Annotated in this window: 78 protein-coding genes, 1 tRNA gene and 1 rRNA gene (1 of these 80 running past the window's edge); 50 read left to right on the top strand and 30 right to left on the bottom strand. The window is 69.7% G+C overall.

Features of this window, described 5'->3' with window-relative positions:
• Nucleotides 1-91 (top strand): 5S ribosomal RNA (rrf, locus tag ACFWHT_RS09960); the annotation flags it as partial.
• 46 nt (nucleotides 92-137) lie between these two features.
• Here the strand turns inward: rrf and ACFWHT_RS09955 are convergent.
• Nucleotides 138-890, bottom strand: coding sequence for a hypothetical protein (locus ACFWHT_RS09955; RefSeq protein WP_378827838.1), 753 nt, complete (start codon nucleotides 888-890; stop codon nucleotides 138-140).
• A gap of 15 nt (nucleotides 891-905) precedes the next feature.
• On the opposite strand from ACFWHT_RS09955, the gene ACFWHT_RS09950 reads away from it, so the two are divergent.
• The 24 genes from ACFWHT_RS09950 to ACFWHT_RS09835 all read left to right on the top strand — a co-directional run bounded on the left by ACFWHT_RS09950 (nucleotide 906) and on the right by ACFWHT_RS09835 (nucleotide 24,800).
• Nucleotides 906-1,625 carry a hypothetical protein gene (locus ACFWHT_RS09950; RefSeq protein WP_378827837.1) on the top strand — a complete coding sequence of 240 codons (720 nt, stop codon included), beginning with the start codon at nucleotides 906-908 and terminating at the stop codon, nucleotides 1,623-1,625.
• Entirely contained in the window at nucleotides 1,625-2,662 is a 1,038-nt protein-coding gene (locus tag ACFWHT_RS09945) for an HAD-IIA family hydrolase (RefSeq protein WP_378827835.1), read from the top strand. The genes ACFWHT_RS09950 and ACFWHT_RS09945 overlap by 1 nt, the downstream gene beginning before the upstream one ends.
• 43 nt (nucleotides 2,663-2,705) lie before the next feature.
• Nucleotides 2,706-2,882 carry a hypothetical protein gene (locus tag ACFWHT_RS09940; RefSeq protein ID WP_378827833.1) on the top strand — a complete coding sequence of 59 codons (177 nt, stop codon included), beginning with the start codon at nucleotides 2,706-2,708 and terminating at the stop codon, nucleotides 2,880-2,882.
• Nucleotides 2,879-3,676, top strand: a complete 798-nt coding sequence (locus ACFWHT_RS09935; RefSeq protein WP_378827831.1) for a TlyA family RNA methyltransferase — start codon at nucleotides 2,879-2,881, stop codon at nucleotides 3,674-3,676. Before ACFWHT_RS09940 ends, ACFWHT_RS09935 begins: the two co-directional genes overlap by 4 nt.
• Nucleotides 3,673-4,578: an NAD kinase gene (locus ACFWHT_RS09930; RefSeq protein WP_378827829.1), complete on the top strand. Its 906-nt coding sequence runs from the start codon at nucleotides 3,673-3,675 to the stop codon at nucleotides 4,576-4,578. Before ACFWHT_RS09935 ends, ACFWHT_RS09930 begins: the two co-directional genes overlap by 4 nt.
• Entirely contained in the window at nucleotides 4,575-6,263 is a 1,689-nt protein-coding gene (gene recN, locus ACFWHT_RS09925) for a DNA repair protein RecN (protein ID WP_378827827.1), read from the top strand. The genes ACFWHT_RS09930 and recN overlap by 4 nt, the downstream gene beginning before the upstream one ends.
• Nucleotides 6,264-6,280: 17 nt before the next feature.
• Nucleotides 6,281-7,972, top strand: a complete 1,692-nt coding sequence (locus ACFWHT_RS09920) for a CTP synthase (protein WP_378827826.1) — start codon at nucleotides 6,281-6,283, stop codon at nucleotides 7,970-7,972.
• Nucleotides 7,959-8,549: an NUDIX domain-containing protein gene (locus ACFWHT_RS09915; protein ID WP_378827824.1), complete on the top strand. Its 591-nt coding sequence runs from the start codon at nucleotides 7,959-7,961 to the stop codon at nucleotides 8,547-8,549. Before ACFWHT_RS09920 ends, ACFWHT_RS09915 begins: the two co-directional genes overlap by 14 nt.
• A gap of 2 nt (nucleotides 8,550-8,551) precedes the next feature.
• Nucleotides 8,552-9,454, top strand: coding sequence for a site-specific tyrosine recombinase XerD (gene xerD / locus ACFWHT_RS09910; protein ID WP_378827821.1), 903 nt, complete (start codon nucleotides 8,552-8,554; stop codon nucleotides 9,452-9,454).
• 98 nt (nucleotides 9,455-9,552) lie between these two features.
• Nucleotides 9,553-11,097 carry an amino acid permease gene (locus ACFWHT_RS09905; RefSeq protein WP_378827819.1) on the top strand — a complete coding sequence of 515 codons (1,545 nt, stop codon included), beginning with the start codon at nucleotides 9,553-9,555 and terminating at the stop codon, nucleotides 11,095-11,097.
• 2 nt (nucleotides 11,098-11,099) lie between these two features.
• Complete coding sequence (locus tag ACFWHT_RS09900) at nucleotides 11,100-11,810, top strand: FadR/GntR family transcriptional regulator (RefSeq protein ID WP_378827817.1); 711 nt, start codon at nucleotides 11,100-11,102, stop codon at nucleotides 11,808-11,810.
• Nucleotides 11,807-13,195, top strand: a complete 1,389-nt coding sequence (locus ACFWHT_RS09895) for a glutamine synthetase family protein (RefSeq protein ID WP_378827815.1) — start codon at nucleotides 11,807-11,809, stop codon at nucleotides 13,193-13,195. The genes ACFWHT_RS09900 and ACFWHT_RS09895 overlap by 4 nt, the downstream gene beginning before the upstream one ends.
• Nucleotides 13,196-13,197: 2 nt before the next feature.
• Nucleotides 13,198-14,592: an aldehyde dehydrogenase family protein gene (locus tag ACFWHT_RS09890; RefSeq protein WP_378827813.1), complete on the top strand. Its 1,395-nt coding sequence runs from the start codon at nucleotides 13,198-13,200 to the stop codon at nucleotides 14,590-14,592.
• 25 nt (nucleotides 14,593-14,617) lie between these two features.
• The gene (locus ACFWHT_RS09885) at nucleotides 14,618-15,397 is read left to right on the top strand and encodes a 3-oxoacyl-ACP reductase (protein WP_378827811.1); all 780 of its coding nucleotides are present in this window, start codon (nucleotides 14,618-14,620) and stop codon (nucleotides 15,395-15,397) included.
• The gene (locus tag ACFWHT_RS09880) at nucleotides 15,390-16,136 is read left to right on the top strand and encodes a gamma-glutamyl-gamma-aminobutyrate hydrolase family protein (protein WP_378827809.1); all 747 of its coding nucleotides are present in this window, start codon (nucleotides 15,390-15,392) and stop codon (nucleotides 16,134-16,136) included. Before ACFWHT_RS09885 ends, ACFWHT_RS09880 begins: the two co-directional genes overlap by 8 nt.
• Before the next feature lie 53 nt (nucleotides 16,137-16,189).
• Nucleotides 16,190-17,080, top strand: coding sequence for a ParA family protein (locus tag ACFWHT_RS09875; RefSeq protein WP_378827807.1), 891 nt, complete (start codon nucleotides 16,190-16,192; stop codon nucleotides 17,078-17,080).
• Nucleotides 17,064-17,900 (top strand): segregation and condensation protein A, encoded by an 837-nt coding sequence (locus tag ACFWHT_RS09870; protein ID WP_378827805.1) that lies wholly within the window; start codon nucleotides 17,064-17,066, stop codon nucleotides 17,898-17,900. Before ACFWHT_RS09875 ends, ACFWHT_RS09870 begins: the two co-directional genes overlap by 17 nt.
• A gap of 10 nt (nucleotides 17,901-17,910) precedes the next feature.
• Nucleotides 17,911-18,501, top strand: coding sequence for an SMC-Scp complex subunit ScpB (gene scpB / locus ACFWHT_RS09865; RefSeq protein ID WP_378827803.1), 591 nt, complete (start codon nucleotides 17,911-17,913; stop codon nucleotides 18,499-18,501).
• Complete coding sequence (locus ACFWHT_RS09860; protein ID WP_378827801.1) at nucleotides 18,498-19,304, top strand: pseudouridine synthase; 807 nt, start codon at nucleotides 18,498-18,500, stop codon at nucleotides 19,302-19,304. The genes scpB and ACFWHT_RS09860 overlap by 4 nt, the downstream gene beginning before the upstream one ends.
• Nucleotides 19,301-20,413: a prephenate dehydrogenase gene (locus tag ACFWHT_RS09855; RefSeq protein ID WP_378827799.1), complete on the top strand. Its 1,113-nt coding sequence runs from the start codon at nucleotides 19,301-19,303 to the stop codon at nucleotides 20,411-20,413. Before ACFWHT_RS09860 ends, ACFWHT_RS09855 begins: the two co-directional genes overlap by 4 nt.
• Nucleotides 20,406-21,101 carry a (d)CMP kinase gene (gene cmk, locus ACFWHT_RS09850; protein WP_378827797.1) on the top strand — a complete coding sequence of 232 codons (696 nt, stop codon included), beginning with the start codon at nucleotides 20,406-20,408 and terminating at the stop codon, nucleotides 21,099-21,101. The genes ACFWHT_RS09855 and cmk overlap by 8 nt, the downstream gene beginning before the upstream one ends.
• The gene (gene der / locus ACFWHT_RS09845) at nucleotides 21,094-22,614 is read left to right on the top strand and encodes a ribosome biogenesis GTPase Der (protein ID WP_378827796.1); all 1,521 of its coding nucleotides are present in this window, start codon (nucleotides 21,094-21,096) and stop codon (nucleotides 22,612-22,614) included. Before cmk ends, der begins: the two co-directional genes overlap by 8 nt.
• 96 nt (nucleotides 22,615-22,710) lie before the next feature.
• Entirely contained in the window at nucleotides 22,711-23,781 is a 1,071-nt protein-coding gene (locus ACFWHT_RS09840; RefSeq protein WP_378827795.1) for a Glu/Leu/Phe/Val dehydrogenase dimerization domain-containing protein, read from the top strand.
• Between the two features lie 62 nt (nucleotides 23,782-23,843).
• On the top strand, nucleotides 23,844-24,800 hold the full coding sequence (locus ACFWHT_RS09835) for an NUDIX domain-containing protein (protein WP_378827794.1): 957 nt from the start codon (nucleotides 23,844-23,846) through the stop codon (nucleotides 24,798-24,800).
• Between the two features lie 43 nt (nucleotides 24,801-24,843).
• Here the strand turns inward: ACFWHT_RS09835 and ACFWHT_RS09830 are convergent, their stop codons facing one another.
• From ACFWHT_RS09830 to ACFWHT_RS09810, 5 genes are read right to left on the bottom strand one after another with little or no spacing between them, the layout of a single operon-like run.
• Nucleotides 24,844-26,484 carry a DUF222 domain-containing protein gene (locus tag ACFWHT_RS09830; protein WP_378827792.1) on the bottom strand — a complete coding sequence of 547 codons (1,641 nt, stop codon included), beginning with the start codon at nucleotides 26,482-26,484 and terminating at the stop codon, nucleotides 24,844-24,846.
• Nucleotides 26,485-26,533: 49 nt separating this feature from the next.
• Nucleotides 26,534-26,911: an RNA-binding S4 domain-containing protein gene (locus tag ACFWHT_RS09825; protein WP_378827790.1), complete on the bottom strand. Its 378-nt coding sequence runs from the start codon at nucleotides 26,909-26,911 to the stop codon at nucleotides 26,534-26,536.
• A complete protein-coding gene (locus tag ACFWHT_RS09820) occupies nucleotides 26,908-27,618 on the bottom strand; it encodes a lysoplasmalogenase (RefSeq protein ID WP_378827788.1) in 711 nt (236 codons plus the stop codon). Before ACFWHT_RS09820 ends, ACFWHT_RS09825 begins: the two co-directional genes overlap by 4 nt.
• Nucleotides 27,615-28,070, bottom strand: a complete 456-nt coding sequence (locus tag ACFWHT_RS09815) for a hypothetical protein (protein ID WP_378827787.1) — start codon at nucleotides 28,068-28,070, stop codon at nucleotides 27,615-27,617. Before ACFWHT_RS09815 ends, ACFWHT_RS09820 begins: the two co-directional genes overlap by 4 nt.
• A gap of 4 nt (nucleotides 28,071-28,074) precedes the next feature.
• Nucleotides 28,075-28,665 (bottom strand): GNAT family N-acetyltransferase, encoded by a 591-nt coding sequence (locus ACFWHT_RS09810; protein WP_378827785.1) that lies wholly within the window; start codon nucleotides 28,663-28,665, stop codon nucleotides 28,075-28,077.
• 210 nt (nucleotides 28,666-28,875) lie between these two features.
• Here ACFWHT_RS09810 and ACFWHT_RS09805 point away from each other — a divergent pair.
• The 3 genes from ACFWHT_RS09805 to ACFWHT_RS09795 all read left to right on the top strand — a co-directional run bounded on the left by ACFWHT_RS09805 (nucleotide 28,876) and on the right by ACFWHT_RS09795 (nucleotide 31,600).
• Nucleotides 28,876-28,949: transfer RNA gene (locus tag ACFWHT_RS09805), tRNA-Pro, on the top strand.
• 495 nt (nucleotides 28,950-29,444) lie between these two features.
• Entirely contained in the window at nucleotides 29,445-30,050 is a 606-nt protein-coding gene (locus ACFWHT_RS09800) for a hypothetical protein (RefSeq protein ID WP_378827783.1), read from the top strand.
• Complete coding sequence (locus ACFWHT_RS09795) at nucleotides 30,050-31,600, top strand: hypothetical protein (RefSeq protein ID WP_378827781.1); 1,551 nt, start codon at nucleotides 30,050-30,052, stop codon at nucleotides 31,598-31,600. The genes ACFWHT_RS09800 and ACFWHT_RS09795 overlap by 1 nt, the downstream gene beginning before the upstream one ends.
• A gap of 128 nt (nucleotides 31,601-31,728) precedes the next feature.
• On the opposite strand, the gene ACFWHT_RS09790 is transcribed toward ACFWHT_RS09795, so the two are convergent.
• Nucleotides 31,729-32,895: a tyrosine-type recombinase/integrase gene (locus ACFWHT_RS09790; RefSeq protein ID WP_378827778.1), complete on the bottom strand. Its 1,167-nt coding sequence runs from the start codon at nucleotides 32,893-32,895 to the stop codon at nucleotides 31,729-31,731.
• Nucleotides 32,896-33,180: 285 nt separating this feature from the next.
• Between ACFWHT_RS09790 and ACFWHT_RS09785 the strand changes: the two genes are divergently transcribed.
• The 6 genes from ACFWHT_RS09785 (at nucleotide 33,181) to ACFWHT_RS09760 (ending at nucleotide 37,458) form a co-directional block, all read left to right on the top strand.
• Nucleotides 33,181-33,693, top strand: a complete 513-nt coding sequence (locus ACFWHT_RS09785) for a sigma-70 family RNA polymerase sigma factor (protein ID WP_378827776.1) — start codon at nucleotides 33,181-33,183, stop codon at nucleotides 33,691-33,693.
• Nucleotides 33,694-33,695: 2 nt separating this feature from the next.
• A complete protein-coding gene (locus ACFWHT_RS09780; protein ID WP_378827774.1) occupies nucleotides 33,696-34,352 on the top strand; it encodes a hypothetical protein in 657 nt (218 codons plus the stop codon).
• Nucleotides 34,349-35,362, top strand: a complete 1,014-nt coding sequence (locus tag ACFWHT_RS09775; protein ID WP_378827773.1) for an ImmA/IrrE family metallo-endopeptidase — start codon at nucleotides 34,349-34,351, stop codon at nucleotides 35,360-35,362. The genes ACFWHT_RS09780 and ACFWHT_RS09775 overlap by 4 nt, the downstream gene beginning before the upstream one ends.
• A gap of 67 nt (nucleotides 35,363-35,429) precedes the next feature.
• The gene (locus ACFWHT_RS09770) at nucleotides 35,430-35,585 is read left to right on the top strand and encodes a hypothetical protein (RefSeq protein WP_378827772.1); all 156 of its coding nucleotides are present in this window, start codon (nucleotides 35,430-35,432) and stop codon (nucleotides 35,583-35,585) included.
• Nucleotides 35,586-35,660: 75 nt separating this feature from the next.
• A complete protein-coding gene (locus tag ACFWHT_RS09765; RefSeq protein WP_378827771.1) occupies nucleotides 35,661-35,921 on the top strand; it encodes a DUF3892 domain-containing protein in 261 nt (86 codons plus the stop codon).
• A 277-nt stretch (nucleotides 35,922-36,198) separates the two neighbouring features.
• A complete protein-coding gene (locus tag ACFWHT_RS09760) occupies nucleotides 36,199-37,458 on the top strand; it encodes a hypothetical protein (RefSeq protein ID WP_378827768.1) in 1,260 nt (419 codons plus the stop codon).
• Nucleotides 37,459-39,009: 1,551 nt separating this feature from the next.
• On the opposite strand, the gene ACFWHT_RS09755 is transcribed toward ACFWHT_RS09760, so the two are convergent.
• The 3 genes from ACFWHT_RS09755 to ACFWHT_RS09745 all read right to left on the bottom strand — a co-directional run bounded on the left by ACFWHT_RS09755 (nucleotide 39,010) and on the right by ACFWHT_RS09745 (nucleotide 41,315).
• Complete coding sequence (locus ACFWHT_RS09755; protein WP_378827767.1) at nucleotides 39,010-39,315, bottom strand: hypothetical protein; 306 nt, start codon at nucleotides 39,313-39,315, stop codon at nucleotides 39,010-39,012.
• Nucleotides 39,316-39,624: 309 nt separating this feature from the next.
• Nucleotides 39,625-39,948 (bottom strand): hypothetical protein, encoded by a 324-nt coding sequence (locus ACFWHT_RS09750; RefSeq protein WP_378827765.1) that lies wholly within the window; start codon nucleotides 39,946-39,948, stop codon nucleotides 39,625-39,627.
• Between the two features lie 263 nt (nucleotides 39,949-40,211).
• On the bottom strand, nucleotides 40,212-41,315 hold the full coding sequence (locus ACFWHT_RS09745) for an epoxide hydrolase family protein (protein ID WP_378827763.1): 1,104 nt from the start codon (nucleotides 41,313-41,315) through the stop codon (nucleotides 40,212-40,214).
• A gap of 117 nt (nucleotides 41,316-41,432) precedes the next feature.
• Here ACFWHT_RS09745 and ACFWHT_RS09740 point away from each other — a divergent pair, with 117 nt between their 5' ends.
• On the top strand, nucleotides 41,433-41,714 hold the full coding sequence (locus ACFWHT_RS09740) for a hypothetical protein (RefSeq protein WP_378827761.1): 282 nt from the start codon (nucleotides 41,433-41,435) through the stop codon (nucleotides 41,712-41,714).
• 7 nt (nucleotides 41,715-41,721) lie between these two features.
• Here the strand turns inward: ACFWHT_RS09740 and ACFWHT_RS09735 are convergent, their stop codons facing one another.
• Nucleotides 41,722-42,768 carry a hypothetical protein gene (locus tag ACFWHT_RS09735; protein ID WP_378827759.1) on the bottom strand — a complete coding sequence of 349 codons (1,047 nt, stop codon included), beginning with the start codon at nucleotides 42,766-42,768 and terminating at the stop codon, nucleotides 41,722-41,724.
• A 65-nt stretch (nucleotides 42,769-42,833) separates the two neighbouring features.
• Here ACFWHT_RS09735 and ACFWHT_RS09730 point away from each other — a divergent pair, with 65 nt between their 5' ends.
• On the top strand, nucleotides 42,834-43,439 hold the full coding sequence (locus tag ACFWHT_RS09730; protein ID WP_378827976.1) for a TetR/AcrR family transcriptional regulator: 606 nt from the start codon (nucleotides 42,834-42,836) through the stop codon (nucleotides 43,437-43,439).
• A gap of 9 nt (nucleotides 43,440-43,448) precedes the next feature.
• Here the strand turns inward: ACFWHT_RS09730 and ACFWHT_RS09725 are convergent, their stop codons facing one another.
• From ACFWHT_RS09725 to ACFWHT_RS09685, 9 genes are all read right to left on the bottom strand, one after another.
• Nucleotides 43,449-44,885 (bottom strand): hypothetical protein, encoded by a 1,437-nt coding sequence (locus tag ACFWHT_RS09725; RefSeq protein ID WP_378827757.1) that lies wholly within the window; start codon nucleotides 44,883-44,885, stop codon nucleotides 43,449-43,451.
• 115 nt (nucleotides 44,886-45,000) lie between these two features.
• Nucleotides 45,001-45,630, bottom strand: a complete 630-nt coding sequence (locus ACFWHT_RS09720) for a GyrI-like domain-containing protein (protein ID WP_378827755.1) — start codon at nucleotides 45,628-45,630, stop codon at nucleotides 45,001-45,003.
• Nucleotides 45,631-45,670: 40 nt separating this feature from the next.
• Complete coding sequence (locus tag ACFWHT_RS09715; RefSeq protein WP_378827753.1) at nucleotides 45,671-46,366, bottom strand: NADPH-dependent F420 reductase; 696 nt, start codon at nucleotides 46,364-46,366, stop codon at nucleotides 45,671-45,673.
• Between the two features lie 47 nt (nucleotides 46,367-46,413).
• Entirely contained in the window at nucleotides 46,414-49,641 is a 3,228-nt protein-coding gene (locus ACFWHT_RS09710; protein ID WP_378827752.1) for a glycoside hydrolase family 9 protein, read from the bottom strand.
• Between the two features lie 127 nt (nucleotides 49,642-49,768).
• Complete coding sequence (locus ACFWHT_RS09705; protein WP_378827750.1) at nucleotides 49,769-50,779, bottom strand: LacI family DNA-binding transcriptional regulator; 1,011 nt, start codon at nucleotides 50,777-50,779, stop codon at nucleotides 49,769-49,771.
• Nucleotides 50,776-52,257, bottom strand: a complete 1,482-nt coding sequence (locus tag ACFWHT_RS09700; RefSeq protein WP_378827748.1) for a GH1 family beta-glucosidase — start codon at nucleotides 52,255-52,257, stop codon at nucleotides 50,776-50,778. Before ACFWHT_RS09700 ends, ACFWHT_RS09705 begins: the two co-directional genes overlap by 4 nt.
• A complete protein-coding gene (locus tag ACFWHT_RS09695) occupies nucleotides 52,254-53,120 on the bottom strand; it encodes a carbohydrate ABC transporter permease (protein WP_378827745.1) in 867 nt (288 codons plus the stop codon). Before ACFWHT_RS09695 ends, ACFWHT_RS09700 begins: the two co-directional genes overlap by 4 nt.
• The gene (locus ACFWHT_RS09690) at nucleotides 53,120-54,070 is read right to left on the bottom strand and encodes a carbohydrate ABC transporter permease (protein WP_378827743.1); all 951 of its coding nucleotides are present in this window, start codon (nucleotides 54,068-54,070) and stop codon (nucleotides 53,120-53,122) included. Before ACFWHT_RS09690 ends, ACFWHT_RS09695 begins: the two co-directional genes overlap by 1 nt.
• A gap of 77 nt (nucleotides 54,071-54,147) precedes the next feature.
• A complete protein-coding gene (locus ACFWHT_RS09685) occupies nucleotides 54,148-55,410 on the bottom strand; it encodes an extracellular solute-binding protein (protein WP_378827974.1) in 1,263 nt (420 codons plus the stop codon).
• A gap of 235 nt (nucleotides 55,411-55,645) precedes the next feature.
• On the opposite strand from ACFWHT_RS09685, the gene ACFWHT_RS09680 reads away from it, so the two are divergent.
• Nucleotides 55,646-56,284, top strand: coding sequence for a UdgX family uracil-DNA binding protein (locus ACFWHT_RS09680; protein ID WP_378827742.1), 639 nt, complete (start codon nucleotides 55,646-55,648; stop codon nucleotides 56,282-56,284).
• A 28-nt stretch (nucleotides 56,285-56,312) separates the two neighbouring features.
• On the opposite strand, the gene ACFWHT_RS09675 is transcribed toward ACFWHT_RS09680, so the two are convergent.
• The 4 genes from ACFWHT_RS09675 to ACFWHT_RS09660 all read right to left on the bottom strand — a co-directional run bounded on the left by ACFWHT_RS09675 (nucleotide 56,313) and on the right by ACFWHT_RS09660 (nucleotide 59,830).
• Nucleotides 56,313-56,573 (bottom strand): Rho termination factor N-terminal domain-containing protein, encoded by a 261-nt coding sequence (locus tag ACFWHT_RS09675; RefSeq protein WP_378827741.1) that lies wholly within the window; start codon nucleotides 56,571-56,573, stop codon nucleotides 56,313-56,315.
• Between the two features lie 101 nt (nucleotides 56,574-56,674).
• Nucleotides 56,675-57,109 carry a pyridoxamine 5'-phosphate oxidase family protein gene (locus tag ACFWHT_RS09670; RefSeq protein ID WP_378827739.1) on the bottom strand — a complete coding sequence of 145 codons (435 nt, stop codon included), beginning with the start codon at nucleotides 57,107-57,109 and terminating at the stop codon, nucleotides 56,675-56,677.
• Nucleotides 57,110-57,155: 46 nt separating this feature from the next.
• Nucleotides 57,156-57,596, bottom strand: coding sequence for a pyrimidine dimer DNA glycosylase/endonuclease V (locus ACFWHT_RS09665; protein WP_378827736.1), 441 nt, complete (start codon nucleotides 57,594-57,596; stop codon nucleotides 57,156-57,158).
• Complete coding sequence (locus ACFWHT_RS09660; RefSeq protein WP_378827734.1) at nucleotides 57,593-59,830, bottom strand: MMPL family transporter; 2,238 nt, start codon at nucleotides 59,828-59,830, stop codon at nucleotides 57,593-57,595. Before ACFWHT_RS09660 ends, ACFWHT_RS09665 begins: the two co-directional genes overlap by 4 nt.
• Before the next feature lie 115 nt (nucleotides 59,831-59,945).
• On the opposite strand from ACFWHT_RS09660, the gene ACFWHT_RS09655 reads away from it, so the two are divergent.
• Nucleotides 59,946-60,314, top strand: a complete 369-nt coding sequence (locus tag ACFWHT_RS09655; RefSeq protein ID WP_378827733.1) for a hypothetical protein — start codon at nucleotides 59,946-59,948, stop codon at nucleotides 60,312-60,314.
• A 26-nt stretch (nucleotides 60,315-60,340) separates the two neighbouring features.
• Here ACFWHT_RS09655 and ACFWHT_RS09650 read toward each other — a convergent pair whose 3' ends face one another.
• Genes ACFWHT_RS09650 through ACFWHT_RS09640 form a run of 3 tightly spaced genes read right to left on the bottom strand, consistent with a single transcriptional unit; the run spans nucleotide 60,341 to nucleotide 66,104 of the window.
• Nucleotides 60,341-63,817: an error-prone DNA polymerase gene (locus ACFWHT_RS09650; RefSeq protein ID WP_378827731.1), complete on the bottom strand. Its 3,477-nt coding sequence runs from the start codon at nucleotides 63,815-63,817 to the stop codon at nucleotides 60,341-60,343.
• Nucleotides 63,817-65,382 (bottom strand): DNA polymerase Y family protein, encoded by a 1,566-nt coding sequence (locus tag ACFWHT_RS09645; protein WP_378827728.1) that lies wholly within the window; start codon nucleotides 65,380-65,382, stop codon nucleotides 63,817-63,819. Before ACFWHT_RS09645 ends, ACFWHT_RS09650 begins: the two co-directional genes overlap by 1 nt.
• The gene (locus tag ACFWHT_RS09640) at nucleotides 65,382-66,104 is read right to left on the bottom strand and encodes a hypothetical protein (RefSeq protein WP_378827727.1); all 723 of its coding nucleotides are present in this window, start codon (nucleotides 66,102-66,104) and stop codon (nucleotides 65,382-65,384) included. The genes ACFWHT_RS09645 and ACFWHT_RS09640 overlap by 1 nt, the downstream gene beginning before the upstream one ends.
• A 168-nt stretch (nucleotides 66,105-66,272) precedes the next feature.
• Between ACFWHT_RS09640 and ACFWHT_RS09635 the strand changes: the two genes are divergently transcribed.
• The 6 genes from ACFWHT_RS09635 to ACFWHT_RS09610 all read left to right on the top strand — a co-directional run bounded on the left by ACFWHT_RS09635 (nucleotide 66,273) and on the right by ACFWHT_RS09610 (nucleotide 70,726).
• Nucleotides 66,273-66,743, top strand: coding sequence for a prepilin peptidase (locus tag ACFWHT_RS09635; RefSeq protein ID WP_378827725.1), 471 nt, complete (start codon nucleotides 66,273-66,275; stop codon nucleotides 66,741-66,743).
• 71 nt (nucleotides 66,744-66,814) lie between these two features.
• On the top strand, nucleotides 66,815-67,051 hold the full coding sequence (locus ACFWHT_RS09630) for a response regulator (RefSeq protein WP_378827723.1): 237 nt from the start codon (nucleotides 66,815-66,817) through the stop codon (nucleotides 67,049-67,051).
• A complete protein-coding gene (locus ACFWHT_RS09625; RefSeq protein ID WP_378827721.1) occupies nucleotides 67,048-67,680 on the top strand; it encodes a CYTH domain-containing protein in 633 nt (210 codons plus the stop codon). The genes ACFWHT_RS09630 and ACFWHT_RS09625 overlap by 4 nt, the downstream gene beginning before the upstream one ends.
• A 74-nt stretch (nucleotides 67,681-67,754) precedes the next feature.
• Nucleotides 67,755-68,918, top strand: coding sequence for a type III polyketide synthase (locus ACFWHT_RS09620; RefSeq protein WP_378827720.1), 1,164 nt, complete (start codon nucleotides 67,755-67,757; stop codon nucleotides 68,916-68,918).
• The gene (locus ACFWHT_RS09615; RefSeq protein WP_378827718.1) at nucleotides 68,908-69,630 is read left to right on the top strand and encodes a methyltransferase domain-containing protein; all 723 of its coding nucleotides are present in this window, start codon (nucleotides 68,908-68,910) and stop codon (nucleotides 69,628-69,630) included. The genes ACFWHT_RS09620 and ACFWHT_RS09615 overlap by 11 nt, the downstream gene beginning before the upstream one ends.
• Nucleotides 69,617-70,726: an FAD-dependent oxidoreductase gene (locus ACFWHT_RS09610; protein WP_378827716.1), complete on the top strand. Its 1,110-nt coding sequence runs from the start codon at nucleotides 69,617-69,619 to the stop codon at nucleotides 70,724-70,726. The genes ACFWHT_RS09615 and ACFWHT_RS09610 overlap by 14 nt, the downstream gene beginning before the upstream one ends.
• An 85-nt stretch (nucleotides 70,727-70,811) precedes the next feature.
• On the opposite strand, the gene lpdA is transcribed toward ACFWHT_RS09610, so the two are convergent.
• Nucleotides 70,812-72,209, bottom strand: a complete 1,398-nt coding sequence (gene lpdA, locus ACFWHT_RS09605) for a dihydrolipoyl dehydrogenase (protein ID WP_378827714.1) — start codon at nucleotides 72,207-72,209, stop codon at nucleotides 70,812-70,814.
• 151 nt (nucleotides 72,210-72,360) lie between these two features.
• Here lpdA and ACFWHT_RS09600 point away from each other — a divergent pair, with 151 nt between their 5' ends.
• From ACFWHT_RS09600 to ACFWHT_RS09590, 3 genes are all read left to right on the top strand, one after another.
• Nucleotides 72,361-72,825, top strand: coding sequence for an FHA domain-containing protein (locus ACFWHT_RS09600; RefSeq protein ID WP_378827972.1), 465 nt, complete (start codon nucleotides 72,361-72,363; stop codon nucleotides 72,823-72,825).
• The gene (locus ACFWHT_RS09595) at nucleotides 72,825-73,514 is read left to right on the top strand and encodes a MerR family transcriptional regulator (protein ID WP_378827712.1); all 690 of its coding nucleotides are present in this window, start codon (nucleotides 72,825-72,827) and stop codon (nucleotides 73,512-73,514) included. Before ACFWHT_RS09600 ends, ACFWHT_RS09595 begins: the two co-directional genes overlap by 1 nt.
• A gap of 99 nt (nucleotides 73,515-73,613) precedes the next feature.
• Entirely contained in the window at nucleotides 73,614-74,159 is a 546-nt protein-coding gene (locus tag ACFWHT_RS09590; protein WP_378827710.1) for a MerR family transcriptional regulator, read from the top strand.
• Between the two features lie 63 nt (nucleotides 74,160-74,222).
• On the opposite strand, the gene ACFWHT_RS09585 is transcribed toward ACFWHT_RS09590, so the two are convergent.
• A complete protein-coding gene (locus ACFWHT_RS09585; RefSeq protein ID WP_378827708.1) occupies nucleotides 74,223-75,035 on the bottom strand; it encodes a ParA family protein in 813 nt (270 codons plus the stop codon).
• 93 nt (nucleotides 75,036-75,128) lie between these two features.
• Here ACFWHT_RS09585 and ACFWHT_RS09580 point away from each other — a divergent pair, with 93 nt between their 5' ends.
• From ACFWHT_RS09580 to ACFWHT_RS09570, 3 genes are read left to right on the top strand one after another with little or no spacing between them, the layout of a single operon-like run.
• Entirely contained in the window at nucleotides 75,129-78,536 is a 3,408-nt protein-coding gene (locus ACFWHT_RS09580; RefSeq protein ID WP_378827706.1) for a pyruvate carboxylase, read from the top strand.
• A 40-nt stretch (nucleotides 78,537-78,576) separates the two neighbouring features.
• Nucleotides 78,577-80,604, top strand: coding sequence for a MinD/ParA family protein (locus ACFWHT_RS09575; protein ID WP_378827705.1), 2,028 nt, complete (start codon nucleotides 78,577-78,579; stop codon nucleotides 80,602-80,604).
• Nucleotides 80,604-81,095, top strand: coding sequence for a peptide deformylase (locus ACFWHT_RS09570; RefSeq protein ID WP_378827704.1), 492 nt, complete (start codon nucleotides 80,604-80,606; stop codon nucleotides 81,093-81,095). Before ACFWHT_RS09575 ends, ACFWHT_RS09570 begins: the two co-directional genes overlap by 1 nt.
• 16 nt (nucleotides 81,096-81,111) lie before the next feature.
• On the opposite strand, the gene ACFWHT_RS09565 is transcribed toward ACFWHT_RS09570, so the two are convergent.
• Nucleotides 81,112-82,052 carry the 3' portion of an AMP-dependent synthetase/ligase gene (locus tag ACFWHT_RS09565; RefSeq protein ID WP_378827703.1) on the bottom strand. The gene runs 886 nt beyond the window's last position, so 941 of the gene's 1,827 nt are visible here — the last part of the coding sequence; its start codon lies beyond the right edge, outside the window; it ends in the stop codon at nucleotides 81,112-81,114.

Raw genomic sequence — 82,052 nt, 5'->3', positions numbered from 1 at the left:
GCCCGGTCACATTCCGAACCCGGAAGCTAAGCCTCACAGCGCCGATGGTACTGCAGGGGGGACCCTGTGGGAGAGTAGGACACCGCCGGACTTCTCTTAAGTAAGATGGCCACCCAGGGTTGGGTGGCCATCTTGCGTTAACAAGCAAACAGGGAGTCAGGATGTCGGAAGAGCAGCGGGACCGCCGAGACGGTGAGGGCGCGCGCGACCGACGTTCGGGCTCGGAGCGCAAGCCGCGCTACTCGGATTCGTCGTCGAGAACCGGCCGTTCGGATGGCGACCGCCGCCAGGCGGGCGACCGTCCCTACCGCGGCGACCGCGGGCAGCAGGGCGAGCGTCGTCCCTATGGCGATCGCGGGCAGTCGGGCGAGCGTCGTCCGTATGGCGATCGCGGGCAGCAGGGTGAGCGTCGTCCCTATGGCGACCGCGGGCAGCAGGGCGAGCGTCGTCCCTATGGCGACCGCGGGCAGTCGGGTGAGCGCCGCCCCTCGGGCAGCGGTGATCGCGGCCGCCAGCAAGGGGAGCGTCCGTACCGCCGCGACCGTCCTCAGGGCGAGCGCCGTCCGTACGGTGATCGTGATCGTGATCGTGACCGTGACCGTCCTCGGGCTGAGCGTCGTCCGTACGGTGACCGTGATCGTCCTCAGGGCGAGCGCCGTCCGTACGGTGACCGTGACCGTCCTCAGGGTGAGCGTCGTCCGTACGGTGACCGTGATCGTGATCGTGCTCAGGGTGCCCGCCGTCCGTACGGTGATCGTGATCGTCCTCAGGGTGAGCGTCGTCCGTACGGTGACCGCGACCGCGGGGATCGTCCGCGTCGTGATGACCGTGGTCAGGGCGACCGGCCCTCGTACCGCGACCGTCCCCGCGGCGGTGTCGACCGTCCGCACAACGAGTACGCCCCGGTGCGCGAGCGCATCCCGGAGCCGCCGCTGCCCGAGGAGATCACAGCCCGGGACCTGCACTCGTCCGCCCGCAACGAGCTCAAGACGCTGAGCAAGGAGAACGCCGAGCAGACCGCGCGTCACCTCGCGATGGCGGCGCAGCTGATCGACGACGAACCCGAGCGCGCCCACGAGCACGCCCTGGCGGCGTCCCGCCGAGCAGGCCGCATCGCGGTCGTGCGCGAGACCCTCGCGATCACGGCCTACGGCATCGGCGACTTCGCACTCGCACTGCGCGAGCTGCGCACCCACCGGCGCATCTCGGGCAAGGACGACATGATCGCCCTCATCGTCGACAGCGAGCGCGGTGTCGGACGCCCCGACCGTGCACTCGAGGAAGGACGCGGCGTCGATCGCTCCGCGCTGACGCCGGATGTCCGGGTCGCCCTCGCCATCGCCATGTCGGGTGCGCGTCTCGACCGCGGCGAGACCGAGCTGGCGCTCGGCGAACTCGAGATCCCCGAACTCGATCCGAACCGCGCCTTCGAGTGGAGCCCCGCACTCTTCTCCGCCCGCTCCGCCGTGCTCGAGGATCTCGGGCGCACCGACGAAGCCGCGTTCTGGGCGGATCGCGCAGAGGTCGCGGCATCCGCGCTCGGGATGGACGGGCAGTTCGACGAGATGATCGTCGAGGACGGCCTGGTCGAGGACGAGGCCGAGGACGAGGAGCCCGAGGCCTGATGGCGCTGTTCCGCCGCGCGAAGCAGGCATCCACCCCGCTCACCGGACGCGACGCCCTGCTGGCCGATCTCGACGGAGTCGTCTACGCCGGCCCGGGCGCGCTGCCGCACGCCGTCGACAGTCTCAACCGCGCCGGCGAGAGCCTGCGTCTCGGCTACATCACCAACAACGCCGCTCGCACCGATGCCTCCGTCGCCGAGCACCTGACGAGTCTCGGTCTCACGGTCGCCCCCCAAGACGTGGTGACCAGTCCCCAGGCCGCGATGCGCCTGCTGGCGACGATGGTGACCCCGCCCGCGAGGATCCTGATCGTCGGGGGAGAGGGCCTCGTGGTCGAGGCCGAGAAGGCCGGCTACACCGTGACCCGCAGCGCCGAGGACGCACCCGCCGCGGTCGTGCAGGGTTTTGCACCCGAGGTCGCCTGGACCGACCTCGCCGAGGCCGCGTTCGCGCTTCAGCTGCCGGAGGACGAGGGCGGGATCCCGTGGATCTCGACCAACACCGACTGGACGATCCCGCGCGACCGCGGCGTGGCGCCCGGCAACGGGACCCTCGTCTCGGCCGTGCACACCGCGATCGGCCGTCTGTCGACGGTGGCGGGCAAGCCCGAGACGCCGATCTTCGAGGAGGCGGTCACCCGGTTCGGTGCGCAGCGCGCGCTGTTCCTCGGAGATCGCCTCGACACCGACATCCTGGGAGCTTCGCGGGCCGGCATCGACTCGGCCCTCGTGCTCACGGGCATCGACCGTCCCAAGCACGTCCTCGCCGCCCCGCAGGGCTCCCGGCCCGACTACATCCTCAGCGACCTGCGCGAGCTTCACGAGCCGTACCCCGACGTCGTCGAGCGCGACGGCGTCTTCACGGTGAACGCCGCCTCGGTGCGTGTCGTGAACCCCGACGTGCAGATCATCTCCGCCGGTGACTCGCAGATCGACCTGCTCCGCGCGGGAGCAGCGGCGATCTGGGCCACGGGCCTGGCGATCTACGCCTTCCGCGTGCCCGAGCAGCTCTACGCGGATCCTTTCCACAGACCCTGAGCGTCTCCCGGCGCAGCATCCCACTGCGGGATACAGTGGTCGGATGGAGCACACGCGCGACGAGCCGACGGATGCGCTGTGGAGCCGGCTGCGCCTCATCGAAGGACAGCCCCTCGCATCCCGGGCCGACGCCTACGGAGCCCTCCACGACGAGCTGATGAAGCGCCTCGAGAGCGCACCGAGGTCCGAGGTCCGCGACGCGGCACCGGGGCCCCGATGACCAGACTCGACGCCGCCCTCGCCGCGCGCGGGCTCGCCCGCTCGCGCACGCACGCGGCGACCCTGATCGCCGAAGGACGCGTGCGCGTCGCCGGCGTCCCCGTCGCCAAGGCCGCCACCGCTGTCACGGATGACACCGAGATCAGCGTCGACGGCACCGACCACTACGTCAGCCGGGGCGCGCACAAGCTGCTCTCCGGTCTCGACGGGTTCGGCATCGCCGTGCAGGATCGGCTGGCGCTGGACATGGGCGCGTCCACCGGCGGCTTCACCCAGGTGCTCCGCGAACGCGGCGCGCGACGCGTGCTCGCCGTCGACGTCGGTCACGGCCAGCTCGCGCCCGCCGTCGCGGCCGACCCCGGAGTGACATCGATCGAGGGGTTCAACGTCCGCCACATGAGCGCGCAGAGCCTCGCCGACGCCACCGGGGAGCAGCAGCGACCCGACCTGGTCGTGGGGGATCTGTCCTTCATCTCGCTGGAACACGTGCTCCCCGCCGTCGCCGACGTCGTCGCACCCGGCGGTGACGTCGTGCTGCTGATCAAGCCGCAGTTCGAGGTCGGGCGCACGGCGGTGAAAGGGGGCCTGGTCACCAGTCCGGCGCTTCGCGTCGATGCCGTCGAGCGCGTGCTGTGGGCTGCGCACGACGCCGGGCTCGGCACGTGCGGGATCCTTCCCTCGCCGATCCTCGGCACGCACGGCAACGCCGAGTACCTGGTGCACCTCGCACCCGGACGCACAGGCGATCCGTCAGAATGGACGGAGCGGATCGCACACCTGGCAGGAGGACGATGAACGAGCGCTGCATCCTGGTCGTCGCCCATGCGAAGCGGGAGGAGACCGTCGCCGCGGCACTGCGCGTCATCGACGCCCTGCACGGCGCCGGCGCCACCCCCGTGCTTCCGGCGCCCGACCGCGAAGAGCTCGCCGCCGTCGACGCGCGCTTCGCCGCGCTCAGCCTGCTCGGCACCGACGTCGCGGCGAAGGATCTGGAGCTCGCCATCGTCCTCGGCGGCGACGGCACCATCCTGCGCGCGGCCGAACTGGTGCGCGGGTCGTCGGCGCCCGTGCTCGGGATCAACATGGGGCACGTCGGCTTCCTCGCCGAGATCGACCGCGACGACATGGATGCGGCGGTGCGCCGCGTCATCGACCGCGACTACGACGTCGAGGAGCGTCTCGCCCTCTCGGTTCGGGTCAAGGACACCACGGGTGCGGTCGTCTACGACACCTGGGCGCTGAACGAGGCCACCGTCGAGAAGGCCAGCCGCGAGAGGATGATCGAGGTCGTCCTCGAGATCGACGGGCGGCCGCTCTCCAGCTTCGGATGCGACGGCATGGTCATCTCCACGCCGACCGGCTCCACGGCCTACAACTTCTCCGCCGGCGGGCCCGTGATCTGGCCCAGCGTGGAGGCCATCGCCGTCGTGCCGCTGTCGGCGCACGCGCTGTTCGCGAAGCCGCTCGTGGTCGGCCCCGAGGCATCCGTGGCCATCGAGATGCTCGAGCGCACGGACGGCACCGGCATCCTGTGGTGCGACGGCCGCCGCTCGCACGAGCTGCCCCCCGGAGCACGGGTCGTCGTGCGGCGCTCGGAGGACCCGGTGCGGCTCGCACGTCTGCATCCGACCGCGTTCACGAACCGGCTGGTGCGCAAGTTCCGGTTGCCGGTCGAGGGATGGCGGGGTGCCTCATGATCGACGAGATGCGCATCCGCGGGCTGGGTGTCATCGACGACGCCGTGCTGCCGCTCGGCCCCGGATTCACAGCCGTCACCGGTGAGACCGGTGCGGGAAAGACCATGGTCGTCACCGGTCTGGGGCTGCTGCTCGGCGCCCGAGCGGACTCCTCAGCCGTGCGGGCCGGCGCCGCGCAGGCATCGGTGGCCGGCGTCTGGGTGGTCGAGCCGCAAGGGCCCGTCGCCGACATCGTCACGGACGCCGGCGGCGAGCTGGAGCCGTCGGGCGACGCCGCAGAGCTCTACGTCTCGCGCACCCTCAGCGCCGAGGGGCGCAGCAGGGCCAGCGTGGGCGGCCGCGCCGCCCCGGCATCGGTGCTCTCGGCGCTCGCCGACGAACTCGTCGTCGTGCACGGCCAGTCCGATCAGCTGCGCCTGCGCTCGGCGGTCGCGCAGCGGGATGCTCTGGACCGCTTCGGCGGAGAGCGCATCTCGGCCGCGCTGCACGAGTACGCGGAGCGCTTCGCCGCCTGGCGGGAGCTGGATGCCGAGATCGCCGAGCTCACCGAGAACCGCGATCGGCGCGCAGCCGAGGCCGCGCAGCTGCGCGAGCAGCTCGCCGAGATCGAGCAGCTCGAACCCGAGGCGGGGGAGGACCTCGTCCTGAACGAGAGGGCGGAGCGGCTCGCGAACGCCGAGGAGCTGCGCCAGGCGGCATCCGTCGCCCGGGCCGCACTGTCGACCGAGGACGACGAGCCCGACGTCGCGGGTCTGCTCGCCGAGGCACGCCGGTCGCTGGAGAGGGCCGCCGATCCGCAGCTCGCCGAGATCGCCGAGACGCTCGCCGACCTCGGCTATCGCGCCGCCGACCTCGCCGGTCAGCTCTCGACGTATCTGGCGGATCTGGACGAAGCCGGTCCGCACGAACTCGCCGCCGTCGAGGAGCGGCGGGCCGCCCTGGGCGGTCTCATCCGCCAGCACGGCTCCCTGGCCGACGCCCTGGAGGTGTGGCGGACGGGCTCGCTGCGCCTCGCCGAGCTCGACGACGACGGGGACCGCATCGAACGCCTCACCGAATCGGCGGGCGAGGCGCGCACCGCGCTCGACGCGGCCGCCGACGCGCTCACCGCCGCCCGCACGGAGGCCGCTGAACGCCTCTCCGCGGCCGTCACCGAGGAGCTGCACGCTCTCGCGATGCCGGACGCCAGACTCGAGGCGCGCGTGTCGCCCGGCACCGAGTCCGCGCACGGTCGCGACGAGGTCGCGATCCTGCTCGCCCCGCATCCAGGTGCCGAGCCGCGGTCGGTGTCGCGCGGCGCGTCGGGCGGCGAGCTCTCTCGCGTGATGCTGGCGATCGAGGTCGTGATCGCGGGAACCGATCCGGTGCCGACCTTCGTGTTCGACGAGGTGGATGCCGGCATCGGCGGCGCGGCCGCGATCGAGGTGGGCAGGCGCCTGTCCCAGCTCGCCCGCACGTCGCAGGTCATCGCGGTCACGCACCTCGCCCAGGTCGCCGCGTTCGCGACCAACCACCTCTCGGTCGTGAAGTCGAACGACGGCTCCGTCACCGCATCCAGCGTCACCAGGCTCGACGGCGAGCAGCGCGAGGCCGAGATGGCCCGCCTGCTCTCGGGGCTCGCCGATTCGGACGCCGCGCTCACGCACGCCCGCGAACTCCTGAGCCTCGGCTCCGGATCGAACTGATAGGATAGAAGCCCGTGATGAACTCTTCTGTTGCGGCGCAAGAAAACGACACCACCAGGCACATCTTCGTGACAGGCGGTGTCGTTTCGTCGTTGGGCAAGGGACTCACCGCGGCGAGCCTGGGCAACCTCCTCACCGCGCGCGGACTGCGCGTGGTGATGCAGAAGCTCGACCCGTATCTGAACGTCGACCCGGGCACCATGAACCCGTTCGAGCACGGCGAGGTCTTCGTCACCGACGACGGCGCCGAGACCGACCTCGACATCGGGCACTACGAGCGCTTCCTCGGCATCGAGCTGTCGAAGGCCGCGAACGTCACGACCGGGCAGATCTACTCGCAGGTCATCGCCAAGGAGCGCCGCGGCGACTACCTGGGGGCGACCGTGCAGGTCATCCCGCACATCACCGACGAGATCAAGCGCCGCATGCGGCTGCAGGCCACCGAGGAGCCCCGTCCCGATGTGATCATCACCGAAGTGGGCGGCACGGTCGGCGACATCGAGTCGCAGCCGTTCCTGGAGTCGGCCCGCCAGCTGCGTCACGAGCTCGGGCGGGGCAACGTCTTCTTCGTGCACGTCTCGCTCGTGCCGTTCATGGGCGCCTCCGGCGAGCAGAAGACCAAGCCGACCCAGCACTCGGTGGCGGCGCTGCGCCAGGTCGGCATCCAGCCCGACGCGCTCGTGCTGCGCAGCGACCGGCCGGTCAGCGAGAGCAACCGCAACAAGATCGCCCTGATGTGCGATGTCGACACCGAGGGCGTGGTGAACACCGTGGACCTCCCCAGCATCTACGACATCCCGTCGACCCTGAACGAGCAGGGCCTGGACTCCTACATCATCGGCAAGCTGGGTCTGTCGGGCCGGGCGGGCGAGGTCGACTGGACCCGCTGGAACACCGTGCTGCACGCCGTGCACAACCCCAAGCACGAGGTGACGATCGGCCTGGTCGGCAAGTACATCGACCTGCCCGACGCCTACCTGTCGGTGACCGAGGCGCTCAAGGCCGGCGGCTTCGCGCAGGAGACCAAGGTCAACATCCGCTGGATCGCGTCCGACACCTGCGAGACGCCCGAGGGGGCCGCGAAGGCGCTCGGCGACCTCGACGGCATCCTCGTGCCCGGCGGCTTCGGCATCCGCGGGATCGAGGGCAAGCTCGGTGCACTGCGCTTCGCGCGCGAGCAGGGCATCCCCACCCTCGGGATCTGCCTGGGGCTGCAGTGCATGGTCATCGAGTACGGCCGCAACATGGCGGGCATCGAGGGCGCTTCGTCGACCGAGTTCGACCCCGGCACGGCCGAGCCGATCATCGCCACGATGGCCGAGCAGGTCGAGATCCTCGACGGCGGCGACCTGGGCGGGACCATGCGTCTGGGTCTCTACGAGGCTGCTCTCGCCGAGGGCTCGCTGGCTCGCGAGCTGTACGGCGCGGAGGTCGCATCCGAGCGCCACCGCCACCGGTACGAGGTCAACAACGCTTACCGCGATCGCCTCACCGACGCCGGCATGGTGTTCTCCGGTCTGAATCCCGACCTCGACCTGGTCGAGTACGTGGAGCTTCCGCGCGAGGTGCATCCGTACTACATCGCGACGCAGGCCCACCCCGAGCTGCGTTCGCGTCCGACCGCCCCGCACCCGCTGTTCCGCGGGCTCGTGGGCGCCGCGATCGAGCGGCACCGCTCCAGCGAGCTGTTCGGCGATGACGACGCCTGATCAGGACTCCGCGGCGCTGAAGGACGAGCCCTTCGAGCCCGAGGTACTCTCCAGCGCCGTCGGGTTCGAGGGCGCTGTCTGGAACGTTCTCGACGAACGCGTGAAGTACGGCGAAGGGGAGATCCGGCGTCAGTACGTGGCGCACACCGGGGCGGTCGCGGTCGTCGCGCTGGACGAGCACGAGCGGGTGCTGCTGATCCAGCAGTACCGGCATCCGATCCGGCACCGCGACTGGGAGCTGCCGGCGGGCCTGCTCGACATCCCCGGGGAGGACCCGCTGCTCGCCGCACGCCGGGAGCTCGCCGAGGAGGCGGACATCGCCGCCGATCACTGGGAGCACCTGGTCTCGAGCTGGACGACGCCCGGCGGCAACGACGAGATGATCCACATCTACCTCGCCACGGGCATCTCGGCGGCGGAGGCCGCGCACGCACGCGAGGACGAGGAGGCCGACATCCGGGTCGAGTGGGTGCCGCTGGCGGATGCCGTCGACGCCGTGCTCGGCGGGAGGATGCACAACGGCATCCTCTCCATCGGCGTGCTCGCGGCCTCGATGAGGCGCACCGGCCGGGGCTGACCGTGCAGCTCGATCGTGCGCTGAACGCGTACCTGCGCCACGTCACGATCGAGCGCGGCCTCTCCGAGCACAGCATCGCCGCCTACCGGCGGGACCTCAACGGCTACGTCGACTGGCTGACCGAGCAGGGCGTCGGCACGACGGATGCCATCACGCAGACGATCGTCTCAGCGTTCATCGCCGAGCGCTCCGGAGCCACGCCGCCGCCGGCCGCCACGAGCCTGGCGCGGCTGCAGTCCTCGGTGCGCGGCTGGCACCGCTTCCTCGCCAGGGAGGGCATCGCACCGGATGACCCCACGGGGCGGCTGCGCCCGCCGAAGACGCCACGCAGACTCCCCAAGGCGCTCACCATCGAGCAGGTCGAACGGCTGCTGGCCGCGCCCTCTGCCGACGAGCCCATCGGCATCCGGGACCGCGCCCTGCTCGAGCTGCTCTACGCCACAGGCGCTCGCGTGTCGGAGGCGGTGTCGCTGGACGTCGACGACCTCGCCTACGGAGATGTGCTGCGCCTGCGCGGCAAGGGCGAGAAGGAGCGCATCGTCCCGGTGGGCTCCTACGCCCGAGCGGCGGTCGACGCCTACCTGACGCGCGTGCGTCCCGGCCTCGCGGCGAAGGGGAGGGCGACCGCGCGCCTGTTCCTCGGCGCCCGGGGCGCCCCCCTGTCGCGGCAGAGCGCGTGGCTGGTGATCCGGGCCGCCGCCGAGGCGGCGCAGATCACCGCCGAGGTGTCGCCGCACACCCTGCGGCACTCGTTCGCCACGCACCTGCTGCAGGGCGGCGCCGACGTGCGGGTCGTGCAGGAGCTGCTCGGGCACGCGTCGGTGGCCACGACCCAGATCTACACGCACGTGTCGGTGGACACGCTGCGCGACATCTACGTCACCTCGCACCCCCGCGCCACCTGAACCGCAGAAAAGGTTTGAAGTCGGACCATTGACACCGCTGACGCGGCCGGGCCAGAATCGCTGCACACGCTCCCTCCAATGAAAGCAGGCAGCATTCCATGAGCGAATCCACAAAGGCCGTGGGTGACGGTCACGTCGACGATGACGCCGCCGCCCTCGCCGAACTCGGCTACAAGCAGGAGCTCCACCGCGGGATGTCGGGCTTCTCGAACTTCGCGGTGTCGTTCTCGATCATCTCGATCCTCGCGGGGTGCATCACCTCGTTCAACATCGCGCTGAAGTCGGGGGGACCGAGCGCGATCACCATCGGCTGGCCCCTGGTCGGCGTCTTCGTGCTGTGCGTCGCGCTGGCGATGGCCGAGGTGTGCTCGCGCTATCCCACCGCCGGCGGCCTGTACTTCTGGGCGGGCCGGCTGGCCAAGAAGAACAAGCGCCAGTGGGCGTGGTTCGTCGGCTGGTACAACTTCCTCGGCGAGGTCGCCGTCACGGCGGCCATCGACTACGGCGCGGCCGCGACCATGATGGCCTTCGCCAACCTCATGTGGGGCACCGAGGTCACCGCGCTGAACACCTTCCTGCTGTTCGTGGTGCTGATCGTGATCCACGGTCTGCTGAACACCTTCGGCGTGAACCTCGTCAGCCTGCTCTCGACCGTCTCCGCCTGGTGGCACATCGCCGGCGTCGCGATCATCGTGGCGGTGCTGTGGATCATGCCCACCAGCCACCAGGACGTCGGCTGGACCTTCACGACGTTCTACAACGAGACGGGCTGGGGCTTCGGTCCCTACGTGTTCCTCATGGGTCTGCTGATGGCCCAGTACACCTACACGGGCTACGACGCCTCGGCGCACGTCGCCGAGGAGACCAAGAACGCCGCCGTCGCCGCGCCCAAGGGCATCGTGATGAGCGTGCTGATCTCGATCATCGGCGGCTGGATCCTGCTCTACACGATCGTCGCCGCGATCCAGGACGGCAGCGAAGAGGGCCTTTCGAAGATCGTCAACACCGATCTCGGATCGGGCCCGGCGCAGATCTTCATGGACTCGCTGAACAACCCGGACGTCGCGAAGTTCCTGCTGTTCATCGTGTGCGGTGCGCAGTTCTTCTGCGGCATGGCATCCGTCACCGCCAACTCGCGGATGAGCTACGCGTTCTCGCGCGACAACGCCATCCCCGGGGCGCGGCTGTGGGCGCAGGTGAACAAGCGCACGGGCACCCCGACCAACTCGATCTGGCTGTGCGTGGTGCTCTCGATCCTCGTCACGGTCCCGGCACTGTTCAACAGCACGGCGTACGCGGCGGTCACCTCGATCGCGGTGATCGGCCTGTACATCGGCTACGTCACCCCGGTGCTGCTGCGCCGGCTGAGCCGGGACTTCACACCCGGGCCGTGGAACCTCGGTCGGTGGAGCGCGGTGGTCGGCTGGATCGCCGTGGTCTGGGTGATCTTCATCGTGATCCTGTTCGTCCTGCCGCCGGTCACCCCGATCACGGTCGAGACCTTCAACTACGCGCCGATCGCGGTTGCCGTCGTGGCCATCCTGTGCGTCGTGCTGTGGTTCGCCTACGGCAAGCGCGACTTCATGAACCACGCCGAGGCCGAGCACCTCACCAAGGCCGCGGACAAGCTGCTCGACGAGTGATCATGGACTCCCCACTGGTGGACGCCGCACTGCACCCGGTGCGCGGGCAGATGGCCTTCGAATCCTGCGTCGAGCAGCTCGGATCGGCCATCCAGCTCGGCATCTTCCGGGTGGGTGAGAAGCTGCCGGGCGAGCGCGAGCTCGCCGAGCGGCTCAACGTGTCGCGCGCCACCCTGCGGGAGGCCATCACCGCCCTCCGCGCCGCCGGGCTCGTCTCCACGACCCGGGGGCGCGGAGGGGGCACCGTCGTCGAACCGCCGACCGAGGTGTGGCCGGCCGGCCAGCATCCGCCCCGCCGCGCCGAGATCGACGACGTCATCATCTTCCGCTCGGTGATCGAGCCCGGCGCCGCGCACCGGGCCGCGCTCACCGACCTCACCGACGAGCAGCGGCAGCTGCTCCAGACCAGCCTCGCCGAGGTCGACGCGGCATCCGCGCCCGCCGACTACCGGCAGGCGGATGCCCGGCTGCACCTGGCGATCAGCACGGTGTGCGGCTCGGACGAACTCGCGCATGCCTGCAGCGGCGTGCAGGCGAAGATCCACCAGCTGCTGGCCGAGATCCCATTCCTGAAGAAGAACATCGAACACGCGGATGCCGAGCACGGGGAGATCGTCGACGCGATCCTCGCCGGCGACGCCGACCGCGCGCGCCGGGTCATGGCCGCGCACTGCGACGCCACCGCGGCGCTCCTGAAGGGCCTCCTGACATGAACACGATCCACCCCGTCCCCGCCCGCAACGACCGGATGCTCACCGTGGACCGCCTGCGCAGCATGATCCTCGAGGGGGAGATCGACACGGTCGTGCTCGCCTTCACCGACATGCAGGGGCGGCTGCAGGGCAAGCTGCTGCACGCGCGCTTCTTCCTCGACTCCGTGCTCGGGCACGCCACCGAGGGATGCAACTACCTGCTCGCCGTCGACGTCGACATGAACACGATCGACGGCTACGCCCACGCCTCGTGGGCGAGCGGGTACGGCGACATGGAGTTCGTCCCCGACCTGGCGACCATCCGCCTGATGCCGCACCGGCCGGGCACCGTCATGATCCAGTGCGACCTGACGAGCACGACGGGCGATGCGGTGCGCGTGTCGCCGCGCACCATGCTGCGCGCGCAGACCGACCGGGCCGCCGCCCACGGCTGGAAGGCGGTGGCGGGCACCGAGCTGGAGTTCGTGATCTACAACACCCCGTACGAGCAGGCCTGGGACCGGGGCTACCGCGATCTCGTCCCCGCGAACCAGTACAACGTCGACTACTCGATCCTGGGCTCCTCGATCGTCGAGCCGCTGCTGCGTGACATCCGCAACACGATGTACGCCTCGGGCCTCACGGTGGAATCCGCGAAGGGCGAGTGCAACTTCGGGCAGCACGAGATCGCCTTCCTGTACGACGAGGTCATCACCACTGCCGACAATCACTCGTACTACAAGACCGCGTCGAAGGACATCGCGCGCCAGCACGGGCAGTCGATCACCTTCATGGCCAAACCCGACCAGCGGGAGGGCAACTCCTGCCACGTGCACATGTCGCTGCGAGGCAGGGACGACGACTCCCTGGTGTTCTGGGACGAGGCCACCGGGCAGCGCTCCGCGGTCTACGACCACTTCATCGCCGGGGTGCTCGCCACCATGCGCGACTTCACGCTGTTCTACGCGCCCAACATCAACTCCTACAAGCGCTTCGTGAAGGGCTCCTTCGCCCCGACCGCCGTCGCCTGGGGCGTCGACAACCGCACCACCGCGGTGCGTCTGGTGGGCAGCGGTCGCAGCGCCCGCATGGAGAACCGGCTGCCCGGCGGCGACATGAACCCCTATCTGGGCCTGGCGGCGATGCTCGCCGGCGGTCTGTACGGCATCGAGAACGAGCTGGAGCTGGGGGAGCAGACCGACGGCAACGCCTACGAGTCCGGAGCCCCGACCGTGCCGGCGACCATGCGCGACGCGAGGGAGGCGCTGGCGGGCTCGGAGATCGCCGCCGAGGTGTTCGGCCAGGACGTCGTGGACCACTACGTGCACTACGCCGATGTCGAGATCGCCGCCTTCGACGCGGCCGTCACCGACTGGGAACTGCGGCGCGGATTCGAGAGGCTGTGAGCATGAGGATCCCCACCACCACCTTCCGCGCCGGCGGCACCTTCACCGTGCTCAACCCCGCCACGGGCGCTCCCGTGGGCGAGGTCCCCCAGGCGGATCTCGCCGAGACGGACGCCGCAATCGAGCGCGCCCACCGCGCGTATCCCGCCTGGCGCGCGATCGCACCGGCCGAACGTGCCCGGCTGCTGCGGTCCTTCGCCTCGGCGGTCGACGCGCACATCGACGAGCTCGCCGACCTCGAGGTCGCCGGTTCCGGCCACACCATCGGCAACGCGCGCTGGGAGGCCGGCAACGTCCGCGACGTGCTGAACTACTACAGCGCCGCTCCCGAACGGCATTTCGGTCGGCAGATCCCCGTGCCCGGCGGCGTGGACATCACCTTCCACGAACCGCTCGGCGTGGTCGGGATCATCGTCCCGTGGAACTTCCCCATGCCGATCGCCGGCTGGGGGTTCGGGCCCGCGCTCGCCGCGGGCAACACCGTGGTCCTCAAGCCCGCCGAGCTGACGCCGCTCACCGCGCTGCGCCTGGGGGAGCTCGCCCTCGAGGCCGGCATCCCCGAGGGGGTGTTCACCGTCATACCGGGCAAGGGCAGCGTCGTCGGCGACCGTTTCGTCACGCATCCGCTGGTGCGCAAGGTGTGCTTCACCGGCTCCACCGAGGTCGGCAAGGGCATCATGCGCGGGTGTGCCGACCAGGTGAAGCGCCTGACGCTGGAGCTGGGCGGCAAGAACGCGAACATCGTCTTCGAGGACGCCGATCTCGAGCGCGCGGCGGCGTCCGCCCCCGGTGCGGGGCTGGACAACGCCGGTCAGGACTGCTGCGCGCGCTCACGCATCCTCGTGCAGCAGAGCGTGTACGATCGCTTCCTCGAGCTGCTGCAGCCGGCCGTGGAGTCGTTCCGGGTGAAGGACCCGGCGGCGCAGGACGCCGAGATGGGGCCGCTCATCTCCGCCCGGCAGCGCGACTCGGTCGCCGCCGCCCTGTCCGGCGCCGACGTGGCGTTCCGCGGCCACGCGCCGGACGCGTCCAGCGGCTACTGGCTCGCACCCACCGTCGTCATGCCGCGCGACGCGGCCGACCCGGTGTGGTCGCAGGAGCTGTTCGGGCCGGTGCTGGCGGTCATGCCGTTCACCGACGAGGCGGATGCCGTCGCCAAGGCCAACGACACCGAGTACGGTCTGTCCGGCTCGATCTTCACCCGCGACGTCGGACGCGCGCTGCGCGTGGCGAGAGGGGTGGAGAGCGGCAACCTCTCGGTCAACTCGCACTCCTCGGTGCGCTACTGGACGCCCTTCGGAGGGTTCAAGCAGTCGGGCCTCGGCCGCGAGCTCGGCCCGGATGCGCCCGACTCCTTCTCCGAGGTGAAGAACGTCTTCATCTCGACCGAGAACTGATCACGAAAGACACGAGGGACACAGGATGGGAAAGCTCGAGGGCAAGGTCGGCGTCATCACCGGCGGATGCAGCGGAATCGGCCTCGCGACGGCACGGAAGTTCGTCGCGGAGGGGGCGAAGGTCGTCATCGGCGACCTCGACGAGGCGAACGGCCCCCGTATCACCGACGAGCTCGGCGGCACGTTCGTGACGGTGGACGTCACCGATCAGGCGCAGGTGGAGAACCTCTTCCGGGTGGCGCACGACACCTACGGCCATATCGACATCGCCTTCAACAACGCGGGCATCTCCCCGGCATCCGACGATTCGATCCTGAAGACCGGCATCGACGCGTGGAACCTGGTGCAGGACGTCAACCTCACCAGCGTCTACCACTGCTGCAAGGCGGTGCTTCCCTACATGCTCGAGCAGGGCAAGGGCTCGATCATCAACACCGCCTCCTTCGTGGCGATCATGGGCGCCGCGACGTCGCAGATCTCGTACACGGCGTCGAAGGGCGGGGTGCTCGCGATGACCCGCGAGCTGGGCGTGCAGTTCGCGCGCAAGGGCATCCGGGTCAACGCCCTGTGCCCCGGACCGGTCAACACCCCGCTGCTGCAGGAGTTGTTCGCGAAGGACCCGGAGCGTGCCGCGCGCCGCCTCGTGCACGTGCCGATGGGGCGCTTCGCCGAACCCGAGGAGATCGCCAACGCCGTCGCGTTCCTCGGCAGCGACGAGTCCAGCTTCATCACCGCGATGGACTTCCTCGTCGACGGCGGGCTGTCCAACGCGTACGTGACACCGCTGGAGAGCGACTTTGACTGACCTCGGCACCGGGGCGCAGGGCTCCGCGCCCGTCATCGGCATCTCGACCTACCGGCAGCAGGCGCACTGGGGTGATTGGCGGCACATCCCCGCGGACCTGCTCCCGGCCGACTACGCCATGTCGGTAGAACGGGCCGGCGGCGTGCCCGTGCTGCTTCCCCCGCTCGCCTGGCCCGACGGGGCGCGCGTGGCGGTCGGCCGCATCGACGGGCTGCTGATCGCGGGCGGCGCCGACATCAACCCCGCGCGCTACGGCCAGGACCCCCATCCGCAGGTGACGGTCTGGTACGACGATCGGGATGCCTGGGAGCTGCGACTGCTCGCCGAGGCCGAGGAGCTCGCGCTGCCGGTGCTCGGCATCTGCCGCGGGATGCAGATGATGGCGGTCGCGGCGGGCGGGACGCTCGTGCAGCACCTGCCCGACCTCGTCGGACACGCCGGTCACGGCGGAGCGCCCGCCGGCTACAGCAGCACCGAGGTCACCGTCGACGGTGAGGGCAGGGTCGCCGAGCTGATCGCTCCGGCGGTCACCGTGCCCAGCCACCATCACCAGGCGGTCGACGAGCATCCGGGCTACCGCATCGTCGCCAGGGACGGCGACGGCGTCGCGCAGGCGATGGAGGCCGACGGCGACCGGTTCGCGGTCGGTGTGCAGTGGCATCCCGAGACGGCCGCGGACTCCGGCGTGTTCGACGGACTCGTCGCCGCAGCACGGGAGCGCGCCGCGCGCCGGGGCTGAGCCGGCCCGCCCTGCCGCTACAATCGAGCAAGCACGAAGGAGCAGGAGCACTGGTGGCGGAGAAGGCGACGAAGTCCGGGTCGAAGGCGACGAAGGGGGACGGCACCCCCATCGGTCCGACCGGCCGTCCCTATCAGGGGTTCGCGACGCCCGAGCCGCTGGCGTCGCACGGCCCCGCCCGGATCATCGCGCTGTGCAACCAGAAGGGCGGCGTCGGTAAGACGACGACCTCGATCAACCTGGCTGCCGCGCTCGCCGAGTACGGGCGCAGGGTGCTCGCGGTCGACTTCGACCCGCAGGGCGCGCTGTCGGCGGGCCTCGGCATCCCGACGCACGAGGTGCCGACGGTGTACGACCTGCTGCTGGACACCAAGCGCGACCCGCGCGACGCGATCGTGCGCTCGTCGGTCGAGAACCTCGACGTGCTGCCCGCCAACATCGACCTGTCCGCCGCCGAGGTGCACCTCGTCAACGAGGTCGCCCGCGAGACGATCCTGTCGCGCGTACTGCGCCACGTGGCGGGGGAGTACGACGTCATCCTCATCGACTGCCAGCCCTCGCTGGGCCTGCTGACGGTGAACGCGCTGACCGCCGCGCACGGCGTGCTGATCCCGCTGGAGTGCGAGTTCTTCGCACTGCGCGGTGTGGCGCTGCTCATCGAGACGATCGACAAGGTGCGCGACCGGCTGAACCCGTCGATCACCCTGGACGGCCTGCTCGCGACCATGTACGACCCGCGCACCCTGCACTCCCGCGAGGTGTTGGAGCGGGTCGTCGAGGCCTTCGGCGACGATGTGCTGGAGACCGTGATCGGCCGCACCGTGAAGTTCCCCGACGCCTCGGTGTCGGGTGTGCCCATCACCGAGTTCGCGCCGGAGCACGCAGCCGCCCAGGCATACCTGCGACTGGCGCGGGAGCTGGTCGCCCGTGGCGCCGTCGCCTGAGGACCTGCCCGACGTCGCATCCGCTCCCACCGGGGAGACCACGGGGTTCCGCGTCTCGCTGTCGAACTTCGACGGGCCGTTCGACCTGCTGCTGAATCTGATCTCCCAGCACGAGCTCGACATCACCGAGGTGTCGCTGAGCCGGGTGACCAACGAGTTCATCTCGTACCTGCGCGAGCTGGAGGGCGATGAGGAGCTCGACCAGGCCTCGGAGTTCCTCGTCGTGGCGGCGACCCTGCTCGACATGAAGGTCGCGGGTCTTCTTCCCCAGGGCGAACTGGTGGACGCCGAGGCGGTCGCCCTGCTCGAGGCCCGCGATCTGCTCTTCGCTCGTCTGCTGCAGTACCGCGCGTTCAAGGAGGTCTCGGCCTGGTTCGCGCGCTGCCTGCAGCGCGAGGACCGCCGGCACGTGCGAGCCGTGCCGCTCGACGAGAAGCATCGCCGCAAGACGCCCGAGCTGGTCTGGTCGCTCACGGCCGACGACTTCGCCGCGCTGGCGCTGCTGGCGTTCGCGCCCCGGGAGATCCCCTCGGTGGGACTGGATCACCTGCACGCGCCGCTGGTGAGCATCCGGGAGCAGGCGGCGGTCGTGGTGACGCTGCTGCGCAGCACGGAATCGCTGACCTTCCGCGAGCTGGTGAGCGGGGTGAGCGAACCCGGCATCGTCGTGGCGCGCTTCATCTCGGTGCTCGAGCTGTACCGGCACGCCGCGCTGTCGTTCGAGCAGCTGGAGCCGCTGGGCGAGCTGACCCTGCGCTGGTCGGCCGAGAACTGGTCCGATGAGCAGCTGGCGACCCTGGGGGCGGACTATGACAGATGAGGATGTTCGGATGAGTGAGGATGCCGTTCTCGAGACGACTCTCGAGACGCCGCTGACGGAGCGCGTCGAGGCGATCCTGCTGATCGTCGACGAGCCGATCGCCCTGGTAGCGCTCGCCGCCGCCGTGCATGCGCCCGTGCCGGCGGTGCGGCAGGTGCTCGAGACGCTTGCCGAGGACTACGACGGACGGGGCCCGGGGCCGCGGCGCGGCTTCGAGCTGCGCGAGGTCGGCGGAGGTTGGCGGCTGTACGTGCGCGAGGACCACGACGACCTGGTGGCGGACTTCGTGGGCGGGCAGGCGCCCGCCCGCCTGTCGCAGGCCGCGCTGGAGACGCTCGCGGTCATCGCGTACAAGCAGCCGGTCACTCGTGGGCAGGTCGCATCGATCCGGGCCGTGAACGTGGACTCGGTCGTTCGCACGCTGCTGTCGCGCGGCCTCATCACCGAGCTGTTCGCCGACGCCGAGACCGGCGCGATCAACTACGGCACGACCGACCAGCTGCTGGAGCACCTGGGGATCAACTCGATCGACGAGCTGCCCCCGATCTCTCCGCTGCTGGAAGACGGTGCCGAGGGCTTCGATGAGGGAGTGATCCGATGAGTGATCCGATGGGTGGTCCGCAGAAACCGGATGCCGGCGGCGTGCGCCTGCAGAAGGCGCTGGGGAACGCCGGCGTGGCCTCGCGCCGGGTGATCGAGCAGTACATCGTCGAGGGCCGGATCCGGGTCAACGGCGAGACGGTCACGGAGCTGGGCAGGCGCATCGATCCCGAGACCGACCTCATCGACGTCGACGGGACGGCCGTGCAGCTCGACGTCTCGAAGCGCTACGTCATGCTCAACAAGCCCACCGGCATCGTGAGCACCATGCGCGATGAGAAGGGACGCCCGGACCTGCGCCGCTTCACGAAGGAGTGGGAGGAGCGGCTCTACAACGTGGGCCGGCTGGATGCGGAGACCAGCGGCCTGCTCATCCTCACCAACGACGGCGATCTCGCGCACGTGCTCGCGCACCCCTCGTTCGGGGTCACCAAGGTCTACATCGCGAAGGTCTCGGGCGCGGTGACGGCGCAGACCATCGCGAAACTGACCCGGGGCCTAGAGCTGGAGGACGGACCGATCCGGGCCGACAAGGCGCGGCTGCTGGACTCGTCGCGCGGATCGAGCCTGGTGGAGCTGACCCTGCATTCGGGACGCAACCGGATCGTCCGCCGGATGATGGCGGCGGTCGGGCATCCGGTCGAGGAACTGGTGCGCCGGCAGTTCGGCCCGCTGCACCTGGGAACTCTCCCGGTCGGGAGGGCACGCGAGCTGACTAAAATCGAACGCGGCGCACTGCTGACTCTCGCGCGCCAGGATTCCCCTGCCGCCGCGGGAGACGATGACCCGCAGGAGACCGAGTGAGCGATTCCACCACCGCACGCGTTGCGCGCGTGACCGGGACCGTGCGCATCGTCGGCGCGGGGCTGCTCGGGTCCAGCATCGGGCACGCACTGCGGGTGAAGGACGTCGACGTCGTCCTCGCGGATGCCTCGCCCTCGCAGCTGCGGCTCGCGATCGACTACGGGGCCGGCCGCGCCGCCCGTCCCGAGGACCGCCCGCGCCTGGTCGTCGTCGCCGTGCCGCCGGATGTGACGGCCGACGTCATCCAGGCCGAGCTGAAGGCCTTCCCCGACGCGGTGGTCACCGATGTGGCGAGCGTGAAGCTGCAGCCCTTCGACGAACTGCGCCGTCGCGGCATGGACCTCACCCGTTACATCGGCTCGCATCCTCTCGCCGGCCGTGAGCGCGGCGGGGCGATCTCCGCCCGCGCCGACCTGTTCGTGGGGCGGCCGTGGGTGGTGTGCCGCGACGACGAGACCCGCGCCGCCGATCTCGCGCTCGTGGAGGCGCTGGCGCTGGACGTGGGCGCGATGCCGCTGGAGATGACCCCGCAGGAGCACGATCGCTCGGTCGCGCTGACCTCGCACGTGCCGCAGGTCGTGGCGAGCCTGCTGGCCGCGCGCCTGGCGGCCGCCGACGAGGATGCTCTGCAGCTGGCCGGCCAGGGCGTGCGCGACACGACGCGAATCGCCGCCTCCGCGCCCGAGCTGTGGGTGCAGATCCTCAGCGCCAACGCCGCGCCGGTCGTCGAGGTGCTCGACGCCCTGGCATCCGATCTGCGTACGGTCTCCGACGCCCTGCGCACCCCGGACGCGCCGGGAGCGCGCCGGGCGGTGGCGGATGCCATCAGACAGGGCAACGAGGGCGTGGATCGTCTTCCGGGCAAGCACGGTCAGAACCGGCGGTTCGAGCAGCTCGTCGTCATGGTCGACGACACCCCGGGACAGCTCGCCCGCCTGTTCGGCGAGCTGGGCGAGCTGGGCGTCAACGTCGAGGACCTGCGCCTGGAGCACTCTCCGGGCGCGCAGTTCGGCCTCGCCGACATCAGCGTGGCACCGCCCGCGCTGCGCGGCGCCGTCGAAGGACTGGAAGCACGAGGCTGGCGGATTGCGGGGAACACCAATGACTGAGGCGCGCAAGTTCATCGCGATCGACGGGCCGGCCGGATCCGGCAAGTCGAGCGTCTCGAAGGAGATCGCACGCCGACGGGGCTACGGCTACCTCGACACGGGTGCGGCTTACCGCGCGCTCGCGTGGCACGTGCTCGAGCGCGGAGCCGACACGGCCGACGCCGATGCGGTGCGCGACGCGGCATCCGACTTCCCGCTGGACCTGCGGCTGGACCCCGACGACCGGCGCGTGCTGGTCGGCGACGTCGAGGTGACCGACGCGATCCGCGACCCCCGGGTCTCGGGCGCGGTCAGCGGCGTGGCACGCGTGCCGGAGGTGCGCGCGCAGGTCAACGAGATGTTCCGCCGGATGGTCGCGGAGGCGGACCGTCCGGCCGTCGTCGTGGAGGGCCGTGACATCACCACCGTCGTCGCGCCGGACGCACCCGTGCGCATCCTGCTGACCGCCGCACCCGAGGTGCGTGCGGCGCGCAGAGCCGGCGAACTGGCCGGACAGGACGCGGCCGCCGTCGCCGAGGCGCTGCACAAGCGGGACGCCTCGGACAGCAACGTCGTCGACTTCCTCAACGCCGCGCCCGGGGTCGACGTCGTCGACTCGACCCACCTTGATTTCATGCAGACCATCGACGCCGTGCTCGCCGTGATCCAGCGCCGCCGCGATGCAGAGAAGGAGCCCACCCATGGCTGATGAAGAGTACGTCGGCGGACCCGACGACCTCGCCGAGAAGATGGCCGACATCGACGAGCAGCTCGCCGAGCAGCGCGCCGACCTCATGCGCGCCACCCTCGCCGACTACGACCTCGACGAGGACGACGCCCACCTGCTCGAGGGCGTCACCCGCGGAGAGGACGGCATCGAGTACATGCCGGCGCTGCCGGTGGTCGCGATCGTCGGACGCCCGAACGTGGGCAAGTCCGCGCTGGTGAACCGCATCCTCGGCCGCCGCGAGGCCGTCGTCGAGGACACGCCCGGCGTGACCCGCGACCGCGTGACGTACAAGGCCGAGTGGATGGACCGCCGGTTCTCGCTCGTGGACACCGGAGGGTGGGAGCCGGATGCCAAGGGCATCGACCGCTCGGTGGCGGCCCAGGCCGAGGTCGCGATCGACCTCGCCGACATGGTGCTCTTCGTGGTCGACGCGAAGGTCGGTGCGACGTCGACCGACGAGTACGTGGTGAAGCTGCTGCGCAAGAGCGGCAAGCCGGTGTTCCTCGTCGCGAACAAGATCGACGACCCGCGCCAGGAGCCCGAGGCGGCGGCTCTGTGGAACCTCGGTCTCGGCGAGCCCCACCCCGTCTCGGCGATCCACGGCCGCGGCGTCGCCGACCTGCTCGACCTCGTCATGGAGAAGCTGCCGGACGTGTCGGCGGTCGCCAAGGCCGAGATCGGCGGGCCGCGTCGGGTCGCGATCCTCGGGCGCCCGAACGTGGGGAAGTCCTCGCTGCTGAACAAGGCGGCCAAGGAGGAGCGCGTCGTCGTCAACGACCTGGCCGGCACGACCCGCGACCCGGTGGACGAGATCGTCGAGCTGGGCGGCAAGATGTGGCGCCTGGTCGACACGGCGGGCATCCGCCGCCGGGTGCACCTGCAGCAGGGCGCCGACTTCTACGCGTCGCTGCGCACCTCCGCCGCGCTGGAGAAGGCCGAGGTCGCCATCGTCGTGCTCGACGTGAGCCAGTCGATCAGCGTGCAGGACCTGAACATCATCGACATGGTGCTGGAGTCGGGGCGCGCGCTCGTGCTCGCGTTCAACAAGTGGGACCGGCTGTCGGACGACGACCTGGAGAACGCCGACCGGCGCCGCTACCTCGAGCGCGAGATCGAGCAGGACCTCGCGCACGTGGCCTGGGCGCCGCGGGTGAACATCTCGGCGAAGACCGGCTGGCACTTCGACAAGCTGGTGCCCGCGCTGGAGCGCGCGCTGGAGAACTGGGACCGGCGCATCCCGACCGGCAAGTTCAACGCGTTCCTCACCGAGCTCGTGGCGGCGCACCCGCACCCGCTTCGCGGCGGCAAGCAGCCGCGCGTGCTGTTCGGCACGCAGGCATCGACGCGCCCGCCGACATTCGTGCTCTTCACGACGGGCTTCCTCGACCCCGGGTACCGCCGGTTCATCCAGCGACGCCTGCGCGAGCTGTACGCGTTCGAGGGAACGCCGATCGTGATCAACATGCGGGTCAGGGAGCGGCGGCAGCGCTAGCGTCCGGCGGCTCCTCCCGGGGATAATGGGGAGCGGATGCCGCAACTCCGCGGCATCCGCTGCACTGCCCACAAGGCCCGCGTGATGGAGACTGCGATGACGCACACCCTGCCCCTGCCCGAGTTCACCCACGAGCGTGTGGAGGTGATCACCGGACGGCGCAGCGGTCTGTTCATCGCCGTGGCGCTGCATTCCTCGGTGCTCGGTTCCGCCCTCGGTGGCGCGCGGCTGTGGACCTACCCGGACTGGAGCGACGCGCTCGGCGACGCGCTGCGTCTCTCGGCGGCGATGACGTTGAAGAACGCGGCGGCGGGTCTCGATGCGGGCGGCGGCAAGTCGGTCATCCGGCTGGAGCCGGGACAGACGCTGGATGCCGACCGCCGGCGGGCCGCGTTCCTCGATCTGGGTGACGCCGTCGAGCTGCTGGACGGGCTGTACCGCACGGCGGAGGACGTCGGGTCGACGACCGACGACATGCTGACCGTGAGCGAGCGCACCGCGCACGTCGTGGGGCTGCCCTCGACGGTCGGCGGCTCGGGTGAGCCGGCGGGCCCCACGAGTCTGGGCGTGTACGCGTCGCTGCAGGCGGTGCTGGAGCGCGTGGCGGGCGGTGCGTCCGCCGAGGGGCGGCGGATCACCATCTCGGGCCTGGGTCAGGTCGGCGGGCGTCTCGCGGCGCGGCTCGCGGAGCAGGGCGCGCAGCTGACGGTCACGGACATCAATCCGGCACGGCGCTCCTTCGCGGATGAGATCGGGGCGACCTGGGTCGAGCCCGGCACCGAGCACCTCGTCGGCGGTGATGTGTTCGTGCCGGCGGGCATCGGCGGCGTGCTGACGGAGGAGGTCATCGACGCGCTCGATGTGAAGGCGGTCTGCGGGCCGGCGAACAACCCCTTGGCGTCGCGTGCCGGAGCGGAGCGTCTTGCCGGGCGCGGCATCCTGTACGCGCCCGACTTCGTCGTCAACGCGGGCGGGGTCATCTATCTGGATCTCGAGGCGAAGCAGATCGGCACGAGCGAGGAGATCATGGCCCGGGTGTCGGCGATCGGCGACACGGTTCGCACGATTCTCGACGATGCGCAGGAGCGGGGGATCACTCCGCTGCAGGCGGCCGAGGAGCTCGCTGCGTCGCGGCTGCGGGCCGGTGCCGAGGTGGGCGTCCGGTAACGCGCCGACTCCTCCCGGCGCGGCGCGACACCGCGGCGGCGCGGCTGTGAAAGGCTGGACGGGTGAGCATCGTCCCTCCCGCGCCCGGTGAGCCGCGTCGTCCCGACGGGCCGCGCGACAGCGGCGACGCGTGGGTCGTCGCCGAGACGGGGGAGCGGTACTGGGGACGTTACGGCGCGGCGGGACTGCTCGTGGTGGATGCGGAACGCGGGGTGCTGCTGCAGCACCGTGTCGGCTGGAGTCACTTCGGCGGCACGTGGGGGCTGCCCGGCGGTGCGCTGCACGCGGGCGAATCGGCCCTGCGCGGCGCGCTGCGCGAGTCGCAGGAGGAGGCGGGCATTCCGGACGGCGCCGTGCGCGCCCGGTTCGCGAGCGTGCTCGACCTGGGCATCTGGTCGTACACGACGGTGGTCGCCGATGTGCGGGAGGCGTTCGAGCCGGTGATCAGCGACCCGGAGAGTCTGGCGCTGGAGTGGATGGCGGTGGACGAGGTGGATCAGCGGCCGCTGCACCCGGGGTTCGCGGCTGCGTGGCCGATGCTGAGGTCGTTGCTGACCGTGCGTCCTGTGGTCGTGGTGGATGCGGCCAACGTCGTGGGCTCGGTACCCGACGGGTGGTGGAAGGATCGCGCCGGGGCCGCGGGCCGACTGCGGGAGCGGCTTTCGGCGTGGGTGGCCGGGGGAGTCCCCGGTGACGCGCTGGGTCTCGGGGCCGACCGCTGGTACCCGCGCGTGTCGCTCGTCGTCGAGGGGGAGGCGCGGCGGATTGCGGATGCCGAGGCTGCCGTGGACGCTCCCGCCGCACTTTCTGCGCGCGACGACGTGGGTGTCGTGCGCGCGACGGGCTCGGGGGATGACGCGATCGTCGCCGAGGTTCGCCGTCTCGCCGCCACCGGTGCGGCGGTGACAGCGGTCACCAGTGATCGCGGCCTGCGCCTTCGCCTGCAGGAGCTGAGCGCACGGGTGGAATCGGCGGGCTGGCTGCTGTCGCACCTCGACGGGGCAGCCGCGAACGGCTGATCGGAGCACCGCGGCAGGACAGAGAGCGTGTCGCTGCCGGTCGTCAGAACGGGGCCTCGCCCGGATCGGGAGGACCGGACGGCACGAACATCACCCGGCGCGGTGGCGGGTCGGCGTAGCATCGGCCGGACGGGCTGACCCATTCGACGCTGCGGTCGGGGAGTTGGCGGGCCGTCCAGCGGTGCGCGTCCGGCACGTCGGGATGTTTGAGCACGTGATGCGCGCGGCAGAAATGCGCGAGGTTGTCGACCGCTGTCGCGCCGCCGCGCGCGTGGTCGTGGTTGTGATCGATGTCGCAGCGATGGACGGGCTGCCGGCAGCCGGGGAACCGGCAGTGCTGATCGCGCGCCCGCAGGAACCGGCGCATCGGCTCGGTCGGCGTGTAGGTGTCGGTCTTCACGAGCATGCCGTCTGAATCGAGGAAGAGACGGGTCCAGCCGGTGCGCGCGCCGGCGAGTGCGCGGGCGACATCAGGATGCAGGGGGCCGTGCCCGTCGAGCTCGGCGGGAAGGTCGTCGGCACCCAGAAGCGTGGATGCCGAGACGGTGACCTGCACGGTGGCGTGGATGCCGCCCACCCCGTCGCCGTGAGCGGCGGAGGGGTCGGACGCCAGCAGCAGATCGGTGAGGAGGTCGGCGCGCACCTGATCCGTCGTCCGGCTGTCACCCGGGACATGGATGACGAGCGGACTGTCGGGACGCTGGCGCGGGTCGGTCGTGAGGTCGGGTTCGGGCGGGAGACCGAACGGGTGCGGCTCGAAGGGGTCCGTCGCGAACGTGCTGGTGCTGAAGATGGCCGTGGTGTCGGAGTCTGCTGTGCCGGAGGCGCCGGCGCGGGAGACGTCGGCGCGGGAGATTCCGGCCCGGGAGATTCCGGCCTGGGCATCCGTCGTGTCGAGATCCGTCGTGCCAGCATCCGTCCCGGCGGAGCCGGCTGACGAACTCGTCGCCCACTCGTCCCAGGCGGTGCGGGCCGCCCACTCGACGTCGTCGAGCTCGGTCGGAGGCAGCGCCGGTTCCCGGTCTTCGGGATGGCGCGCGAGGTGACGGGCCATCCGCGTGAGCCGGTCGTGGATCGCGACGGCGAGGTGTTCGGGGAGCACCGCCTGAAGAAGCGCCAGACCGTCGCCGATGGAGCGCACGGTGACCGCGCGGTCGGCTGCCGCCCTCGCGTGCTGCTCGACCACCGTCGTTCCCGCCAGCGCCGCCGCGACCTGACGGGCGTGGGCTCTGGTGCGCGCCGGCGTGTCGCGCTCGGCGACCTCGAGAACGGCCGCCTCGAACAGATCGAGTGTGTCGGAGCTCACCTCGCCCGCCCGGATCGCGTCGCGCACCGGCTGGGCCTCGCGCAGGATCTCACGCACATGCGCCGGCGTGACACCGCCGCGGGCGTGCGACTCGCGCAGCGCGGGGAACTCGTCGTGCAAGAGCCGGGCATCCGCGAAGGCGAACTCCATCGACCCTCTGGAGATGCGACCAGCGGCGGAGTACTCCGCGATCATGGAACGCTCGATGACGTCGCGGTGCCGGGGAGCGACGGCGATCTCGTCTTCGAGAAGAGCCCAGCGCCGCACGAGCAGAGCGCTCGCCTCGGACTGCAGCGCGGCGATCTCCCGCTGCCGCTCGCGCCACTGATCGAGCAGCGCGAGCCGCTGTTCGATCAGTGCGGGGACCTCGGTGGACATGCATCCAGTTTAGAACAAAGTTTCGATAAAAGGAAGGGGTGTGAAGAAGTCAGTCGTCCTGATCCCGGCCGCGCAGACGGTCGATCTCACGGCGCTCGCGCTTGGTCGGCCGGCCTGCACCGCGATCGCGGACGGCGAGCATCGCGACCGGGTCGCGCGGTGGCGTCCGGTCCTCATAGGCGGTCGCGGCGACCGGCGCGCCGACGCGCTTGGTGAGCGTCTGGCGGACGACGAGGATGCGGTCGAAGCCGGAGATGCGCACGCGCACCTCGTCGCCGATCCGGACGTTCTGGGCCGCCTTGATGCGGTCGCCGTTCACCCGCACGTGCCCCGCCCGGCAGGCGGTCGTCGCCGCCGATCGGGTCTTGTAGACGCGGATCGCCCACAGCCAGCTGTCGATGCGGGCGGTGCCCGTGGCATCCGTCATCGGCCTGTGCGCCTTCCGAGTGCGCGCAGCACTCCCCAGACGATCAGACCCTGTCCGATCGTGTAGGTGAGCATGACCGCCGGGCTCGTCCAGTCGGGCAGGCCGTCAGGCAGGAAGAGGCGGAGGGCCAGGATGGAGTCGCTGGCGAGGAAGAAGGCGCCGCCGACGGCGACGATCGGATGGCTCCGCGCGGCGGTGGCGGCGGTGCCCGCCAGCACCAGTCCGTAGGCGGCGACGGCGAAGATGAGCCCGCCGGTGTGCGGGCCGAGGAAGAGCATCATCCCCACCCACCAGGCGACGTAAACGAGTGCCCACCACGGCATCCGCCGCATCCGCGCGAACCGCAGGAACAGAACGATGTACCCGATGTGGGCGACGCCGAAGAAGAGCAGCATGAGCGGCAGCTCCGGGCCGCCGGGGAAGAACGCACCCGCGCCGTCGCCCAGCCAGGAGAAGAGCAGAGCGCCGAGGAGCAGCGCGACGATCGTGCGCGGACGGAGTCGCGGAGCAGCGGCCAGCACCGGGATCGCCAGCAGCGGCATGAGAGTCAGCTTGGTGGGCGCGGCGATCGGGCTGTCCGAGGCGAGCGCCCAGACGTGGACGACGGCGAGGACGATGTAGGGCACCCACGCGATCGCATCGAGCGGTCGGATGCCCTGACGGGCCGTTCCGCTAGGACGCTGAGGGGTGGACGACGCCGCGCTCACGACTCGACCGTCACCTCGGCGACGGTGTCGTCGTCCGCCAGGTGCGCGGCCGGCCAGTATCCCTCGGGGAAGTGCTCGCCGCAGGCATCCGTGAAGTGCAGCACGATCCGCCCGTCGTCGGCGGCTTCGATCGCCTCGAGGCGCAGGTCGGCTGCGGCCTCATCGAGTTCGTGCTGCTCCGGCTCGACATCGCTGAAGCGCGTGACGATGGCATCCGAGGCGGTGCGCCGGATGCCGGCGAGAGCGGCGACCACTGCGCGCAGGCGCGGAAGACGCGCTTCGACCGCCTCGGGATCGGTGCCGTCGATCATCAGCTCGATCTCGGCGTCGCGGTCGGTGATGCGGCCGGCGTACCAGTCATGCGCGGCGACGGTGCCGTCTTCGAAGGTGCTCTCGGCGCGGACGAGGTGCCCGAGAGCAGGGTCGTCGATGGGCGGATGCTGTGCGCTCATGGCTTCACGCTAGCGCGGCGGCCTGCTTCAGGTCGCGTACCACGAGCACGCGTCCCCGGGTGAGCATCCCGGTCTGGCGGAATCCCTGGGCGAGGAAGGTGGACAGGGCGCCGTGGAAGAGGTCGTTGGAGCGATGCGTGCCCTCGGAAGTGTCGACCGGGTAGGCCTCGATCAGTCGGGCCCCTGACTCGCGTGCGTGGTCGACGGCGGCGCGCAGCAGCCCGGCGTTGAGGCCCTTGCCGCGGCGCACGACGAAGCAGGTCACCGACCAGATGCTCGGGTCATCGAGCGGTTCGCTCGTGGCGGCGACGATGGCTCTCGTGCGCAGGATGCGGGTCTGCGCGGTGCGCGGGCCGACGCGGATCCAGCCGGCGGCCTCACCGTCGATGTAGGCGATCAGCCCGGGCGGAGGGCCCGCCGAGACCTCGTCGTGCAACATCCGCCGTCGCTGCTCGACCGTCGTCGCGTTCCAGTCCTTGTTGCTGACGACCGGCCAGATGCACTGACAGCTGCGTCCGTCTCCGCCCCCGGAGAGGGAGTGCTGCACGTCGTCCCAGCGGCCGATCGTCGCACGTTCCGTTGTGATGGTGGACATGAGGGCACGGTACGCGGGGCAGCCGACATCGGCAACGGATGAGTGCGCCACGCCCGGCATCAGCGGTTCGCGATGGCCGATTCCGTCGGCTAGGATAGTGGAGTTGCCCGCGCGAGAGCGCGGACCGCCACGGGCTGTGGCGCAGCTTGGTAGCGCACTTGACTGGGGGTCAAGTGCGGTAGCGGCTGTTTCAGCTCGAAAAGTGAACAACGGGATGTGGCGCAGCTTGGTAGCGCACCTGACTGGGGGTCAGGGGGTCGCAGGTTCAAATCCTGTCATCCCGACAGAAAAAGCCTGATGGAATGGCATTTACGAGTGTCCGATTTCCGCGAGTTTATGTCGGACGAAGATCTATCCTGTGGTCCCGATTTGTGCTTCCTATGTTACGGGATGTCGGACCTCACGGAACTCACGTGGTCCCAACATGTTCCCAAATCCCTGACCCTTACGAATCAAAGTCAAGTGGTGTAAAGGCTCGCTCCGCTCCATCTGAGATGCTGGTTCGTCCGGTCCGCGGCGAGCGCGAGCTCGGTGGTGTCGGTGTACACCTAGCTCTTGGTTGTCTCGATCGAGGCGTGCCCGAGGAGGTCGGTGACGATGTCGAGGGGTACGTCGCCGGAATCAGAGGACCTCGACACCCCGGGCGGGCATTGACCCAAGGGTGAGACGACTGCGGTTGGGGCCGATTCTGCGTTGCTTGCAGCCCGGAAGCACACCCGACACCGGCTGTCGTATCGCAATGCGCGGTCGGTAGATGAGACTTCGCTAATGTACGGATCATGACCCGAATCGAAGGGGAGTCGGCTCAGGCCAAGGGCGCGGACGGTGCCCAGCGCGCGAAGCGGTGGCTGGAGTCAACCACGCGCGTCAACGCGCAGTGGGTAAATCCCAACCCTCCCGCCGTCGCGAAGCTGACCTTCGCGTGGCCTCACGGTGGGCAGAACTTCTCGTTCGACCTCGGCGGCACGCTCAAGTACGGCGACTACGACGGCCACGAATTCTTCGCTGAGTCGAAGAACTACGCCGAGCCCAGTGACCTGCCGAAGCACTACTCGAAGTTTCTCGCGCAGTGCTACGTCGCTTACGACAAGATGCCTTCCCGGGCTGACCACTTCATGTGGATCGCGTGGAGCCCTCACTCCATCACGGACTGGCCGAAGCTGACCACGGCGGACTACGTTCGTGCCCACGTCCTCAAGCACCGCGAGAGGGTGTTCGGGACCGACGACGAGGCGGAAGCCGCAGCCCTCGTGGACGAAGACGTGGTGTCGGCAGTGGCGAGCAGACTGTGGCTTGTCATCCTCTCGACGAAGCAGGAGACGCTGGTCATCTCGAAGGAGCACCGGAGCGTCATCGAGGCTTACGAGACCAGGAAGGGGGAGTGATGGCTGACGTATCCGCCTTCGCCGCCCTCATTCACGACGGCCTGTTCGACCCTTCACCCAGCGAGTCCATCCTCCGGGTCAAGGATGCAGTGGCTAAGGAGCTGACTGCGCTCGACTCGACCGCCCGGGTGAAGCGAACAGACTACTTCAACCACACCTTCGCGCCCGACTTCGTCATGACGTGGCCGGATGCAAGCTCGCGCCGGGTGTACCTGCGCATGGCCTATGACCTCGATGCGCTTGTGGATGACGTCGCGCTCATCGACTCCACCGATCCGCTCATCTTCGGTCTAACGCCCGCAGAGTCCGTCGAGGTCAAGCCCCATGTGGACGCGGTGATCGGGGGCAGCGATGCGATGTTCACCGAGCCCGCCGCGCTGGAGAGGCTGATCGACCGGAAGAAGGACGACTCGACCGCCAACATGCTCAGCAATGCCTTGGCACAGGGTGGGCGGGGCTCGTTCGTCGGTGATGAGGCAGTCGAACTTGCTGACGTGGTTCAGCGTGGGTTCGTCGCAGCCGCCGAGGTCGAGTCGAGCGGAACAGCCGAGGCCGTGCAGACCATCAGTAACCGGTTACAGGGGCAGCAGGCGTGGCGTATGAACCGCGTGCTCCAGGCGGTCTGGGAGGGGAGCGAGGGGTCTCTCTCGACCTTCCCCGGCAAGGCGGACGTGTCCGGGCGGCTGAATACCGAGTCGCTGAGCTACCTCGTCAAGTACATGCGCACCGATGACCGCGACTTCTGGCGACGAGTGGGGCGCGGGCTCACGTTGGCCGACCTGGAGAGCCTCGACTTCGCGGCAGCACAGGCCAACATCGAGAGCCTCATCCAAGCCAATCTCGATGTCATTTCCGCGCGAGCCACCGTCGTCAAGCCGGACCCGCTCGGGCTCGATGAGGCTGCCGCCGGGGCACGCTTTCGCTGGAACAAGCGCGGTAATCACATCACGTTCGAGGCACCGAAGCTGTTCGCGGTGCTCGGGAGCGCGAAGACGGACCTCCGCGACGTGGATGAGGAAGCAGCGGCGGCGGTGTCCGTGGACGCGTTCATCGACCGCGCGAGGAGTACCGACTTGGTGGAAGTGACCATCCACTCCGGTCCTGACCACATCAGTGTCAAGAACGACGAGGGCGCGATCAGCACGGAGCGTCTGCGCGGCGTGTCCGCGACGTTTGGCGGCTCAGCAGAGGTGGCCCAGGCGATCGCGGGTTCGCGAACCGGGCGCGTGACCGTCGACCTGCCCGAGCGGTCGGGGACCGGCAAGACGCAGAGCAAGGTGCGCATGGCCGACCTGCTCATGACGACGATCCCGCTCGTGGTCGATGTGCCCGACGACGTGCGTGAAGGCATCGAAGAGTTCCTGCAATACGAGGTAGACAACGGCCAACCCCAGCTCGACATGTTCGCGCTGGAAGCGGGCGAGGCGCGCGACGGGATGCCTATGCTTCTGCCGGGCAATCCGGCGGACGATCTGCCCCCGTTCCTCGCGCTCGAAGCCTTCACCGAGGACGTGACCGAGATCAACGGGGATTCGCCAGCGTCGGATTAGTTACCAGCGAGGGCGGGTGTCCTGACTGGAAGCCACTAGGCGCGCTTGATGACCATCATCAGCCGGTTGAGCGAGCACGCCGCGGCCTGCCGAACACTGCGACGTGGCTACGGCGCGCTCCGCGACCATCAGCCGCGTAGCTCGGGACTGCCGAGATGCTGGTTCGTCCGTTCCGCGGCGAGCGTGAGCTCGGTGGTGTCGGTGTGTAAGTAGCTCTTGGTTGTCTCGATCGAGGCGTGTCCGAGGACGTCACGGACGATGTGAAGCGGGACGCCGGCGTTCGCGAACCAAGTGGCTCCGGCGTGCCTGAGGTCATGTCGTCGCAGACCGGGGTGGCCGAGGCTTTGCACCAGATTGGTCCAGTCCGTTGCTCGCGAAAGCGTCCCGGTGGTGAGGACCCCGCCCCGGGGTCCTCGGAGCAGCGGCTGATCATGTTCGCGGTCCTCAGTAATGCGTTTGAGTACAGGCTCCAACGGCTGGAGGATCGGTACCCTGCGTGCTTGTCTGCTCTTGGTGGGCTTGAGGCACAACCCGTTCGAACCGGGGAAGTGCTGCCGTGCGATGGTGACGAGGCGATTGTCCCAATCGATGTCGCTGACGACCAGACCGGCGACCTCGGACACCCGCGCCGCGAGAAGAGCGGAGAGGAGGACAAAGTCTCCATAAGCCGCGTGAACACGACGGCACGCGTCCGCAAGGCTCTGGACCTCGCCGAGAGTCGGAATCTTGCGCGCGAGATCGGCTGTTGACGACCGCCTCCGTCGTCTCGCGCGTGTCCGCGCGGCGTTGGCGGCGATGATCTCATCTCGCACCGCCTCGTCGAGCACTCGTGTGAGGGCTGACACCGTGTTCTTCAGCGTCGACGGCGAGCAGTCGCCTTCCCACCGGTCGATCGTCTTATCGATGACGGCAGTGCTGATCGACCGCACGGCCAGGTGCCCCAGTGCAGGAAGCACGCGGACGCGGATGCTGCCGCGATATGCGCTTGCGGTCGACGACGGATCGAGTCCTCGAAGATATCGGTCCCCGATTTCGACGATGTAGTCGGCGAGCGAGATCAGCGGGTCGGTCGCGATGTGCGTTCGTGACTCGAGCTGTTCCAGGAATGTCCTGGCTTCTCCCTCCCGATCGAACGTGGCTGAGTAACTGCGCCGCTCGCGCGAGAGGGGATCGGTCCATCGGATGCGAGCACGGAACCGGCCACGGCGATTCGCGATGTCGTGAGTGAGGCGTACCCCGATGGGCGGGATCTGAGCGTGATTGGTGTTCATTTGCTCGACGCTGGCAGAGCGCATCGGGTAATGATCGCGATGTCGGATGCTCGGCGGCTGGTGCGCCGGGCTCGGCGAATGAACCGGTGGCGGCCGCGCTTACGCGCCTCGGATCCGGCAGCTGCGAGCCGTTCAGCTCGGCGAGCTGCGTATCACGGCGAGGTGCACTGCGGAGATGCGAACGCCACGTCGCGACACGCCAACGCATCGCTAACTCTCCGCCGGTCTGCCCCGACTACATTTTGAAGCGACGACCATCGGCGCTGATGGAAGGTGAAGAGATGGGTGCAAGGGGCGAGGAGCCTGCGCGTGGCTGACCCCTCTTACGACTGGGCGGCTCTGTATCAGAAGCATCGCAACGCGATGTACGGGGTCGCCTATGAAGTGCTGCGCGGAAGCGGACGAGTTGATCTGGCCGATGACGCGGTTCAGGAAGCGATGGTGTCCCTCATGAAGGCGCCGCCGCCGGAGCCGCCTCGCAGCTGGGAGGCACTGTTCGTGGTGACAGCGAAGCGCCGAGCGCTTGACATTGTTGGCTCGGCCGCCATGAAGAAGGGCGCCGAGTTCTCCGAGGAGTACGTCCCAGCTGCGAGACCGCCGGACGATGACGACGCGCTGGAGCGTCTCGAGAAGATGGCACGCGCGAGGCCGGTGATCGCGGGTCTCGATGCGCAGGAGCACGTTGTCCTGGCGCAGTACATCGTTCGGGATCGTCCGAGGGGCGACGTCGCTGCCGAGCTCGGCGTCACTCCGGGTCGCGTCTGCCAGATCAGTACGAGAGTCTTGTCAAAGATCAACGCAGCCGTGGAGGAAGGAGGGTGACCATGCACTCGGAAGACCGAGACCAGGAACTCGCGGACATTCTTGACGCGCGGGCAGGTCGGTCGGCGCTTGCCGCGGGCGCGGATGTGAATCGCCCCGAACTTCGCAAGCTGCTCGAGGCCGCTGATCTCACGTGGGTCAGTCAACAGACCGCTCCACCGCTTACTGATGATCCGGTCGCTGCAATGCTCGGCCTCGTGCCCGACTCGGAGCTGGAGCTCGACGGGAAGGCGCTGTCCAATGCCCGGAAACGTTCGGGTCTGACCGTGAGCGCATTGGCGAAGCGACTTTCCGATCGAGGGTGGGAGGTGACGGGTAGAGACATCTTTGCCTGGGAAAGCGGCAAGAACCTGCCACGTGTCCCTGCCCTGATCAACGCGCTTGCAGAGGAGGCCGGCGCGGACGCCGACCGGTTGCGACGTCCGTCTGGAACGGATCCAGAGCGCGCCCGGTTGGCGGCCGTCGTGGGATCCGAGACCTTCAAAGCGCTTGCGCAGCGTTGGGCGCGTCTTCAGGGAACGACCATCGCATTGGCGTCTTCCGCGCTCGAGTCGAGAATGCTGGTCGCCGTGCATCGCGGTGGCGCACCTGAGTCAGAAGTTCTGCTTGAGTCACTTGAAGCGTTGGTGGACTCCGTCGAAGGCACCAAGGGCTCATGAAGCTTGGGCCGTGGATCGAGCGCGCCGTCAAGATTATCGATCCCGGGGTTCAGGAGCTGTTCGTCCTTGACCCGCTCGACGCGCTCACCAGCGGTATGCGGCTGACGGTGCGCGCAGTGGACTCGCTTTCCACCAGCCGTGGCGATGGCGGCTTCTGCGATGGGATGTCGTTTCTCGAAGACGGCGTCATCCTGTACGCACCCACGCCAAACAGCCGGCGTCAGAACTTCACCCTCGCGCATGAGCTCGGTCACTGGGTGGTCGAGCAAGATCAAGGCCTGTTCGACTGGATCGCTGATCAAGCGGATCCGCCCGCCCTGCTTGAAACGGTGTGCGACCATATCGCGCAACGCCTTCTGCTACCCGACGCTCTCACCAGCGAGATCATCGGGGCGGATCTTGTCCGCGCGCAGCACGTGCACGACCTATTCGACAACAGCCAGGCCAGCTATCAAGCCTGCGCGATCGCGATCTCACGACGCATCCGTGGACTTGGCGCCGTCGTGCTCATCGACCGTTTCGACGGTCAGGTCGCGCACGCGAGCATACAGCCGGAGCCTGATGATGGATGGCCCGTCGTCTGTCCATGGCGCGGACAGACCCTTCAGGACGCCCACGCCCTCCGGCAGATCGATCCGGGAGCGGCGTTCACGCGTCGGATCACCTGGCGCGACTCATGGGGGAGGACCGCCGACTTCTACGCCGACGCCCTCGCCGACGACCGGCGAATCATCGCGGTGCTAGCCGGGCACGATATCTGGAAGGTCGACCCCGGCTACATGATTCAGCCGCGCGAGTTCGACACGCGCCCCCTCCTGACGATTTTCTGCTGCGGTCAGAGCCGAACGTTCCGCGGCTACCCCTGCCCCGCGTGCGGCAATGGTTTCTGCCCAGTCTGCAAGAACTGTCAGTGCGACCGAGCAGCCAAGACTGAGGAAGCCTGCACGGGTTGCTACATGCTCTTCCAGCGCCACCTGCTCGTCGATGGGCTCTGTGAAAGCTGCCGCTAACTCGATCGTCTGCTGCTCCGACTACTTGGTGAGGGGCTGACCGTCAGCCCCGGAGACGGAGCCGGAAATGGCGAAGAACACGGGACGCGGCCACCGCGTCGGGGCAGTCAAGGGGCGCAGCGAGTTCCAGGTCGGTAACACCTGGTTCAAGCGCGACGCCTCGACGGGCCGCATCATGAACGGCAGCCCCAACCAGCACAAGGGCGTCCGCAACGAGAAGTGATCGAAGCAGAGCCGACCCAATGCTGGCTCCGCTCGTCACCGCTTCATCTCACCCTCATCAAGAAAGCAAGGAATCATGGCAGATCGACGAGTAACCCATTCACGCAAGAACCGCGACGGTGACATCACCGCCATCGGGACGCCCAGCCAGTACTGGTCGCCGCGTGCGAAGGCAGACGCCATCAGCGACATCGAGCTCCGCATCCACACGTACTACGTGCAGTGGCCCGAGAAGCGCACGGAGATCCGCGTCGTGAACGGCACGACCGGCAAGTACCTCCGCACCGATCGCGACAACACGACCCGCAACAACCTGGACGACCTCCCGGACCTGTGACTGCGACGCCGAACAGGCGAAGGACCGCCCCGCCTGTGCGGGCGGTCCTTCACTTGTTGGGTGGCCGGGCGGCGAGCGTTACGCTGTCTTCACTTTCGTCGGCGCACGCAGCACGACACCAGCTTTCCAGATGGTCATTCGCATCGTCTCCTGATTTTCGTCGAGTCGTTTGGCGACTTGCGAGAGAGACAGCCCCGCCTCGTAGAGGTAGGGGCCACGCAAGTCGACGTAGAAGACGCAACGCGCTACCTACCCCGTCCGCGGTTGAATTGTCCTCGTGACTGAATCTGCGCCCACACCCCAGCCCGACGGCCTCGACGTGTACGTCATCACCTACGACGAGGAGGGGCACGAGGAGCGGCTCCTCCCATCGGAAGTGACGGACGCTGTCGTGGAACGGTCGAGGGATTTCGGTATCAACAAGGGGTCCTGGACGATCGACCGCATTAAGCACGGGCCGTTGATCGCCGCAGAGTCGCAGCTCCGGCTCGTGAACGTCGGTAGCCTTGCGCGAGCTATCGCCGGCAACTATTACGGCACCGCGCTCATCGTAGATCAGACACCTCCTCCGATCGACGAGGACGTCTACGACATCGACCGTCGCTACGACGTGGACGTCGTGGACGACGTATTGGTGGCCGTGGTCACTCAGCGGCATCCGGCTCAACCTGCCGAGACGGAGGCGGAGATCGCGGCCAGGCTGGCGCGTATCGCCGCCGCGTACGGGTGCCGGATTGTCGGAGTGAGCTTCGCCCTTCCTGGGGGCGGGACCCCGGAGGAAATGTTGTCCCATTGGCCCGAAGGCGAAGAGTGGTCCGAACGTTTCCGCGCGGAGACCATCGAAACTCTGGCTGGCATGGCGCACGACGTCAAGGTTTCCATCGCTACCGACGACAACGTCACCATGGCGACGTTGATGGACGGCGCCGCGGCAATGGCTGACTATCTCAGCGCAACACAGACGGGCCCCCTCGACGCTGCCGGGGTGCTCAATCTGCTGCGGGGCGGCCACTTCAACCTGCTCATCGGCGAGGCAGAGTCCGGCTACCTCGAGGTCAAGACCCAGATGCACCCCATCTCGGCGCCTGGTGACACGGGCAAGAAGGCGAAGGTCGAGCTTGCGCAGGACGTTGCCAGATTTGCCAACGGAGACGTCGATGCCGTCCTCGTCATTGGCTACAAGGAGGCACCTGGTGGGGCCAACACGATCGGGAGTCTCACCCCGGTCGCAGATTCCATTCTGAACACCGCGCAGATTCACGAGCTGCTCGACGCCCGCATCGTTCCACCCGTCGATGGGTTAATCATCGAGAAGTTCGTGGTGACCGCGACCGACAGCGTGCTCGCGATCTATGTTCCGAAACAACCGAGCGAGATGCAGCCCTACCTGGTTCACGGGGCAATCGCGGAAGGCAAAGTGGAAGGTGCGTTCTTTAGCATCGTGCGGCGCCGCGGCGAAGGATCGATCACGACTTCTGCCCAGCAGATCCACGCGTACATCGTTGCGGGGAAGCGGTACCTCCGTGGGAACGACTAATCGGCGCGCAGTCCGATGAACTCGGGAGCTGCCGTTCGCGTGCCCAAACACCCGAGCAACGGTGTCTGACCGGTGCTCTACCGTCTACCACTGAGAGAGTGGAGCGTCAGTGGCAAACAATGGCATTCCGTCAGGGCGGGTGATATCGGCGGATGAGCAGGGCATCGAGGCAGCCTTCAGAAGCATGGCCTCGACGATTGCCGGTCTGCGTCCGGGGGAGACGCTGCTCGACTTCGCCGCTCGGGGGCCGGACGTCATTCGAGAGACCTCGCTGCGATACGCGCGGCCGTCGAACAGGCCGATGCATTCGATGTCATCGAGCTGATGCGACTCCGAGAGACTCCGCTTGTGCTCGACGGGTACCGCGAGAGCCTCGCAGATCATGGGCCCGCGGCAGAACCGAGCAAGAAGCTCCTCTGGGCGGCTAGACGATCCCCAGGGCGGCCCTGCACGACACCTGCGAGGGATGCGTCTGGCTGTTGGCTGGAGCGCTGCAAGGCTTCGCAGACCGCCAATACGACGCTGTCACCGCCACGTACCTTTGTTTGTGTGAGCGGGGCAAGCTGCGGCTTTCGGGTTGTCGACTCGAGCCCGGTATGCCCGCCAAGCGCCGGGACCTGCTCGGGACCTGATGCATGCAATTCATGCAAGTCATGACGTGAAACGGCGCCGTCTGAGGGGCAGAGATGCCCGGAAAATCAAGGAATCGGGTCGAACCGTCTACCTGGGGGTCAAGGGGTCGCAGGTTCAAATCCTGTCAGCCCGACCGAAAAGCCCAGGTGAGAGAATTTTTCTTTCCTGGGCTTCGTCGTTTCTGTTGTCCTTTCGGAGGGGTTTATGGAGGCATCCGACCGCGGGTGCTGATGCCTTCCGGGACGCGTCGATTGCGGCCGTTGCGACGAGTCGGGACCTGGCCGGGACCTGACGCCCGTTCTTGGTCTTCGATCTGTAGCCTTTTCATCGCCGAGGTGCCGTCGTTCGACTGGACGTGGCGGGGCTGTCGCGGTCGGGGGTCTCGTGTCCGTCGAGGAACGCGTTGGCGCGTGCGGCGGCGTCGGTGAGGTGCCTGGCGTCGCGGTGGAGGTAGCCGCGGGTAGTCTCGATCGATTTGTGGCCGAGGATGCTTGGAGGACATGGAGCGGGATGCCTGCGTCGGCGAGCCAGGTCGCTTCGGTGTGGCGGAGCCCGTGCCGGGTAAGGCTCGTTAGCTCGAGTTCGGTGACGAGCTGGTTCCACTTGGTCGCATCCCGCACGGACGCTATGGTGAGCACGCCACCTCGAGGACCAGTCAGTAGCCGCTCGTCGGGTTCACGGTCGGGGGGTGAGGCGTTCCAGGACGCATCGCCCGTCCGTACCGTCATCGACCTGAATCAGCGACGCAATCTCGCATCGTCGCCTTCGAAGAATCGCAGCGCTGGAGCAGAAGAATTCTTCATCTTTAGTTTCCCCCAGCCGTCCAACCTCTTAGCAACTAACGACGCGCGACACTGGTGGACACAGCACATCGCGCCCGGGCTACGAACGCCAGTACTCGATGTAATGATGCGCTATTCAGGAGGCTGTTTTCCAGTATGGTTCCAGCAACTCGCGCCACCAGGCTCGTTCAGTGAGGGGGTAGCCGAGACCCCGAAGTTCCGCTGCAAGCCGTCGAAATTCTTGATCAAGATCCTCGCGGTCCTGCCTTCGCTCGAACAGGGCAGCCTCGTAGTCCCATGAAGCGTCGAACCGTTCACCCCACTGGGTCAATCGCGTGACGAGTTCGGCAGGTAGCACCTCACGGATGTCCGGCTCGTCGTCATCGCCGTACTGCTCTAGCGGGAAGCCGTGATCCCAGCTAAAAACCATACTTTCGAACATGCGCTCAACCTAGCAGCGACGACTCACGGGTGCTCGGGATCGCAGTGATCACTCGCTTGTTGTCCACCGAAACAAAAATGGATGCGTTGATCGTCTTCTTGTACTTCGGCTTTCCATTGACCATTTGGTAGATCCTCGAATCAGATACTTGATGAAGTCCTGAACGTTTCTTGACAACCCATCATCTCGCCGTCCGGGCAGAAGGTCGGTTCGAACACGTCGAACGTCCGCTGGTGCAACATCTGAGGAAGCGCCAGAGGTGGACGATCACCGGCTTCGCCGCGTGAGTCCGCCTACGGCGCCAATAGGTCAGCTTCGCGCTACCGCATCGGTACCTGGACGATCCTCGTCGACTCCGGTCGCGGCACCGGGGTCGTCAGGGTCAGCCGTAAGCCAAAGCAACCCGCGCCCCTGCTGGCTCACGAGACGGATCGCGATGGAGTAACGAGTTCCCGGTCGATCGAAAGCCATCTGCTTAGCCCAATGATCCACCACGGCGAAGGTCTGCTCATCGATGTCAAACACTTCCCAGCCGTCCTCATCATGGACGAGAAAGACCCTGTAGTCCTGGCGGTCAGCCTCCCACTGGGTGTCTCGCTCGTCAACGAGCCGAGCATCGATTCGATCAGTCATTAATCCTCCTCCGGCGGGCAGACGCCAGACGCGTCACCCCTTGCCCGCTAATAGCTACTTTGCGCCACAACGGCTACATGTGACAGACAGCAGCCAATACGAGAGCCCTCCTCCCGTTTCCGGCGCTGCCCGCACGCCCACTGTCTCGAGGCAGGGCGCAACTCCGGCATGCCCGCCCGACAAACGGCGTCGATCGGTTCCCGCGCCGTCTCAACCGTGCAACCGGCGAACGAGGGATCGCTGCGCACAGGTCCCACGCGCCGCTACATGACGAGTCCGACCGCCTCTTTGAGGTCGGTCACGTACTGCTCAGGTTTCTCCCATGCAGCGAAGTGGCCTCCGGAGGTGTGTTCGTGGAACGCTCGCACGTCGAAGAGTCTCTCTGCGAATGCCCGTGGTGCGTTGACCAGGTCGGCGGGAAAGATCGACAGCACTGTGGGTGTCGCCGTGTCGGTCTTCTCGTTGGGCGGCGGCACCAGCAGTGCGTAAGGTCCGAACGAGGTGCCGATGGTGCCGGTGAACCAGTAGGCGGAGACCCACGTGAGTGCCTCGTCGTCGGTGAAGACGGTCGAGATGTCATCGTCGTGGTCGGTCCAGGACCACAACTTCTCGCCGATCCAGGCCAGCAGTCCGGATGGTGAGTCGCCGAGAGCGACCGCGAGGGTGGCCGGTTTCGTCGAGTGCTCGTGACTGTAGCCACCTTCGGCGTTCTGCCAGCTTTGGCGTCGCTCAGCATAGGCCCGTTCTTCGTCGCTGACGTCATCGGGGATCTCGCCGGCCAGGTGGGCCTGGGAGACGTCGGTCAGGTGGGCGGCGGCGACGGCCGCGCCGTGACGCCGGAGGAGTGCTTCGGCGACGTCAGAGCCGATGTCGCCGGCGCTCACGATGTACCGCTCATAGCCGAGCCGCGTCATAGCTGCGGCGATGACATCGGCCATGTCGACCGCCGACATTCCCCGGGCAGAAGAGGGCGCGCTGAAGGGGTAGCCGGGCAACGCCGGGACCACCACGGTGTACTCCTCCAGCAGGGGCAGCACTCGTTCGAATCGCAGGATCGAGTCAGGCCATCCGTGAAGAAGCAGAACGACGGGCGCTTCCGCCGCGGCACGCTGGTGGACGACTCGCAGAGGAGTCGGTCCGTCGACCAGCTCCCACGGAAGCGAGAGAATGCGCTCTTCGTGTGCACGCCAGTCGTAGCCCGTTCTCCATCGCTCAAGGAGCCTGTTCAGCCAATCGCGGTCGATACCGTAGCCGGACGTGAGAGGGGCGGGAAGATCGACCCGGCGCAGACGATCGAGGCGTTCGCGGAGATCGGCGAGTGCTGCCTCGGAGACCGGGGGCGGAGCCGCGCTTGTGTTGCTCTGCATGCCTCGAGGCTATAACCGCGTCACCCAGCAGGAAAGGCTGTGACGGTGTCGGCGGCGCTGAATCCGGAACGGTTTCGGCGTCCGTCGGACTCTGGCGAGGCGGGCTACCCTGGTCGGGTGCCGACTTCGCCGCTCACGAACCTGTCGCCGTCTGCCCGCCGGATGCTGACCGTGGGATGCATCGTGTTGATCGCCGTGTTCAGCTTCGCGACTCTGTGGTCGGTGTCCGCGTGGATCATCGTCGGCGCCGAGGCGCAGGTGTACTTCCCGGGGCGAGGGGGAAACACGTCCGTCGACGTGTGGAAGGCCGCGCCGCTCTACGGCGCGCTGGCCGTCTGCTCGGGCTGGGGCCTGCGCGCGCTGCTCAAGAGCCGTCGCTCGAGCACGGACGAGCGATGACCGCCCGTCACCAGTCGTCCGCGAAGCACTGCGCCCGAGCGCGCCCGTACTCGGCAAGGGTGTGGAATGCCTCCTTGGGCTCCCAGGGCATGCCCGGGTACGCGGTTCCGGTCCGGCCGTCCGGCAGAACCTTGACGATGCCGAAGCTGCCGCGGTCGAAGTCCTTCTCGGGGTCGTCGGAGGCGGGCAGATGCCGGGATGCGAACGTGTAGACGAACGCGGAATCGACGCCGCCCGCGTCGTAGAGGTCGAGCAGTTCGCGCAGGTATCCGGCCTGCTCGGCCTCGTCGCGCTCGACGGACTCGGTGAGCCGGACCGCGCGCGCAGTGGCCTCGTCGTATCCGATGATGCCCCCGCGGCTGCCACGCTCCGCAGCTCCGGTGAAGGTCGTGCAGCCGAACTCGGTGACGGCGGCCGGCATGCCCTGCGACGTGAGGGCCGAGATGGTCGCGGGCAGCGCGTCGGCGTTGCTCGCGTCGCGATAGCCCCCGTCGGTCGCGATGAAGTCGAACAGCGTCCAGTCGACCGATTCGAAGGGGAGCGAGGCATACCCGATGAGTCCGCCGAACCGCTCGCGCGCCTCCGCGGCGGCGCGGGCGAGCAGCGCCCGCGTGCGCTGCTGCACCTGAGGGAGCAGGTCGCGCAGCGTCGCCGGATCCGCGAGTGAGGCCGCGCGCTCGGTGAGGGACTCTCCCGGCAGCAGACCGGTGGTCATGATGCTGATCTCCGAGCCGGTGAGGAAACGGATGCGGGCGCCCTCGAGTCGGATCCGCTCCGCCCGCCCGGCGGCGTCGCGCAGGAACTCGAGCAGTTCACCGGGGGTCAGGTCGTTGGTGAACGGGCAGTACCAGACCTCCAGGCCGGCGGCCGCCGCGTGCCGGGCTGCGACCTCGAGCCGGTCCGCAACGCCACCGGTGATGCGAACCGCATCCGCCCGCAGCTCCGTGCGGATGATCCGCATCTCCTCGGCGACGACGTCGGAATCGAACGGTTCGTGGGTGGTGGTCCCGCCGTTGCGGAAGCCGGTGTCATAGGTGACTCCCCATGCGCGCATGGTCTCTCCTCTGTTGGGTACGCTTCGTACCCTATCGCACCCAGAGTACGATGCGTACCGTGACGATGAAGCGACGGCGAGGCGAAGAACTCGAGCGAGCGATCCTGCAGGCGGCCGCCGAGCAGCTGTCGTCGTCCGGCTACGCCGGAATGACGATGGACAGCGTCGCTCGTCGCGCAGGCACGAACAAGAACGCCATCTACCGCCGATGGCCGCAGCGCGTCGACCTGGCCGTCGATGCGTATGCGCGCCTCGCCGACGCGGCGGACACGACGGTGCCCGACGGCAGCCTCCGCGACGGCGCTCTCGAGTTGCTGCGTCGCGCCAACGCCACCTGGTCCTCACCGCACGGTGCGATCCTCCGCGACCTGTTCGCAGCTGCCTCCGACGACCCCGCGCTCCTGGCGCGGCTGCGCCGTCACGCCGCTGCCGGCTCCGTGACCGACACCTGGCTCCAGCTTCTCGAGCGGGCAGGAGACGCGGACGCGGGAGCCGTGCATCCGCGTGTCGCCGCCCTCCCCATGACTCTCCTGCGGGGCGAATACGCGCTGCGCGGCGTGCCCGGCGTGCCGGACGAGGTGCTGGTCGAGATCGTCGACGAGATCTTCCTTCCGCTGGTCCGTGGTCGCAGAGCGGTGTCGGACCAGCCCGGCACCTCCGTCACACCCTGAGGGTCGCGCTCACCAGGGGAGCCAGCCGCGGTCGCCGATCACGACCTCGCGGTGCCCGCTGATCGAGCCGATGATCAGCCGCCCCTTCGACTCCGGTCCGTCGGCCATGATCACCACCCGTCCGCCCGGCGTCTGCGCCACGACGTCGCGCGCCGACGGGCTCGCCCCCTCGAGACTCCAGAGCAGGTCGCTCTCGGGGCCGCGCGCCTCGAGAGCGGACGGACGACAGCACAGGGTGTGCAGCGTGAACCCGTGCTCCTCGCCGGCCGGCCGGCCGGTCACGGGCTCGATGACCAGCGACTCGTCGTCGTAGCGGAACACGCGCTCGAGGTCGGCGTCATCGGTGAACTCGTCATCGTAGCCGTCGTCGACCCCCTGGCCGTCGCGGTCGACGTAGCGCTGCACGATCTCGCCCGGTATGCCGGGGGCGGCTGTGCCGAGGTCGTCGACGACCTGCAGGTTCCCCTCCGTGGCGGTCATGGCGATGCGTCCCGTGCGCGCATCGAGTGCGAACCAGGTCGCCGCGCGGGTCGGGTCGTCCATGCGGATGAACGCTCCTCGCTCGTCGACGGCCACGGCGTCGACGCCCACCGGGATGTCATGGTCTTTGGGAAGCCGCTGATCCCAGATCAGCTCGCCCGTGCCGAGATCGATCGCGGCGACGCGCTCGTGCTCGCTGATGCGCAGGAACGCTCTCTCGTCGTAGGTCACGACGGCGACCTCACGTCCGTCGAGCGTGCCCGTCGCGACCATGGGCGGGACGCTCGCCCATGTCTCCACGGCCACATGCCAGTACACGCGCCCTGCCACGGTGAGCATCGTGGCGGCGACGACGACGAAGGCCAGGGCACCGGCGATTGCCTTGATGCGAGGCGAACCGGGCCACTTCGGGGGAAGCGGTGGTGTCGATCCGCTCGAGCCGCTGTCCGATTCGCGCACGGGCGCGTCATCGGCGGGGGAGTGGATGCTCTCCGCGGAGGCCTGTCGCGGCGGTCCGAACGCGGCGACCGCTGCTCTGCGGATGCCGGCGGTCACGGGCTGCAGTGCGAGCAGCGCCGCGCCGAGAGCCGCGAGGTGCCAGGCGAAATCGACGGCATCGGGATCGAGGTCCCCGCCGCCCGCGCCGACGAGCCAGACGCGCGCGAGAGAGCCGACGCCGACGCCCACGAGCGGCACGGCGATCCCGCGCAGCGCGATCCAGGCCCAGAAGGCTCCGCGAGCGCGCGCCGTGCGGAAATCGAGCACGAACAGCAGCGCGTTCACGGGGAAGGCGATCATCGAGATCGCGAGCGAGCCGTCGAAATCGTCGAGCCCGTGCACATCGAACAGGGTGAAGTACCAGCCGGACAGACCCTGCACCGCGCAGACCACGCCGATCACGACCCACCGCGCCGCGCTCCACGCCCGCAGCCTTGTCGCCGATGCCGTCACCCGCTCGGACTCCATGCATCCCCCTCGCCTGCGCGTGCACCGCCGGATCGGTCGGCGTCGCGCTCAGCCATATTCTGCCGCACTCGCTGCGCACTGCCGCCCGCCGCACCGAGCCCGCAGGGCGAGCGAGCTAGCGGTCCGTGGCGAGCTCGACCGGCTGACGCAGCACGGTGCGCAGCCTCTCGGGCGCGACCTTCCGGAAGTCGCTGAAGTAGATCTCGTGGTGCTTTCCGCTCACGCGGAAGCCCTGCTGCGGAATGAACTCCTCGTGCATCCGCTCCAGGAGCGGGCCCTCGTCATCGAAGGAGCCGAGGTGCAGCGTCTGCACGCAGCGCCCTTCCGCGAGAGTCTGCAGGCGGACGTCGTCCAGGCGCAGGGGCCGCGTCTTGGCAGCCACCTGCGCGAGCGCGCTGCGGAACAGCGCGTCATCGATCCAATCGGGCGCCATCAGCATCAGTGTCCAGAGCCAGCTCGACTTGTCGCGAGTGACGGTGAAGGCGTCCATGTCCTCCGCCCACCACAGCCCCTCCAGCGGAGGGACGACGTAGTCGCGCCCGAGCTCCCGTCTGCTGGCGAACTTGAGCTTGTACGCGACGGGGTAGAGCGACTCCAGCGCCTGCGTGTATGCGGGCGAGGTGTTCGGGTCGCCGTGTCCGTCGATCATGAGGTACTGCATCTCGGGCACGTCGACGATCCGGAACCGTCCGCGCGTCGCTCGATAGCTGTCGTGGGTCTTCTTGAAGTCGATCTTGTCCGTCATCGGCATACGGGCTCATTCTGAGAGCCACGACCTCCCGCACTCAGGCTAGTCGGGCACTGCCGCCCCGCGCCCGGGCGACCACGATCCCGCGCTGCGAATCGGGGAACCGCTCCAGCATCGCCCGCAGCTCGGTGGCATCGACATCGGCGCCGAACGCCTCCGCCCCCGGCTCGAGCATGATCCCGGATGCCAGCTCACCCGCCACGACCGGATCGAAGCCCAGATCGTCGACGAGGTCGGCGACGATCGCCACGTCGTCGGGGTCGTCGCCGGCTATCGCGATGGCCTTGCGCCCGGCCGCGCCGGAGGGGCGCGCCTCGTCCTCGACGTCGTGGTACCCCATGTGCCCGAGCGCCTTCACCACCCGCGCGCCGACGAGGTGCCGCTGCACGAGCTCGCTCGTCGAGCTGCGCGGGTCGTCGAGCTCGGGACGGATGCCGTCGGCGCCCCACCAGTAGTTCATCGCGTCGATGACGAGCAGACCGCGCATCCGATCGGCGGGCAGGCTGCGGAAGCTGCTCAGCGGCAGGGCGAGGATCACGGCGTCGGCTGCGGCGAGCACCGCGTCGACGGAGGCCGCCGACGCGCCCACCGCGGCCATCGCCCGCGCGATGCGGGCCGGATCACCGGATGCGGCCACCCGCACGTCGTACCCCGCAGCGGAGCTGAGCTTCGCGAGCAGGGTGCCCAGCCGGCCGGCGCCGATGATGCCCAGGGTGCGGATGCGCGATGCCATGCCGCCATCGTATGACCGTGCGCCGAAGGTCGAGCGGCATCCGTCGCTCACTCACCCCCGTCGCCCGGGCGAGCGCTTCTGAACCGGAACCGCAAGACGAGCCCGGCCGCCACGCAGGCCAGCGCGAGCAGCCCGAGAGCCGTCCACAGCGCACCCTCGATCCCGGTCGTCGCCAGGTCACCGTCGGCACCGTCGTCCACACCGCCGTCATCCGCGCCGCCGTCGTCCGGGTCCCCGGGCGCGGTTCCCGGTGCGATGACCTGCAACGGTGTCCGGGCCAGCTCGGCGTCGCCGTCGTCGGTCGCGACCAGCGTGTGAGCCCCGACCGCCGTGGCCGCGGGAACGCGAATCGTCACGGTCGCGGACCCGTCGGCTCCCACCGTCACGGTGCCCACGCGCACCGGACCCGAGTGCAGCCAGAGCTGCACGCTCTGAGACGGGGCGAATCCGCTGAGGCCGACCTCCACCTCGCCGCCCGCGACGGCCTGCGCGGGGGAGAGGGTGAGCTGCGCGGTCTGCGGTGCGCAGTCGTCCGTGCACGGTGCGGGCTCCTGCGTCGCCGAGCCGTCGCCGAGGTCGGCCACGAACGACGCGACCCAGGCGAGTGCGGAGTTCCAGTTGATGGTGATCTCGTTCACCGCCCATGCCTCGATGTTGTCGACGTAGCACGCCTGCGGTGCGCAGCCGGCGAGCCAGATGGAGGAGATCGGGTCCTGCAGATCGGAGTTCGGGCCACCGGCGACGGATCCGACGGGCGGGTTCGGCAGCGCCGGATCGAGCGAGTGGGCGTACCACCGGCTGTGCTGGTCGTGGGCGTCGTTCTCGCCCCAGCCCGTGATGTACGACTGCCCGAGCACGTTGCGGCCCATCAGATAGTCGTAGCCCTCCACGACGGCACGGGCGTACCCGGGTCGGCCGGTGAGGTCATAGGCGGTGGCGATCACGACCTGGTTGTTGAGGATCGACGAGTTCGACCCCCACACGTACCGGCCGTCGTCGGGCGAGTAGGGCTGCCCGAAGGGCTCGTCGTCCTGCCGGGCGACGAGATCGTCGGCTGCCTCGACGACGGATCGCCGGATGCGCGAGATGTCCTCGAGGTCGTCCGCGAAGCGGGCGAGCTGCATGCGGCCCAGTGCCGCCACGCTTCCCCAGTAGAACCCCTCCGGGGCGAAGACGTCCGCACGGTGCAGCGGGCTCTTCTCGAGGTCCTCCGCGAAACGGGTGCCGTGGGTGGTCAGGTACAACTCGGCCGCCGCCCAGTAGAACTCGTCGGTCACATCGTCGTCGGCGTACGCGCCGCCGCCGTTCTCTCCGTCCTCGCGGGGAGCGAGCAGGGCGGGATGGGCGAGTGCGGCGTCATACGCCCGCTGCGCGGCCGTCAGCAGCCGTGCCGAGTACGCGCCGTCGAACTCGGCGAACACCCGCGAGCCCTGCGCGGCGACCGCGGCGAGGTTGAGCGTGGCGGCTGTCGACGGGCGATGCAGCTGGCGCGGCTTCGAGTCGGCGCTCGGGAGCAGGGGAAGGCCCGTCCAGCTCTCGTCCTGCACCTTGTGGTGCGCCATGCCTGCCAGCGGCCGCCCCTGCGGCACCTGCATCTTCAGCAGGAAGTCCAGACTCCACCGTGCTTCGTCGAGGATGTCCGGAACCGCGTTGCCGCGCTCGGGCACCGCGAGAGTCGAATCGCCCAGCTCCTGCTCGGTTCCCGCCTGCTGCGCCCGTTCCCACGCCGACAGCAGCTGGGAGGTGGCGATCCCGCCGTTGACGACGTACTTCCCGTGATCGCCGGCGTCGTACCAGCCGCCGGTGACGTCGAGGGCGTAGTCGCAGGTCCAGTCGTCCATGTACGGCTGCGGGGCCTGGCATCCCACCTCCCGATCGCCCTGGTTCGGAGCGATGCCGAGGTGACCGGCCGGGCGCGCGTACTGCTCGCCGGCGATCGCGCCGTCGATCGCGATGCCGGACCTGTTCGTGTAGAAGAACCGCAGGGAGTCCGAGCGCAGCGCCTGGAAGACGTCGTCGCCGATCCGGAACGGGCTGCTGGAGCGACCGTCCACCTCGAGCGTGTACGCGTCGCCGGATCGGGTGACCTCCGAGAAGTCGACGGTGTGCACCGCGGCTCCCGCCGAATCGTCGAAGCCCGCCGGAGTGGTGCTTCCCGACGCGACGCGCTCGCCGTCGTGCAGCAGCTGCCAGGGGAGCGGCTCGGACGCCTCCGTCACGACCGTGGCGTTCTTCGGTCCGTGCGTGAGATAGCCGACCTGGTTCACCTTGACGGAGGAGCCGGTGTCGGCGACGTAGTCGTAAGCGGTCCCGCGCAGTGAGACGTTGTCGAAGCACACGGTGTGCGCGGTGCTCGCGCCGCCGACGCGGAACTGCACGGCCGACATCACGACAGCGTCGGTGAAGGTCGTCTCGAAGGCGAAGGAGTGGTGGCTCGGTGCGGTCCCCAGGGTGAAGGTCTTCGCGAGGAAGGTCGTGTTCTCGGGATTGTAGAAGGGCGCCACCTGCACGCCGCTGGTCACGGGGATGCTCGCTCGCGCGTCGAAGCTGAGGGTGAAGCGGGTGGAGCCGGGGAGGTACACGCTGTTCTGCCCGACCAGCAGGTCCCAGAGGTTCGCCGAGGAGCGCGGATCCACGCACAGCTCGCCCGAGGAGATGTCGAGCTTCATCCCGCCGTTCGCCCACCACGGCTTATGCGTGGAATCGAACGACGTGTTCGCGAGCAGCTCATCGGGACCGGCCGGTTCGGGCTCGGCCTCGGGCGTCACGAGGGACACGTCGTCGATGCAGATCGTCGTGGCGGCGTTGCCGCCCAGGCGGAACTGGATGCTCGATTCCGTATTCGCGCTTCCCTCCGACGGCGTGAAGGGGAGCTCGAAGCTCCGTCGCTGCGTGTCGAGGGCGGCGTCCATGCGACCGTAGGTGATCAGCGACGGGTTGCTCTTGGGCTGGACCTGCGCCCGGATGGTCGCGGTCGTGGTGCTCCAGGCGTCGAAGCGGAGGACGTAGGGGGTCTCATCGGCGATGTCCAGCCCGTGCTGGCCGACGATCGCCTCCCACTGCTGGAGGCCTGCGGGAACGGTCGAGCAGTACGCGCCCTCGCCCGTCGAGAAGGAGAAGTTCCCGGTGTTCCACCAGGGTTCGTGACCGGTTTCGAAGCCGCCGTTGACGACGAGGTCCCGGTCGGCGGCCGTGGCGGCGGGAGGGACGGCGAGCGCCGCCATGGCGACGACGGCGACGGAGATGATCGCGCTGAGCGTTCTCCACGGGTTCATGTAAGCCCCTTTGCTTGCATCGGACGAGCAGAGAGCGCTCTCTCTGCTCGGGGTGGATCCTTCTCGGATCCCGTTGTCGGATTGTCGGGTCGGTCTTGCGGGATATCGGAAGTGGAGGGTGCGCCTGTCAGGCGCTGTCCCGGAGCACGAGCTCCGCGGGCATGATCAGGTGCTCGGGAACGGCGTCGTCGCCGTCGATGAGACGCAGGAGCGTGTCGGCGAGCTGGCGGCCGAACTCGACCGACGGCTGCCGCACGGTGGTGAGGGCGGGATCGGAGGCGGACGCCGCCTCGGTGTCGCCGAAGCCGACGACGGAGACGTCTCCGGGAACCGGGACCCCGGCTTCGGCGAGCACGCGGAGCACCTCGAGCGCCATGCGGTCGTTCGCGACGAAGAGGCCGTCCACGTCGGGGTGATCCGAGATCAGCCGCCGCGTGGCCTCGGCTGCCGATTCGGGCGTGAAGTCAGCGGTCACGATGCGCGGCTCGGCGAGGCCGGCGTCGTGCGCGCCCTGCAGGAAGCCGTCCAGTCGATCGCGCCCGACGGCCATGTCCAGCGGTCCCGTGATGGTCGCCAGGCGCCGCCGGCCCTGCCGCGCCAGGTGCGCGCCGGCGAGCGCCGCACCGCCGCGATTGTCGGTGTCGACGTAGTGGTGCCGATGCCTCTCGTCGCCGAGCGGCCGGCCGCCGAACACCGTGGGAGCGGTCGCGTCGAGGTCGGCGAGCGACTCGTCGCCCGTGTGGTGCGCGAGCACGATCGTGCCGTCCACGGTGCCCGAGCGGAGGAAGCGCTCGACCTTCGCGCGCGGTTCGCGCACGGTCACCAGGAGGTTCAGCACGAAGTCGCTCTCGTCCAGACGTGCGACGATGCCGTCGACGACCGAGACGAAGAAGGGGTCGCGGAAGAACTTGGTGGTGCTCTCGGGCACGACCAGCGCCACCGCGTTGGCCGTGCGGCGTGCCAGAGCGCGAGCCGAGTGGTTGGGCACGTACTTCAGCCTGTCGATGGCCGCGTTCACGATCTCGGTCATCTCGGCGTTCACCGTCGACTGGCCATTGACCACGCGGCTCACCGTCGCGCGGGAGACGCCCGCCTCCCTGGCGACCATCTCCAGCGTCGGGCGCACCGTATCCGTCATCGTCCCAGTATAGAGAGAGCGCTCTCCTGCGGTGCGAGGGCGGACGCGACCGATCGCCGCGCGATGATGTCGGCAAGCAGGTGGCCGCTGCTCTTGACCGTGCGGCGCTGGGTCGGGTAGTCGACGTGCACGATGCCGAAGCGCTTGTCGTACCCCCAGGCCCATTCGTAGTTGTCCATCAGTGACCAGTAGAAGTACCCGTCGACGGGGGCGCCCCGGTCCACCGCGTCGAGCACCGCATGCAGGTGCGCGCCGAGGAAGGCCGCGCGCTCGGGATCATCGACCGAGCCGTCGTCGCCGACCTCGTCGTCGTACGCCGCCCCGTTCTCCGTCACGTAAAGGCGTGTGGCGGAGTCCTGCAGGTACTCCTCGTGCACGCGCAGGAGGATCTCGGTGAGCCCGTCGGGCTCGACCTCCCAGCCCATCGCCGTCACCGCTCGTCCGCTGGAGTGCGTGTACGCGGCGGGCACCGCGGGGTAGGGGCTTCCGGTCGTCCGGGTCGTCGGTGCGCGCATGCCGAACGGCTGCGGCGGGGGCGTGGTCCCGACCACCTCGCGGTGGTAGTAGTTCACGCCGAGGAAGTCGATGGGCTGGGAGATGACCTCGAGGTCGCCGTCCCGGATGATCCGGTCGAACCCGAGGTGCGCCACGTCGGCCAGCAGATCCTGCGGGTAGGCGCCGCGCAGCAGCGGATCGAGGAAGATGCGGTTGAACTGCCCGTCGATGCGCCGTGCCGCGTCGAGGTCGGCCTCGCTGGTCGGATCGGCAGCCCGGATCGCACCGAGGTTGAGCGTGATGCCGAGCTGCAGGTCCGCATCGCGTCGGCGCAGCTCGCGCACGACCGTTCCGTGGGCCAGCAGCAGGTGATGGGCCGCAGCCAACCCGGCCGCCGGCTCCCGGCGGCCCGGCGCGTGCTGGCCGCCCACATAGCCGAGGAAGGCGCTGCACCACGGCTCGTTGAACGTCGTCCAGTCGGTGACGCGATCGCCGAGTGCGTCGTGGACCGACAGCGCGAATTCCGTGTAGCGCTCCACGGTGTCACGCGATGCCCACCCTCCGCGCTCCTCGAGCGCCTGGGGCAGGTCCCAGTGATACAGGGTGAGCCAGGGGCGGATGCCGGCATCGAGCAGCTCGTCGACCAGGCGCGAGTAGAAGTCCAGGCCCGCCGCGTTCACGGCTCCGCCGTCCGGGCGCACCCGCGCCCAGGATGTCGAGAAGCGGTACGACTGCAGACCCAGCTCCTTCATCAGGGCGACGTCTTCGCGATAGCGGTGATAGTGGTCGCAGGCCACCGCGCCGGTCTCGCCGGCGGCGGTCGCACCCGGGATCGCGCTGAACGCGTCCCAGATCGACGCCGTGCGGCCGTCCTCTGCCGCGGCTCCCTCGATCTGGTAGGCCGCCGCGGCGGCGCCGAGGAGGAACCGGTCTGGAAGGACGCGCTCGCCCGCAGCATCCCTGTGGTCGGTGAGGTCGGTCATCCCTTGACTGCTCCCTGCATGATTCCGGCCACGAGCTGACGGCCGAGCACCCCGAACAGGATGAGCAGCGGCACCGTGGCGATGAGTGCTCCGGCGAGCACGATCGAGTAGTCGACGAAGTAGTTGGCCTGCAGCAGCGACAGCGCCACGGGGAGTGTCGGGTTCTGCCTGTCGAGGACGATGAACGGCCAGAAGAAGTTCGTCCAGGTCGAGATGAAGGTGAACAGTGCGAGCATCGCGGCCGCCGGTCGGGCGGCGGGCACCCCGACGTGCCAGAACGTGCGCAGCATGCTGGCGCCGTCCACGCGGGCCGCCTCGATGAGCTCATCCGGAAGGGACTGGCCGAGATACTGGGTCATCCAGAAGACGCCGAACGCCGAGGTCATGGCCGGCACGATGACCGCTCCGAGCGTTCCCGTCCAGCCGAACTGCGCCATCACGATGTACAGCGGCACGACGCCGAGCTGCGTGGGCACCGCCATCGTGGCGATCGTGAACACCAGCAGTCCTCGAGATCCGCGGAACCGCAGTTTCGCGAAGGCATACCCCGCCAGCGTCGAGAACAGCACCACGGATGCCGAGACCACCGTCGACACGAGCACGCTGTTCCACAGCGCCTTCCAGAAGTTCACGGCGGGGTTGCTGATCACCGCGATCGCGTTGTCGATGAAGTTGCCGCCGGGGATCAGCGAGATGCCGGCGCTGTTCGCCGACGAGGAGTCGCCGCTGCCGATGAGAAAGGACCAGTAGAAGGGGAAGGCGGATGCGAGCAGCACCGCACCGAGCATCCCGTAGACGATCCACCCGGGCCTGGCGGCGGGCGAGTGCGCCCGCCGGCGGGTGCGCGACTGTGCGAGGGCCATCAGCGGCCTCCCTTGTCAGAGGTCGCGATCCTGCTCGTGACCGCGAGGTTGATGAGGCCGATCACGACGATCAGCAGGAACAGGATCCAGGCGATGGCCGCGGCCCGGCCGAAGTCGAAGGTGCCCCAGCCGACGTTGTAGAGGTACAGCGCCAGGGTCAGCCACTGGCCGTCCGGTCCGCCGGCCCCGTTGTGGTCGTACATGCGCGGCTCGTCGAAGATCTGCAGGCCGCCGATCGTGGAGGTGATCACGACGAAGATCAGCGTGGGCCGCAGCTGCGGAACGGTGATGGAGAGGAACTGCCGCAGCGGACCGGCCCCGTCGATGGCGGCGGCTTCGTACAGGTCGCGCGGAATGGCCTGCATCGCGGCGAGGAGGATGAGGGTGTTGTACCCCGTCCAGCGGAAGTTGATCATGGTGGCGATCGCGATGTGGCTCCAGAACGGGTCCTTGTGCCAGGCGATCGGGGGGATGCCGATGCCCTGCAGCATCGTGTTCACCAGCCCGTACTGATCGGCGAACATGTTGCCGAAGATGAGCGCGACGGCCACGGGCGCCACGATGTAGGGAAGCAGCACGCCCATGCGCCAGAAGGTCTTCGCGCGGATGTTGCGATCCAGCAGGGCGGCGATCACGACGGCGCCGGCGAGCTGCGGGATCGTGGAGAGCAGGAAGATGCTCATGGTGTTGCGCAGCGCTACCCAGAAGGTGCGATCCGCAAGGACCTCCGCGAAGTTGCCGATGCCGATGAACTCGCCGCTGCTGCGCACGATGTCCCATTCGTGCAGGGCGATGAAGCCGGTGTAGGCCAGCGGGAAGAGCCCGGTGATACCGAAGACGATGAAGAACGGCGCGATGTAGGCGTACGGGGAGTAGCGCACGTCCCAGCGGGCGAGGGTGCTGCGCAGCTCGGTGCGTCTTCCCGTGCGGGATGCAGGTCTGGTGGTCATGATCCTTCTTCGTGTGCGGGGATCGCCGACGGCGGTGAGGCGGGGAGAGGCGTCGGGTGCGCCTCTCCCCGCGGGGGTCAGCCGAGGTTCGCGATCTCGTCGACGAACTGGTCCCAGGACGCGTCAGCGCTCTGGGTCCCGTCCTCGACGCGGGTGATCGCCTTGTGGATCGCGTCGTTGATGGCGAAGTAGTTCTCGCCCTTGTAGGGGGACACGGTCACGGCCTCGGCGCGGTCGGAGAAGAGCGCACCGACCGGAGCGTCGTTGAAGTACGGGTTCTTCCAGTCGGTCAGCTCGGGGCTGTCGTACGTGGAGGGCTGACTCGGGAAGGTGCCGGCCTGCTCGAACGCCTGGAGCTGCACCTCGGGCGAGGTGAGCCATGCGGCGAGGTCCTTGGCGGCGTCGACGTGCGCGCCGTTGGCGGGCACGGTCAGGTAGGAGCCGCCCCAGTTGCCCCCTCCGCCGGGGAAGACCCCGGCGACATCCCAGGTCGTGACCTCCGGGGCGTTGCCCTCGATGGTGCCCAGCATCCAGCCCGGGCAGAGCATGGTCGCGAACGCGCCGTTCGCGATCCCCGCCCGCCAGTCGTCTCCCCACTGGCCGAGCTTGGCCGACATCGTGGAGCCGGCCTCGAGCGCCTGGTCGAAAGCAGCCCGGACCTCGGGGTTGTCCGCTGCGGTGATGGCGCCCGACTTCGGATCCTCGTACGCGGCCTCGATCTGGTTGACCATGGACTGGTACGGACCGCCGGCGGTGTCGAACCAGGCCTTTCCGGTGGCGTCGACATACTGCTGACCGACCTCGAAGTAGCGGTTCCAGTCGCCTTCGAGCAGGGCGGCGACCTCGTCGCGGTCGGTGGGGAGCCCCGCGGCCTCGAAGAGATCCGAGCGGTAGCACACGGCCTGCGGCCCGATGTCGGTGCCGTACCCGATCAGGCGACCGTCCTCGTCCGTGGCGGCATCCGTCTTCCACGACAGCCAGCGGTCGGCGAGGTCGGGGTCGGAGAGGTCGGACAGCAGATCGGAGTACTTCAGTGCTTCGGGCAGCCAGTCGATCTCGACGGCTTCGATGTCCGCGAGACCGTTCTTGCCGAGCTTGTTGAAGAAGTTGGTGCGGGCGTCGCCGGTCGTCGCCGCCCGGTTGTGCACGATCGTGACGTTCGGGTGCTCGGCCTCGTACTCGTCGAAGAGCGCGTCGGTGTATCCGAAGTCGTTGAAGGTGGCGACGGTGAGCGTGATCTTCTCGCCGTCGTCGCTCGCCGCCGGGGCCGAGCATCCTGCGAGGCCGACGGCCCCGAGGACGCCCAGCGCGAGGAACGCGAGGGGCTTGCTGTTTCTCATCGAGGACACGGGTCCACTCCTTTGTGTGCGGTGCTGAGGACTCAGCGGGCTCTCGCGGGTCAGAGAGCGCTCTCTCAGTTATAGAGCATGACTTCCTCGCGCGTCAAGAGAGCGCTCTCTGGGAATGTCGCCACGGTCTTGCAGCGGGATGATGCGCCTTCAACCGGCCCGGTGCAACCCTGTCGCCCGAAAGCCGGGCGGCGGGTAGAACGGAAGAGACGAGCGGGAGGTTGCCATGCCGGAGATCGAGCGCCCGGGGGCGCAGAGCTGGGTTCCGTCGGCCGGCGGCGTGCGCGCGCTGCGCCGCGCGGCCGACGCGTGCCGCGGGTGCGAGTTGTGGCGCGATGCCACGCAGGTGGTGTTCTCTGACGGGCCCGCCTCGGCGCGGATCATGCTCGTGGGCGAGCAGCCGGGGGATCACGAGGACGTCGAAGGGCGGCCGTTCATCGGACCGGCGGGGAGGCTGCTCTCGGAAGCGCTGGATGCCGCGGGCATCGAGCGCTCGAAGGTCTATCTCACGAACGCCGTCAAGCACTTCCGCTTCGAGAGGCGCGGCAAGCGGCGGATCCACGAGAAGCCCGCCGTCGGGCACATCGACGCATGCCGGCCCTGGCTCGACGCCGAGCTCGGCGCCGTGCGCCCCGATGTCGTGGTGGCGCTCGGCGCCACGGCCGCACGCGCGCTGCTGCGGCGCACCGTCCGGATCGGCGAGGTGCGCGGCACCGTGATGGAGGCGGCCGATCCCGCAGGCACGGCACTGGTGGTCACCGTGCACCCCTCGAGCCTGCTGCGTCTACGGGGTCGGCCCGAGCGCGAGACGGCGTTCCGGGCACTGGTCGCCGACCTGCAGCGCGCCGGCGAGGTCGTCGCCTGAGACGGACGGCGACCTCGCCGACGTGGCGTCAGTGGTCGCGCAGCATCCGGATCAGTTCGTCCTTGCGCTTGTCCGAATAGCCCTCCAGCCCCAGCTCCTTGGCCCGCTGGCGCAGTTCGTCGACGGTGCGGTCCTCGTAGTCCTCGGCCGAGCCGCCCCGTTCGCCCACCTTCGACCGGCCGTCGCGCGCGGCGGCGTTCGAGATGCGGGCGGCCTTCTCCTTCGACGCACCGTCGTCACGGAGTTTCTCGTACAGCTCCTCGTCCTTGAGCTCAGGCTGGTCCGGCATGCTGCCTCCTCGACTCGTCGGGTGCCGCGTTCAGCGGCGAGGCCGACGCTACGCAGGCCTCCACGGGACCGTAACGGCCTTGACAGACGATGCGCCCGCGCCTAGCCCCTGGGGCTCCACGTCGACTCGGTGACGTGCGGCGGACGGGACGCCGCGTCGTACACCCGGACCCAGGCCACGTCGACGACGACGACGGCGAAGCCCACGTCCAGAGCGCGCGAACCGGGGAAGCGCTCGCAGTACGTCTCGCCGAGGCGCCAGCGCTCCTCGTCGCGGGCTATCCGCGCTCGTCCCTCGAACTGCACGGTCGTCTCCGCGCCCGTGACGGTCACCGCCACGCGGGGACGCTCCGCGATGTTCGCCACCTTGCGGGAGTCGTCCGCGGCGTCGAACACGAGCGTCCCGTCGTCGGTGGCGGTCAGGCCGACGTACGCCGCCTGCGGTTCGGCGTCCGCTCCGACGGTCGCGACGACGCCGGCGCCGCACACCCGCACGAAGTGGGCGACACCGGCACGATCGGCGGCGTCGATGCTCATGCTCCGACGTTACGCTCGTCCGCACGCCGACGCGAGTGCCGTGCGATCACGTGCCCGGCCGGGCGCGCTCCCACGCCTCGACCTCGCCCGCGACGACGTGGAACAGCGGATGCGGTGCCGGCGACTCCCGCCGCCACCGCTCCGCGTCAGTGGGACTGCGCTGCTCGAGCTTCGCACCGAGGTGCGCCCACTCGAGATCGAGCTGCCCCGTGGTGACGGCCAGGCTCGCGTCGGGTCGGGCCGGCGCCAGGATCCGGTTGCGATCGAAGCGGTACCCGCGGGCGTCCGCCTCGTCGGCGATCCCGGAGAGGTACGCGCCGACCAGGCGCACGGGCTCGGCACCCGCACGGAACCTCTCCAGCTGCGGATGCCGCTGGTAGCCGCGGGTGCGGCCGGCCAGCACGGCCTGTGCGAGCAGCGCCTCCCGCCAGCACGCGATCAGAGCCGCCCGATCGAGCTGGTGCGGATGCACGGACCAGAGCCTCACGCGCGGTCGTCGCCCCCGAGTGCCGCCGCCGGCCGGGCATCCTGAGGCTCGGTGGCGACAGGCTCGGCGGCGCGACGGCTGAGCGCGGAGGGCCACCAGATGGCCCGGCCGAGATCGTAGCCGAGGGCGGGCACGAGCAGCGAGCGCACGACGAAGGTGTCCAGCAGCACGCCGAACGCGACGATGAAGGCGATCTGCACGAGGAAGAGGATCGGGATGACCGACAGCGCCGCGAAGGTCGCCGCGAGCACCAGGCCGGCCGAGGTGATGACGCCTCCGGTCACAGCCAGGCCGCGCTGGATCCCCTGGCGGGTGCCGTGCAGCCTCGCCTCTTCGCGCACGCGTGTCATGAGGAAGATGTTGTAGTCGATGCCCAGCGCCACCAGGAACACGAAACCGAACAGCGGGACGGCGGGGTCGGCTCCGGGGAACCGGAACACGCCGTTGAACAGCAGCGCCGCGACGCCCATCGCCGATCCGAAGGACAGCACGGTCGTGAGGATCAGCAGCACCGGCGCCAGCACGGCGCGCAGCAGGAGCATGAGGATCAGCAGGATCACGCCGAGGATCACCGGGATGATCAGGTTGCGGTCGTGGATCGATGCGGTGTTCGTGTCGACGGCTGTCGCCGTGACTCCGCCGACCAGAGCGTCGGTGTCGGACAGCGCCTCACGCAGCCGTTCGACGGTGCTCTCGGCATCCGCCGAGTCGGCGGCGTCGGTGAGCGTGCCCTGCAGCAGCACGCGTCCGTCGGCGACCGTGGGCTCTGGAGCGGGGGTTGCGGGCGGGCCGAACGCGGTGATGCCGTCCTCGGTGACCGGCGCGCTTCCCGACGGGGCATCGGAGGCCGTCACCGAGACGCTGTCGACGCCCTCGTCCGCGAGCAGCACGTCGGCCGCATCCTGCAGCCGGTTCTCGTCGGTCAGCACGTAGACAGGGCTTCCCGAGCCACCGGGGAAGTGGTCGCCGAGGATGATCTGCCCGTCCCGGGCCTCGGAGGCGCCGAGCACGAGGTCGGACTGCGGCACTCCGCGTGCGTCGAGCTGCGTGACGCCGATCGCCGCGACAGCCAGCACGATGGCCGTCGAGATCCAGATGAGACGCGGGCGACGGCTGATGCCGCGCGCCAGTCGCGGCCAGAGGCCGCCTCCCTCCAGGGGATCGGTCTCGGTGCTCCGCTGCGCCTGGAACAGCGGGCGCTTCGGCCAGAAGGCCGCCCGGCCCACCAGTCCGAGCAGGGCGGGCAGCAGCGTCAGCGCGGCGAGCATGGCGAAGACGATGCCGATCGCCGCCACGGGGCCCAGCGTGCTGTTCGACTTGAGGTCGCTGAGCAGCAGGCACAGCAGCCCCGCGATCACCGTGCCGCCCGAGGCGAGGATCGGCTCGAACGATCCCCTCCACGCCGCGCGGACGGCCTGCCAGCGGTCCTCGACGGCGTGCAGCTCCTCGCGGAAGCGCGCCACGAGCAGCAGCGAGTAGTCCGTCGCCGCGCCGATGACGAGGATGAACAGGATGCCCTGGGTCTGACCGCTCAGCAGCAGGATGTCGAGCTTCGCCGCCCACCAGACGACCAGCAGCGCGACGCAGAGCGCGAACAGACTGGTGCTGAGCACGATCACGGGCAGCAGCAGCGAACGGTAGACGATCACCAGGATGACGAGCACGGCCAGCAGGGCGACGAGCAGCAGGATGCCGTCGATGCCCGCGAAGCCGGCCACGAGATCCGCGGTGAATCCCGCCGGTCCCGTGATGTGCACGCTGACGCCGGCGGGCGCGGCGTCGCGCAGATCGCCCGAGAGCGCAGAGGTCACGTCGCCGATGTCCGCGTCCGCATCGATCGGCACGAACGCCTGTGCGGCGAGCCCGTCTTCGGAGACCAGCACCGGGGAGGACTCGCCCGTGACGCCCTCGGCCGTCACGGCGTCGTCGAGTGCGGCGGTGAGCTCGTCCTTCAGCGCGTCGTCGATGCTCGTGTCCGACTCGAAGACGACCACCGCGGGAAGGGAGTCCGATCCGAGGAAGTCCCCAAGCGCGTTCTGCACCTCGGTGGCTGCGGCGGAATCCGGCAGGTAGGCGGTGCGGTCGTTGGACGAGACTTCGTCCACCCGGCCGAACAGCGGGCCGCCGAGTCCGGCGCCGGTGAGCCATACCAGGATGATCGCTGCGGAGATCAGGGCTCGCAGCACTCGGCGAGGGCCTCGTCGGGAGGCTCTCAACTCGGCCCTCGTGGTCATGCGGCTCCCTCGTGTGCACGTCTGCGCGGATCTCTCGTGGTCCGCCCCGACCTTGCAACGCTACACGGAAGGCCTGTGACGGCCGAGACGTGCGCTGGGCGCTTAGAGTGTCGTCATGGAGAGAAAGCTCGTGATCGCGGGATCGGCTCCTGTGCCCCGGGGCAATCGGGTGGAGATCGCGCAGGCGCGCGCGGACGGCGAGGTCGTCGCCGTGCACGACCTCGACCGGGGCATCCTCCGTACACTGCGCGAGCTGCCCCGGGACCACGTGGATCTCTGGCGTGCGACCGTGCGCGACTGCGCGATCGTCGAGACCGCCCGCGGTGTGCGGACGACGCTCACCGTCATCGCTGTCGATGCCGCGGGCTCGGCGGCGGACGCTCTCAGCGAGGCCGACGCCGCCGCCGCGGCGGCGAAGGCCGAGTCAGACCGCTGGGGCGGCTCGGATCGGCCTCCCGCGGAGACGACCGAGCGGTTCTGGTGAGGGCCTGACCGGCTGAGCGCACGGGCTCAGCGGAAATCCCGGGACCGGTGCGCCAGGCCGGTGCGCAGATCCTCGAAGGCGTCCGCCAGAACGTTGGCGACGCCCTCGGAGGAGCGCTCCAGGATGCCGCGCACGATGAGCGCAGGGGAGTCGCGAGCGATCCGTCGATAGCGGCCCCACACACCCGCCGAGCAGATCACGTTCACCAGCCCGTGCTCGTCCTCGAGATTGAGGAAGGTGATGCCGCTCGCCGTCGCCGGGCGCTGACGGTGGGTGACGACGCCGGCGACCTCGATGCGCCGACCCGATTCGTGGGTGCGCAGCCGTGCCGAGGTCAGCACCCCGCGCTCGGTGAGCGCCTCGCGCAGGTGCGTCATCGGATGATCGTCCGTGGAGACCCCGGTGGCCCACAGATCGGCGGCCAGACGCTCGTAGCCGGTCTGATCGGGGAACAGCGGCGGCTGCACGGCGACAGCGGTCCCCGGCAGGAAGCGCGCCCGATCCTCGGCCGCGGACCCGGCCAGCCAGATGGCCTCGCGCCGGCTGAACCCCAGGCACTCGAACGCCCCTGCGGTGGCCAGGGCCTCGAGCTGCGCTGTCGTGGCATCCGTGCGCCGCACCAGATCGTGAAGGTCCCGGAACGGTCCCTGCTCCTCGCGGGCGGCGACGATCCGCTCGGCCAGCTTCTCGCCGATCCCGCGGATGCCCGAAAGACCCAGGCGCACGGCGAAGCGGCCGTCGCGGCGGTGAGCGGCGGACTCGTCGGCAGCGCTGCGGTCGAAGACCCCCGCCGGCGGCTGCGGGAGCGCGACGCAGGAGTCCCGTCCGGTGGGGCCCGCATCGCCGCCCGCCGGATCGGCCTCGATCCGCTCCAGGCCGTCCAGGACCTCCGACGCATGCAGATCGGGGCGCAGCACGCGCACACCGTGGTGGCGCGCATCGGCGGTCAGCGATGACGCCGAGTAGAACCCCATCGGCTGCGAGCGGAGCAGACCGGCGAGGAACGCCGCCGGATAGTGCAGCTTCACCCAGCTGCTGGCGTACACCAGCAGTGCGAACGACAGGGAGTGGGATTCCGCGAAGCCGAAGTTCGAGAACGCCTGGATCTGGGCGTAGATGCGATCGGAGGTCTCCTGGCTCAGTCCCTTCTCCCGCATGCCCGCGTACAGCGACTCCCGGATCTTCTCGATCTTCTCGAGGCCGCGCTTGGAGCCCATCGCCCGGCGCAGCAGGTCGGCTTCATCGGCGGTGCAGTTGCCGAGCACGGTCGCCATCTGAATCAGCTGCTCCTGGAACACAGGAATGCCCAGGGTGCGCTCCAGCACCTCCCGCAGAGCGGGATGCGCATAGGGGATCCGCAGGGGCGCCAGCCCGGGTTCGCCCCGCTCGGCCCGCTCCCGGTTGATCTTCTCGATGCGGTCCTTCTCCAGCTTGCGCTTGACGAAGGGATGCACGGCCCCGCCCTGGATGGGACCCGGCCGGATCAGCGCGATCTGGATGGCCAGATCGTAGAACTCCCGTGGCTGCAGGCGCGGCAGCAGACCCATCTGCGCCCGGGACTCCACCTGGAACACACCGATGGAGTCGGCCCGGCAGAGCATGTCGTACACCGCCGGCTCCTCCTTCGGGATCGACTGGAGCGTCCAGTGCTCACCGGTCGCCGCGGCGATCAGGTCGAAGCAGTGCCGCAGCGCGGACAGCATGCCCAGGCCCAGCAGATCGAACTTCACCAGCCCCATCCAGGCGGCGTCGTCCTTGTCCCACTGGATGACGGTGCGGTTCTCCATCCGGGCGTGCTCCACCGGCACGACCTCGCCCACCGGCTGAGCGGTGAGCACCATCCCTCCGGAGTGGATGCCCAGGTGCCGGGGCGCCTTCAGCAGCTCACCGGCGTAGGCGAGCACGTCGGCGGGGATGTCGTTTCCCTCCGACGCCTCGATGCCCGCGCTCCATCCGTCGACCTGCCTGGACCAGGCGTCCTGCTGGCCGGGGGCGTGCCCGAGCGCCCTGGCCATGTCGCGCACCGCGTTCTTCGGCCGGTACTGGATGACGTTCGCCACCTGCGCTGCCCGCTCGCGCCCGTACTTCCGGTACACCCACTGGATGATCTCCTCGCGACGACTGGAGTCGAAGTCCACATCGATGTCGGGCTCCTCGCTCCGGGTGGTGGCGAGGAACCGTTCGAAGGGAAGCCGGTACAGGATGGGGTCGACCGCGGTGATCCCCAGCAGGTAGCAGACCGCGCTCGCCGCGGCCGAGCCCCGGCCCTGGCACAGGATGCCCAGGCGCCTGGCCTCCTCGACGATGCCGTGCACGATCAGGAAGTAGCCGGGGAAGTCCTTCTCCTCGATGACGTCCAGCTCGCGCCTGATGCGGCGACGGCCCTCCTCGTCGAGCCGCGGGTACTTCTCGGGGACCGCCGCCCACACCAGGGCGCGCAGGTGACTCATCGGCGTCTCGCCCGGCGGGACCTCCTGCTGAGGAAGCGCGGGCTTGGCCCGCCGCAGGGGGAAGGCGCACTCCGCGGCGATCCGCAGCCCCGCCCCGATCGCCCCCGGGTAGCGACGGAACCGCTCGGTCATCTCCGCACCGCTGCGCAGATGCGCGCCGCCGTGCGCGGGCAGCCAGCCGTCGAGATCGTCCATGCTGCGGGTCGCCCGCACCGCGGCGATCGCCTCCGCCAGGCCCGCCTGACGGGGTGACGCGTAGTGCACGTTCCCCGTGGCGACCACCGGCAGCCGCAGGTCGGCGGCGAGCTCGGCGAGGGCATCGTTTCGCCGGGTGTCGAGCGGATCGCCGTGGTCGGTGAGCTCGACGACCACCCGGTCCTGTCCGAACAGGTCGATCAGTCGCCGCAGCGGCGTCCCGGCGTCACCCCGTTCGAGTCCGCGCCGCACGCCGCCCTTGCGGCATCCGGTCAGGATCGTCCAGCCGCCGTCGGCACTGGCCACCAGATCATCGAGGTCGTAGAGGGGGCGTCCCTTCTCCCCGCCGCGCAGCTGTGCCCGGGTGATGGCTCCGGCCAGCCGGTGATACCCCTCGACACCGTTCGCCAGCACGAGCAGATGCTCGCCGAGGGGATCCGGCGCGCCCTTGCGCGCCGCGCTCGGGCGGCCGTCGCCCGCACCGAGCGACAGCTCGGCGCCGAACACCGTCTGCACGGCGGTGAACTCGGCCGCCTCGGCGAACCGCGCCGCCCCGTAGAAGCCGTCGTGGTCGGTGATCGCGAGCGCGCTGAGTCCCAGCGTCTCGGCCTCCGCCAGGAGCTCATCCGGGGAGGAGGCGCCGTCGAGGAAGGAGTATGAGCTGTGCGCATGCAGCTCCGCATACGGCACGGCGTCCTCGGGGCGCGCGACGGCGGGACGGGATGCGGGAGGCCGGCGTCTGCTCAGCGGGCCCGGATCGTCTCGCCGCATCGGCGGCTCGGCGAGCGCCGGCTCGGTCGGCGCGCTCAGCGTGCGCTCGAGCTCCGCCCAGGGAAGGCTCGGGTTGTGCCAGCCCATCAGCGGTACCTGCCCTCGGCCCACCAGCCGTCGTCGGAGTGCAGCACCAGCCAGGCGCGATGCCGGACGTCGAGCAGCTGGAAGCGATGACCGGAACGGCTCCTGGCGGCATCCCAGCGGTGCTCGTGCACGGGCCAGGGACCCGCCCAGCCGATCACCTCGCTGTCGTCGATGAGCGCGGGAGGGCACGACAGCTCGCCGCGCTCGCCGATGCGGATCGCAGCGCCGCCGACACCGGTGACCCGCACCGGACGCAGAGGGGTGAAGACCTCGGAGGGCAGCGGATCGGGCAGGCTGCCCGGCCAGGGCTGCGCGGGGTCGCGTTCCACGATCGGCCGCTCGCCCCAGGGCGTCAGCACCTGCCGATCGGCGAGCAGGCGGCCTCCGGACATCGCGGCGGTGACGACACCCTGATGCCCGAGCAGCGTCTGCACCCGCGAGACGGCGTGGTGCAGGCGCTCGTCGGTTCCGGAGCCGAACAGTCCCGGCTGATGGTGCGCGGCGTCGTCCACCGCGACCGGGGCGATCCGCACCCCGACGATCCCGCGGAAGGCGTGCGCGGCATCGGCGTCCTCCGCCGAGGCAGAGGCCGAGGCGAGTGATTCGAGCTGCCAGCGCACCCGGTCCACGAGGTCGCCGGCGTCGAAGCAGGTGGGGTGCAGCCAGGTGCGCGAGAACACCGCGCCGTCGTCGTCGGTGAGGTCGATGCGCACCTCGGTGCACACCACCGACGCATCGGCGAGGGCGAGCAGCACGGCATCCGCGGTCTGCCGCACGGCGAAGGCGATCTGATCGGACTGCCCCAGCGGCGTCTCGAAACCGGCCTCCCTCGCCAGCTGCGGATCGGGCGGGCGCGGCGTCGGCGGACGGGAGTCGGCGCCCCTGGCCAGGGCGTGCAGCCGGGCGCCGTGCTCACCGAAGCGCTCGCGCACCGCGGTGACACCGAGGCCGGCGAACTCGCCGAGCGTGGAGATCCCGAGTCGTCGAAGCAGGTCGGCCAGCTCCGGTTCGTCGAGAACCTGCAGGGGCAGCGGGGCGAGGAACGCCGCGGCCTCGCCGGGCGGGATCACCGCCCAGCCCGGGGACTCCCCGCCTGCTCCGGCGGCCCGCGCGGCCAGCTCGGCGGTGAACATGCCGTCCGCGACACCCACCCTGGTCTCCGCGTATCCCGCCTCGCCGAGGACCGCCCGCAGCGCCTCGGCGGCTCGCTCCTCACCGCCGTGATAGCGCGAGATGCCGCGCGAGCGCAGAGCGGCCAGGCCCGGACGCAGCAGATGCACGCCGGGGGCGTGCGCCTCGATCAGCCGCAGCACCGGGAGGAACGCGCGCTCGTCCTGGGTCGTGTCGTGCGGCAGCATCCGCAGCGAGGGCATCGCGCTCTGCGCGAGCCGCCGGCGCTGTCCGACGCGCACTCCGTGCGTGCGCGCCGACTGCGTGCACGCCGTGACGACGCCGCCCTGCACGAGGGCGGTGGGCGGATGCGGCGGGGCGGTCCCCAGTGCCGCTCGCAGCGGCCAGTCCGGGAACCACAGCACGTGCATCCGCATCGCCGAGGGCTCGCCCATCACGCCACCGCCCAGCTCGGATGCGTCGGCAGCGATCCGCCGGCCACCGGCTCGCCCGGCACGGCCTCGATGCCGCCGAGGCCCCCGGGCAGCTGCACGCGCAGGCTCTGCGGACGCGGCGTCTGACGGGTCTGCGCGGTCACCGTGACCGTGCGATCCGACAGCAGGCCCCAGCCCTCGCCGAGGCCCTCCCAGTGAGGATCGTGCAGGCTGATCAGCCCCTCGCCCTGCGGCCAGGGGGAGGTGGTCAGCAGCGTGCAGCCGCGATCGCGCAGCCGGGCCGCCAGGCGTGCGGCTTCCGCATCCCGCACCGCCGAGGTGGGGTGGATCGCGATCAGCGGGACCACCTCGGCCAGCGCCGAGGCCACGGCCAGCCATCTCTCGCCAGGGGAGGGCACCAGGATCAGCCGGGACAGATCGATGCCGTGGGCCGCCGCCGCCTCCATCCCGAGCGTGGGCATGCCCACCGCAGCGCACCACCCGCCGCGTTGCGAGACCGCGCTCATGAGCGCGAAGATCAGGCTCGGAGAGGGGGAGACCGAGTACACCGCGCCGGTCTGCAGGCCGCCGCCGGGAAGCAGGTCCCGCAGCGGGGGAGGCACCGGCAGCACCGGATCCTCGCTGCGCCGGCGCTGCATCCGCCCGATCTCCCGGCGCAGGCGAAGGATGTCTCCCGCGCGCTCATCGGCGGGGGAGAGCGCCGTGATCGTTCCGATCCCCATCCATCCATCCTCGAAGAAAGATTCGAACAATTCAAGTCCACTTCGAAGAGTAGATCGCACATCCGACATCCCGGATCGCGTGTCCCGCACGACGCCGGAACGATCCTCGATCTCCGAGTTCTCCACAGGGCTTCGATGTCCGCCCCGGCTTTCGCCTAGCCTTCCAGCATGTCCTTCCACGATGCCGCCGTGACCGTCGTGCACGTGCTGCTGGCGGGGGTGGGGCTGTGGCTCATCGTCATCGACGCCCGCACCCATCGGCTTCCCCATCGCATCGTGCTGCCCGCACTCGGAGCACTCGTCCTGCTGGTGGCCGTCGAGGCCCTCGCCACGGGAGACGCCGGCAGAATGCTCCGCGCGCTGCTGGGCGGGCTCGCGCTCGGCATCTTCTATGCGGCCATGCATCTGGGCTCGCGGCAGGGAATGGGAGGCGGCGATGTGAAGCTCGCCGCGGTGATCGGAGTGGTGCTGGCCTGGCACGGCTGGTGGACCCTGCTGATCGGAGCGGCGGCCGCCTTCGTGCTCGGGGCCGTGTTCGCGCTCGTGCTGATGCTGATGCGACGTGCGACCCGGTCCACGCGCATCGCGTTCGGCCCCTGGATGATCCTCGGAGCGGCCCTCGCCATCGTCGGGAGCTGAGAGCGGGCGACCGCCCTCCGGCGACGGGCGAGTCTCGCGCCGCCGCGCCGGCGGAGGACTAGGGTGAGCACATGGCAATCGCACGACTTCACGGCGGCCCGCTCGACGGGCAGATCATCCCGCTCGACAGCGCGGAGCAGGACTCCCTGATCCTGCCTTACAGCGAGACGCAGCTGACGTATCGACGGGAGGGCGACGCGGCGAACACGGGCGCGCACGACGGGCCCACCGAGGTCGCCTTCCGCTTCATCGAATCCGAGGACGACATCTCGCCCAGTGCGGATCAGGACCGCGACGACGACCGGTGACCGCGCGACCCGCGGCATCCGAACCGCAGCGCACCGTCGAGGTCGAGCGCAAGTACGACGCCGACGCCGACACGCCCCTGCCGGACTGGGAGGGCGTTCCCGGTGTGCGCGCGGTGAGCGAAGGGGAGCCGCGCGAGCTCGACGCCACCTACCTCGACACCGCGGATGCCGCGCTGGCCAGGCAGGGAGTGGCGCTGCGTCGCCGCACCGGCGGCCCCGACGCCGGCTGGCACATCAAGGGCCCGAGGCGAGGTGACGGCCGCCTGGAGCTCGGCTGGCCGCTGGACGACGACGGTCGGATGCCGGATGCCGTCGCGCGCACGGTCTCGCAGTGGACCGCAGCGGAGCTGCATCCGCTCGCCCGCATCGAGAACTCCCGCACGGCATACCGCCTGCAGGGCGAGATGGGGATGATCGCCGAGTTCGTCGACGATCGTGTGCGCGCCACCGACCTGCGCAGCGGGAACCGGCGCGAATGGCGCGAGTGGGAGATGGAGCTGGGCCCCGTGGCACCCGCTGGTGCGGACGGTCGTGAGGAGTTCTTCGCCGCCGTCGAACGGGCGGTGCGGGCGGTAGGCGGACGCCCGCCGTCGTCGGGATCCAAGCTCGCCCGCGCACTCGGACTCTGACCCGGCACTCTCAGAGACGGGCGCCATGCGCAAGGCCCTTCCGCGGGGAATCCCGCGGGTGGTTGAGTGAGCACATGAGCCGCACCGTTCAGCTCCGGTCCCTGCAGACACTGGTCCCCGAGATCCCGCTGGAGCAGGAGGCGGTGCGCGATGTCTTCGCCGGCCAGCCGGAGCTCGGCAGACTCGCCCGACGGATCGTCTCGGCCTCGTTCGACGGATCGGGGATCGAGCGGCGGCACACCGTGCTGGACGAACTCGATCTGAGCACCGAGGCGTCGTCGGCGCTGTTCTACGACCGGGCGAGCGGGAACCTGCTCGCCCCCGGCACGAAGACGCGCAACGACATCTACATCCGGGAGGCGGACCGGCTGTTCGTCGAGGCGGCCCGGCGCGTGCTGGACGCCGATCCCGACCTCACGGCCGCGGACGTGACCCACATCGTGACCGTCTCCTGCACGGGCTTCCACGCCCCCGGGCCGGACTACGCGATCGTGCGCGCCCTCGGCATGCCCGACGGGGTGCAGCGCTACCACCTCGGCTTCATGGGCTGCTACGCCGCGATGCCCGCGCTGCGCGCCGCCCGGCAGTTCTGCCTGGCGGATCCGGACGCGGTGGTGCTCGTCGCCAGCGTAGAGCTGTGCACGCTGCACCTGCGCTCGTCCGAGGATCCCGACACGATCGTCGCCTCATCGCTGTTCTCCGACGGCGCGGCGGCGTGCCTGGTGACGGCGCGCACGTTCGACGAGCAGACACCGGCGTTCGCCCTCGACCGGTTCCACACCGCGATCGCACCGGACGGCGAGCAGGACATGGCGTGGACCATCGGCGACAGCGGCTTCGAGATGGTGCTCTCCACGGCGGTGCCGCAGATCATCGGCGAGAGCATCCACACCGCTCTGCGACCGCTCTGGCAGGACGAGCCCGAGCTGGGCGAGGCGTTCGACGACGGCCGCATCGGCGATCCCGTGGCGCACTGGGCCATCCATCCCGGCGGGCGCAGCATCCTCGATCGGGTGCAGGACCGCCTGAGGCTGAGCGACGCCCAGCTGCACCCGGCGCGCGAGATCCTGCGGCAGTACGGCAACATGTCCAGCGCCACCGTGCTGTTCGTGCTCCGCAGCATCCTCGAGGACGCGCAGACGCGACCCGGGGAGCGGGTGGCAGCCATGGCCTTCGGGCCCGGCCTCACGGCCGAGAGCGCCCTGCTCACCGTGCTGGCGCCCGGGAATGCTTCCTGATCTCACCGTCCGCGCGGTCGGCGCCCGCGAGCTGATGGACGATCCCGACGCCGATCAGCGGATGCTGGAGCGCACCTACGCGCGCTTCTCGGTCGTCAACCGGATCGTCTCTCCGTGGCACGGCGAGTACCGGCGCGAGATCCGGCCGCGGGCGCGTCGGGGAGTGCTGCGCGTGCTGGATGTCGGCGCGGGCGCCGCCGATCTCACGCGAGCGCTGGCCGTGCGGCTGCGCAGGGACGGGATCGCGGCGTCGGTGACCGCGCTCGACGCCGATCCGCGGGCGGTGGACTGGGCGCGGGCCCACGACGACGGCGTCGGACTGCGCTGCGTCCGCGCGATGACCGGTGATCTCGTCGGAGAGGGGGAGCGCTTCGACGTCGTGCTGTCCAACCACCTGCTGCACCATCTGACCGACGACGAGCTGCAGGCGCTGCTCGGCGATTCGGAACGGCTGCTCGCGCCCGGCGGGATCGCGCTGCATCACGACATCGCCCGGGGACGCGCCGCGTACGCCCTCTTCGCCGCGGCGACCCGGCCGTTCGCGGCGAACCTGCTGGAGGGCTCGTTCATCCGAGAGGACGGGCTCACCAGCATCCGCCGCTCCCGCACGGCGGGCGAGCTCGCCGCGCTTGCTCCGGCCGGATGGTCGGTGCGCCGCGGGATGCCTGCCCGTCTGACGCTGCGCCGGGAGGCCCCGGATGCCGCGGCATGACGCGGTCATCGTCGGGGCGGGCCCGGTGGGCCTGCTGCTGGGCTGCCTGCTCACCCAGCGCGGGTGGGACGTCGTCGTCTGCGAGCGCAGAGCGGATGCCGATCCGCGCACCAGGGCGATCGGCATCCATCCTCCCGGTCTGGAGGCGCTGGGCGCCGTCGGACTGGAGGCGGCGGTGCGCGCCGAGGCACTGGCCCTGGAGGGCGGCGACGTGCGCAGCATGCGGCGCACGGTCGCGTCGCTGGACTTCACGCCCGAACGGCCCGTGCTGATCCTGCCGCAGCGCCGCACCGGCGCTCTGCTGCGTGCGCGGCTGCTCGATCTCTCGGCGGGCGCCCTGCTCACCGGTGCCACCGCGACCGGCCTTCGGGAGATGGGCGACGAGGTCCGCGTGAGCGTCGATGCGGCGGGGGAGCCGCGCGAGCTCAGCGCATCCCTCGTCGTGATCGCGGACGGCGTGCGCAGCCACCTGCGGGAGGGCCTCGGTCTCGGCTGGCGCCGCCGCACCGGCGGCGCGCGCTACGCGATGCTCGACGTCGACGACGCCTCCGCCGGTACCCGGGCCGTGCTGCACTGCGAGCCGGGCGGGCTGGTCGAGTCCTTCCCGCTGCCGGCGGGCCGGCGTCGGTGGGTGGTGCGCCAGGCCGGCGCGACCCCGGACGCCTCGTCGTTCGGCGCCGAGATCACCGCCCGCACCGGCATCCGGCCCCTGCTCCCCGCCGAGGCGAGGCCCGCCGTGTTCACGGCGTCTCAGCACACGGCGCGCCGCATCGTTCAGGGCAGGACCGTGCTGCTCGGAGACGCCGCGCACGAGATCAGCCCGATCGGGGGACAGGGCATGAACCTCGGCTGGCTCGACGCATTGCGGCTTTCCGAGGTGCTCGACCTCCGCGGCGGGTGCCCCGATCTCCGGGCGTACCAGCGCAGGGCGCGACGCGCCGCGCGACGCGCTCAGCACCGCTCCGCGTTCTACATGGCGATGGGGGCGCCGGCCTCAGCCCCGGTCGTGCGCGGCAGAGAGGCGGCGATGCGGATGCTCGCCGCGCCGCTCCTGCGCGAACGGACGACGGGCATGATCACCATGGCGAGCCTCTGACGCGACACTCCTCGCGCCGACGTCGAGGCCCCCGCCGATGCGCTGATCCGCGCACCGGACGGGGGCCTCGAGAAAGCGCGGGGACTCACATGTTGATCATGTGACCGGCCAGGCCGTGGAAGGCCTCCTGCAGCGCCTCCGACAGGGTCGGGTGGGTGTGCACGTTGCGCGCCGCCTCGAGCGCGGTCAGGTCCCACTTCTGCGCCAGGGTGAGCTCGGGCAGCAACTCCGAGACGTCCGGGCCGATCAGGTGACCGCCGATGAGCTCGAGGTGCTCGGCGTCGGCGATGAGCTTGACGAAGCCGACGGGCTCGCCCAGGCCGTTCGCCTTGCCGTTCGCGCTGAACGGGAACTTCGCGACCTTGATCTCGCGTCCCTCGGCGCGGGCCTGCTCCTCGGTGAGGCCGAAGCTGGCCACCTGCGGCTGGCAGAAGGTCGCACGCGGCATCATCCGGTAGTCGCCCAGCGTCTGGGTCTCGGCGCCGGCGATGGTCTCGGCGGCGACGACGGCCTGCGCCTCGGCGACGTGCGCCAGCTGCAGCTTCGCGGTGACATCGCCGATGGCGTAGATGCCCTCGACATTCGTGCGCATGCGGTCGTCGATGTCGATCGCACCGCGCTCGGTGAGCTTCACACCGGTCTTGTCGAGCCCGAAGCCCTCGATGTTCGGGGCGAAGCCGACCGACATGAGCACCTTGCCCGCATCGAGCTCGCCGGCCTTGCCGTCACGGGTCTCGTAGGTGATGTGCACGGAGGAGCCGTTGTCGGTCACGGTCTTGACCGCGGTGGAGGTGAGGATGTCGACGCCGAGCTTCTTGTACTGACGCTGGATCTCCTTGGAGACCTCGGCGTCCTCGTTCGGCAGGGCACGGTCGAGGAACTCGATGATCGTGACCTTCACGCCGTAGTTCACCAGGACGTAGGCGAACTCCATGCCGATGGCGCCGGCGCCGACGATCGCGATCGACTCGGGCAGCTCGCGGCTGAGGATCTGCTCCTCGTAGGTGACCACGTTGTCGCTGAGCTGCACACCGGGGAGCAGGCGCACGGTGGAGCCGGTGGCGATGATCGCGTTGTCGAACGTGACCTCCTCGGTCGTGCCGTCCGCCTTCGCCACCGAGATCGTCTTGGGGCCGGTGAAGGTTCCGCGACCCTCGTACTCGGTCACCTTGTTCTTCTTCATCAGGAAGTGGATGCCCTTGACGTGGGTCTCCGAGACCTTGCGGCTGCGGTCGAACGCCGCGCCGAAGTCGAAGTGCACGTCACCCGAGATGCCGAAGAACTCGGCCTTGTGGGTGAAGGTGTGCGCGATCTCCGCGTTCTTCAGGAGTGACTTGGAGGGGATGCATCCGACGTTCAGACACACACCGCCCCAGTACTTCTCCTCGATGATCGCGGTGGAAAGACCGAGCTGGGCGCTGCGGACGGCGGCGACGTATCCGCCAGGGCCCGCGCCGAGGATGACGACATCGTAGTGTGGCATGCCTCCAGCCTATCCTCTGCGTCGTGCCCCGCGCCGTGGGGAGAGGGCGGGATCGCGGCGCAAGACGATGCAGATCGCCCTCCCGGGCACCCGATCCCATCAGCTAGGCTGGAGGACCGGAGGAGGGAGACCCGTGACAGACGACAGCACGATCGGCGCCGGAGGCGCGATCCACCGCAACGGCGAGCTGCGACACGACGCCACGCAGACGTTCGGCCACGAGTCGGACCTCTCCTTCGTGCCGTTCGGCGCCGACCTGACCGAGGCCGAGAGCGCGGCCATCGCCGCACTTCCGGCCGGCTCCGCACTGCTGCTGGTGCGGGCAGGGGCGCTTGCGGGCGCCCGCTACCTGCTCGACGCCGACGTGACGACCGTCGGCCGCCACCCGGAGGCCGACATCTTCTTCGACGATGTCACGGTGTCGCGCCGCCACGCCGAGATCACCCGATCCGGCTCGGCGTTCGAGATCATCGACCAGCGCTCGCTCAACGGCACCTACGTGAACGGCGAGCGGGTGGACCGCAGCGAGCTGGGCAACGGATACGAGCTGCGCATCGGCAAGTTCCGGATGAACTTCTTCGCATCCCCGATCGACCTCGCGGCGGCGACCGACTGATGGCGGCGGCCGGCGCCGCCCGGGAGCGCTCTGCGCCCACGGGCCTTCTCAGCATCGGCCAGGTTCTGGCTCGCCTCACCCCGGAGTTCCCTCAGCTCACCTCGAGCAAGCTGCGCTTCCTCGAGGTGCAGGGCATCGTGACGCCCTCGCGCACCGAGTCGGGCTACCGCAAGTTCTCGGCATCCGACGTCGAGCGGCTGCGCACCGCGCTCGCGCTGCAGCGCGACCACTACCTGCCTCTCAGCGTGATCCGCGAACAGCTGGACGACGCGCAGGCCAAGGGCGCCGCCTGGGGTGACATCGTGCCGCGCTCGATCGCCCCGCAGGCGCGTCGTCATCGGCGCGAGGAGCTCCTCGCCCGCACCGGCGCCACGCCGCAGCTGCTGAACGATGCGATCAGCGCCGGACTCGTCGTCGCCGCCGACACGTACACCGACCAGGTGTCCTCGCTGCTCTCCGGTCTGGTGACGCTGGCGCGTCACGGCATCGAGCCGCGCCATCTGCGCAGCCTGCGTCAGAACGCGGAGCGCGAGGCCGCACTGATCGAATCGGCGCTGTCGACGCTGCTGCGCCGGACGGATGCCGCATCCCGCGGCCGCGCCGCCGAGCTCGCCCCCGAACTGGCCACGCACATCGACGAGGTGCGCAGCCTGATGGTGCGGCAGGCGCTGGATCGCGCCCTTTCGTAACGAACCGGTTGCGACACACCCTGCCCGCCGGGCGGATGTCGTTGCCGCACCGCGGGTGCTGCTCTAGCGTTGACATGACCCCTCAGAGAGGAATGACGTATGAATGCGGAAGAGCTGGCTGGCGACCCGCGGTTCGTGACCGAACTCCTCTTCACCGATGGCCTTCCGGCCATGGACGACGAGGTCGGCTACCGCGGCGCCGTCGCCGCACGCGCGGCCGGCATCACGTACCGGCAGCTGGACTACTGGGCGCGGACCGAACTGGTCGTCCCGACGGTGCGCGGCGCCTCGGGGTCGGGATCGCAGCGTCTGTACGGCTTCCGCGACATCCTGGTCCTCAAGCTCGTTAAGCGCCTGCTCGACACCGGCATCTCCCTGCAGCAGATCCGCACCGCCGTCGATCAGCTGCGTGCGGCGGGCATCCGTGATCTGGCGGGTACCACGCTGATGAGCGACGGCGCCTCCGTCTACCTGTGCACCTCGAACGACGAGGTCATCGACCTGGTCAGCCGCGGTCAGGGCGTGTTCGGCATCGCCGTGGGCAAGGTCCTGCGCGAGGTCGAGTCGACGCTCGTCGAATTCGATCCCACCGCTCCGGACCCGGTCGACGAGCTCGCCGCCCGCCGGTCCAAGCGCACCGCCTGATCCGCACGGCCGAGACGAGCAGACGCACTCCCGAGGGAGTGCGTCTCGCGTTTCCGGAGAGGGTCAGGCCTGTGCGCCGGTGTCCGGCACGGGCACGCGTCCGGTGCGGATGATGCGGTCCAGCAGGGAATCGAAGTCGGCGGCCAGCTCCTGCGCGGAGTCGCCGGGCCAGATGTGCAGGGGCTTGGCCGCACCCTGCGCCTGCTGCAGCGAGGTGCGCTCGGGCAGCTGGGGTGCCAGCACCAGCGGGCCGAACATGTCGCGCAGCTCCTTGATGCGGAACTGATGCTCGATGGACTGCGGGCGCACGCGGTTCACGACGATGCCGAGGGGCTGCAGGCGGGGGGAGAGGCCGCGGCGGATCTCCTCGATCGCGCGCAGTGCACGGTCGGCGGCGGCGACCGAGAACAGACCGGGCTCGGTGACCACCATGACGCGGTCGCTGGCGGCCCAGGCCGTGCGGGTGAGGGCGTTGAGAGAGGGGGCGCAGTCGATGAGCACGAGGTCGTACTCGCCCTCGACGGTCGCGAGCGCCTCTTCCAGCTTCCACACGTCGCGCACGCTCGGATGCGGGCCGTCGAAGTTGATCGCGGACGGGCTGCCGATGAGCAGATCGATGGTGCCGGGGTGCACCTTCGCCCAGCCGCTGGTGGTGATCGCCTGACGGACGATCTTCTCCTTCGGGTTCTCGAGCACGTCGGCGATGTTCAGCCTGCCGGCGATCTGGATGTCCATGCCGGTGGAGACGTCCGACTGCGGGTCGAGGTCGACCACGAGAGTGCGGATGCCGCGGGCGAAGGCCGCCGACGCGAGACCGAGGGTGACGGTCGTCTTGCCGACGCCTCCTTTGAGGGAGCTGACGCTGAGTACGTGCACGTCGTACACGTTACCGTGCCGTAGTCTGAGGGGACACTCAGCCCCCGCTCCTCGCGCGCCCGCTGGCGCGCGTCGACCTCTGAAGAGGTGTGCATGTTCCAGAAGATACTGGTGGCCAACCGAGGCGAGATCGCGATCCGAGCGTTCCGCGCGGCGTATGAGGTGGGGGCGCGCACCGTCGCCGTCTTTCCGTACGAGGACCGAGGGTCACTGCACCGGCTGAAGGCCGACGAGGCCTATGAGATCGGTGAGCGCGGGCATCCCGTGCAGGCGTATCTGGACGTCGACGAGATCATCAAGGTCGCGCTCGACTCCGGCGCCGACGCCATCTACCCGGGATACGGGTTCCTTTCCGAGAACCCCGAGCTGGCGGAGAAGGCCGCCGCCGCGGGCATCACGTTCATCGGCCCGCCCGCCCAGGTCCTGGAGATGGCGGGGAACAAGGTCGAGGCCAAGCGTCATGCGATCGAGGCGGGCGTGCCCGTGCTGCGCTCCACCGAGGCGTCGGACGATGTGGAGGCGCTCGTCGCACAGGCCGACGACATCGGCTTCCCGCTCTTCGCGAAGGCCGTCGCCGGCGGCGGCGGGCGCGGCATGCGCCGCGTGGAGACGAAGGACGAGCTCGCCCCCGCGCTCGCCGAGGCGATGCGGGAGGCGGGCGCGGCGTTCGGCGACGCGCGCATGTTCCTCGAGCAGGCGGTGCTGCGCCCCCGTCACATCGAGGTGCAGATCCTCGCAGACGGCCAGGGGAGCACCGTCCACCTGTTCGAGCGGGACTGCTCCGTGCAGCGCCGCCATCAGAAGGTCATCGAGATCGCCCCCGCGCCCAACCTCGACGACGACACCCGTGATGCGCTGCATCGGCACGCGATCGCCTTCGCCCGCTCCATCGGATATCAGAACGCCGGAACCGTGGAGTTCCTCCTCGAGACGGCGGGCCCGCGCGCGGGCGAGGTCGTCTTCATCGAGATGAACCCCCGCATCCAGGTCGAGCACACCGTGACCGAAGAGGTGACCGATGTCGACCTCGTCCGCGCCCAGATGCAGATCGCGGACGGCGCGACCCTCGCCGAGCTCGACCTCGAGCAGGCGGACATCCGCCTGCGCGGAGCCGCGCTGCAGTGCCGGATCACGACCGAGGACCCCACGCAGGGCTTCCGCCCCGACACGGGCAAGATCACCACGTACCGCTCACCGGGCGGCGCGGGCATCCGCCTGGACGGCGGCACCACCGCGGCCGGCTCGCAGATCAGTCCGTACTTCGACTCGATGCTCTCCAAGCTCACCTGCCGCGGACGCTCGTTCAGCAGTGCGGTCTCCCGCGCGCGGCGCGCGCTGGCGGAGTTCCGCATCCGCGGCGTCTCGACGAACATCCCGTTCCTCCAGGCGGTGCTCGACGATCCCTCGTTCGAGGCAGGCGACCTCTCCACCTCTTTCATCGACGAGCGCCCCGAGCTGCTGCGCGGACGCGTGTCGAAGGACCGCGGCTCGAAGGTGCTGCGCTGGCTGGTCGATGTCACCGTCAACAAGCCGCACGGTGAGAATCCTCTGGCGCTGGCACCCGCCCACAAACTGCCCTCGCTCGATCTGACGGCGCCGGCGCCCTCGGGAAGCCGGCAGCGACTTCAGGAGCTCGGTCCCGCCGGCTTCGCCGCCGAGCTCCGGGATCAGAAGGCCCTCGCCGTCACCGAGACGACCTTCCGCGATGCGCATCAGTCGCTGCTCGCCACCCGTGTTCGCACCCGTGACCTGGTCGCCGTGGCGCCGTACGTCGCGCGCATGACGCCGCAGCTGCTGTCGGTGGAGGCGTGGGGCGGCGCGACGTACGACGTCGCCCTGCGCTTTCTGGGTGAGGACCCGTGGGAGCGGCTGGCGGCGCTTCGCACCGCCCTGCCGAACGTCAGCATCCAGATGCTGCTGCGCGGGCGCAACACGGTCGGATACACGCCGTACCCCACCGAGGTGACCGACGCCTTCGTGCGCGAGGCCGCCGAGACCGGGGTCGACATCTTCCGCATCTTCGACGCCCTGAACGACGTGTCGCAGATGCGTCCGGCCATCGACGCGGTGCTGGGCACCGGAACCGCCGTCGCCGAGGCAGCGCTGTGCTACACCGGCGATCTGCTCAACCCGGCCGAGAGCCTGTACACGCTGGACTACTACCTGCGCCTCGCCGAGCAGATCGTCGACGCCGGCGCGCATGTGATCGGCATCAAGGACATGGCCGGCCTCCTGCGGCCGGCAGCGGCCGCGAGGCTCGTCACCGCCCTGCGCGAGCGCTTCGACCAGCCGGTGCACGTGCACACGCACGACACGGCCGGCGGACAGCTGGCGACGCTGCTGGCCGCGAGCGCGGCCGGGGCGGACGCCGTCGACGTGGCCTCGGCGCCGATGTCCGGCACCACCAGTCAGCCGTCCCTCTCGGCTCTCGTCGCCGCGCTGGCTCACACCGAGCGCGACACCGGGATCGATCTGCAGGCGGCGTCCGACCTCGAGCCGTACTGGGAGGCGATGCGCCACCTGTACCGTCCGTTCGAGTCGGGGCTGCCCAGCCCGACCGGTCGCGTGTACCACCACGAGATCCCGGGAGGCCAGCTCTCGAACCTGCGCCAGCAGGCCATCGCGCTGGGCCTCGCCGACGACTTCGAGCTGATCGAGGACATGTACGCGGCGGCGAACGACATCCTCGGACGCGTGCCGAAGGTGACGCCCTCGTCGAAGGTGGTGGGCGACCTGGCGCTGCATCTCGCGGCGGTCAAGGCCGACCCGGCCGACTTCGCCGCCAACCCCGAGCGATACGACATCCCCGACTCCGTCGTCGGCTTCATGGCGGGCGAGCTCGGCGACCTGCCCGGGGGGTGGCCGGAGCCGTTCCGCACCAAGGTGCTCGCCGGCCGGACGGTGAAGAACGGGGTCACTCCGATCAGCGCCGAACAGCACGCCGCCCTGGAGGGCACCTCGGCGGAGCGCCGGGGGATGCTCAACGAGCTGCTCTTCCCGGCACCGACGAAGACCTTCCGGCAGAATCGCGAGGAGTACGGCGACCTGTCCGTGCTCGACACGGCGGACTACCTGTACGGTCTGGTGCCCGGTGCCGAGCACGCGGTCGAGATCGAGCGCGGCGTTCGCCTGTACGTGGGCCTGGAGGCGATCGGGGAGGCCGATCCGAAGGGCATGCGCACGGTCATGACGACGCTGAACGGGCAGCTCCGGCCCGTCTCGGTGCGCGACAGGTCGATCGCCGTCGACGTCCACGAGGTCGAGAAGGCCGACACCTCCAAGCCCGGTCAGATCGCCGCTCCGTTCTCGGGCGCGGTCACCCTGAAGGTCGAAGAGGGGACGGTCGTGCGCGCCGGCGACCCGGTCGCATCGATCGAGGCGATGAAGATGGAGGCGGCCATCACGACCCCGGTCGCGGGCGTCGTCGAGCGGCTCGCGATCGGCTCCGCGCAGCAGGTCGACGCCGGTGATCTTTTGGTCGTCGTGCGCCCCGAGCACTAACCTTGGGCGGGCGCACCCGCGCCCGAGCTTGGAGTGAACCGTGACGCCGAAGAACACCGTCGATCCCGACGACGACGATTCGCTGGGCGTGCTCGATGACACCGCGTCATCGGACATGTCCGCGATCGGGCTGCTCGGCGGCACCGCGCAGGTGAATGTGGTGCTGCCCTCGGGCGGCGAGGACGACGACCTCGTCGACGAGGGCGTGGTTGAGGGCGAGATCGTCTCGGAGCTCGTCATCGACACGTCCGCGGTGGCCGACGAGGACACCGTCGCGCGCATCCGGCAGGAGTCGCCCGAGATCGTCATCGAGTTGCCGGCCGAGGACCTGCCCGCGGCGGCAGCGGAGTCACCCGATGAAGCCGCCGTGGTGGAGGCCGAGGTCGTCGCCGACGAGGCTCCTCGGGGCGCGACCGCGGAGCAGCCCGCCGGTGCGGACCCTGCACAGCCGTCGGCGCCGGCTGTGAAGCCGGAGGCGGGCACGGAAGCGGATGCCGCGGCGAAGCCCCGCACCCCACCGGCGCGCAAGGCGGGAACGCGCAAGGCCCCCGCCCGGAAGAGGCCCGCGGCCGTCGCGGAGCCCGGGTCCCCGGCGTCCGAGGGGGCTGCGGACTCGGCGCACGGCGCCGGCGACGCGCCCGCCGCCGCTGCAGCCGGAACCGCCGCGCAGCCTGCGAAGGTCGACGCACCGGTCCGGCCGCAGGCGGTGGATCACGACGAGACCGCGTCGCGCCCATCCGAGCGGGCTCCGGCGGACGGGGCAGGATCGACCGCCGCCGACCCGGTCGCCGGACCGACGGAGACCGGGTCGGCACCGGGCGACGACGGGCAGAAGCCCGCTGCCGGCTCCGTCGTCGAATCGTCCGGGCTCTCGCACCTGGAGTCGGCCATCGCGGCGGCCAAGGCCGAGCTCCGCGAGGCCATGTCCCCGACGCGCCCGAAGCCGCAGAACGAACCCCGGCCGGAGACCGCCGGGACCGCAGAGGAGAACCCACCCGTGGCGACCGACGACCGCGCCCCCGAGGCGCGCACCGCTGCCGAGAGCGCTCGTCCGATGTCCGAGACGGCTCTGCCCACCGAGGTGGTGCTGACCTCCCGGCGGTTGGACGATCTGGGAGACGGCGGGCGGGAGAGCGCGGATCTGCTCACCGCCGACCGGCTGCTCGACCCGTCGCGCGTGAGCCGGCCGGAACCCGAGGGCACCTGGAGCCACCTGCTGTACTCCGTCTCCGGCGGCCGCATCAACATCGGCGACGGCCGCAAGGCACGAGCCCGCAAGGCGCTCAGCGCGCGGATCGCGACGCCGATGCCGGGCACGGCCCGCTTCGTGCCCGTGCTGTCCCGCAAGGGCGGCGTCGGCAAGACGACCGTCACCGCGCTGCTGGGCATGGCTCTCGCCGATGCCCGTGACGACCGCGTGATCGCCGTGGACGCCAATCCGGACCGCGGAACCCTCGCCGAGCGCGTCGTCGGCGGCCACTCGAAGTCCGTGCGCGACCTGGTGCGCGCGCAGCACGAGATCCGTGGATTCCACGACATCTCGGCGATCGTCGCCCGCGACGAGACGCGACTCGACGTGCTGGCCTCCGACGCCGATCCGCGCATCTCCGAGGCCTTCGGCGACGCGGACTACCGCGACGTGGCCTCCGTGGCCGCGCAGTACTACTCCCTCGTGCTCACCGACTCCGGCACCGGCATCGTGCACTCCGTCATGGGCGCGACGCTCGATCTCGCCGATCAGATCGTGATCGTCTCGGGCCTCAGCGTCGACGAGGCGCGGCTGGCGTCGGAGACCATCACCTGGCTCGAGACCAACGGCCACGCCGCTCTCGCCCGCGAGGCGATCGTCGTGCTGAACCAGTCCACGCCCGGCGCGCCGCTGGTGCGCCTGAGCGAGCTCGAAGCGCACTTCTCGACGCGTTCGCAGCACGTGCTGCGCATTCCGTACGACGCGCAGATCGCGGGAGGCGGACCGATCGACTTCGGCAGTCTTCAACCCGAGACCCGGCGGGCGGCGCGCGAGATCGCCGCGGTGCTCGTCGAGGGCCTGCGCGCGAAGGCCGCGTGATGAGCGTCCGCGAGATCCGGCTCTACGGCGACCCCGTGCTGCGCACGGCGTGCGCGCCGATCGGTGCGATCGACGACGGCGTGCGCGCTCTGATCGCCGATCTGCTCGACACGGTCGCCCTGCCCGGCCGCGCCGGCGTCGCGGCGAATCAGATCGGCGTGGCGCTGCGCGCGTTCAGCTACAACATCGACGGCGACATCGGCTACGTGATCAACCCCGTCCTCACCGAGGTGCGCGGCGATCCCGTTCCCACCGGAGAGGGATGTCTCTCCGTCCCCGGACTCTGGCATGACGCTCCGCGCCACCCGTGGGCGCGCGTGGAGGGCATCGACCTGGACGGCGACCCCGTGATCCTCGAAGGGGAGGGGCTGCTCGCGCAGGCGCTCCAGCACGAGACCGACCACCTCGACGGCACGGTGTACCTGAGCCGGCTAGAGGGGGAGACCCGCAGGCTCGCGATGCGTCAGGTGCGCGAGAGCGACTGGTTCTGACGACCGAAGCGCGTCGTCAGCCCAGAGGCGTCGTGGTGGTGTGCACGGGCGCGTCGTAGATCGCGGCGATCTCGTCGGCGAAGTCCTGCAGGATCACGTTGCGCTTGATCGACATCTTCGGGGTGAGGTGCCCGCTGGCCTCTGTCCACTCGATCGGCAGGATCGTGAACTTGCGGATCGACTCCGCGCGCGAGACGGTCTTGTTCGCCCGGTCGATCTCGCGCTGCACCTCTTCGCGAACGGCTTCGTGCCGGCTGGCGTCGGCCAGCGACATGTCGGCCGGCAGGCCGTTGTTCGCCAGCCAGGTCGGAAGCATCTCGGGATCCAGGGTCACGAGCGCCGAGATGAACGGCTTCTGATCGCCGACGACGACCACCTGGCCGACGATCGGGTTGGAGCGGATCGGATCCTCGAGCCCGGCCGGTGCGACGTTCTTACCGCCGGCGGTGACGATGATCTCCTTCTTGCGGCCGGTGATCGTGAGGAAGCCCTCGGAGTCGAAGCTGCCGATGTCGCCGGTGCGGAACCAGCCGTCCTCGAAGGCCGCGGCGGTCGCCTCGGGGTTGTTCCAGTACTCCTTGAAGACGTTGATGCCCTTGACCTCGATCTCGCCGTCGTCGGCCAGCCGCACGCCGACGCCGGGAAGGGCGGGTCCGACCGTGCCGATCTTCGACTTGTCGGCGAGGTTCACCGTGGCGGGGGCGGTGGTCTCGGTCAGGCCGTAGCCCTCGAGGATCACGACGCCGAGGCTGTGGAAGAAGTGCCCGAGACGCGAGCCCAGCGGGGCCGAGCCGGAGACGGCGTAGGCGACCTTGCCGCCCATCGCCTGGCGCAGCTTGCCGTAGACCAGTTTGTCGAACAGCGCGAACTTCAGGCGCAGGCCGAACGGCACCTTCCTGCCCTCCTCGAGCAGGGTGGAGTGCTCGATCGCGGCGGCGGCCGCGGCGCGGAAGATCT

It is taken from the genome of Microbacterium sp. NPDC058342 (assembly GCF_042723935.1).
GTDB lineage: Bacteria > Actinomycetota > Actinomycetes > Actinomycetales > Microbacteriaceae > Microbacterium.
Note: the sequence above shows the minus strand (reverse complement) of the source record. Positions and strands in the feature narration are given on the sequence as shown.

What these genes read in the sequence shown, in the direction of transcription:
- ACFWHT_RS09945 (WP_378827835.1), top strand. Translation starts at nt 1,625, where the DNA reads ATGGCGCTGTTCCGCCGCGCGAAGCAGGCATCCACCCCGCTCACCGGA.
- ACFWHT_RS09940 (WP_378827833.1), top strand. Translation starts at nt 2,706, where the DNA reads ATGGAGCACACGCGCGACGAGCCGACGGATGCGCTGTGGAGCCGGCTG.
- ACFWHT_RS09935 (WP_378827831.1), top strand. Translation starts at nt 2,879, where the DNA reads ATGACCAGACTCGACGCCGCCCTCGCCGCGCGCGGGCTCGCCCGCTCG.
- ACFWHT_RS09930 (WP_378827829.1), top strand. Translation starts at nt 3,673, where the DNA reads ATGAACGAGCGCTGCATCCTGGTCGTCGCCCATGCGAAGCGGGAGGAG.
- recN (WP_378827827.1), top strand. Translation starts at nt 4,575, where the DNA reads ATGATCGACGAGATGCGCATCCGCGGGCTGGGTGTCATCGACGACGCC.
- ACFWHT_RS09920 (WP_378827826.1), top strand. Translation starts at nt 6,281, where the DNA reads ATGAACTCTTCTGTTGCGGCGCAAGAAAACGACACCACCAGGCACATC.
- ACFWHT_RS09915 (WP_378827824.1), top strand. Translation starts at nt 7,959, where the DNA reads ATGACGACGCCTGATCAGGACTCCGCGGCGCTGAAGGACGAGCCCTTC.
- ACFWHT_RS09905 (WP_378827819.1), top strand. Translation starts at nt 9,553, where the DNA reads ATGAGCGAATCCACAAAGGCCGTGGGTGACGGTCACGTCGACGATGAC.
- ACFWHT_RS09900 (WP_378827817.1), top strand. Translation starts at nt 11,100, where the DNA reads ATGGACTCCCCACTGGTGGACGCCGCACTGCACCCGGTGCGCGGGCAG.
- ACFWHT_RS09895 (WP_378827815.1), top strand. Translation starts at nt 11,807, where the DNA reads ATGAACACGATCCACCCCGTCCCCGCCCGCAACGACCGGATGCTCACC.
- ACFWHT_RS09890 (WP_378827813.1), top strand. Translation starts at nt 13,198, where the DNA reads ATGAGGATCCCCACCACCACCTTCCGCGCCGGCGGCACCTTCACCGTG.
- ACFWHT_RS09885 (WP_378827811.1), top strand. Translation starts at nt 14,618, where the DNA reads ATGGGAAAGCTCGAGGGCAAGGTCGGCGTCATCACCGGCGGATGCAGC.
- scpB (WP_378827803.1), top strand. Translation starts at nt 17,911, where the DNA reads ATGAGTGAGGATGCCGTTCTCGAGACGACTCTCGAGACGCCGCTGACG.
- ACFWHT_RS09860 (WP_378827801.1), top strand. Translation starts at nt 18,498, where the DNA reads ATGAGTGATCCGATGGGTGGTCCGCAGAAACCGGATGCCGGCGGCGTG.
- cmk (WP_378827797.1), top strand. Translation starts at nt 20,406, where the DNA reads ATGACTGAGGCGCGCAAGTTCATCGCGATCGACGGGCCGGCCGGATCC.
- der (WP_378827796.1), top strand. Translation starts at nt 21,094, where the DNA reads ATGGCTGATGAAGAGTACGTCGGCGGACCCGACGACCTCGCCGAGAAG.
- ACFWHT_RS09840 (WP_378827795.1), top strand. Translation starts at nt 22,711, where the DNA reads ATGACGCACACCCTGCCCCTGCCCGAGTTCACCCACGAGCGTGTGGAG.
- ACFWHT_RS09830 (WP_378827792.1), bottom strand. Translation starts at nt 26,484, where the DNA reads ATGTCCACCGAGGTCCCCGCACTGATCGAACAGCGGCTCGCGCTGCTC.
- ACFWHT_RS09825 (WP_378827790.1), bottom strand. Translation starts at nt 26,911, where the DNA reads ATGACGGATGCCACGGGCACCGCCCGCATCGACAGCTGGCTGTGGGCG.
- ACFWHT_RS09815 (WP_378827787.1), bottom strand. Translation starts at nt 28,070, where the DNA reads ATGAGCGCACAGCATCCGCCCATCGACGACCCTGCTCTCGGGCACCTC.
- ACFWHT_RS09810 (WP_378827785.1), bottom strand. Translation starts at nt 28,665, where the DNA reads ATGTCCACCATCACAACGGAACGTGCGACGATCGGCCGCTGGGACGAC.
- ACFWHT_RS09800 (WP_378827783.1), top strand. Translation starts at nt 29,445, where the DNA reads ATGACCCGAATCGAAGGGGAGTCGGCTCAGGCCAAGGGCGCGGACGGT.
- ACFWHT_RS09795 (WP_378827781.1), top strand. Translation starts at nt 30,050, where the DNA reads ATGGCTGACGTATCCGCCTTCGCCGCCCTCATTCACGACGGCCTGTTC.
- ACFWHT_RS09790 (WP_378827778.1), bottom strand. Translation starts at nt 32,895, where the DNA reads ATGCGCTCTGCCAGCGTCGAGCAAATGAACACCAATCACGCTCAGATC.
- ACFWHT_RS09780 (WP_378827774.1), top strand. Translation starts at nt 33,696, where the DNA reads ATGCACTCGGAAGACCGAGACCAGGAACTCGCGGACATTCTTGACGCG.
- ACFWHT_RS09775 (WP_378827773.1), top strand. Translation starts at nt 34,349, where the DNA reads ATGAAGCTTGGGCCGTGGATCGAGCGCGCCGTCAAGATTATCGATCCC.
- ACFWHT_RS09770 (WP_378827772.1), top strand. Translation starts at nt 35,430, where the DNA reads ATGGCGAAGAACACGGGACGCGGCCACCGCGTCGGGGCAGTCAAGGGG.
- ACFWHT_RS09765 (WP_378827771.1), top strand. Translation starts at nt 35,661, where the DNA reads ATGGCAGATCGACGAGTAACCCATTCACGCAAGAACCGCGACGGTGAC.
- ACFWHT_RS09755 (WP_378827767.1), bottom strand. Translation starts at nt 39,315, where the DNA reads ATGTTCGAAAGTATGGTTTTTAGCTGGGATCACGGCTTCCCGCTAGAG.
- ACFWHT_RS09750 (WP_378827765.1), bottom strand. Translation starts at nt 39,948, where the DNA reads ATGACTGATCGAATCGATGCTCGGCTCGTTGACGAGCGAGACACCCAG.
- ACFWHT_RS09745 (WP_378827763.1), bottom strand. Translation starts at nt 41,315, where the DNA reads ATGCAGAGCAACACAAGCGCGGCTCCGCCCCCGGTCTCCGAGGCAGCA.
- ACFWHT_RS09735 (WP_378827759.1), bottom strand. Translation starts at nt 42,768, where the DNA reads ATGCGCGCATGGGGAGTCACCTATGACACCGGCTTCCGCAACGGCGGG.
- ACFWHT_RS09730 (WP_378827976.1), top strand. Translation starts at nt 42,834, where the DNA reads ATGAAGCGACGGCGAGGCGAAGAACTCGAGCGAGCGATCCTGCAGGCG.
- ACFWHT_RS09725 (WP_378827757.1), bottom strand. Translation starts at nt 44,885, where the DNA reads ATGGAGTCCGAGCGGGTGACGGCATCGGCGACAAGGCTGCGGGCGTGG.
- ACFWHT_RS09720 (WP_378827755.1), bottom strand. Translation starts at nt 45,630, where the DNA reads ATGACGGACAAGATCGACTTCAAGAAGACCCACGACAGCTATCGAGCG.
- ACFWHT_RS09715 (WP_378827753.1), bottom strand. Translation starts at nt 46,366, where the DNA reads ATGGCATCGCGCATCCGCACCCTGGGCATCATCGGCGCCGGCCGGCTG.
- ACFWHT_RS09710 (WP_378827752.1), bottom strand. Translation starts at nt 49,641, where the DNA reads ATGAACCCGTGGAGAACGCTCAGCGCGATCATCTCCGTCGCCGTCGTC.
- ACFWHT_RS09705 (WP_378827750.1), bottom strand. Translation starts at nt 50,779, where the DNA reads ATGACGGATACGGTGCGCCCGACGCTGGAGATGGTCGCCAGGGAGGCG.
- ACFWHT_RS09700 (WP_378827748.1), bottom strand. Translation starts at nt 52,257, where the DNA reads ATGACCGACCTCACCGACCACAGGGATGCTGCGGGCGAGCGCGTCCTT.
- ACFWHT_RS09695 (WP_378827745.1), bottom strand. Translation starts at nt 53,120, where the DNA reads ATGGCCCTCGCACAGTCGCGCACCCGCCGGCGGGCGCACTCGCCCGCC.
- ACFWHT_RS09690 (WP_378827743.1), bottom strand. Translation starts at nt 54,070, where the DNA reads ATGACCACCAGACCTGCATCCCGCACGGGAAGACGCACCGAGCTGCGC.
- ACFWHT_RS09685 (WP_378827974.1), bottom strand. Translation starts at nt 55,410, where the DNA reads ATGAGAAACAGCAAGCCCCTCGCGTTCCTCGCGCTGGGCGTCCTCGGG.
- ACFWHT_RS09680 (WP_378827742.1), top strand. Translation starts at nt 55,646, where the DNA reads ATGCCGGAGATCGAGCGCCCGGGGGCGCAGAGCTGGGTTCCGTCGGCC.
- ACFWHT_RS09675 (WP_378827741.1), bottom strand. Translation starts at nt 56,573, where the DNA reads ATGCCGGACCAGCCTGAGCTCAAGGACGAGGAGCTGTACGAGAAACTC.
- ACFWHT_RS09670 (WP_378827739.1), bottom strand. Translation starts at nt 57,109, where the DNA reads ATGAGCATCGACGCCGCCGATCGTGCCGGTGTCGCCCACTTCGTGCGG.
- ACFWHT_RS09660 (WP_378827734.1), bottom strand. Translation starts at nt 59,830, where the DNA reads ATGACCACGAGGGCCGAGTTGAGAGCCTCCCGACGAGGCCCTCGCCGA.
- ACFWHT_RS09655 (WP_378827733.1), top strand. Translation starts at nt 59,946, where the DNA reads ATGGAGAGAAAGCTCGTGATCGCGGGATCGGCTCCTGTGCCCCGGGGC.
- ACFWHT_RS09650 (WP_378827731.1), bottom strand. Translation starts at nt 63,817, where the DNA reads ATGGGCTGGCACAACCCGAGCCTTCCCTGGGCGGAGCTCGAGCGCACG.
- ACFWHT_RS09645 (WP_378827728.1), bottom strand. Translation starts at nt 65,382, where the DNA reads ATGGGCGAGCCCTCGGCGATGCGGATGCACGTGCTGTGGTTCCCGGAC.
- ACFWHT_RS09640 (WP_378827727.1), bottom strand. Translation starts at nt 66,104, where the DNA reads ATGGGGATCGGAACGATCACGGCGCTCTCCCCCGCCGATGAGCGCGCG.
- ACFWHT_RS09635 (WP_378827725.1), top strand. Translation starts at nt 66,273, where the DNA reads ATGTCCTTCCACGATGCCGCCGTGACCGTCGTGCACGTGCTGCTGGCG.
- ACFWHT_RS09630 (WP_378827723.1), top strand. Translation starts at nt 66,815, where the DNA reads ATGGCAATCGCACGACTTCACGGCGGCCCGCTCGACGGGCAGATCATC.
- ACFWHT_RS09620 (WP_378827720.1), top strand. Translation starts at nt 67,755, where the DNA reads ATGAGCCGCACCGTTCAGCTCCGGTCCCTGCAGACACTGGTCCCCGAG.
- ACFWHT_RS09615 (WP_378827718.1), top strand. Translation starts at nt 68,908, where the DNA reads ATGCTTCCTGATCTCACCGTCCGCGCGGTCGGCGCCCGCGAGCTGATG.
- ACFWHT_RS09610 (WP_378827716.1), top strand. Translation starts at nt 69,617, where the DNA reads ATGCCGCGGCATGACGCGGTCATCGTCGGGGCGGGCCCGGTGGGCCTG.
- lpdA (WP_378827714.1), bottom strand. Translation starts at nt 72,209, where the DNA reads ATGCCACACTACGATGTCGTCATCCTCGGCGCGGGCCCTGGCGGATAC.
- ACFWHT_RS09595 (WP_378827712.1), top strand. Translation starts at nt 72,825, where the DNA reads ATGGCGGCGGCCGGCGCCGCCCGGGAGCGCTCTGCGCCCACGGGCCTT.
- ACFWHT_RS09590 (WP_378827710.1), top strand. Translation starts at nt 73,614, where the DNA reads ATGAATGCGGAAGAGCTGGCTGGCGACCCGCGGTTCGTGACCGAACTC.
- ACFWHT_RS09580 (WP_378827706.1), top strand. Translation starts at nt 75,129, where the DNA reads ATGTTCCAGAAGATACTGGTGGCCAACCGAGGCGAGATCGCGATCCGA.
- ACFWHT_RS09570 (WP_378827704.1), top strand. Translation starts at nt 80,604, where the DNA reads ATGAGCGTCCGCGAGATCCGGCTCTACGGCGACCCCGTGCTGCGCACG.